General features: G+C 62.7%; 100 protein-coding genes and 2 pseudogenes (1 of these 102 cut by a window edge). 70 read left to right on the plus strand and 32 right to left on the minus strand.

Annotated features, from left to right (window positions below):
* The 4 genes from ADJ70_RS04405 to ADJ70_RS04420 form a co-directional block, all read left to right on the plus strand.
* Positions 1-2752, plus strand: the 3' end of a protein-coding gene (locus tag ADJ70_RS04405; protein WP_157051399.1) for an MBG domain-containing protein. Its footprint begins 3131 nt before the window's first position; only the last 2752 of its 5883 coding nucleotides appear in the window; the start codon falls outside the window, past its left edge; it ends in the stop codon at positions 2750-2752.
* A 179-nt stretch (positions 2753-2931) separates the two neighbouring features.
* Positions 2932-4032, plus strand: a complete 1101-nt coding sequence (locus tag ADJ70_RS04410) for a Tat pathway signal sequence (protein ID WP_172674442.1) — start codon at positions 2932-2934, stop codon at positions 4030-4032.
* Between the two features lie 18 nt (positions 4033-4050).
* A complete protein-coding gene (locus ADJ70_RS04415; protein ID WP_050343862.1) occupies positions 4051-5223 on the plus strand; it encodes an ABC transporter permease in 1173 nt (390 codons plus the stop codon).
* Positions 5220-5882, plus strand: coding sequence for an ATP-binding cassette domain-containing protein (locus ADJ70_RS04420; RefSeq protein WP_216597315.1), 663 nt, complete (start codon positions 5220-5222; stop codon positions 5880-5882). The genes ADJ70_RS04415 and ADJ70_RS04420 overlap by 4 nt, the downstream gene beginning before the upstream one ends.
* A 3-nt stretch (positions 5883-5885) precedes the next feature.
* On the opposite strand, the gene ADJ70_RS04425 is transcribed toward ADJ70_RS04420, so the two are convergent.
* From ADJ70_RS04425 to ADJ70_RS04440, 4 genes are all read right to left on the minus strand, one after another.
* Positions 5886-6791: a putative ABC transporter permease gene (locus tag ADJ70_RS04425; RefSeq protein ID WP_050343864.1), complete on the minus strand. Its 906-nt coding sequence runs from the start codon at positions 6789-6791 to the stop codon at positions 5886-5888.
* Entirely contained in the window at positions 6784-7329 is a 546-nt protein-coding gene (locus ADJ70_RS04430) for an HD domain-containing protein (RefSeq protein WP_050343867.1), read from the minus strand. The genes ADJ70_RS04425 and ADJ70_RS04430 overlap by 8 nt, the downstream gene beginning before the upstream one ends.
* Before the next feature lie 903 nt (positions 7330-8232).
* Entirely contained in the window at positions 8233-9006 is a 774-nt protein-coding gene (locus tag ADJ70_RS04435; protein WP_050343870.1) for a YdcF family protein, read from the minus strand.
* Positions 9007-9041: 35 nt separating this feature from the next.
* Positions 9042-10253: an NADP-dependent isocitrate dehydrogenase gene (locus ADJ70_RS04440; RefSeq protein ID WP_050343872.1), complete on the minus strand. Its 1212-nt coding sequence runs from the start codon at positions 10251-10253 to the stop codon at positions 9042-9044.
* Positions 10254-10501: 248 nt separating this feature from the next.
* Between ADJ70_RS04440 and ADJ70_RS04445 the strand changes: the two genes are divergently transcribed.
* The 12 genes from ADJ70_RS04445 (at position 10502) to ADJ70_RS14520 (ending at position 17350) form a co-directional block, all read left to right on the plus strand.
* Positions 10502-11344: a polymorphic toxin type 35 domain-containing protein gene (locus ADJ70_RS04445; protein WP_050343874.1), complete on the plus strand. Its 843-nt coding sequence runs from the start codon at positions 10502-10504 to the stop codon at positions 11342-11344.
* Between the two features lie 14 nt (positions 11345-11358).
* Entirely contained in the window at positions 11359-11853 is a 495-nt protein-coding gene (locus ADJ70_RS04450; RefSeq protein ID WP_050343876.1) for a hypothetical protein, read from the plus strand.
* 187 nt (positions 11854-12040) lie between these two features.
* Positions 12041-12535: a hypothetical protein gene (locus tag ADJ70_RS04455; RefSeq protein WP_050343878.1), complete on the plus strand. Its 495-nt coding sequence runs from the start codon at positions 12041-12043 to the stop codon at positions 12533-12535.
* 187 nt (positions 12536-12722) lie between these two features.
* Positions 12723-13214: a hypothetical protein gene (locus ADJ70_RS04460; protein ID WP_050343879.1), complete on the plus strand. Its 492-nt coding sequence runs from the start codon at positions 12723-12725 to the stop codon at positions 13212-13214.
* A 30-nt stretch (positions 13215-13244) separates the two neighbouring features.
* Complete coding sequence (locus tag ADJ70_RS14515; RefSeq protein WP_157051400.1) at positions 13245-13700, plus strand: hypothetical protein; 456 nt, start codon at positions 13245-13247, stop codon at positions 13698-13700.
* A 325-nt stretch (positions 13701-14025) separates the two neighbouring features.
* A complete protein-coding gene (locus tag ADJ70_RS04475; RefSeq protein ID WP_083444086.1) occupies positions 14026-14241 on the plus strand; it encodes a hypothetical protein in 216 nt (71 codons plus the stop codon).
* Positions 14238-14429, plus strand: coding sequence for a hypothetical protein (locus ADJ70_RS04480; RefSeq protein ID WP_050343887.1), 192 nt, complete (start codon positions 14238-14240; stop codon positions 14427-14429). The genes ADJ70_RS04475 and ADJ70_RS04480 overlap by 4 nt, the downstream gene beginning before the upstream one ends.
* A 15-nt stretch (positions 14430-14444) precedes the next feature.
* Positions 14445-14735: a hypothetical protein gene (locus ADJ70_RS04485; protein ID WP_050343889.1), complete on the plus strand. Its 291-nt coding sequence runs from the start codon at positions 14445-14447 to the stop codon at positions 14733-14735.
* Positions 14736-14801: 66 nt separating this feature from the next.
* The gene (locus tag ADJ70_RS04490) at positions 14802-15392 is read left to right on the plus strand and encodes a hypothetical protein (RefSeq protein ID WP_050343891.1); all 591 of its coding nucleotides are present in this window, start codon (positions 14802-14804) and stop codon (positions 15390-15392) included.
* Between the two features lie 187 nt (positions 15393-15579).
* On the plus strand, positions 15580-16071 hold the full coding sequence (locus tag ADJ70_RS04495) for a hypothetical protein (protein WP_050343893.1): 492 nt from the start codon (positions 15580-15582) through the stop codon (positions 16069-16071).
* Between the two features lie 493 nt (positions 16072-16564).
* Positions 16565-17053 carry a hypothetical protein gene (locus tag ADJ70_RS04500; RefSeq protein WP_050343896.1) on the plus strand — a complete coding sequence of 163 codons (489 nt, stop codon included), beginning with the start codon at positions 16565-16567 and terminating at the stop codon, positions 17051-17053.
* 126 nt (positions 17054-17179) lie between these two features.
* On the plus strand, positions 17180-17350 hold the full coding sequence (locus ADJ70_RS14520; RefSeq protein WP_157051401.1) for a hypothetical protein: 171 nt from the start codon (positions 17180-17182) through the stop codon (positions 17348-17350).
* Positions 17351-17364: 14 nt separating this feature from the next.
* Here the strand turns inward: ADJ70_RS14520 and ADJ70_RS14525 are convergent, their stop codons facing one another.
* Positions 17365-18102, minus strand: coding sequence for a DUF4143 domain-containing protein (locus tag ADJ70_RS14525; RefSeq protein WP_157051402.1), 738 nt, complete (start codon positions 18100-18102; stop codon positions 17365-17367).
* Positions 18056-18664, minus strand: coding sequence for an AAA family ATPase (locus ADJ70_RS14530; RefSeq protein ID WP_172674443.1), 609 nt, complete (start codon positions 18662-18664; stop codon positions 18056-18058). The genes ADJ70_RS14525 and ADJ70_RS14530 overlap by 47 nt, the downstream gene beginning before the upstream one ends.
* 278 nt (positions 18665-18942) lie before the next feature.
* On the opposite strand from ADJ70_RS14530, the gene pfkB (ADJ70_RS04510) reads away from it, so the two are divergent.
* A complete protein-coding gene (pfkB, locus tag ADJ70_RS04510) occupies positions 18943-19872 on the plus strand; it encodes a 1-phosphofructokinase (protein ID WP_050343898.1) in 930 nt (309 codons plus the stop codon).
* Positions 19873-20479: 607 nt separating this feature from the next.
* On the opposite strand, the gene ADJ70_RS14925 is transcribed toward pfkB (ADJ70_RS04510), so the two are convergent.
* From ADJ70_RS14925 to ADJ70_RS04525, 3 genes are all read right to left on the minus strand, one after another.
* Entirely contained in the window at positions 20480-22579 is a 2100-nt protein-coding gene (locus tag ADJ70_RS14925) for a DUF3825 domain-containing protein (RefSeq protein WP_172674444.1), read from the minus strand.
* Positions 22580-22594: 15 nt separating this feature from the next.
* On the minus strand, positions 22595-23614 hold the full coding sequence (locus ADJ70_RS04520; RefSeq protein ID WP_050343901.1) for an alpha/beta hydrolase fold domain-containing protein: 1020 nt from the start codon (positions 23612-23614) through the stop codon (positions 22595-22597).
* Between the two features lie 215 nt (positions 23615-23829).
* On the minus strand, positions 23830-25266 hold the full coding sequence (locus tag ADJ70_RS04525; RefSeq protein ID WP_050343903.1) for a DHA2 family efflux MFS transporter permease subunit: 1437 nt from the start codon (positions 25264-25266) through the stop codon (positions 23830-23832).
* 273 nt (positions 25267-25539) lie between these two features.
* On the opposite strand from ADJ70_RS04525, the gene ADJ70_RS04530 reads away from it, so the two are divergent.
* From ADJ70_RS04530 to ADJ70_RS04545, 4 genes are all read left to right on the plus strand, one after another.
* Positions 25540-26346 carry an AzlC family ABC transporter permease gene (locus ADJ70_RS04530; RefSeq protein ID WP_253273230.1) on the plus strand — a complete coding sequence of 269 codons (807 nt, stop codon included), beginning with the start codon at positions 25540-25542 and terminating at the stop codon, positions 26344-26346.
* Positions 26343-26675 (plus strand): branched-chain amino acid transporter permease, encoded by a 333-nt coding sequence (locus ADJ70_RS04535; protein WP_050343905.1) that lies wholly within the window; start codon positions 26343-26345, stop codon positions 26673-26675. Before ADJ70_RS04530 ends, ADJ70_RS04535 begins: the two co-directional genes overlap by 4 nt.
* 10 nt (positions 26676-26685) lie before the next feature.
* On the plus strand, positions 26686-28224 hold the full coding sequence (locus ADJ70_RS04540) for an ATP-dependent DNA helicase RecQ (RefSeq protein WP_083443809.1): 1539 nt from the start codon (positions 26686-26688) through the stop codon (positions 28222-28224).
* A gap of 275 nt (positions 28225-28499) precedes the next feature.
* The gene (locus ADJ70_RS04545) at positions 28500-29816 is read left to right on the plus strand and encodes an ATP-binding protein (RefSeq protein WP_050343907.1); all 1317 of its coding nucleotides are present in this window, start codon (positions 28500-28502) and stop codon (positions 29814-29816) included.
* A 45-nt stretch (positions 29817-29861) separates the two neighbouring features.
* On the opposite strand, the gene ADJ70_RS04550 is transcribed toward ADJ70_RS04545, so the two are convergent.
* Entirely contained in the window at positions 29862-30731 is an 870-nt protein-coding gene (locus ADJ70_RS04550) for a tRNA (guanosine(46)-N(7))-methyltransferase TrmB (RefSeq protein WP_050343909.1), read from the minus strand.
* A 211-nt stretch (positions 30732-30942) separates the two neighbouring features.
* Between ADJ70_RS04550 and yfbR the strand changes: the two genes are divergently transcribed.
* Complete coding sequence (gene yfbR / locus ADJ70_RS04555) at positions 30943-31563, plus strand: 5'-deoxynucleotidase (protein WP_050343911.1); 621 nt, start codon at positions 30943-30945, stop codon at positions 31561-31563.
* 580 nt (positions 31564-32143) lie between these two features.
* On the opposite strand, the gene ADJ70_RS04560 is transcribed toward yfbR, so the two are convergent.
* Positions 32144-33805: a putative manganese-dependent inorganic diphosphatase gene (locus ADJ70_RS04560; RefSeq protein WP_050343913.1), complete on the minus strand. Its 1662-nt coding sequence runs from the start codon at positions 33803-33805 to the stop codon at positions 32144-32146.
* Positions 33806-34206: 401 nt separating this feature from the next.
* Positions 34207-35199, minus strand: coding sequence for a DMT family transporter (locus tag ADJ70_RS04565; protein WP_083443811.1), 993 nt, complete (start codon positions 35197-35199; stop codon positions 34207-34209).
* Positions 35200-35430: 231 nt separating this feature from the next.
* On the opposite strand from ADJ70_RS04565, the gene ADJ70_RS04570 reads away from it, so the two are divergent.
* The 8 genes from ADJ70_RS04570 (at position 35431) to asrC (ending at position 42904) form a co-directional block, all read left to right on the plus strand.
* Positions 35431-36300, plus strand: a complete 870-nt coding sequence (locus ADJ70_RS04570) for a LysR family transcriptional regulator (protein ID WP_050343915.1) — start codon at positions 35431-35433, stop codon at positions 36298-36300.
* 99 nt (positions 36301-36399) lie between these two features.
* Positions 36400-37188: a sirohydrochlorin cobaltochelatase gene (locus ADJ70_RS04575; protein WP_050343917.1), complete on the plus strand. Its 789-nt coding sequence runs from the start codon at positions 36400-36402 to the stop codon at positions 37186-37188.
* Positions 37189-37230: 42 nt separating this feature from the next.
* A complete protein-coding gene (locus tag ADJ70_RS04580) occupies positions 37231-38136 on the plus strand; it encodes an ABC transporter substrate-binding protein (RefSeq protein WP_050343919.1) in 906 nt (301 codons plus the stop codon).
* A 3-nt stretch (positions 38137-38139) separates the two neighbouring features.
* Positions 38140-39192 (plus strand): iron ABC transporter permease, encoded by a 1053-nt coding sequence (locus ADJ70_RS04585; RefSeq protein ID WP_083443813.1) that lies wholly within the window; start codon positions 38140-38142, stop codon positions 39190-39192.
* Positions 39189-39959 (plus strand): ABC transporter ATP-binding protein, encoded by a 771-nt coding sequence (locus ADJ70_RS04590; RefSeq protein WP_050343921.1) that lies wholly within the window; start codon positions 39189-39191, stop codon positions 39957-39959. The genes ADJ70_RS04585 and ADJ70_RS04590 overlap by 4 nt, the downstream gene beginning before the upstream one ends.
* Positions 39960-40139: 180 nt before the next feature.
* Positions 40140-41057 (plus strand): anaerobic sulfite reductase subunit AsrA, encoded by a 918-nt coding sequence (gene asrA, locus ADJ70_RS04595; RefSeq protein WP_253273231.1) that lies wholly within the window; start codon positions 40140-40142, stop codon positions 41055-41057.
* The gene (gene asrB, locus ADJ70_RS04600; RefSeq protein WP_216597317.1) at positions 41050-41901 is read left to right on the plus strand and encodes an anaerobic sulfite reductase subunit AsrB; all 852 of its coding nucleotides are present in this window, start codon (positions 41050-41052) and stop codon (positions 41899-41901) included. The genes asrA and asrB overlap by 8 nt, the downstream gene beginning before the upstream one ends.
* A gap of 13 nt (positions 41902-41914) precedes the next feature.
* The gene (gene asrC, locus ADJ70_RS04605) at positions 41915-42904 is read left to right on the plus strand and encodes a sulfite reductase subunit C (protein WP_216597318.1); all 990 of its coding nucleotides are present in this window, start codon (positions 41915-41917) and stop codon (positions 42902-42904) included.
* Positions 42905-43667: 763 nt separating this feature from the next.
* Here asrC and ADJ70_RS04610 read toward each other — a convergent pair.
* Positions 43668-44069 carry a Fur family transcriptional regulator gene (locus ADJ70_RS04610; RefSeq protein ID WP_050343925.1) on the minus strand — a complete coding sequence of 134 codons (402 nt, stop codon included), beginning with the start codon at positions 44067-44069 and terminating at the stop codon, positions 43668-43670.
* Positions 44070-44298: 229 nt separating this feature from the next.
* Here ADJ70_RS04610 and ahpC point away from each other — a divergent pair, with 229 nt between their 5' ends.
* The 3 genes and pseudogenes from ahpC (at position 44299) to ADJ70_RS04625 (ending at position 47812) form a co-directional block, all read left to right on the plus strand.
* Positions 44299-44862 carry an alkyl hydroperoxide reductase subunit C gene (ahpC, locus tag ADJ70_RS04615; RefSeq protein WP_050343928.1) on the plus strand — a complete coding sequence of 188 codons (564 nt, stop codon included), beginning with the start codon at positions 44299-44301 and terminating at the stop codon, positions 44860-44862.
* Positions 44863-45078: 216 nt separating this feature from the next.
* Positions 45079-46614: pseudogene (gene ettA / locus ADJ70_RS04620) on the plus strand (energy-dependent translational throttle protein EttA); the annotation flags it as partial.
* Positions 46615-46738: 124 nt separating this feature from the next.
* Positions 46739-47812 (plus strand): IS5 family transposase, encoded by a 1074-nt coding sequence (locus tag ADJ70_RS04625; protein ID WP_050340811.1) that lies wholly within the window; start codon positions 46739-46741, stop codon positions 47810-47812.
* Between the two features lie 154 nt (positions 47813-47966).
* Here ADJ70_RS04625 and ADJ70_RS15290 read toward each other — a convergent pair whose 3' ends face one another.
* Positions 47967-48155, minus strand: a complete 189-nt coding sequence (locus tag ADJ70_RS15290; protein ID WP_050343930.1) for a hypothetical protein — start codon at positions 48153-48155, stop codon at positions 47967-47969.
* A 79-nt stretch (positions 48156-48234) separates the two neighbouring features.
* Here ADJ70_RS15290 and ADJ70_RS15295 point away from each other — a divergent pair.
* The 10 genes and pseudogenes from ADJ70_RS15295 to ADJ70_RS04680 form a co-directional block, all read left to right on the plus strand.
* Positions 48235-48531 (plus strand): annotated as a pseudogene (locus tag ADJ70_RS15295) (peptide chain release factor-like protein); the annotation flags it as partial.
* Between the two features lie 280 nt (positions 48532-48811).
* A complete protein-coding gene (dltA, locus tag ADJ70_RS04640; protein WP_050343933.1) occupies positions 48812-50392 on the plus strand; it encodes a D-alanine--poly(phosphoribitol) ligase subunit DltA in 1581 nt (526 codons plus the stop codon).
* A gap of 18 nt (positions 50393-50410) precedes the next feature.
* Positions 50411-51598: a D-alanyl-lipoteichoic acid biosynthesis protein DltB gene (dltB, locus tag ADJ70_RS04645; protein ID WP_050343935.1), complete on the plus strand. Its 1188-nt coding sequence runs from the start codon at positions 50411-50413 to the stop codon at positions 51596-51598.
* Positions 51591-51848 carry a D-alanine--poly(phosphoribitol) ligase subunit DltC gene (dltC, locus tag ADJ70_RS04650; protein WP_050343937.1) on the plus strand — a complete coding sequence of 86 codons (258 nt, stop codon included), beginning with the start codon at positions 51591-51593 and terminating at the stop codon, positions 51846-51848. The genes dltB and dltC overlap by 8 nt, the downstream gene beginning before the upstream one ends.
* A gap of 10 nt (positions 51849-51858) precedes the next feature.
* Positions 51859-53187, plus strand: a complete 1329-nt coding sequence (gene dltD, locus ADJ70_RS04655) for a D-alanyl-lipoteichoic acid biosynthesis protein DltD (protein WP_050343939.1) — start codon at positions 51859-51861, stop codon at positions 53185-53187.
* 2 nt (positions 53188-53189) lie between these two features.
* Positions 53190-53381, plus strand: a complete 192-nt coding sequence (locus ADJ70_RS04660) for a hypothetical protein (RefSeq protein WP_050343941.1) — start codon at positions 53190-53192, stop codon at positions 53379-53381.
* The gene (locus ADJ70_RS04665; RefSeq protein ID WP_083443815.1) at positions 53368-55125 is read left to right on the plus strand and encodes a serine hydrolase; all 1758 of its coding nucleotides are present in this window, start codon (positions 53368-53370) and stop codon (positions 55123-55125) included. Before ADJ70_RS04660 ends, ADJ70_RS04665 begins: the two co-directional genes overlap by 14 nt.
* Before the next feature lie 50 nt (positions 55126-55175).
* Positions 55176-56885 carry a class I SAM-dependent DNA methyltransferase gene (locus tag ADJ70_RS04670; RefSeq protein WP_050343943.1) on the plus strand — a complete coding sequence of 570 codons (1710 nt, stop codon included), beginning with the start codon at positions 55176-55178 and terminating at the stop codon, positions 56883-56885.
* A 6-nt stretch (positions 56886-56891) separates the two neighbouring features.
* Positions 56892-57746, plus strand: a complete 855-nt coding sequence (locus ADJ70_RS04675) for a hypothetical protein (RefSeq protein WP_172674445.1) — start codon at positions 56892-56894, stop codon at positions 57744-57746.
* 216 nt (positions 57747-57962) lie between these two features.
* Complete coding sequence (locus ADJ70_RS04680; protein WP_050344771.1) at positions 57963-59585, plus strand: 4Fe-4S dicluster domain-containing protein; 1623 nt, start codon at positions 57963-57965, stop codon at positions 59583-59585.
* 116 nt (positions 59586-59701) lie between these two features.
* Here ADJ70_RS04680 and ADJ70_RS04685 read toward each other — a convergent pair whose 3' ends face one another.
* From ADJ70_RS04685 to ADJ70_RS04695, 3 genes are all read right to left on the minus strand, one after another.
* A complete protein-coding gene (locus ADJ70_RS04685) occupies positions 59702-60010 on the minus strand; it encodes a hypothetical protein (RefSeq protein ID WP_050343948.1) in 309 nt (102 codons plus the stop codon).
* Positions 60011-60175: 165 nt separating this feature from the next.
* On the minus strand, positions 60176-60823 hold the full coding sequence (locus ADJ70_RS04690; protein ID WP_050343950.1) for an HAD family hydrolase: 648 nt from the start codon (positions 60821-60823) through the stop codon (positions 60176-60178).
* Between the two features lie 60 nt (positions 60824-60883).
* Positions 60884-61675 carry a TIGR00730 family Rossman fold protein gene (locus ADJ70_RS04695; protein WP_050343952.1) on the minus strand — a complete coding sequence of 264 codons (792 nt, stop codon included), beginning with the start codon at positions 61673-61675 and terminating at the stop codon, positions 60884-60886.
* Positions 61676-62453: 778 nt separating this feature from the next.
* Between ADJ70_RS04695 and hcp the strand changes: the two genes are divergently transcribed.
* On the plus strand, positions 62454-64046 hold the full coding sequence (gene hcp, locus ADJ70_RS04700) for a hydroxylamine reductase (protein ID WP_050343954.1): 1593 nt from the start codon (positions 62454-62456) through the stop codon (positions 64044-64046).
* Positions 64047-64216: 170 nt separating this feature from the next.
* On the opposite strand, the gene ADJ70_RS04705 is transcribed toward hcp, so the two are convergent.
* The 4 genes from ADJ70_RS04705 to ADJ70_RS04720 form a co-directional block, all read right to left on the minus strand.
* Positions 64217-65341: a PASTA domain-containing protein gene (locus ADJ70_RS04705; RefSeq protein WP_050343956.1), complete on the minus strand. Its 1125-nt coding sequence runs from the start codon at positions 65339-65341 to the stop codon at positions 64217-64219.
* 276 nt (positions 65342-65617) lie between these two features.
* Positions 65618-66541 (minus strand): spermidine synthase, encoded by a 924-nt coding sequence (locus tag ADJ70_RS04710; RefSeq protein WP_050343957.1) that lies wholly within the window; start codon positions 66539-66541, stop codon positions 65618-65620.
* 211 nt (positions 66542-66752) lie between these two features.
* The gene (dtd, locus tag ADJ70_RS04715) at positions 66753-67241 is read right to left on the minus strand and encodes a D-aminoacyl-tRNA deacylase (protein ID WP_050344772.1); all 489 of its coding nucleotides are present in this window, start codon (positions 67239-67241) and stop codon (positions 66753-66755) included.
* 12 nt (positions 67242-67253) lie between these two features.
* Positions 67254-68951 carry a carboxypeptidase M32 gene (locus ADJ70_RS04720; protein ID WP_253273232.1) on the minus strand — a complete coding sequence of 566 codons (1698 nt, stop codon included), beginning with the start codon at positions 68949-68951 and terminating at the stop codon, positions 67254-67256.
* A 211-nt stretch (positions 68952-69162) separates the two neighbouring features.
* On the opposite strand from ADJ70_RS04720, the gene ADJ70_RS04725 reads away from it, so the two are divergent.
* Entirely contained in the window at positions 69163-70125 is a 963-nt protein-coding gene (locus ADJ70_RS04725) for an ROK family protein (protein ID WP_050343959.1), read from the plus strand.
* A 156-nt stretch (positions 70126-70281) separates the two neighbouring features.
* Entirely contained in the window at positions 70282-70734 is a 453-nt protein-coding gene (locus tag ADJ70_RS04730; RefSeq protein WP_050343961.1) for a PTS sugar transporter subunit IIA, read from the plus strand.
* 114 nt (positions 70735-70848) lie between these two features.
* Here the strand turns inward: ADJ70_RS04730 and pepI are convergent, their stop codons facing one another.
* Positions 70849-71757 (minus strand): proline iminopeptidase, encoded by a 909-nt coding sequence (gene pepI, locus ADJ70_RS04735; protein WP_050343963.1) that lies wholly within the window; start codon positions 71755-71757, stop codon positions 70849-70851.
* Between the two features lie 213 nt (positions 71758-71970).
* On the opposite strand from pepI, the gene nagA reads away from it, so the two are divergent.
* The gene (nagA, locus tag ADJ70_RS04740) at positions 71971-73146 is read left to right on the plus strand and encodes an N-acetylglucosamine-6-phosphate deacetylase (protein ID WP_083443817.1); all 1176 of its coding nucleotides are present in this window, start codon (positions 71971-71973) and stop codon (positions 73144-73146) included.
* A 35-nt stretch (positions 73147-73181) separates the two neighbouring features.
* Here the strand turns inward: nagA and ADJ70_RS04745 are convergent, their stop codons facing one another.
* Entirely contained in the window at positions 73182-75332 is a 2151-nt protein-coding gene (locus ADJ70_RS04745) for a Na+/H+ antiporter (protein ID WP_050343966.1), read from the minus strand.
* A gap of 188 nt (positions 75333-75520) precedes the next feature.
* Between ADJ70_RS04745 and ADJ70_RS04750 the strand changes: the two genes are divergently transcribed.
* The 7 genes from ADJ70_RS04750 to ADJ70_RS04780 all read left to right on the plus strand — a co-directional run bounded on the left by ADJ70_RS04750 (position 75521) and on the right by ADJ70_RS04780 (position 82233).
* Entirely contained in the window at positions 75521-76408 is an 888-nt protein-coding gene (locus ADJ70_RS04750) for an HAD family hydrolase (protein WP_050343968.1), read from the plus strand.
* Between the two features lie 57 nt (positions 76409-76465).
* Positions 76466-76822: an HTH domain-containing protein gene (locus tag ADJ70_RS04755; protein ID WP_172674446.1), complete on the plus strand. Its 357-nt coding sequence runs from the start codon at positions 76466-76468 to the stop codon at positions 76820-76822.
* Positions 76819-78564: a BglG family transcription antiterminator gene (locus tag ADJ70_RS04760; RefSeq protein WP_062393086.1), complete on the plus strand. Its 1746-nt coding sequence runs from the start codon at positions 76819-76821 to the stop codon at positions 78562-78564. Before ADJ70_RS04755 ends, ADJ70_RS04760 begins: the two co-directional genes overlap by 4 nt.
* Positions 78565-78812: 248 nt before the next feature.
* Positions 78813-79298, plus strand: a complete 486-nt coding sequence (locus tag ADJ70_RS04765) for a PTS sugar transporter subunit IIA (protein WP_050343974.1) — start codon at positions 78813-78815, stop codon at positions 79296-79298.
* Positions 79299-79301: 3 nt separating this feature from the next.
* Positions 79302-79586 (plus strand): PTS galactitol transporter subunit IIB, encoded by a 285-nt coding sequence (gene gatB, locus ADJ70_RS04770; RefSeq protein WP_050343975.1) that lies wholly within the window; start codon positions 79302-79304, stop codon positions 79584-79586.
* 74 nt (positions 79587-79660) lie between these two features.
* Positions 79661-81046, plus strand: coding sequence for a PTS galactitol transporter subunit IIC (locus ADJ70_RS04775; protein ID WP_050343977.1), 1386 nt, complete (start codon positions 79661-79663; stop codon positions 81044-81046).
* A gap of 140 nt (positions 81047-81186) precedes the next feature.
* A complete protein-coding gene (locus ADJ70_RS04780) occupies positions 81187-82233 on the plus strand; it encodes a galactitol-1-phosphate 5-dehydrogenase (RefSeq protein WP_050343979.1) in 1047 nt (348 codons plus the stop codon).
* A gap of 779 nt (positions 82234-83012) precedes the next feature.
* On the opposite strand, the gene ADJ70_RS04785 is transcribed toward ADJ70_RS04780, so the two are convergent.
* From ADJ70_RS04785 to ADJ70_RS04795, 3 genes are all read right to left on the minus strand, one after another.
* Positions 83013-86126 carry a BspA family leucine-rich repeat surface protein gene (locus ADJ70_RS04785; RefSeq protein WP_050343981.1) on the minus strand — a complete coding sequence of 1038 codons (3114 nt, stop codon included), beginning with the start codon at positions 86124-86126 and terminating at the stop codon, positions 83013-83015.
* 498 nt (positions 86127-86624) lie between these two features.
* Positions 86625-87557: a 1-phosphofructokinase gene (gene pfkB / locus ADJ70_RS04790; RefSeq protein ID WP_050343983.1), complete on the minus strand. Its 933-nt coding sequence runs from the start codon at positions 87555-87557 to the stop codon at positions 86625-86627.
* 79 nt (positions 87558-87636) lie between these two features.
* Positions 87637-88488, minus strand: a complete 852-nt coding sequence (locus ADJ70_RS04795; RefSeq protein ID WP_050343985.1) for a class II fructose-bisphosphate aldolase — start codon at positions 88486-88488, stop codon at positions 87637-87639.
* A 316-nt stretch (positions 88489-88804) separates the two neighbouring features.
* Between ADJ70_RS04795 and ADJ70_RS04800 the strand changes: the two genes are divergently transcribed.
* From ADJ70_RS04800 to ADJ70_RS04820, 5 genes are all read left to right on the plus strand, one after another.
* Positions 88805-89602, plus strand: a complete 798-nt coding sequence (locus ADJ70_RS04800) for a DeoR/GlpR family DNA-binding transcription regulator (protein WP_050343987.1) — start codon at positions 88805-88807, stop codon at positions 89600-89602.
* Positions 89603-89927: 325 nt separating this feature from the next.
* Positions 89928-90359, plus strand: coding sequence for a Fur family transcriptional regulator (locus ADJ70_RS04805; protein WP_050343989.1), 432 nt, complete (start codon positions 89928-89930; stop codon positions 90357-90359).
* Complete coding sequence (locus ADJ70_RS04810) at positions 90349-91371, plus strand: metal ABC transporter substrate-binding protein (protein WP_253273233.1); 1023 nt, start codon at positions 90349-90351, stop codon at positions 91369-91371. The genes ADJ70_RS04805 and ADJ70_RS04810 overlap by 11 nt, the downstream gene beginning before the upstream one ends.
* Positions 91371-92129, plus strand: a complete 759-nt coding sequence (locus ADJ70_RS04815; protein WP_083443820.1) for a metal ABC transporter ATP-binding protein — start codon at positions 91371-91373, stop codon at positions 92127-92129. The genes ADJ70_RS04810 and ADJ70_RS04815 overlap by 1 nt, the downstream gene beginning before the upstream one ends.
* Positions 92130-92939: a metal ABC transporter permease gene (locus ADJ70_RS04820; protein ID WP_050343994.1), complete on the plus strand. Its 810-nt coding sequence runs from the start codon at positions 92130-92132 to the stop codon at positions 92937-92939.
* Between the two features lie 318 nt (positions 92940-93257).
* Here the strand turns inward: ADJ70_RS04820 and ADJ70_RS04825 are convergent, their stop codons facing one another.
* The 4 genes from ADJ70_RS04825 to ADJ70_RS04840 all read right to left on the minus strand — a co-directional run bounded on the left by ADJ70_RS04825 (position 93258) and on the right by ADJ70_RS04840 (position 96404).
* Positions 93258-94112, minus strand: a complete 855-nt coding sequence (locus ADJ70_RS04825; protein ID WP_050343996.1) for a hypothetical protein — start codon at positions 94110-94112, stop codon at positions 93258-93260.
* A 78-nt stretch (positions 94113-94190) separates the two neighbouring features.
* Entirely contained in the window at positions 94191-94952 is a 762-nt protein-coding gene (locus ADJ70_RS04830) for a hypothetical protein (protein WP_050343998.1), read from the minus strand.
* 34 nt (positions 94953-94986) lie between these two features.
* The gene (locus ADJ70_RS04835) at positions 94987-95619 is read right to left on the minus strand and encodes an ATP-binding cassette domain-containing protein (RefSeq protein WP_050344000.1); all 633 of its coding nucleotides are present in this window, start codon (positions 95617-95619) and stop codon (positions 94987-94989) included.
* Positions 95620-95627: 8 nt separating this feature from the next.
* Positions 95628-96404 (minus strand): hypothetical protein, encoded by a 777-nt coding sequence (locus ADJ70_RS04840; RefSeq protein ID WP_050344002.1) that lies wholly within the window; start codon positions 96402-96404, stop codon positions 95628-95630.
* Positions 96405-96759: 355 nt separating this feature from the next.
* On the opposite strand from ADJ70_RS04840, the gene ADJ70_RS04845 reads away from it, so the two are divergent.
* Positions 96760-97335: a hypothetical protein gene (locus ADJ70_RS04845; RefSeq protein ID WP_050344004.1), complete on the plus strand. Its 576-nt coding sequence runs from the start codon at positions 96760-96762 to the stop codon at positions 97333-97335.
* Positions 97336-97454: 119 nt separating this feature from the next.
* On the opposite strand, the gene ADJ70_RS04850 is transcribed toward ADJ70_RS04845, so the two are convergent.
* Positions 97455-97886, minus strand: a complete 432-nt coding sequence (locus ADJ70_RS04850) for a DNA starvation/stationary phase protection protein (protein WP_050344006.1) — start codon at positions 97884-97886, stop codon at positions 97455-97457.
* Between the two features lie 323 nt (positions 97887-98209).
* On the opposite strand from ADJ70_RS04850, the gene ADJ70_RS04855 reads away from it, so the two are divergent.
* The 10 genes from ADJ70_RS04855 (at position 98210) to ADJ70_RS04900 (ending at position 111049) form a co-directional block, all read left to right on the plus strand.
* Positions 98210-98464: a hypothetical protein gene (locus ADJ70_RS04855; RefSeq protein ID WP_050344008.1), complete on the plus strand. Its 255-nt coding sequence runs from the start codon at positions 98210-98212 to the stop codon at positions 98462-98464.
* Positions 98465-98528: 64 nt separating this feature from the next.
* Positions 98529-99416, plus strand: coding sequence for an HAD family hydrolase (locus ADJ70_RS04860; RefSeq protein WP_253273234.1), 888 nt, complete (start codon positions 98529-98531; stop codon positions 99414-99416).
* A complete protein-coding gene (locus tag ADJ70_RS04865; RefSeq protein WP_050344010.1) occupies positions 99413-100924 on the plus strand; it encodes a DUF3375 family protein in 1512 nt (503 codons plus the stop codon). The genes ADJ70_RS04860 and ADJ70_RS04865 overlap by 4 nt, the downstream gene beginning before the upstream one ends.
* Positions 100917-101591 (plus strand): DUF4194 domain-containing protein, encoded by a 675-nt coding sequence (locus ADJ70_RS04870; protein ID WP_050344012.1) that lies wholly within the window; start codon positions 100917-100919, stop codon positions 101589-101591. Before ADJ70_RS04865 ends, ADJ70_RS04870 begins: the two co-directional genes overlap by 8 nt.
* Before the next feature lie 22 nt (positions 101592-101613).
* On the plus strand, positions 101614-105000 hold the full coding sequence (locus ADJ70_RS04875; protein ID WP_050344014.1) for an ATP-binding protein: 3387 nt from the start codon (positions 101614-101616) through the stop codon (positions 104998-105000).
* A gap of 4 nt (positions 105001-105004) precedes the next feature.
* Positions 105005-105505, plus strand: coding sequence for a DUF3322 domain-containing protein (locus ADJ70_RS04880; RefSeq protein WP_062393088.1), 501 nt, complete (start codon positions 105005-105007; stop codon positions 105503-105505).
* Positions 105502-106200, plus strand: coding sequence for a DUF2220 domain-containing protein (locus tag ADJ70_RS04885; RefSeq protein WP_062393090.1), 699 nt, complete (start codon positions 105502-105504; stop codon positions 106198-106200). The genes ADJ70_RS04880 and ADJ70_RS04885 overlap by 4 nt, the downstream gene beginning before the upstream one ends.
* Positions 106201-106726: 526 nt before the next feature.
* Positions 106727-107794, plus strand: coding sequence for a phenylalanine--tRNA ligase subunit alpha (gene pheS / locus ADJ70_RS04890; protein ID WP_050344018.1), 1068 nt, complete (start codon positions 106727-106729; stop codon positions 107792-107794).
* A gap of 56 nt (positions 107795-107850) precedes the next feature.
* Positions 107851-110322, plus strand: a complete 2472-nt coding sequence (gene pheT / locus ADJ70_RS04895) for a phenylalanine--tRNA ligase subunit beta (RefSeq protein WP_050344020.1) — start codon at positions 107851-107853, stop codon at positions 110320-110322.
* A 13-nt stretch (positions 110323-110335) separates the two neighbouring features.
* Entirely contained in the window at positions 110336-111049 is a 714-nt protein-coding gene (locus ADJ70_RS04900) for a hypothetical protein (RefSeq protein ID WP_050344780.1), read from the plus strand.
* Between the two features lie 1264 nt (positions 111050-112313).
* Here the strand turns inward: ADJ70_RS04900 and pyk are convergent.
* Positions 112314-113756, minus strand: a complete 1443-nt coding sequence (gene pyk, locus ADJ70_RS04905; protein ID WP_050344022.1) for a pyruvate kinase — start codon at positions 113754-113756, stop codon at positions 112314-112316.
* Positions 113757-113887 lie beyond the last annotated feature (131 nt).

Raw genomic sequence — 113887 nt, forward strand, 5'->3', positions numbered from 1 at the left:
CCTGCCGCGCGACACGCCCAGGCCCGACCCGGGCCCCGCGCCCAGGCCCGGAGAGCTCGCCCCCGGCACCTACGCGCTGACGGCCAACCTGGCGATGCCCGGGCAGTACAACCCGGTGATCTCGGGGCTCACCGTCTACGCGAACAGCCCCAACAACCCCTTCGGCCCCACCATCGACGAGAACGACCCGGCCGAGGTGAGGAACGAGATACCCTCCTCGCCGCTCTCGATGAACGCGCGCCTCGTCGTCTCCGCCGACGGCGCCAGGACGCTCGTCCTGCCCGTCAGGAACCCCATCTTCACCACCCAGGAGCTGGGGACCTGCGAGGGGCTCGCGGACGTGCGCACCGAGCGCGTGAGGCCCACGGCCGCCGGCGGCGACTGGAGCGGCTCCTACAACAGGCGCCCGGACCGCATCCACATGATGTCGGCGCGCCTGCCGCTCGGGCCCGCCTCGGGCACGGCCGAGTTCGCCTTCAGGGGCAGCGTGCTCTACGCCGTCCCCCTCGACAGGGAGCTCAGGCCCTCGGGCGACGTCGCGCTGAGGCTCACGGTTGACTACTCGAGCCTGCGCAGGGACTCCGACAGCACCGAGCTGCCCGCGTTCGCCAAGGGCGACGCGCCCAGGCCCGACCCGAAGCCGGGGCCGCGCTCGGCGGCCGAGCCCTCCGTCGCCCGCGGGCTCGTCTACAGCGGCCGCGAGCAGGTCGGCGTCCCCGCGGGCGAGGGGTACGACGTCTCCGGCGGCGCGGCCGTCGCGGCGGGCGACTACGAGGCCACGGCCACGCCGAGGGACGGCTACGCCTGGGCCGACGGCTCCGTCGCGCCCAGGGCGTACCGCTGGTCCATCGCCAGGGCGCCCCTCACGGCCGCCTACGCCGGCGAGGAGGTCGCCGAGGGCGGGACCCCCGCCCTGAGGGTGTCCGTCTCCGGCTTCGTGGGCGGCGAGGGCGCCCGGACGGCGGCCGGCTACGTGGCCCCCACGGTGGCCGCCCCCTCGCCTTTGAGGGCGGGCTCCTACGAGCTGGCGCCCGCGGGCGGGGCGGCGGACAACTACGCGTTCTCCTACGTGGCCGGCACGCTCACGGTCCTGCCGCGCGACACGCCCAGGCCCGACCCGGGCCCCGCGCCCAGGCCCGGAGAGCTCGCCCCCGGCACCTACGCGCTGACGGCCAACCTGGCGATGCCCGGGCAGTACAACCCGGTGATCTCGGGGCTCACCGTCTACGCGAACAGCCCCAACAACCCCTTCGGCCCCACCATCGACGAGAACGACCCGGCCGAGGTGAGGAACGAGATACCCTCCTCGCCGCTCTCGATGAACGCGCGCCTCGTCGTCTCCGCCGACGGCGCCAGGACGCTCGTCCTGCCCGTCAGGAACCCCATCTTCACCACCCAGGAGCTGGGGACCTGCGAGGGGCTCGCGGACGTGCGCACCGAGCGCGTGAGGCCCACGGCCGCCGGCGGCGACTGGAGCGGCTCCTACAACAGGCGCCCGGACCGCATCCACATGATGTCGGCGCGCCTGCCGCTCGGGCCCGCCTCGGGCACGGCCGAGTTCGCCTTCAGGGGCAGCGTGCTCTACGCCGTCCCCCTCGACAGGGAGCTCAGGCCCTCGGGCGACGTCGCCCTGAGGCTCACGGTTGACTACTCGAGCCTGCGCAGGGACTCCGACAGCACCGAGCTGCCCGCGTTCGCCAAGGGCGACGCGCCCAGGCCCGACCCGAAGCCGGGGCCGGATAATCCGAACAAGCCAAACAACCCGAATAGCCCGACCCCTAATCCGAACAACCCGAATAACCCGACCCCGAGTCCGAACAACCCAAGCAACCCGAACCCCAGCCCGAACAACCCAAGTAACCCGATCCCAGTCCCGAACTCAGGGAAGGGCAGCGGCGGGGGCATATCCCCTAAGGACAGCGGGGACGCCATCAGGACGAGCAACGGGCACCTGGCTGCCGGTACCTACACGGTCTCTGCGAACATCTGGGTGAACAAGGCCACATCGGGCCTACCTCTGCAGCCCCACTTCACGAGTGCCGCGTTTCCACCGATGAACCCCGTGAGCAAGAACGCCACGCTTCGGGTGGAGTCTGACGGGCATGCGTACGTGACGGTGCCCATCGTCATCCAGTCGCGTGTCATGCACGTGCTGAGCCTTACGGGCCTGGACATCGTGAGACAGTCCTATTCGGGCGAGGGTCTCTCGAGCATCACCGTCGATCTGGGCGTGCTCAGGAACACGGACACCATCACCAAGAACGTCACGGCGCGCATCCGCCTGGGGTCGCTTGCCAAGACCATCATAGGCGGCAACGAGAACCGCACCTGGGCCTGCACGTTCCAGGTGGTGTTCAACGGCACCTCTGCCAGCGGTGGTGGCACCATTCCCAAGGCGGCTCAGGACATCATCAACGCACAGGGGAAGGACGGACGTGCCGCGAACTCCGACGAGAGGGCCCGAAGTGCGGCTGATGCCGCCATGGCCGCCCTTGATGCCGACGATGGCGGCGCTGCAGGCGAAGACGCTCCTGCGGCCGGCTCCTCTAGCGCCCAGACGACTCGGGGGCGCTCCAAGGGCACGGCCGAGCAGGCGGCGCAAGCTGCCGAGCAGCTCGCCCAAGGTAATGCGGGCTTGGTAGCTGGCATGGTGGCGCTGGGCATAGTCGCGCTTGGTGCGGTCGCGTATGCGCTGCATCTGAGGCGCAGGCTGAAGGGCATGGGTTCGCCGCCTCCGTCTGGCGAGGCGTGACGTCTTCAAGTGAGGTTGTCGAGCTCAGGTGAGATGTGTGACCCTCGGCGCAGCGCCGCGCCGAGGGGTCCTGCGCGCGAAGGCATCTTGGGGCCGTCAGGCCGTTTGATCCGAGTGACGGGACGTCTGCGTGCTACGCAGGCAGTGACAAGAGGCGCATTGGCTCGAAAGGGGATCATATGCGAAGAGTGTTCACGAGGCGCGCATTCGTCCGGTTGGGCAGCGCGGTTGCAGCGTCGCTTGGGCTTGCCATGGCCGGCTGCTCCGCACCGCAGGGCGCCCAGCCGCAGGACCGGTCCGTCTCGGCCGGTTTTACCACCCAGCCCGAGGATCGCGATCCGATGGGCAGCGCAGAGTCCACGACGGTGTGCGTGGGACTCATCATGGGGCCGCCCTCAATGGGACTGACTCAGTTCCTGCTTGCGGCGAGAAATGGGCGCACGACGAACGATTTCCAGTTCACCTTTAACGGTGTGGACTACATCGGGCTGTCGGCGGCGCTGAACAACGGTGACTACGACGTTGCCACGCTGCCGTCCAACATCGGGCCCATCCTGTACAACAACAAGGAGCTTCACAACCAGTACGAGGTCATCAGCATCAACAACCTGGGCGTGCTCTACGTTATGACCACCGATGAGTCCATCAGGGCGCTCTCTGACCTTGCCGGTCGCCACGTGTACAGCTACGGTGAGGGCGGTACCCCCGAATACACCATTGAGGCGCTGCTGAGGAAGGCCAAGCTGGCCGATAGCTTCCAGCTTGAGTTCAAGTCATCGCCCTTCGAGGTGCTCAACCTCATGCAGAGCGAGAAGAACTGCGTGGCCATCCTGCCGCAGCCCTTCGTGTCGCTCTCGAAGCTCATGGTCGATCCCCTATACACTCCGGTGAACATTACTGAGGAGTGGGACAAGGCCTTCTCCGACACGGGTAGCCAGGCCGTGACCACTACGACGATCGTGAACAAGGCATTTCTGGAGGCTCACGAGCAGGCCATCATCGAGTACTTGAGGATGGCGGGCAAGTCCGTGGACTGGAGCCTCTCGCATATGGAGGAGGCCTCAGCCCTCCAAGAAGAGCTGGGCACCTTCTTGAACAATGCCGTTGCCTTGGATGCCATGCCCCAGATCAGCATGGTGAACCTCACGGGCGTGAAGATGCGAACGGCGCTCTCCGGCTTCATCGACGAGTTATATGCGGCCAACCCCGACTCGGTGGGCGGGGCCATCCCCGCCGAGGACTTCTACTACCTGCCTCCGGCGGGCGCATTGGGCAGCTAGACCATGGGAAATACTCGTATGGGGCAAAGGGGTCCCCTTGCCTTGTTGCGCGAGGCGCTCAGGCACAGCTCGGATGTGCAGGGACAGGCTAGCTTAGGCTCTGCCCATGCCTCTCGCGTACAGCTCGCCCAGATGGCCGGCGTCTTGGGGCTTCCGGAGGAGCGCGTGGCGCAGATGGCTGCCCTCGTGAGGGACAGCGACATCGATGACGCGCAGCTGGGTAGCCTGATGAGGATGGTCACCTCTAAGGGGCTCTCCTGTGAGCAGGTCATGGCCCTGCTCTTGTCTCTGGGCGTCGGACGGGTACGTGCGGTGCGCATCCTGCAGGCACAGGGGATCATGGGCGATAAGGAGGCTCAGCGCATCCTTAACGAGGAGCGCCGCGCGGCGCAGGAACAGGCTGCTGATGACCGTCGCGGAGCCTGGCGCGGCAGGCTGGCAAAAGGCGCCATCATCGCGTTCTGGCTCGTGGTGTGGCAGCTCGTAGACACCCTCGTGGACAACCGCCTCATCCTGACCGGTCCTGTTCGCACCCTGCAGGCATTGGGCGAGCAGGCGACGAAAGCTGGCTTCTGGGTCATTTGCGGCGCGTCGTTCGGACGCATTGCCCTGGGCTTTCTCCTGTCATTCTCGGTCGGCATCTGCCTGGCGCTCCTGTCGTACCGCGTGCACCTCGTGCGCGCCTTCGTGGAGCCCATCGTCTCTCTTCTGCGCACCATCCCGGTGGTCACCTTCATCATCATGCTGCTCATCTGGGTTGGCAACCAGGCACTGACCATCTACCTGTCGTTTCTCATCGTGCTACCGCTCATCTACACGAACATGCTCGCTGGCTTCGAGAGCGTGGACACGCAGATGCTCGAGATGGCGCGCGTCTTTCGCCTGTCTCGCTGGCGCACCTTCATGTACGTGTACCGTCCGGCGTTCATGCCGTTTCTCTCGAGCAGCTGCAAGATATCCCTTGGTATGAGCTGGAAGAGTGGCATCATGGCCGAGGTGCTGGCCACGCCCAAGCCATCTATCGGCAAGGAGATGAGCCAGGCGCGCACGTACCTGGACACGCCGAGTCTGTTCGCGTGGACGGTGGTCGTGATGGTCTTGAGTTGGCTGTTCGAGAAGGCGTTCATGGCGCTGCTCAAGAGGGTAGGGCGTCCTTTGGGAGGCCTTCTGGGGAAGGATGATGATAGGTGAGCGAGGGGGGCGCGTGCGTTCGCATGGAGGGGCTCTGCAAGTCCTATGGGGACCTGCGGGTGTTGAGCCACGTGAGCGTCCGTCTTAAGGAGGGGGGCATCTACTGCCTGATGGGTCCCTCGGGCGCGGGCAAGACCACGCTTCTGCGCGTGCTAGTGGGGCTCGAGTCTCCTGATGAGGGTGACGTCGTGGGCCTGGAAGCTGGTGAGGCCTCGGTGATGTTTCAGGAGGATCGCCTGTGCGAGGCACTTACGCCGGTTGATAATGTGGCACTCGTGATGCCGCCTCGGGCGAGCCGCCGCTCGATCCGGGAGCTGTTGGAGGAGATACTTCCCGCAGACTGCATGGGAAGACCAGCCCTGCAGCTTTCGGGCGGCATGCGTCGTCGCGTGTCGCTGGCGCGGGCCGTTGCCTATCCCAGCAGGCTCATCGTGCTGGACGAGCCCTTTACCGGACTCGACGAGGCCACCAAGGGGGTGGTCGTGCGCTTCTTGCTGAGGCATCGCAAGGGACGCACCTTGCTGGTATCCACCCATGGCGAGGACGACGTTGGCCTGCTGGGCGCACGCAAGCTCATGTTGTCCGACATATCTGCGACGCCTGCTCCCGTCCTTCAGCTAGGGTCACATGGACGGGACGGTAACGATGGCCGCGTCTGATACCTATCTGCGAACGCCGCGCAGGGCCTTCTGCAGGGAGGAGCGATGCTCCTCGAGCGCCCCGCGCCAGTTGGTTGGGCGCATGTTGGGGAAGGCCCGCATGAGCCGCCGCTCCTGAGAGCTGAGCGTGGCCGAGAAGCTCTTGGCCATCTCGTCGAGGGTCGGCAACTGCGGCAGCGTGGGAAGGCCGCTCATGCCAGGTAGTGCGGACACGGCCCTTCGTGCCTCGCGTACCTTGCGCGTCGTCGCCTCGAGCTGCGCGCGAAGTGAGAGGTTGATCACACTGTCCCAGTTGGCTATGTTTGCGAGCTCGGGGCGTGCGGGCAAGGACTCGCGCAGCCTCGCCAGGCGTCTGCCCGTCTCGACGCGAAGGCCGTCCATCTTGCTTTTCAACCCCGCCACACCGACGTGGGTCACGATGAGGTCGGTAAAGAACACGACGGCACTCACCAGCGCAAACAGCACAAGGGTGAGTGGGGCGACTGACTCCACGAGACTCAGCATCACAGGTTGTGCCACCCGCACGACCGCGACGATGCCCACGCCAAACTCCACGAAGCCACCTGCCCAGACGCGACCATTGAGGTTGAGCGGCCTGCTCGAGTAGTCCCACCATCGTGCATGGTAGAGCCTCTCCATACCGTAGGAGGTCACATACTCGAGGACACAGCCCAGAAGGCCACCCAGTACGAAGATCGTGAGCGTCCCCTTGAGCTTTTCCAGAAGCAGCACGGCGATCATCGAGCCCGTCCCGTAGATGGGGATGTAGGGACCGTTTAGAAAGCCACGATTGATGAAGCGCCGGGCGGGGATCGAGCAGTAGGCGCTCTCGATCACCCAGCCGCAGACGCTGTAGAGGAAGAACATCGTCCAAAGGGCGGCGAGCGCGGGGGCTGCCGCGCTAGGCATGGGTGCGCTCGCCGCCTCTTGACGCGATGCTGGCTCGCCTCAGGAGATGCCTGTGCACGAAACCTCCGATCGTCTCTCGCGTCGCCACATACTTGTCCACCACGCACAGGATCCAACCCTCACGGGACGAGGGCGGTATCGGTGTCAGGGGAAACATGTGACGTGCGATCATGTTCTGCTCGAGCCTGTCTACGCCAAAGTCGCGGACAGCGTTGGCGCGTGCGAAACCGGGATGGCGAAAGCCATGGAAGCGGTGGCTGGGGTCGGGCACGTGCCAGTCGTAGAGGAAGTAATCGTGCAAAAGCATGCCCCTCAGGAAAGCTCGCTCGTTCACCGGAATGCGCAGGCGCTGTGCGAGCGCGCATCCTGCGAGGGTGACGGACAGCGAGTGCTCGGCGACCGAGGTCGTCCCATGTTGCATGCAGCGACGCTCTATGTCCATGCCCTCTGATGCGAGGATGTCCGCGCAGTGGCGGCTCAGCAGCTCGAAGGGAGGTATCTTGCTGCTGATGGGGCGGCGTGTGACGTTGGCAGGCATGGGATCAGTGTCCTCTCTCGACGAACAGACAGCTCATTTTAGGTCTTGTCAGGCCATGACGCAAGCTTGGGCGTATCCTGTAGCCAAATACGACGTTAAGGTAGCTCTTCAGGGGTCCGTGTGGGTTGACGCCTTGGCGAAGATGCCAACCTGGCAGCGGTGCCACTCGCTCAGAGCCTGTCTTCCCGACCAAGCGAGAGGGGCAAGCGAGGGGGCGCCGCCGGCACGCCATGGTGGTTGAGGCGCTCGTGCCACCTGACGCAGATCGAGTCGCGACTCGTATCGCGACTCGCGTCGCAACTCACGTCGCAACAGTGTACACAAATGCCCCAAAACGGCGCGGAGAGGCTCGATCCTCTCATTTGTGTACACTATTGCGATCCCAAGGCCACTCACAACCCAAGCCCACAGCGCAACAGTGTACACAAATGCCCCAAAACGGCGCGGAGAGGCTCGATCCTCTCATTTGTGTACACTATTGCGATCCCAAGGCCACTCACAACCCAAGCCCACAGCGCAACAGTGTACACAAGTGCCCCGAAACGGCGCCGAGAGGCCATTTTAGCCAATCTGTGTACACTCCTGCGTCACCGCCCTGGCGGTGACGCCCACGCCGCCCTAGCGGTGACGCAACCACCTACCCACACGAACTCACGAAGCCTCGTTAAGGTGTTACGTTTTGCGGGTAGGCTAGGTGCCATGGCTGCCACGCTACCGTTCGGTGTCACCTGCCTTTTTGATGGCCTCTGAGCTGCGCTGTACACGCCCTGTCTCATGGCCGTGCCACTCGATGCCACCGAGTGGCACGCGGACCGCACACTCGGCGCCACCGAGTGGCACAGCCAAGCCTCGAAAACGTCACGCCAAAGCCGCAGGACGCAACGCCTTGCCTGCCGAGGAGCGTCACAGCCTGCCGAGAAGCGCGTCTTTCGCGACGCCCAGACACTCGCGCAGGAGGTTGTTGGGCACATACCATGGGTCCATGCTACCGCTGATGCCGGTGGCGCCTGGCATGCCGAGCCTCTGGGCTATTCGCGTCGCGCGAAAGACGTGGAAGTTATTGGTCACGACGCCCACGCGTAGCTGGGAGACGTCTGTGCCGCTGTCCTGCTCCATCTTCTCCTTCGAGAGGGCGAGGTTCTGCATCGTCGAGGTGGACGCCCCCTCTCGGACGATGCGCTCTGGTGGGATGCCCTGCCGCTCGAGGTAGGTGGCCATGCACTCGGCCTCGGTGATGGGTTCGTTGGGACCGCGCCCGCCCGAGACCACCACCTTGCAGCCCTCGTGCCCCTTGAGGTAGGAGAGTGCGGCGTCCAGGCGAAACCGCAGCACGACCGAGGGCTCCTTGTTGCCGTAGACCTGCGCTCCCAGGACAACGAGGTAGTCAAGGTCGTCGGGGGCCTCATTGGGATCGCAGGTGGCGGCGACGCCCATGAGGAAGATCGAGAGCGAGACCACACCCGCAAGGGCCACGAGCGAGGCGATGCCGATGCCTCTGGCAAGCGCCGCCGGCAGGTGCTGCCAGAGGCCCAGACGCATGGCGATGCCTGCGGCGACGGCAGCCGCACCCATGAGGTACCACAGCGCGAAGAAGGCGGTGCCCGACCAGACGAGCATGATGCTCACGCCATAGAGGATGCAGGCGGCGCCGCATATGATGAGGCTGATGGCAAGCATGGCAGCAGGTCTTCCCTCGACTTGGGTCGTTCCGCTTAGGGACGCAGGTGCTCGGCGACGGCGAGGATGAACTGCTCCGTGTCGAGTGTCTGGGGCTTGGGAAACGTCGTGATCCGCGCGAGGTCGCCTGTCATCTGCCCCGACTCGATCGTGTCGATGGTGGCCTTCTCCAGGCGATCCGCGAAGGAGGCAAGCTCGGGCGTGTCGTCCAGCTCGCCGCGCTTGCGAAGCGCCCCCGACCAAGCGAAGATCGTGGCCACGGAGTTCGTGGAGGTTCTCTCTCCCTTGAGGTGGCGGTAGTAGTGACGCTGCACGGTGCCGTGCGCCGCCTCGTACTCGAAGTGGCCCTGCGGGGAGACGAGCACGGAGGTCATCATCGCGAGCGAGCCGAAGGCTGCAGAGAGCATGTCGCTCATCACGTCCCCGTCGTAGTTCTTGCACGCCCAGACGAAGCCGCCCTCGGAGCGCATCACGCGCGCCACGGCGTCATCGATGAGGGTGTAAAAGTACTCGATGCCAGCCGCCTCGAAGCGCTCCTTGTAACTGGCCTCGAAGAGGTCGGCAAAGATGTCCTTGAAGCGGTGGTCGTAGGTCTTGGAGATGGTGTCCTTGGTCGCAAACCAAAGGTCCTGCCTGGTTGCGAGCGCGTACTCGAGGCAGCTTGTCGCGAAGCTCTCGATGGAGGCGTCCAGGTTGTGCATGCCTTGGATGACGCCGGGAGACGTGAACTCGTGGATGAGCTCCCTGCGCTCTGTGCCATCCGCCGACGTGAGGACGAGCTCGGCCCTGCCGGCACCCGGAACGCGTATCTCGACGTTCCTGTAGACGTCGCCGTAGGCGTGGCGGGCGATGGTGATGGGACGCTTCCAGGAGCGAACCTGTGGCTCGATGCCACGCACCACGATGGGGGTGCGAAACACGGTGCCGTCGAGCAGGGCGCGAATGGTGCCGTTGGGACTCTTCCACATCTGTTTGAGGCCGTACTCCTCGACGCGCTGGGCGTTGGGGGTGATGGTTGCGCACTTGACGGCCACGCCGAGGCGCCTCGTCGCCTCGGCGGCGTTGACGGTCACCTCGTCATCCGTCTCGTCACGATGCCTGAGCCCCAGGTCAAAGTACTCGCTTTTCAGTTCCACGAAGGGACAGATGAGGTCATCCTTGACCATCTGCCAGATGATGCGGGTCATCTCGTCGCCGTCCATCTCGACGAGGGGGGTCCGCATCCGGATCTTCTTGGGCTCTGCCATGGCTTCCTCCCGGGTGGTCATCTAGGGCCTGCTCCTTGCTGTGGTCGGCGTCCCATTATACAGGGTGTAGGTGCGAGATGTCGGGGCGCGTGGATGCGCGAGAGGGGCTGTGCTTGGGGCATCGCTTCCCGCTTGCGTGCGCCGTACTGCGGCCCTTGGTAACGATCCTGTTTCCTCTGCTGCCGCAGCGGCAGCAGAGGACTATGATGGCGGGGCACGCGACAGGACAGCCGATAGGAGGATATGTCATGACGAACAAGTGGTTCAGACGGTTCATGAGCGCGTTTCTCGCGCTCGCGCTCGCGCTCAACCCGATAGACACGCGGGCTTTCGCGACAAGGGCGCTCGCCACGGCCCCGGAGTCCGCCGGGATAAACGACATGCAGAGGAAGGCCACGCCCGGCCTCGGGGCCTTGGGCAGGGGTATCGCTGGCGCGATTGGCGGCCTGCTCGGTGCCCTGGGCGAGGCGGCCGTAGAGGAGGGCACCGAGCACGTCGGTGAGGCCGTCGAGGGTGCAGGAGAGACCGTCGAGGGTGCAGGGGAGACCGTCGGTGAGGCAGCCGAGCATGTCGGAGAGGCCGCCAAGGGCGCCGAGGAGGCCATCAAGGGCGCGGTAGAAGGTGGCGCCACCGCCGCCGAGGAGGGCACCACCGCTGCGGAGGGAGCCGCCGAGCAGGGTGCCGCCACCGCCGAGGAGGGCACCGCCGCTTCGGAGGAGGCCGGGCAGAAGACCGCCGAGGAGGCTCAGGAGCAGGCCGCACGCGAGTTCATCGAGAGGTTCAACGCGTCAGGCGAGAAGGCTCTCGACCGTCTGCATGGGGCTCAGGCTGATCACATACTTCATAGTAATCTGCATCCGGAGGAGCATGACTGGAAGCAGTTGTTTGATGGTCAGGAGCCTACCTGGGAGCAGGTCAAATCTCTCCTGAAGAAAGCCATAAGGGAAGGTCAGGAAAGTGTCCATGAAGATAGGCTGAGCCAGTTCGAGAGGTCTATCGAATACAACGGCCGCAGGGTGTTCGTACGATTCGTAAAGGGTGCAGACGGTCTAGTTGAGCATATCAGTACTGGGTACTTCAAGGGAGAGTGAGCTGGAGGTACGCGATGACGCTGGACTTCGAGAACTTCTCCGTCGAGATAGACGCCGAGGCGACCCACAGGGCATACGAGAGTCTGCCCCGGACGGGCGAGAAGTGCGGCTGTGCCGGCTGCCGCAATTTCACCCTCGCCATAGGCGACGCGCTGGGCGAGGGCGGCAGGCGCTTCTTCACCTCGGTGGGCATCGATGACCCTGCCAAGGCGACCGAGTCGTACGTGAACTTTGCCCAAAAGGATGAGACGCTCTGCTACGGGGGGTGGTACCACCTCTGCGGCAGGATCGAGCGCCGGGTCGAGGCTGTCCCCGACGTGACTGCGGCGGAGTGGGGAGAGGCTAGGCTGCTCCACGTCAGCAGCCTCCTGTATGTCTTCTTCCGTGACGGGGATAGCATCATCGGGAGGGAGGCCGCCTTCGGGGACGCCGCCATCGTCCAGATGGAGTTCGTCGCGGAGGCGGTACCGTGGGTCATGGACGGGCCCAACCCCTACCTGGATGAGTAGGAGCGGACTTCCGGCCGCAGCCCGCGCCCCCCGCACAGAGGGGCGCGGGCGGGGACGGCATCTACCTGCGTCGTTACTCCCAACCCGGCCTCGACGGCTTCCCCTACGAGGACAGGGAGAGGCTCGTCATCGAGTGGCGCGGGTGCCGGGTCGCCGGCGGACGGTGGCGTCAGGAGGAAATCGCGCGATGACGCTGAACTTCGATAACTACGACGTCGACATAGACGTCGAGGCGACCCGCAGGGCGCACTCCAGGCTACCCCGTACCAGCGAGAAGTGCGGCTGTGCCGGCTGCCGCAACTTCACCCTCGCCATAGGCGACGCGCTGGGCGAGGGCGGCAGGCGCTTCCTCGCCTCGGTGGGCATCGACGACCTTGCCAAGGCGACCGAGTCGTACGTGAACTTCGTCCAAAGGGACGGGACGCTCTGCTACGGGGGGTGGTGCCACCTCTGCGGCCGGATCAGGCGCAGGTTCGAGGCCGTCCCCGACGCGACCTCAGCGGAGTGGGGGGAGGCCAGGGAGCGCCGCGTGGGCGAGCGCGCGCACATCAGCTTCGTGGACGGGCGCAAAATCATCGGGAGGGAGGCCGCCTTCGGGGACGCCGCCATCGTCCAGATGGAGTTCGTCGCGTGGGGGGTGCCGTGGGTCCTGGACGAGCCCAACCCCTACCCGGACGAGTAGGAGCGGACTTCCGGCCGCAGCCCGCGCCCCCCGCACAGAGGGGCGCGGGCGGGGACGGCATCTACCTGCGTCGTGGCTTCCAGTTCGGCCGCGACGGCTTCTCCCGCGAGGGTGGGGCGTGGCCCGTCGCCGAGTGGCGCGGGCGCCGGATCGCCGGCGGACGGTATCATCTGAGGGGAGACATGCCATGACGCTGGACTTCAAGAACTTCTCCGTCGAGATAGACGCCGAGGCCACCCGCAGGGCGTACGAGGGGCTGCGCAGGACGGACGAGGGGTGCAGCTGCGACGGCTGCCAGAACTTCCCCCTGGCCATAGGCAAGGCCCTGGGCGAAGAGGGCAGGCGCCTCTTCGAGTCCATGGGCGTGGACCCCGCGAAGGCCACGGAGGCGTACGTGAACCTCGCCCGCGACGAGGGGACGATCTTCTACGGGGCGTGGTACCACCTCTTCGGCAGGATCGAGCGCAGGGTCGAGACCGTCCCCGACGTGACGGCGCCCGAGTGGGGGAGGGACAGGGAGCGCTGGATAGGCGATAACGCGCACATCTTCTTCGCCGACGGGGAGGGGGTCCTGCTGATGGAGGACGCCTTCAGGGGGAGCGCCGACGTCGTCCAGATGGAGCTGCTCGCGGACGTCCCGTGGGTCCTGGACGGGCCCAACCCCTACCTGGACGAGTAGGCGCGGACGACACGACCGGGCGCCGAGGCGGTGTCCGGTGGTGGGGCGAGGTCGTGCCCGGAGGGGCGTCCCAGCGCCCATCTCTCGGCGTCCCTTGGTAACGATCCTGTTTCCCCTGCCGCCGCTGCGGCGGCAGAGGGCTATGATGGCTGGGCACGCGACAGGACAGCCGATGGGGGTCATGCCCTGGCGGGCAAGTGGCCCAGGCGGCTCATGGGCGCGTTTCTCGCGCTCGCGCCCAACCCGATAGACACGCGGGCCCTCGCGACGAGGGCGCTCGCCACGGCCCCCGAGTCCGCCGGGATAGGCGACATGCAGGGGAAGGCCACGCCCGGCCTGGGGCCCTGGGCGGGGGCATCGCCGCTGCTGGGCAGAATGCTGCCGCTGCCAAGGAGAAGGCCGAGGAGGATGCGGCCTACGCCGAGCACGATGCAGAGGAGGTACAACTTAGACGCAGTGCGGAGGATCAGGGAAAGCGCGAGGTAGCGAAGGCCCTGCGGGCGGCGAACAACTATTGGGGGGATCCCGAAACCCTTGCAGGGCACTGTGCAGACCATGGCGAGGGCGTGGGCGCCACCTCGAAGGAGAAGTACGCCGATATGGCCCACGAGCTCTTCCTCAACAAGGGACTGTGCCAGGCAAGCGTCGATGAAGAGGGGATCACACGGGTGTATGACGCCGCACGCAACCTGTTCGGCCCATACAACCCCGATGGGACGACAAGGACCCTGTTCGCACCACCGGAGGCCAGGCCTACTTCGACAATCAAGGATGGGCCATGCCGTGAACACGCACGAGAGGAGACATGAGCATGGGAGAGAACGTGTGCCCGGTCTGCGGCTGCGGCAGCTTGGTCGAGCCCGCCTTCAATGAGTCGGGCGAGGGTTCGTACGACATCTGCCCGTGCTGCGCCTGCCAGTTCGGCCTCGACGACTTTCCCTTCGAAGGCGGGGAGGGGCTCGTGGCCGAGTGGCGTGGGCGCCGGGACGACGGTGGCCAATGGCGTCAGGATGGAGGCACGCGATGAGGCTGGACTTCAAGAGCTATTCCGTCGAGATTGACGCCGAGGCCACCCGCCGGGCGTACGAGGTGCTGCCCCGGACGGACGAGGCGTGCACGTGCTCCGGCTGCCGCAACTTCTCCTTGGCGATAGGCGACGCCTTGGGCAAGGGGGGACGCAGGTTCTTCGAGGAGCTGGGCGTCGATCCCGCGTAGCCCACCGAGGCCTGTGTGGACGACGCTCTGGGGGGCGTCGACGGGACGCTCCTCTACGGGGCGTGGTATCGTCTCTGCGGCAGGATAGAGCGCAGGTTCGAGCTGCCTCCGGGGACGACCGGGCGAGAGTGGCGTGACGCTATGGCGCGCGACGTCGGCGACGCGAATGTCTCCTTCAGCGAGCACGTCATAGGCGGGAAGGCGGGCTTCGGGGGCGGCGCGGTCGTGCAGATGGACATATCAGCGCGCGTCCCGTGGGTCCTGGACGAGCCCAACACCTACCTGGACACCTATCTGGACAAGTAGGAGCGGACTTCCGGCCGCCGCCCGCGCAGCCCCGCACAGGGGAAGACACTGCATGGGGGAGGACATATGTCCGGTCTTGACTTCCCCCGCGAGGGCGGGGAGGGCCTGTCGCCGAGTGGCGTGGGCGCCGGATCGCCGGTGGCGCCAGGATGGAGGTACGCGATGACGTTGGACTTCGAGAACTTCTCCGTCGAGATTGACGCCGAGGCCACCCGCCGGGCGTACGAGGGTGTCCACCGGGTTGACGAGGGGTGTGACTGTGCCGGCTGCCGCAACTTCACCCTCGCCATAGGCGATGGCCTGGGCGAGGGCGGCAGGCGCTTCCTCGCCTCGGTGGGTATCGACGACCTTGCCAAGGCGACCGAGTCGTACGTGAACTTCGTCCAAATGGACGGGACGCTCTGCTACGGGGGGTGGTGCCACCTCTGCGGCAGGATCAGGCGCAGGGTCGAGGCCGTCCCCGACGTGACTGCGGCGGAGTGGGGAGAGGCCAGCGTGCTCCACGTCGGCAGTCGCTTGGACGTCTCCTTCCGGGACGGAGAAGACATCATCGGGAGGGAGGCCGCCTTCGGGGACGCCGTCATCGTCCAGATGGAGTTCGTCGCGTGGGGGGTGCCGTGGGTCCTGGACGAGCCCAACCCCTACCCGGACGAGTAGGCGCGGACTGCCGGCCGCAGCCCGCGCCCCCCGCACAGAGGGGCGCGGGCGGGGACGGCATCTACCTGCGTCGTGGCTTCCAGTTCGGCCGCGACGGCTTCTCCCGCGAGGGTGGGGCGTGACCCGAGGCCGAGTGGCGCGGGCGCCGGGTCGACGGCGGACGGTATCATCTGAGGGGAGACATGCCATGAGACTGGACTTCAAGAACTTCTCCGTCGAGATAGACGCCGAGGCCACCCGCAGGGCGTACGAGGGGCTACCTCGGACGGACGAGGGGTGCAGCTGTGCCGGCTGCCAGAACTTCCCCCTGGCCATAGGTGAGGCCCTGGGCGAAGAGGGCAGGCGCCTCTTCGAGTCCATGGGCGTGGACCCCGCGAAGGCCATGGAGGCGTACGTGAACCTCGCCTGCGACGAGGGGACGATCTTCTACGGGGCGACGTATATTCTCTTCGGCAGGATCGAGCGCAGGGTCGAGACCGTCCCCGACGTGACGGCGGCCGTGTGGGGGAGGGACAGGGAGCGCTGGATAGGCGATAACGCGCACATCTTCTTTGCCGACGGGGAGGGGGTCCAGCTGATGGAGGACGCCTTCAGGGGGAGCGCCGACGTCATCCAGATGGAACTGCTCGCGGACGTCCCGTGGGTCCTGGACGGGCCCAACCCCTACCTGGACGAGTAGGCGCGGACTTCCGGCCACCGTCTGTGGGATATGCCCTTAAATCACATAGGCTGTGTTAACCCTATTCTGACACGGCGCGGCAACACTCTATTCCCACGTCAACCAATAGGGAGAACATGGGGCAGCTTGGCGAGCGGCTCGATCGGGTCATCGGAGCGGCAGGCTTCGTGCACCGACGTAAGTCAAAAGAGGTAACCGTATCAGAATAGGGTTAACACAGCCAATCGCATAAAGTATTTGGGTGGACACGCCTGGGAGAAGTTGTTCGATGGGCAAAAACCTACATTGGAACAGGCTAAATCTATCTTGAAGGATGCGATGTTAACGACAGAAAGCTATAGATAGTCCATACAGAAATTTTGAATTCTGATTGAAAGAGTTGTTGAGTACAATGGCTACAGGGCTGTTGCACGTTTCAAGAAGGGTGCTGGCGGCTTGGTTGCGAACATCGGTACAGCATCTATTGACACCTGCGACTGATAAGAGACATGCTATGAGACTGGACTTCAAGAACTTCTCCGTCGAGATAGACGCCGAGGCCACCCGCAGGGCGTACGAGGGGCTGCGCAGGACGGACGAGGGGTGCAGCTGTGACGGCTGCCAGAACTTCCCCCTGGCCATAGGCAAGGCCCTGAGCGAGGAGGGCAGGCGCCTCTTCGAGTCCATGGGCGTGGACCCCGCGAAGGCCACGGAGGCGTACGTGAACCTCGCCCGCGACGAGGGGACGATCTTCTACGGGGCGTGGTACCACCTCTTCGGCAGGATCGAGCGCAGGGTCGAGACCGTCCCCGACGTGACGGCGCCCGAGTGGGGGAAGGACGTCGAGCGCGACGTGGGTGACAACGCATTCATCCTGTTCTCCGACAAGAGGATCGACCTGAAGGAGGACCTCTTCAGTGGGCGCGCCGACGTCGTCCAGATGGAACTGTTCGCGGACGTCCCGTGGGTCTTGGGTAAGCCCAACCCCTACCTGGACGAGTAGGGGCGGATTCCGGCCACCGCCCGCGCCATCGCGCACGAGAGAGCAGAGAGCTCCTATGCCCTCTGCCCGTGCTGCGCCTTCCAGTTCGGCCGCGACGCCTTCTCCCACGAGGGCGGGGAGGGGCCCGTGACCGAATGGCATGAGCGCCAGGTTACCGATGGCCGGTGGCGTCAGGATGGGGGCGCGACGAGGCTGGACTTCAAGAGCTATTCCGTAGAGGTGGACGTCGAGGCCACCTGCCGGGCGCACTCCAGGCTACCCCGTACCCGCGAGAAGCACGGCTGTGTCGGCGATTAGTCGCCGACGGTTTTTCAGTCACGCTCCTCATGCTCGAGCAGTCCCGCCATAAAGATGGGAAGGTAGCGTATGCTCTTCGCCCTTTCGATGTTGGTCTCGGCAAGAACGATGGCCTGGTCTATGGCATACTCGCTCACAGCGAGGGCATTGTCCAGTGCTGCGTGGGTCCTGTATCCCGTGCCTGACTTGACCTCGAGTGCCAGGACTTCCCCTCCCGTCATCTCAACGACAAAGTCAAGTTCTCCCAGTCTCTTCGACGTGAAGTAGCGTAACGCGAAGCCCCGCGCCTTGAGTTCCTGGGCGACGAACGCCTCGTAGACACCGCCCATGTTCATAGACGGCTTTCCGTCAAGCAGGCCCATATAGGATTTCTTCGGATACGAGCTGGCGAGCATGCCAACATCAAGGTAGAAGAGTTTGAAGAGATTGTGTCGCTCATTCAGGAGGAGGGGTGAAGCGGGCGCGCTGACGTTGTAAACCGAAAGCGCCACACCCGCATGGGAGAGCCAGAGGAAGTGTTCCTGGACCTGGGAGAAGCGTCTTGCTCCCTTGATGTCGCTAATCCTGAAGCGTCGACTCTTTGATGCTGCCTCTGAGGGGATGAGGTCGTATATGTCCCTGAGCGTGAGTCTAAGCTCCTTGGGAGCATGCTTGGTGATGTCGCTGCGATAGTGGGCGTGCAGGTTCTTGTGAATTGCCCTGACCTCATCGATGTTGTTCGTCTCCAGAAAGGTATTTACCGCATCCGGCATGCCCCCCCATAAGATAGCGGTGGTAGAGGTCGGATAACCTTGTGTACAGGAAATCGGGAAGGGGCGTCTCTGTTCTGAGGCAGCTGCGTGCCATGTCGACAGCTACGCTTGAGAGACCGTTTGCCCAGCAGAACTCTTCGAAATCGAGAGGGTACATCCGGATTTTGGTGAGGTATCCCACGGGCAGAGAATCGATGTTGTTGAGCTTGGTTCCCAAAAGTGACCCTGTGAGTATGAACCGGTAGCTGTCGTTCTGTACGAGGTACTTTACAAACGTGAGGATGTTGGGGCACTCCTGTACCTCGTCGATGATTATGACGGTCTGCTGTGGCACAAGGGGAGTACGTGCCGCGATGGAGATGCGCAACATGAGATCATCTGCGCTCGTGGCGGCCGCGAGAGACTCGCGGGTTGCTCGGTCCTCAAGAAGATCGAGGGACACCACAGAGGAGAACGTGTCTTGTGCGAACATGCTGACGAGGAAGCTCTTACCCACCTGACGGGCGCCTGTCACGAGCAGCGTCTTGCGCCTCGTGGTGGCCCAAGCGGCAAGTTGGGACAATGCTTTTCGTTCGAGTATAATAAACCCTTCCCATGCCAATATATCTGCGGTGATTACACTTTTCCTAACTTTATTTGATATCGTTAGGACACTTTTCCGTAATTTCTCGTTACACCTACCCCATACGGCCTCTGCTAATTGACTCCATGCCATACCGCCACAAGATTGTACCGCACAGCTTTACGTGCTTGCGTTCCCTACCCCCTGTGCTGGTAGAATCAGAGGTAGCTTCGCATATTGGCACGCATCGTCGTTCTCCAGAGGAAGGTAGTGGTCCTATGATCTATACCGTTACACTCAATCCCGCCCTCGACAAGACGGCAACTGTCGAGAATCTGAGGCTCGATTCCGTGAACCGCATCAGCGAGCTGCGCGTAGATCCCGGTGGCAAGGGCATCAATGTCTCGAAGGTCGTGCGTGAGCTGGGAGCGAAAACCGTGGCCATCGCGCTTCTTGGCGGTCACACCGGCACCATGCTGCGTAACATGCTGGCCGAGCTGGGCATCGAGTGCAAGGTGCTCGAGGTCGAGGGCGAGACGCGCACCAACCTCAAGATCAAGGATCCCGCGCTTAAGACGAACACCGACATCAACGAGCCTGGTCCCGAGGTCACAGACGAGCAGTTGAGAGGGATGCTCGACGGGCTTGTGGGCGAGGTGGGCGGCGGGGACATCGTCGTGCTCTCGGGCTCGCTTCCGCGCGGTGCCGCCGCAGATACCTATAAGGTCTGGGTTGCCGCTCTCAAAAAGACCGGCGCAAAGGTCTACCTGGATGCCGATGGCGACAAGCTTGTTCGTGGCATCGAGGCGAAGCCCGACCTCATCAAGCCCAACGAGATCGAACTCGGTGCCATGATGGGTCGCACGCTCGATGCGGACGAGAAGATCGTGGAGGCTGCGCGCGAGCTCATCGACGGCGGGCTCGACCGCGTGATGGTCTCGATGGGAGGGGCGGGAGCGCTCTATGTTGCCCGTGACGTGACGATCAAGGCGAATCCGGTCAAGGTGCCCGTTGGCTCCACCGTGGGTGCTGGCGACTCCGTGGTGGCCGCGCTCGCATACGCGCAAGACAAGGGTCTTGGCCTTGAGGACACCATGAGGCTCGCGATGGCGACGGGCGCTGCCAATGTCATGCAGTCGGGCACGCAGGCTGCCCCGCGCGAACTCGTGGACTCCCTTATCGACAAGGTCGTGGTGACGAGGCTGTAGGTTCGCGTCACGCTTCGGGTCGCGTGCATCTTCTGAGTGTGGATGTGCGCGGCTTACGATGGGCACTGATGTTGCCCGTCATGCAGGGTTGGGTGAGGTTCGCTCTGCCGGTCGGAGGTGAACGTACTTTTCCTTCACGTTCACAGTCGAGTGGCAGTGCGAACCCATCGCTCTGGTACGCTCGGGGCCGAGTGGCAGTGCCGGCCACACTGCCACATGGCGTCGAGCGTGGGAAGTCGGTACGCTCGGGGCCGAGTGGCAGTGCAAACTCGCCGTTCTGGTACGCTGGAGGCCGAGTGGCAGTGCAAATCAGACGTTTTGGTACGCTCGGGGTCGAGTGGCAGTGCCGGTCACACTGCCACTCGGTGGTGAACGTACCTCTCCTCACGTTCACAGTCGAGTGGCAGTGCGACATGCGGCATAAGAGAAACGGATGCCGCGCGGACGGCTTTGGCGCAGGGCGTGGCCTGCAATCATCGTGGGTACGCGACGCGAGGGCCGGTGCGCGACGCGAGGGCCAATAGTAAAGATAGGTCGAACACAGCACCCAGATTCAACTTGTCTTCATCGTGACAGATGAGACGCGAACGCCCCCGCTCCTCCTGTATTAGCCGCCGTCGAGCGACGATGTCAGCCAGCTGGGCAGATCGGCGCAGATGGCACGCGCCCGGCTATAGGCCTGCGCAGGCGGGAGGAGTTCCTCTGCCACGTAGCGTGGGGATGCGTCAAGGCCGTGTACTGCATTAAGGCCGTGTACTGCGTCAAGACCGTCCGCTGTGCCGTCGACCCCGCTTGCCATTCCATCGGTCTCGTCCAGCGTCCTCTTGACCTTTGCGCGTCGAAGCAGAAGTGCTTCTTTGGGCTCTCTGGGCTCCTTGGGTTGTGTGGGGTCCTCGCCCCAGAGGGGAAGCAGCGACACCACGTCGCCACCTTCGGATCCGGATACGTGCGTCGACGGTGCGGGATCATAGGCCGGGACGAGCAGTCGGTAGCTCGACCGAGCCCTACGCACGGACTTCTCGACGATGTCGTCGGCGCTGTCTCCGAGTTGGGAGCGCACCTCCTCCCCAAGTTCGACGTGGGCGCGAGGGCGAAGCGTTACCTCGTCAAGGGATGTGAGGTAGCTTGCCGCCCGGGGAGGCTCGTCGAGGCTGTGCGAGAGGAGCGTGCCCAGCTCCCCGGAGCCGGCCGTGCAGAAGCCTGTGTGTTGCCAGTGGATGTCGCCTTCATTTGAAAGCAATACGTCAAAGATGGCCTCGGCCCCTGTACTGAGTAGTCCCGTGTTGAAGGCCGCCAGCTGCCCGTCGTGCGAGACCAGCAGCTGTCCCTCCTCGTGGACCCGGTGTAGGGTGAGCGCGAGATACTCGCATAGGATCGAGAGCTCGGGCGGAATTTCGCCGCCTGGCGCGGCAAGACCGCTCGTGGTGAGGCCAAGCGTGTCTCGAGCGCCCCAGCGCTCCTTGGCGGCGAGGTTGGCAAGCTCGCCCAGATAACTCTCCCAGGAGCCGATGATGAAGAGCTTGGCAAGGTCGCGTTCCAGCTGGGTGGTGCGGTTGGGACGGGTGTCGGATCCGACGAGGGGGAGTGCCTCCTCCTGGAGCGCCGCATCACCGACGTCCCCCAAATCGATCGCCTCAAGTGCCCAGGCCTTGCCCGCATGCAGCTTGACCGAGCGGTGCAGCTGTGCCACGATCGGCCGCTCGCTGCCAGATGCCCGAAAGCTCAGCGGAAAGCGTATGCTGCTGTGCGTACCCTCGTATGTGCCGGTCGAACGGGCATAGCGCCAGTCGTCCTCGAGTACCGACATCGGCTCGATGTCGTATGGGAGTACCTGGTAGAGTAAGGAAAGCGGTTCGTCCTTGCACCAGACGTCATGCGAGAAGCTCTGGAAGAGCTCGTAGCGCTGCCTGGTCGCGGCCCCACCGGTCGGTGCCGCAGGCGGTGGGTCTTTCGCAGCGTGCGCTGAATCCTCCGTGGCGCAGGAAACGGGATCCGCCCTTCCTGTCCCTCCCTGTTCCGGCTGTGCCTCTACGCTTTCAGTGACAAGTCCCTCGTCTTCGAGGTACAGCTCCCCATAGTCGTAGGGGTTATAGGTGATGTTAATCGAGATGTGTCCCTCGGTCGAGACGTGGTCCTTGGCCCTTCTGTCGTCCCCTTCGGGTTCTGGCTCTGGTTCAGGCTCTACCTGTGGCTCTGGCCCAAGTTCTGGCTCTGGCGAGGGAGTCGGCTCCTCGGCGTCGCCGCCTATGGCCCCTGACGCAGCCTCGACCACGGCCTCAGGATCCGGATCGGACTTTCTTCTTGCTTCCCTTCGTATCCGTACGCGAGGCTTGGCGGGCTTGGGATCCTTGTTGCTCTTCCTGTGTTTCCAGGTCTTGGCGCCAGTGGGCTTGCCAGCTGTGGTCGCAGCGCCCTCACCAGCATCTTTCCCGCTTGTGGCAGCAGACTCGTTCAGTCGGGCGAGTATGGCGTCGAACGCCTCGTGCGCCGTGACCGTCGCGTATACGCGACCCTTCTTGAAGACGGTCAGGCGCATGAAGTCGTCGAGCTCCTCCACGAGCTCTCGCACGCCCTCATAACCCAAGCCCATGATATCGATACCGTCTTTGTCAAGCAGCTCCTCGACCTGCGAGAGGGGAACCTGCCTACCGATGCCGATCTTGGTCGAGAGGAGCTGGTAGAGGTACAGTCTGTTGCCTGGTGTCATGCGGGGCATGGCGCCTTATCTGACTCCTTTGGCACCCGCGCCGACGATGCCGGCGATCTGCTTGCGGGCGACTCGGGCCTCGGGGATGGGGGAGAGGGGCCAGTTATGGTTGAGGCCCACCCCGACCACCAGCTTATGGTTGATGCCAGCGGCCTCGAGCTTCTCGTCCCACTTGACGCAGTCGGGATAGAAGATCTCGCGCGTGCCCACAAAGGTCGTCACATTGCGCAGGATGCTCACATCCCCGTTGATGGGACTCAGGCGTGGCAGGGTGACGTCATCGCCATCTGCCCAGAGGTCGCCTATCTGGGCAATGCCCCAGGGGGCGAGCACGGGGTCGATGTCAAAGTACTCATGAATCTGGGGGTTACGCATCGAGATGTCCAGCATCGGGCTGACGAGCACGAGCTGCGCTGGTTGTGGCAGGTCGTAGTGACCGAAGGTCTCAACGATGCCGGCGGCAAGCCCACCGCCTGAAGAATCACCCACGATGGTGATCTTGTCCGCGCCGTAGCGATTGACCATGCCCTCGTAGAGGTCGACCAGAAGCGAGTAGGCCTCGTCGTGGTCATGGGCCGGGGCGAGCGGGTAGATGGGTACGCAGACCTCTGCCCCCGTGTCCCTGCAGAGCTTGTCCGCGAACAGCCAGTGTAGGCTGCTGATCTGGCTTATGTAGGTCCCGCCGTGCAGGTAGAGCACCGCACGCTCGTTCATCCCGGTGGTTCCCAGGTGGTAGGTCTTCATGCCGTCGCAGGTCTCCTCGAAGATGAGGGACTTGATGGGAACCCACCTGGGGATCACGTACTCGCGCTCGTTCTCCTCCCGATGGTGCGCGACGTAGTCCTCATAGCGTCTGAGATCCCTGCCCAAGAGGGCGGCGCGGGTTCCTGTGGTGCGCTGATAGCCAGCCCATGCCGTCGCGACTCCCGAGCGGCCCCACTTCAGTCGGGAGACGCCCTCGAAGCCTGCGGCGGCTCCTGCGATGCCGATGACGGTGGCGGCGGCTCTGAGAAGCGTCTTGGATGTCTTGTCCATGGTGACTCCCATCTTGGTGCGCGTGTCGGGTGACGTTGAAGGGGCGCGTGTGCCGCGATTCGGCACGACGTATAGTGTACCACCCGCGACGTGGGACTATGATGGCGACGTGGAGGGCAGAGGGTCATCTGCCTGCGTGGGCCCGGCAGGTGCGGCGCCATCCCGCACGCCGTCGCAGATGTGTCATCACAGAGACGCACCGCCCGATTGGCACCTCATGTCCTGTCTCTGTGCGCGCAGAGCGAGAGGACCTCGGCCACGAACACCAGTGTCGCCACGCCAACGAGAAGCGCGAGGGCGCCTTGCGTGCCGTTAGTCGTCGCGGCGGAAAGGGCGCTTCCGGCCTCCGACGCAGACACACCTGCCGATGCCTGGGCCGTGGCGACGACGGCCGTGACGACGCTTGTGCCGAGGGCACCCGTAAGTTGCTGCAGGGTGTTGATAATGGCCGTGCCGTCGGCCTTCCTCGCATCGGCAAGCCCGCCCAGCGCATGGGTCATGGTGTTTCCCACCATGAGGCCCTGACCAAAGGCGAAGAGCAGGTAGATGCAGGTGGCCATGGGAGTCTCGCATGAGGGTGCCGTGAGCCAGAGGAGGACGCAGGCCAGAAGTACTGCGCAGGCTCCCGTGAGGATGGGCCTGCGCGCGCCGAACGCATCAAGGAGACGACCTGACACCGGTGCCATCATTGCGCCCAGAAGGCAGCCGGGAAGCAGGATGGAACCCGCCTCGGTCGGGCCGTGTCCCAGCGTGAGCTGCGAGTAGTTGGGAAACAGAAACGAGAGCCCGAGCACGATGAACTGCAGCCCGATGAGTGCCATAAGACCCAGGTCGAAGCGGGAGTCCCGAAAGGTCCCAAGTGAGATGAGGGGGGTTTCGGCATGGCTCGCATGCAGGGTAAAGAGGGCGAGCAGCGTCGCAGACGCCGCGATGAGACCGAGGACCGTGGGACTCGACGGCCCACCTGTTCCCATCTCGCTTGCCGCGAGGACGAGCGACGTGAATGCCATGACCAAAAGCAGCCAGCCGACGAGGTCAAAACGGTCACGCTTGGCAGGATGGCTCTGTTGGATGGTGAGCGCGCCCAGAACGAAGCCCACCAGCAGGAGCGGCAGGAGGCAGGCGAAGATCGAGCGCCAGCCAAAGGTCTCGGCGAGCCAACCGCCGAGTGAGGGTCCCACGGCGGGTGCCATCGCCGTCACAAGCGAGCCTACTCCCATCATGAGTCCCATGCTCCTCTTGGGTGCCTGCTCTTGGATCACGTTGAACATCAAGGGCAGGGCAATGCCGGTGCCTATGCCCTCGGCGATGCGGCCGCAGAGCAGCCATGGAAAGCTCTGTGCCGTGAGGCCCAACACGATGCCCAGAATATAGAGGGACATCGCCGCCATGAAGATGCGCTTTGTTCTGAAACGTCGGTTCAGGTAGGCGGAGGTGGGTATGATCGCGGCGAGGACCAGCAGGTAGGCGGTGGTCATCCACTGCACGGTGGACGTGTTGACGCCAAACTCGCGCATGAGCGCCGGGAACGTGACGTTCATGGCCGTCTCGACCACGACGCCTGAGAAGGACATGATGCCTGTCGCCACGACCGACGCTATGAGCCGTGCGTTCATCACGCGAGTAAATGGCTTTGTGATCTCCTGCTGCATGGGAATCCCCCGTTTTTCTCACGAGTGCCTGCCAGGCTACGGATGTCTGTCCCTTTCAAGGGCGTACGTATGGTAGGAATCGAACCTTACGAATACCTTCAGGTACAGCCGCGCATGGGGCATCACCACAAACTCACCTCATGAGCCCCTGTGGCGCCACCTTCCGTGAACGGAGCGATACGATCGGAGGACGGAGCTCGCACTTCCACTACGGTAGTCATCCTGAGTATGGATGGGTTATGGTATGGTGAGCTGTCGCAGAGGGGTACGCTTGTGGATAAGACGTCGAGAAAGCGGGCAGACAGGGTGCTCAAAAAAGAGGGGGGCGAGCGGCGTGCCCGTGCGCTCATTGCGCTCAGGGCGGCCTTTCCCAACACGATTCCCATCCTTGCGGGCTTTCTCTTCTTGGGCATGACCTATGGCATCTATATGCATGGCCTGGGTTTTCCCTTTGTGTACCCGACGCTCATGGCCATGACGATCTTTGCGGGCTCCCTTGAGTTCGTTATTGGTAACATGCTCGTGGGCGCGTTTGACCCATTGCAGGCCTTCGCCATTTCCCTGATGATCAACGCTCGCCACATCTTCTACGGCCTCTCGATGCTCGAGAGGTATCGCGGCTATGGCTGGCGTAGCGTCTACCTGATCTTTGGCATGTGCGACGAGTCATTCTCCATCAACTACGCTGTCGATGCGCCCGAGGGCGTGGACGAGGGCTGGTTCATGTTCTTCGTGACCCTGCTTGACCAGGTCTATTGGGTGCTTGGGGCCACGCTCGGCGGGCTGCTGGGTAACCTCCTGGCGTTTGACACGAAGGGACTCGACTTCGTGATGACCGCGCTCTTCGTGGTGATCTTTTTGGATCGCTGGCTCAAGGAGGAGAGTCACGTGAGCTCAGTTCTCGGTCTCGTCCTGACGACACTGTGCCTCGTCGCCTTTGGGAGCTCGAGCTTCGTGGTGGCCTCGATGGTCGCGATCTTGGCGGCGCTCACGCTCATGAGGCCGAAGCTCGATAGGAGGACTAGGGGGACGGACGCGCGGGGCAAGGTTGTGGCTGCAGGGGACGGGGACTCGCGATGACCCTCACCCAACAGCTCATCGTCATCGCGCTCGCCGTCGCGGCAACGCTCCTCACGCGCTTCTTGCCCTTCGTGCTCTTCCCGGCAAGAAGACCGGTCCCCAGTTACGTGCGCTACCTGGGAGAGGTGCTACCTGCTGCCGTCTTCGGCTTACTCGTCGTGTACTGCCTCAGGGACGTAGGCTGGACGCAGGGGTGGCACGGCGCCCCGGAGCTCATCTCCATTCTCGTGGTCGTTGCCCTGCATCTCTGGAGGCGACAGATGCTCCTTTCCATCGCAGGGGGCACGATCTGCTATATGCTGCTGGTGCAGCTGGTCTTCGTGTCGTAGGAGGGGTGGCATGGCCGATATAGCAGATGCCCGCGCAGCGCTCGAGCGCCACTTTGGCTACCCGAGCTTTCGTCCAGGTCAGGGAGAGATCATCGAGGCAGTCCTTGCGGGGCGCGACGCGCTTGCGGTGATGCCGACGGGTGCGGGCAAGTCCGTGTGCTATCAGGTTCCCGCAGCGGTGCTGCCGGGACTCTCCATCGTGGTGTCCCCGCTCATCTCTCTCATGGGCGATCAGGTGCGTGCCCTCAAGGACGTGGGAATCAGGGGATCGTATCTCAACTCCAGCCTGACGGCGCGCCAGCAGGAGGTCGTGATGGCGCGGGCGATGGCAGGCTGGTACGACCTCATGTACGTTGCACCCGAGCGTCTGGCAGACCCGCGCTTCATCTGGTTTGCCTCTCGGCTCAGGGTACCTCTCGTCGCGGTGGACGAGGCGCATTGCGTGAGCCAGTGGGGTCAGGACTTCCGTCCCGCCTATCAGGGGATCGCCGACTTCGTCGAGGCCCTGCCGCAGCGCCCCCCTGTCGTGGCGCTCACCGCGACGGCAACCGAGCGCGTGCGCGCGGACATCGCGGGTCTCCTTCGCCTGCATGACCCCCTTGTGCAGGTGACGGGCTTTGACAGGCCCAATCTGAGCCTCTCCGCCTTCGAGCTTACGCCCAAACAGCGCGGGCGGTGGATCGAGAGTTACGTGCGCTCGCATCAGGGCCAGTCGGGTATCGTCTACGTCACCACGCGCAAGGGGGTGGACGAGCTGAGCGAGGCGCTTCGTGCCGTCGGCGTGCGGGCGGCGGCCTACCATGCGGGGCGTGACAACGCAAGTCGCCTGGCTGCCCAGGAGGCGTTCGTCCGCGATGATGTGGAGGTCATGGTGGCGACGACCGCCTTCGGCATGGGCATCGACAAGCCCGACGTGCGCTACGTGGTGCGCTCTGGCCTGCCCCTCTCGCTCGAGGAGTACTACCAAGAGATGGGACGCGCGGGACGTGACGGCGAGCCAGCGGAGTGCTATTTACTCTGGAGCAAGGGAGACATCCGCACCTGCCACTTCTTCATCGACCACACGGAGTTTGCACCAGAGCTCTCGGTAGAGGAGCGCAGGCAGCTCGTGCTCAACCGCGAGCGCCTGCTGTTTGCGATGATCGACTACGCGAGGGGCAATCGCTGCCTGAGGGGCCGCATCCTCTCCTACTTCGGACAGGGACCGGGCGTCAAGGGGGAAGGTGGCTGCAACAACTGCTCCGTATGCAGGGCCGAGACGGCCGAGACCTATCTGCGGCAGCGCGCTGCGACTGTCAGGCGCCGCCTGGAAGGAGACGGCGAGTTGGGAGGGGACGACGAGCGACTGTTCCAGAGGCTGCGCGCGCTGCGTAGGGAGCTGGCCGACGGGGCTGGTGTTCCCGCCTACATCGTCTTTAGCGACGCGACGCTTCGCGCCATGGCTCGCATGAGGCCGCACACGCCCGAGGAGCTCTTGGAGGTGCCTGGCGTGGGTGAGGTCAAGCTTGGACGCTACGGTAGCGCGTTTTTGGACGTGCTGGGTGGGTGAGTGGGAGCTCCTTTGAGATCGACGCGGGGAGCACGTCGAGGCGTTGAGGGGTGAGTTGTGGCCGGGGTCTCTCTCTGACGGTCGCAGGCGCATGCGCGAAGGGTCCCCTGGCATGACAACGGGTACGCAAGGCAGGCTACGCATTCGATATGATGCGATCTTCCATTTCTGTCGTTGCAAAAAGCTGCACTTCTCACTTGAGCTATAGTTCGATAAGATGCATCTCTATACGACGATATACTGCGATAAGCTGTGTTTTCCAGGTGAGGATAGGTATGCTGAGAAGGAAGATCTTGGACACCCTCCGGGAGTGGAAGGGCTCGCACGGCACCGAGTGCCTGCTCGTCAACGGCGCCCGGCAGGTCGGCAAGTCTTTTGCCATAGAGGCGTTTGGTAGGGCGGAGTACGAAAGCTACATAGCGATCGACTTCGTGAGGCAACCTGCACTCAAAGGCATCTTTGGCGAGTCCCTGACTCCTGACGACATGTACTCTCGTATGACGCTTTTGATGCCAAACGTGAGACTCGTTCCCGGAAATACCCTCATCTTCATCGACGAGATCCAGGAATGCCCCGAGGCGCGCTCCGCCTTCAAGTACCTTGCTCAGGATGGTCGCTTTGACGTTATCGGTTCCGGCTCGCTGCTGGGTATCCGCTTTCGTACGCTCAGGGATGCACCCTCGCTTCCCGTCGGCTACGAGCGACAGCTGACCCTGCGCCCGCTCGACTTCGAGGAGTTTCTCTGGGCACGTGGCTATACGCCGGAATCCATCGTCTCGCTTAGGGGCTTCTACGAGCGGATGGAGCCGGTGCCACAGTCCATTCATCGGGAGATGATGCGTCAGCTGCGGGAGTATCTCGCGATTGGTGGCATGCCCGCCGTGGTGCAGTCGTTCGTCGATGGGGCAGGTGACTTTGGCGCTGCCCATAGCCAGCAGCTCATGCTTCATGCCCTCTATCTTGATGACATCGCAAGGTATGCCTCCGTCTCGGAGCGCATCAAGGCGCGTGCATGCTACCTTTCGCTGACCCGGCAGCTTGCAAGGGAGAACACCCGCTTTCGCTACGCCGAGGTCGAAAGACGCAGCAGCGCGCGGAAGTACGAGAGCTCGGTCGACTGGCTTGTCGAGGCCAATATGGCGCTACGCTGCAACGCGGTGACGACACCAAGCTTCCCCTTGGCGTCCTACGAGGATGGCTCACGGTTTCGTCTTTATGCCAATGACACGGGCCTGCTCATGGCGATGTTTGACTTCAGCATGAAGGCGGCCGTGGTCGAGAACACCCTCAAAGGCCCCATGAAGGGTGGGTTGTACGAGAACCTCATCGCAGGCATGCTCTCACAGAAGAACAAGCCCCTGCGCTACTGGATGTCAAAGGACAGCAAGCGCGAAATCGAGTTTTTGGCAGACCTCGACGGATGCGTCGTCCCCATCGAGGTCAAGGCGTCGCGAGGCTCAACCGTCTCGCTCAATCAGCTGCTGGAGGGCGACGATGTGAACATTGGCTATAAATTCATCGACGGGAATGTGAGCGTGAACGGGAAAAAGGTTACGCTGCCCCTCTACATGGCGATGTTCCCGTTCGCCTGACCAGGCGGGATGGGGGGCCATGGAGCTCGGACAAGGGACGCCCCGCTAGCGTTTACGTCTTTGCTTGCGGCGTCGGTTTCGCAGGTTCGTGACGGTGCCCTCCATGCCGTAGGGCACGTAGTCCATCGTGTCGAGGTCATCGGGCAACCAGTCCACCAGACTGAGCGGAGCCGTCTGCTCCCTGCACGCCGTCTGCTCCCTGTACACGGACTCCGGACCCGGTGTGGCCTCGATGGCGAGGACCTTCGCTCCCTTTGCCGTGAGCCGCTCCTCGTACTGGCTCATCGCGTCATCCGGGCGCTCAGCGCGGGCATCCATGCTCTGCCAGGTGATGGTATAGTCCGCAAGCCTGAACTGCGTTTCGGAGAAGCGCCAGAGGGGGTAGCTGTCCGTCTTCAGGAGCACCGTCGCACCCGGTGCGAGGAGCGGCTGGTACTCCATGAGACGGATCAGGTGAGTGAGACGACGGGTTGCCTCCTTCTTCTTGGGAAACGGTGTAGGAAAGTTGAGGTAGATGGCCGCAAGCTCACCCGGCCCAAAGATCGAGCCCACGTTCTCGCCCGTCGCGGATACGAGCACTATGTTCTTGAGCCGTGCCTTCACGGCCCTCTCGGCGGCGTAGGCGATGCAGATAGGCTCGAAGTCCACACCCACGAAGAGCACGTCAGGCTCGCGGCGCGCCATCTCGGCGGTAAAGTCACCCTTGCCGCAGCCGAGGTCGAGCCTGACCTCGCGGTAGCGACAGGGGGTCGCACCCTCGCCTTTGATCTCCCCGTCCTCCCTCCGAAGAGGAAAGCATGCCTCGGCCCAGTGGCCGACGTAGCGGGAGGGTTCGACCTCGATGGCATTGGCATAGCGTTCGAGCCGCTCCTCCAAGACGAAGTTCTTGGGGAGCCGTGCATGGAGTGTGCGCATCTGATCCCTTCCGTATGGTATCAAGATCGCAGCTGAGGTCTTCGGTGTCAGTTTGCGATGCCCATCAGGCCTGCGTAGCTTCGGGTGGGTCAGCCCCTCTGGAGTCAGTCAACCTGCACCATGTACGCCATCCCACTCGTGTTTTAGGCTATCCTAGCAGCGTATGGTTTTCGGTCTAGGCTAAAATCGCCATGCTACCCGGGAGTCCTCCATGCCGACACAGAACGAGTCGCCTGCGAAAGAATCGCACTTTCTCGCGATACTCTCACGCCTCAAGTACATCGAGCGCTGGTCACTCATGCGCAACTCACGACCCGAGAACCTCTCGGAGCACTCGCTTGAGGTCGCGATGATCGCCCACATGCTCTGCGTCATTGGCAACGTGCGCCACGGGCGCCACCTTGACGCTGCGCACGCGGCCCTTCTTGGCATGTATCACGATGCGTCCGAGATCATAACCGGTGACATGCCCACACCCGTCAAGTACTTCAATGGAAAGATACGCGATGCCTACAAGGGCGTCGAGGCCCAGGCCGAGAGACGCCTGCTCTCAACCCTGCCGGACGACCTACGTCCCGAGTTCGTGCAGGCCTTCTCGGCGGATGATGGCGCAGATGGGCGCTACGTGGCCCGCCTCGTCAAGGCCGCAGACAAGCTCTCGGCGCTCATCAAGTGCCTGGAGGAGCGCGCCGCCGGCAATACCGAGTTCGCGACCGCCGAGGCCTCGACACTGCGCAAGCTCGAGGATATGCGCGTTGAGCTTCCCGAGGTCGACGACTTCATGGATGAGTTCTTGCCCTCATACGGCTCGACGCTCGACCAACTGCTGTAGACCGTCAGGTGCCTCACGCCACGTGTGGGGTGGGTGAGTATTGCGTGGCGTGAGCAGGCCTTCAACCCAGAATGCGCTTTTCCGTGAGGGTTCTGGGGCAGAATGCGCTTTTCCGTGAGCCGGCGCCGCGTTTGCCCAGGTGAGAAAAAGCGCACTCTACGAAAAAGCGCACTCTGGGACCGCGACGTCACGAAAAAGCGCACTCTGGCCGCGTGATATGACCCAGAGTGCGCCTTTCCGTGAGGCTCAACTTCAAAATGCGCTTTTCCGTGAGGGCTCCGGGGTAGAATGCGCTTTTTCGTGAGGGTTCCAAGGCAGAATGCGCTTTTCCGTGAGCCGGCGCCGCGTTTGCCCAGGTGAGGAAAAGCGCACTCTACGAAAAAACGCACTCTGGGGCCGCGACGTCACGGAAAGGTGCACTCTGGGGCCGCGACGTCACGGAAAGGCGCACTCTGGCTGCGGGACTGCTCCGGACCGCCACCCATGACCTGCTCAAAACGCGTGATCAGGGCGAAATCTGAGCGAAATCAAGGTGGCGGCCCCACGCTCGAGCGAATCGAGTGGCCGGGCCCAGCCCAGTTTACTCGTCCTGCGTGTCCTGCAGCGTGCTCATGAGGGCGGGGATGACCTGCTTCTTGCGACTCACCACGCCGGGCAGGGTGGCGATGCCGTCCTTGGGCGTCACGTTGAACGCACGCCTTACGACGTCCTCGGCGTGTGCGCCAAAGTAGAGCATCTCGGTCGTCGCGGACTTGACATCCGTGAACATGTAGAACACCATGGGCAGCTCGTCTGCGTCGGCACCCTCCTTGAGGTATGGGCCGACGAGCGCCTCGGCGGCCTTGCGGCTGTTTTCGGTCATGAAGCTGCCCTGGCCCACGCCAAAGCGCGCGGAGCCACGGGAGAATACCTTGAAGTCCTGGTGAAAGACCTCCTCCGCAGTGCGGCCCGTGAGTTCGGCGCCGGCGTCGAACATCGCGTCGGCGTACGAGTCGATGTCCTCCCCGCAGGTTCGGGCGAGCTCGCGAGCTGCGTACTCGTCGCGCTTGGTGCAGGTAGGTGAGCGAAATGCCAGCGTGTCGGAGAGGATCGCCGAGAGCATAAGGCCCGCGATGTTCGAGGGGATCTCGATGCCCGCCTCTTGGTACATGCTGAAGAGGATGGTGCAGGTGCAACCTACGGGTTCGTTGCGGAAGAGGGCCGGCGCGGTGGTCTCGATGGAGCCTATGCGGTGATGGTCGATGATCTCCATGATGACAGCCTGCTCGAGGCCATCCACCGCCTGCGAGCGCTCGTTGTGGTCGACAAGGATAACGTGCTTCTGGTTCACATTCAGGAGGTTTGGCGTTGACACGAGGCCGACGTACCTGCCGTCCTCGTCGACGACGGGGAAGAAGCGGTGGCGCGACTGGGTGATCGTCTTGCGCGCGTCGTCCACGGTGGTGTTGACCGAGAAACGCAGCACCTTGTCGGCGTCGAGCATCTTGGAGCGCACGGGGATGGACATCGAGATCAGTCGTGCGGCGGAGAAGGTGTCGTACGGCGTGGTCATCACAGTGCAGCCGTTGGCCTTGGCGGCGTCGAGCACCACGTTGGAGATGCGCGCGTCATTGCAGACAACGAGGCAGGCCGCGCCGGACTCGACGGCAAAACGCTGGGTTTCGTAGCGGTTTGTGACGAGGACCGTGTCGCCCCGCTCGATGTTGCCCTCCATCATCTCGGGGGTGGTGCCGACGACGACCTTGCCCGCGTCAACCTTCTCGTCGGGGTCGCCCAGCAGCATGTGTGCCTTCAGGGTGGAGAGTATGTTGGAGTAAAGGGTCTTTGACTCGGCGATGATCTTGGTGTCGAAGACGTTCATGTTAGCATTGGCGATGTCCTTGACGGCTATGAGGCCCATGAGATCCCGCTCGCCGTCTGTGATGCATAATGTGTCTGTCTTGGTCTCGCTCATGAGGTTCCAGGCGGCAAAGAGGCTCATCTCGGGATCGATGCCGTGCATGTCCTGGATCGTGATGTCCTTGATCTGCGGACGCACCGAAGTGATGAGCTGCGGCTCCTCGAAGTTGAAGTGCTTGAGCACAAAGATCGTCTCTCGGTTGAGGGTGCCTGCCCGCCGGGGCTCGTACTCGATGTCGCCGGTCTGGTTCTTGAGATAGGCGAGGGCGATGGCCGAGCAGATGCTGTCGGTGTCGGGATGAAGGTGACCGATGATGTTGACCTTGCGAATGGTCTCGGGCATGTCTGCCTCCTTGCTCCTTCAGGTCGCGCGGGTGCGGCCTGGCGCGTGTACACTCATCCCGATTGTGCCACGTTTCTCGCCTCAGGTGCGTGAGGGGTCGGGTGAACGTGTGCTTTGGCGCAGCGCGGCGCCACCGTATGGGCAGACGTCCACATGCCATAGACATACCTGCGTCGGGACCTTTCCGGATGAGTTCCTTGCGAGACGGCCACTGGCTTTGCCGTGCGATGGCGCGAAGTGAGTGATTCACTCACTCTGCGTTGGCGAAGTGAGTGATTCACTCACTTCGAGATTGTATTCAGTAAGCCTCTGAGCTGTGGGAATGTAATCTTAATTTTTTCTGATGCGTCTACTTTGCCGCAAAAATCACTCACTTCATAAAGCTGAAGTGAGTGATTCACTCACTTCGCGCAGTGAGACAGCTGTGCCAGGCGACGTGTGCCAAACCTCGGACGCAGGCTCCTGCGCGATCGGGGGACGCACGGCCAGGGTAGCCGGATGTCCCGACTGCCCAGAAGCTCGCTCGCAGCGGCCCCGCCGATGATGAGACAGGCGCCCGCGATGCGCCCGAGCGTGAGCGGCTCTCCCAGGATGGCAGCCGAGAGGACCACGGCCGAGAGGGGCTCCAGGTAGCCACAGACGGCGAAGCGCTGGACGGGAAGCTGGCCTATCGAGGAGAAGTACAGGTAGCAGCCGAGGCCCGTGTTGATGAAGCCGAGCAGGAGCATGGCGGGAAAGTTAGCCTGGGCAAGTGCCACAGGTGTCACGACAGAGCCCGAAAGGATCGAGTAGAGCAGGACGGCAACAAAGCACGAGACAAGCTGCACACTGGCGGCCTCGAGGCCCCTGATCTGGGGAGCGCGCTTGGAGAAGACCGCCATGGCCGCGTACATGACTGCGGACATGCCGCCGAGGGCCAGCCCCTGCGCGCTGACGCCATGGCTGTCCCCCTGGGCGACCACGAAGAAGGCCCCCAAGACGACGCAAGAGAAACCCGCGACCTTGGCATGCGTGAGCCTCTCGGAGAAGAGCAACGGTGATAGGGCCATGACGATGACGGGGCCGCAGTAGTAGGCAAGCGTCGAGACGCCAACGCCAACCAGGCGGTATGCCTCGAAGAGGAAGATCCAGCCGATGCCAAGCGCCGCGCCCGAGGCGGCGAGGGCACAGGCCTGCTTAGGGTACTCGAGGGTCGCAAGGTGGACTGTGGCGTGGTCGAGGCGTTTGTGTCCCATTGCCAGCGATGCCGTGAGCGTCGCTACCAGAAGGACGCTTCCCAGAAAGCTGCGTACGAGCACGATCTGGCTGGGCGGTAGGGCGATGCCTCCCGCCACGATGCCGTTCGAGCCAAAGAGGACGAGCGATACCAGGTACTTCATGAAATCCCTCGACATGCGATGCCTTTCTCGCCCGCTTTCCGGGCGCGCTTGCTTGAATAGAACATGGATATTTCTGTAAGTCCACTGCATGAGTGTCTCACTGTCCGACTCAGAAGGAAAGCGAACGTTTATCATGGGTCGCATGACAAAACCAGATGGCGTGCCACTAGCGTCACTGGTGCTTTCGGTGCCACTGGTGTCATTGGCGGTACGGACGTTGGCGATGCGGACCTGGGAGGCTGTCGCATGGAGGCAAGTATCCAGAAGTACGAGGCATTCCTCGAGAGCTACAGGCAGGGCAGCTTCACGAGGGCGGCCGCGAGCCTCTCGTACTCGCAGTCGGGCGTCAGCCGCATGGTCGCGGACCTCGAGCGCGATTGGCAGCTGACGCTGCTCGAGCGGGGCAGGGGTCCGCTTAGGCTCACGAGCGACGGCAGGCGGCTCCTCCCCTTGGTGCAGGAGGTGTGTGAGTCTAACCGACGCCTGCGCATGGAGATCGACGACCTGCGTGGGGTGCAGAGCGGCAGCATCCGCATCGGAACCTTCTCGAGCGTGGCGACGCACTGGTTGCCACCCGTGATCAGCCGCTTTCAGACCGACTATCCCAACATCGACTATGAGCTTCTGATGGGCGACTTCGGCGAGATCGGGCGGTGGTGTGAGGAAGGTCGAGTCGACCTGGGTTTCTTGCCGTTCGCCCCGTCCTCCTCGACGCTCGTCGCCCAGGCGCTTGGGGACGACGAGCTTCTGGCGGTGCTCCCCAAGGGTCACGTGCTGGCACAGGGGCGGGGCGTCGCTGTGGAACAGCTTTGCGAGGAACCCTTCATCATGCTCCAGAAGTCCGGGGACAACGAGGTGAGCGCCATCTTCGAGAGGGCGGGTCTCACTCCACAGGTGCGTTTCAGGACTTTTGATGACTATGCCATCATGTCCATGGTCGAGAGCGGCCTTGGCCTCTCGATCCTGCCCGAGCTCATTCTGAGGCGCAACCCCTACGACATCGAGGTGTGCCATCTTGAGCCCCGTGCGTTTCGCACGATACGCGTGGTTACGCGTGAGCCTGGGCGCCTGCCGATAGCGGCTAGGCGCTTCCTCTCGTATCTGAGATTCAGGTAGGCGCCGCCCACCCGTGCCCATGGAGGTGTGCCTGCCCTGGTCGTAGGAAAAGGGCTACCCTATGTGGTGCGAGACCGTCCCGACGTAAGGAGGTTGACCTTGGGAGCCTTGGGTCTGGTGTTCGCAAGCCATGGGACGACGGACGGGCAGGCGTATCGCCGCGACATCCTGCCTGCGGTCGAGGCGCTGCGCTCCTTCGCGACGGCACGCGGGCTCCCCTTTGCCCCTGCCTGCGTGAGTGCGCGCGTTCGAGAGGGACTGCGTGCCCAGAAGATCAAGGCCCCTGGCGTTCGTGAGGCTGTCGCGCAGCTTACAGGCGAGGGCGTCGGGAGGGTCCTGGTCATGCCCTCGCACCTTGTTGGTGGCAGCACCTACCAGGCGCTCGAGGACGAGGCCGCTGCGCTCGGCGTGCCCGCCGCCGTGAGCGTGTCCGGACCGCTTTTGTCCACGCGATCGGGCGCCCGTGAGCTGGCGCGGGCTGTCTTGGAGGAGCACCCCGCGCGGCGGCGGTGCAAGCTCCTGCTGGTGGCGCATGGCGTGGCGGGCTGTCCCAACGACCCCTACGTGTGGCTGCGGGAGGCTGCTGCGGAGTGCGGACGCGCTGACGTCATGGTCGTGACGCTTGGGGACGATCCGCGCGAGGTGGCCGCTCGCCTCGCGTCTAAGGGGGCGACACGGGTGACGCTCGTCCCGCTCATGCTCTGCGCGGGCCATCATGCAAGGCTCCAGGTGGCGTCGCAGACCCCCAGCTCGTGGGCAGGCGCGCTGGTGGCCCAGGGCCTTGTCGTCGATGTCGTGCGCGAGGGACTGGGCTCTATCCGGGCTGTCCGTGACTGCTACGTCAAGAGGGCGCAAGCCGCCTTGGATGGCGCGGCGCCGTCTCTGTGATAGGCTGGTGGGCGTCGGTCGCCTCTCGTCCCAGGGGATGGTATGGACAGCCATATGCTCAAGCGCAGGAACTTCTTGCTGGTGGCCCTGACGGCCACAGGCGTGCTCGCGGCCTGCGACGCGCCGTCCGGCGGGCGGTGGGCTACCGATGACGGCGGGCGTGCCGGTGGGCCTCCGGCAAACGTCGTGGCCCTCATGCGCTCGCTTGCGGACATGTGGCTGCTTGCGGGAGGTACACTCGCAGGCATCACGGAGGACGCCAGGGACCTCGAGGGGGTGGGCGACGCGCAGGTCGTGGGCTCGCTCTCCAGGCCAAGCCTCGAGCAGATCGTCGCGCTGTCGCCGGGGCTCGTCCTTGCCACCTCAGACATACCGGCCCAGGTCGAACTGAGGTCGAACCTCGTGCGACAGGGCATCGACTGCATAGACGTCGACGTCAACAGCCTTGATGACTATGCCTCCCACATGCGCCGCTTCTGCGATACCTGCGGCCGCGATGACCTCTACCAGGTTAACGTGGCGGACGTCGTGAGCGCCTGTGACGCCGTGCGCGCACGTGCCAAGGACCTGCCTGAGGCAAAGTATCTGGCCCTGCGTACCTCGTCTGCCAAGAGCAAGGCCCTCAAGCAGAACCACTTCGCCTGCCGGATCTTCGACGATCTCAACATGCAAAACATCGCCGATGACGGCTCCTCGCTCGACGAGCTCTCGCTCGAGGCGATCCAGGCTGCTGACCCGGCCTACGTCCTTGTTATCTACCAGGGGGACGAGGACAAGGCGAGGGAGGCCTATGAGGAGGGTTTCTCGAGCCGTCCCGCGTGGCAGGGACTCAAGGCGACTCTGGACGGTCATGTCTTCGTGCTTCCCAAGGAGCTCTTCCAGTACAAGCCCAACGCGCGATGGGCGGATGCCTATCGCTATGCGCTTGAGCTCAGGAGCCGTGAGTAGGCCGTGACCGACGACCGTGACGGGCAAAGGAAGGTGTCGAGAACCGCAGGTGGGCGGTCGGACCGGCGCCGCGCGACCCTCGCGCTCGTGGCTGGCGTGGCTGTGCTCTTGCTTATGTCTTTGGGCTTCGTCCTTGCGGGCACGACCGCGCTCTCGGCCCCAGACGCCCTTTCGGCCCTCCTGCGGCCCCAGACGATGCCGAGGGCGGCGGTTTCCATCGTGTGGCAGCTGCGTCTTCCGCGTCTTGTCGCGGCCCTCGTCTGCGGCTCGGCGCTTGCCGTCTCGGGGCTGCTGCTCCAGGCTGCGTTGGGCAACCGGCTCGCGTCCCCGAGCGTCATGGGCGTCAATGCGGGCGCGGGGCTTGCGGTGCTTATCTCGGGCCTTGCCTTCCCGCTCTCGGTGCCAGCGCGCCAGGCCATGGCGCTTGCGGGCGCGCTTCTCGCGACACTGCTGGTGACCCTCGTGTCGCGGCGGGCTGGCGTCTCGCGCACCTCGCTCGTACTCGCGGGCATCGCGATCTCGTCGCTCCTCTCGGCGGTCTCGGATGCCATCGTCACGATTCGCCCGGACCTTGTTGCCGATAGGCTCGCCTTCCGGCTGGGTGGGCTGGCGGCGGTATCGTGGCCTCAGCTCTGCCTCGCCCTCCTCGTCGTGGCCGCCGGGCTGGCCGTGACCTTCGCCTTGGGCGGTGGCATCGACCTTCTTGCCCTTGGCGACGAGACGGCCCATGGCTTGGGTCTCGACGTTAGGCGTACCCGCATCGCTTCGGTCGTGACCGCGTCCGCGCTTGCTTCGGCGGCCGTCTCGGTGTGCGGCCTCCTCGGCTTCGTGGGGCTCATCGTGCCCAACCTGGTGCGCATGGTGCTTCGGGGAGGCTTTCGCAGGGAGGCGCTAGTCTCGCTCGTGTGGGGGGCATCTCTGCTCGTGACCTGCGACCTTGCGGGACGGCTTGCCCTCTTTCCCTACGAACTGCCCGTGGGTCTCATGCTTTCGCTTCTGGGCACGCCATTTTTCATCGCCCTGCTTATGCGCGGTAGGGCGGCGATTCGCCGATGATCGAGGCTCGGGACTTGGTGAGTGGTTATGGCGGGCGCGACGTCATCCATGTGGACGAGCTGACCCTCCCAGACGGTCAGGTCACCTGCATCGTGGGCGAGAATGGTTGCGGCAAATCGACCCTGCTCAAGACCCTCGCAGGGCTGCTTGCGTATCGCGGCTCCATCAGCCTCGGTGGCGAGGAGCTCAAGGACCTGTCTCACCGCGAGCGTGCGCGTCGGCTGGGTTACCTTCCACAGCGCCTGACGCAGCCCGCGATGGACGTCGGCACGCTCGTCTTGCACGGACGCTTCTCCCGCATGGGGATCTCCAAGGTGCCCGGTGACGCCGATAGGGCCGCTATCACCCGCGCGATAGGGCTCTGTGATGTCTCGATGTTGGCCGACCGCTTGCTTGCCGACCTCTCGGGTGGGGAACTCCAACGCGCCTACCTGGCCATGGTCGTCGCGCAGGAGGCTCGGACACTGCTGTTGGACGAGCCAACCGCCCATATGGACGTGGCGCGTCGCATTGAGGTCGCAAATATCCTGCGCCAGCTGGCGGACGCAGGCACGGGAGTCGTCCTCACGACGCACGACCTACCGGAGTGCCTCTCTGTGTCCGACGAGGTCGTGCTCATGGCGGCCGGCGGTATCAGCGATCGGGGCACGCCCGCAGAGCTCCTCGCCCGTCCCGGCGCGTTCGGGCGGGCAATGGGTGTGTTCCCTCGAAAAGTCAGCGACACGGACGCCATCTTTCCGTATATTCTTGTGAGGGGGAATCGATAGCCTTATGTGCGCTCGCACGGCAAGGGGATGCGGTGCGAGCGTTTGGGGAGAGGGGGTCCCTATGGGCCACGTGCTCAGCCGGGAGGGCTTCTCGCGCGCCATCAAGCGTATCGGGAAGACCCGTCGCATCTATGCCCCGCAGCTCAAGCGGGGGAGGGTCGCTTCACTGACGTCGATGTCGTGCGCTACGACTTCACGGATGACGTCGATGCGATGGAGCTAGTGAGGCGCTCGGACTACCCGTTCAAGGAGGTGCTCACACCGCTCTCGCAGACCCTGTTCTTCTTCACGGAGGAGCAGGTCAAGATCGCGGATGTCGACGAGCGTGAGGTCGTCGTGGTGCTCAGGGCCTGCGATCTCAACGCCGTGCGCCGCCTGGACGCGATGTACCTGGAAAACGGCGTCCCCGACCCGTTCTACCGGCGCATCCGCGAGCGGCTGCGCTTTGCTCTCTTGGGTTGTGACCACAGCCAGGAGGACTGCTTCTGCGTGAGCATGGGTTCCAACGTCGCGGTCGGCTACGACTTCTCGTTTGATATGGACGAAGAGGCGGGCGAGGTCCGTGTGGACGTGGCAGCCGATGACCTGCGTCCCTACTTCGCCGATGAGGCCCTGCGCGAGGAGGAGGTCACGCCCAGGCACGTGGATGCAAACGACGTCGAGGTCCGTGTGCCCGCAGAGGTTCCCAACGCAATCTATACCGATGCGATGTGGGACGAGTACACGCAGCGCTGCATCAAGTGCGGCCGCTGCAACCTGGTGTGCCCCACCTGCACCTGCTTCACCATGCAGGATGCCTACTACAGTGATAACGGTCGCGTGGGTGAGAGGCGCCGCGTGATGGCAAGTTGCATGATCGACGGCTACACCAACGTGGCGGGCGGTGGCTCTTACCGTAAGGCCGCCGGGGACCGCATGCGCTTCAAGGTGCTGCACAAGGTTTATGACTTCCGTCGCCGCTTTGGCTATGACATGTGCGTAGGCTGCGGTCGCTGCGACAGCGTATGTCCCGAGTACATCTCGTTCTCGGGCTGCGTCAACAAGCTCGCCGGCACCGTGGACGCCCTCACGGCGAAGGAGGTGGCCGACCATGCCTAGCCCCGTGATGAAGGTGCCCGTCTCGTCTGTGGCTGGCGTCACGCTTGACGCGGCGACGAACCCCTACCTGCCCTTCCCATCAGAGATCCTTGGGATCGTCCGGCACACCGCGAAGGAGCACAGCTTCCGCATGGCGTTCTCGGGTGAGGTGCGGCCTGGCCAGTTCTTCGAGGTCTCTATCCCTAAGTTCGGCGAGGCGCCTATCAGCGTCTCGGGTATCGTGCCCGGTAGGTCCGTTGACCTCACGATTCGTCGCGTGGGAGTCGTCACCAACGAGGTGTTCGAGCGTGGCGAGGGGCAGCGCCTGCTGCTGCGCGGGCCTTACGGCAACGGGTTTGACCTCTCCCTCTTCGAGCGCGGCGAGGTCGTTGTCGTGGCTGGCGGCACGGGCGTGAGTCCCGTGCGCGGTGTGATCGACGCACTCGCGGGCGCCACCGACGCCGCCGACAAGCACGTGATCGTGGGCTTTCGTAGCCCGGACGACCTGCTCTTTCGCGATGATCTCAAGCGTTGGGGCCAGGCGCTTGACCTCACCCTCACCGTGGACGGGGCGCCTGAGGGCTATGAGGGCAACATCGGCCTCGTCACGGCCTACATCCCCGACCTGCCGCTCAAGGACCCCGCGAGTGCGCGTGCTGTGGTCGTCGGCCCCCCGCCGATGATGCGTTTCACGATTATGGGCCTGCTCAAGCGGGGTCTCTCGGAGCGCAACATCTGGGTCTCCCAGGAGCGGCGGATGTGCTGTGGGCTTGGCAAGTGCGGCCATTGCCGCATCAAGGACAGGTACGTGTGCCTGGATGGGCCGGTGTTCAACTACATCGAGTCAAAGGACATGCTCGACTAGGGGGCGACGCATCATGACCATGGACGTCAACGTCAAGCAGCTCAAGAAGAACGCCTTTCGCCAGTCCAAGGTGCGAGGCGAAACGGCAAGCCGCGTGCGCGTGCCGGGTGGGCTCGTGAGCGCCAAGAGCATGGCTCGCATCGTGGAGATAGCGGAGGAGTTCGGCCAAGGGGAGATCTTTCTCACCAACCGTCAGGGCGTGGAGATCCCAGGCATCCGGCTCGAGGACGTGCCCGAGGTCAACAAGCGGCTGAAGGCCATCATCGAGGACACCCGCATCAACCAGGAGGACACCGACCACGGCTACCTGGCGAGCGGCACGCGCAACCTCGTTGCCTGCCCGGGCAAACGGCTCTGCCCCTTTGGATGTTACGACACCACGGCCTTCGCACGCCGCATGGACAAGGCGATATTTCCCAACAACCGCCACGTGAAGGTGGCGTTCACGGGCTGCTCCAACGACTGCGCGCACGTCGCCCTCAACGACTTCGGCATTATCGGCATGACGGAACCGCACTATGACCCTGAGCGCTGTATTGGCTGCGAGCAGTGCGTCAACTGGTGTCGGAGGCGTTCAGTGAGCGCGCTTTCGGTGGTGAATGGCAAGATCGTGCGCGACGAGGACCGCTGTGTCGGGTGCGGCGTATGCGTCGTCTACTGCCCCACCCGTGCCTGGACGCGCTCCAAGGAGCATTACTTCCGCCTCAAGATCATGGGACGCACCGGCAAGCAGAACCCACGCCTGGCTGAGGACTGGCTACGTTGGGTGGACGAGGACTCCATCATCAGGATCGTGAAGAACACCTACGCCTTCATTGAGGAGTACATCGATGCAGACGCACCCGAGGGCAAAGAGCACATAGGCTACATCGTGGACCGCGCGGGCTTCGAGGAGTTCGTGAGCTATGCGCTCGAGGGTGTGGAGTTGGGGGAGAAGTGCCAGCGCGCGACGCGCGTCTACTGGGGCGGCAAGCGCTATGACAGGGACAATGCCCTGCGCTAGCATGGGGTGTCGTACAGCGAGGGACCGTCGTGCCACCCAAGGGAGGCTGACTACATCGGGCTGGCCAGCTGCACAGCCATTCCGACCTGCCTTGCAAGGAGACGTTCCACTGCCCGCAAAGGGTCCGTCTCGAACAAGGCTCGAGACCCACTCGCTCGAGACACGTCCTGGAGGTGCGTCCTGGCATCGGCGCAGCGACTGCTGGCCCGGAGGCCACCCGGACCCGCACTGCCACTCGGCCCTGAGCGTACCGTTTCGGTACGTTCGACGTCGAGTGGCAGTGTGAGGGCGTGCAGCCCGTGCGTTCACCATCGAGTGGCAGTGTGGGTGGCACTGCCACTCGGCCCCGGGCGTGCAGCCACGCGTGGGCGGCACTGCCACTCGGCCCTGAGCGCGCAGTTTTGGTACGCTCGACGTCGAGTGGCAGTGTGGGTGGCACTGCCACTCGGGCCTGAGCGTGCAGCCCTGCGTGGTCGGCACTGCCACTCGGGCCTGAGCGCACCGTTTCGGTACGCTCGACGTCGAGTGGCAGTGTGAGGACGTGCAGCCCCGTGCGTTCACCATCGAGTGGCAGTGTGGGCGGCACTGCCACTCGGGCCTGAGCGTGCAGTCCCGTGCGTTCACCGTCGAGTGGCAGTGCATACAGTGCTGAGAACCCCTCCGGGCGTGTTGGTCGCGCCGCCAGCTGCTCCCAACGAACTCCGCAGTTGGGCAGTCCGATGTAATCCGCGTGACCTTAGGCCGACCACGGCGGGGGTTGGTCTTACTCCTCCTTACTCAGGCACTCGCTGCAGAGGCCGTGCAGCGTGAGGTCCGCGCGGCAGATGGTCCCGACCTCGTGGTTCGCGGTCTCCTTGAGCTGTGCTAACTTTGGCGTGAGGTCCGGGACGTCGATCACGCGCCCGCAGCCTGTGCAGATGAAGTGCGCGTGCTCGGCAGAGCTGGTCGCCTCGAACCTCTCCGCACTGTTCACGGTGGCGACGCTGCGGACCTTGCCCAGCTCCTCAAGGAGGCGCAGATTGCGGTACACCGTGGCGATGCTTAGCCTCTCTGACTTTGTGCGCAAGTCGTTGTAGATGGTCTCGGCGGTGGGGTGGCTGTGTGTGTGCCTCAGGTAGTCGTATATCAGGTCTCGCTGGCGTGACTGCCGTATCGTCCTTGCCATGGCCGTGCTGCCCTTTCTCGCGCGCCGGGCCAAGCTGTGGGGCGCGGTCGTATGCTGATGCTCGCTCTGTGTGAGGACATGGTACACCAATTCTATAGCTACCAAGAATAATAACGATAACTGTTATTGACAATATTTTCCCGACGGGGTAGTCTGAGAGTGTCAGATGTAGCCTGAGAGCGTCAGATCATAGAGCTCGAACGAACAGCCAAGTAGATAGGAGAACCCCATGTCCCTCATAGGAAGAGAGATCAAGGACTTCAGCGTCCAGGCCTACCAGGATGGCCAGACCAGGACCGTCACGAAGGAGGACACGCTCGGTGCGTGGAGCCTGTTCTTCTTCTACCCTGCGGACTTCACCTTCGTGTGCCCCACGGAGTTGGAGGACCTCGCTGACCACTACGACGAGTTTAAGGCCGCAGGTGCCGAGATCTACTCTGTGTCTTGCGACACCGAGTTCGTCCACAAGGCGTGGCACGAGGAGTCAAAGAGCATCGCCAAGGTTCGCTACCCCATGCTCGCCGACCCCGCCCACGTGCTCGCACGAGGCTTCAAGGTCCTCATGAGGGATGCCGGCCAGGCGCAGCGCGGCGCCTTCATCGTTGACCCCGAGGGCAGAGTCCAGGTTGAGATGATTACCGCGAGCGGCATCGGGCGCAACGCCGATGAGCTGCTTCGCCTGCTCAAGGCCGCACAGTTCGTGGCGAAGCACGGTGACCAGGTGTGTCCCGCCAGGTGGCGGCCCGGCTCTGCGACCCTCAAGCCCAGCCTCGATCTGGTAGGTCAGCTGTAGCGCTGGCCCGTGCGCTACAGACGCAGACCAAGACGGGACGTCCGGATGCCACGGCGCCTGCCGAGCATCTGGACGTCTCCGACGAGGGAAGCGCGTGCTCGTGGACGCCTGTGGTCATGCTGCGCATTCGCCCCCGCCTCACCGCGCCACCCCATAGAATGGTCATGATGCGGGCATCGACCCGTCGGTTCGCACGTGAGCACGCAAGGAGCGCATATGGCAGAGTTCATCTACCAGATGGAGAGAGTCCGCAAGACGGCCGGGGGCAAGGTCATCCTCGATGACGTCACGATGGGATTCTTCCCGGGGGCGAAGATCGGTGTCGTGGGGCCTAATGACATGGGAAAGTCGACCCTCCTCAAGATTATGGCTGGCATGGAGGACATCTCCAACGGGGAGGCGCGCCTCTCGCCCGGTTACAGCGTTGGGATGCTTCAGCAGGAGCCGCCCCTCGACGAGGATAGGACCGTGGGCGAGAACATACGTATGGCCTTCGGCGAGACCCTCGCCAAGGTCGAGCGATTCAACCAGATAGGCAACGAGATGGGCGATCCCGGCGCGGATGTCGACGCCCTGATGGCCGAGATGGGCGAGCTGCAGACCGAGATAGACGCCGCGAGTGGCTGGGACATAGACTCCCAGCTCTCTCAGGCGATGGACGCCTTGCAGTGTCCTGACAGCGACGAGCCGGTCGGTCATCTCTCTGGTGGTGAGCGCCGTCGCGTGGCCCTGTGCCGCCTCTTGCTCGAGGCGCCAGACCTTTTGCTGCTCGACGAACCCACCAACCACTTGGACGCCGAGTCGGTTCTCTGGCTCGAGCACTTTCTCAAAGACTACCAGGGTGCGGTCCTTGCCGTCACGCACGACCGCTACTTCCTCAACAACGTCGCGGAGTGGATTTGCGAGGTCGATCGCGGCACGCTCTACCCCTACCGGGGCAACTACTCGACCTACCTTGAGACCAAGGCCGCACGCCTCGAGATGGAGTCGAAGCAGAGCGCCAAGCGCGCCAAGAGGATGAGAGACGAGCTCGCCTGGGTGCGATCGAGCCAGAAGGCACGCCAGTCCAAGGGCAAGGCGCGCCTGGCCGCCTACGAGGAGATGGAGGCCGAGGCACGTCGGGTCACGAAGAGCGACTTTGCCGACATTCGCATCCCCGTGGGACCGCGCTTGGGCGCGAAGGTCCTCGAGGCCAACCATCTGGTCAAGGCCTTTGGTGAGCGTGTGCTGATAGACGACCTCTCCTTCACGCTGCCGAGAAACGGCATCGTTGGCGTGATAGGCCCCAACGGCGTTGGCAAGTCGACGCTCTTCAAGATGATTGTGGGGCAGGAGCGACCGACGTCGGGCTCGCTTGAGCTTGGCGAGACGGTGCGGCTCTCCTACGTGGACCAGGGCCGTGAGGGTCTGGACGCACGCAGGAGCGTCTGGGAGATCGTCTCGGATGGTAATGACTACATCGAGGTTGGGAAGAGCGAGATCCCGAGCCGCGCCTACGTGGGCGCCTTCGGCTTCAAGGGTCCCGACCAGCAGAAGCGGGCGGGCGTGCTCTCGGGCGGCGAGCGGAATCGCCTCAATTTAGCCCTGACGCTTCGCCAGGGCGGGAACCTGCTGCTGCTCGACGAGCCCACCAACGACCTCGACACCGAGACCTTGGCCTCGCTCGAGGAGGCGCTCCTTGCGTTCCCAGGTTGTGCCGTAATCACGAGCCACGACCGCTGGTTCATGGACCGCGTGGCCACGCACATCCTAGGAAAGCGATGATAAAGTCCCGCCGAGAAGCCCGGGACAGGGGCGGATCGCTGTCCATCCATACCTCCTACCTGCGGATATGATATAATTCGAGGTCGTTGGCGACTAGGTTGGGGGTATCCGCATGGCACAGCTCACATTCTCTGACGTCGAGATGGGCATGGGACGGAAGCGCGAGACCAGGCGCTCCCGGTTCCTCGACCGCCTCTCCAAGTCCTGCCCCTGGGACGCCTGGCTCGCCCTCGTGAGGGAGGCCCGCGGGGCCGACGCCGGGGCGAGGGGGGCCGGCCCCGCGATGGGCAGGCCGAGGGTCGACGACCTCGTGCTGCTGCGCATGTACATGGTGCAGGTCTGCTTCGGCCTCTCCGACCGCGAGTGCGAGGACCAGGTCTGGGACTCCGCGACGATGCGCTCCTTCGTCGGCGTGGCGCCCTTCGAGGTCCCCGACGCCACGACCCTGTGCAAGTTTCGCCACCTGCTCGAGCGCTGCGGGGTCGGCGAGGCCATGGTCTCCTCGGCCTTCGGGTCCGCCGCGGACGGAGGGCTCGCCGTGAGCCGGGGCACCATCGTGGACGCCACCTTCATCGAGAGCCCGTCGTCGACGAGGAACGCCGACGGCGCGCGGGATCCCGACGCCCACCAGGCCAAGAAGGGGCAGAACTGGCACTTCGGGTACAAGCTCGGGGTGGGCGTGGACGCCGAGACGGGCGTGCCGCACTCGGTGCGCATGGACGCCGCGAACGTCCACGACCTCGACCAGGTCCCCGACCTCGTGCGCGAGGGTGACGAGCGCGTCTGGGCCGACGCCGGCTACGTCGGCGTCGGGAGGAGGCCGGAGGTCGCCGGCGACCCCTCCCTCTCCGGCGTCGAGTGGATCGTCGCCAAGAGGCGCTCGCAGGTCGGCGAGGACGACCTGGTCGCAGAGGCCGCCAAGTCGGCCGCCCGCAGTGTCGTCGAGCACGTCTTCCACTGGGTCAAGGACATATTCGGGCTGCGGAAGACGCGCTATAAGGGGCTCGCCAAGGTGTCCAACCAGGCCTTCGCCGCCGTCGCCGCAGCCGGCTGCATGATCGCGAGGCGGGGACGGCGGCTCTGCGGGCCGCCCCTCGCGCTGTCGGCGGAGAGGATAGCCCTGCAACGCGAGAGGCTCGAGGAGCGGCGACGGAGGGCGGAGGGTGGGGCGCCGGCCGCGGCATAGCCTACCGCTGGCCGTCCCGCCATGGTCTGGGAGGCTGCGGCATGGCCCCCGGAGACCGGCGTAGCCCGCTTGGGGGCGTTGGAGCCCTCCTCACGTCAAAAATCACCCATGCTGGTCCCGAAGGGACGGGATCGGCGACTTTATCATCGCTTTCCTAGCCTGGGAGGGCACGGATGAGCGACCCGGCGCCTGGCATTGGTTCGAGGGCAACTTCGAGGACTACCAGAGGGATCGTGAGCGGCGTCTTGGTCCTGACCTCTCGAAGCCACATCGCCTGCACCGCAAGCTCACTCGCGACTGAGTGCCAGTCGTCGCTCGCACAGGTCAGGAAGGGAAGGGGCATGGGCACTCATCTTACCTGCCATGACTATGGGTGCTACGCCCGTCTTGACCTCGATGCGCTGGCAGGCCAGTGCAGGGCCGAGGCCTTCCATGCGTCAGGTCCGGGTGGCCAGGGGGTCAACACGGCAAGCTCCGCTGTGCGCATGCGCCACATGCCGACAGGTATCGTCGTCACGAGTCGTGCCGAGCGCTCGCAGCTTCAGAACCGCCATGCCTGCCTTCGCAAGATCCGCGCCGAGCTGCTTCGCCGCTCGACCCCTCCTAAGGTGCGTCGTGCGACCAGGCCGTCTGGGGCCTCAATCCGCCGTCGCCTAGAGGCCAAGCGCCGTCGTGCCGGCGTCAAGCGCCTGCGTCGCCGCCCGGGAATAGACGAGTGACGCTCGCAGGTGCGCCAGACCAGCGTGCGCAGATCGGTTGCTCCCGCCCGAGTTGCCTTTCGCTCGTGCTCTGCCTGCAGTTCTGCGGCCGCACGGCACTCAACGACCGGGGTGCCTGCGGGACAGGAGGGTGACCTTCCGCTCCACGAGAGAGGTAAGGAGCAGGTGCTTCTGTGCATTCCGTATTGATGCGCGTTCTCTTATCACCCTGCATCCCTTTTGCACATCGGGCGCGTATCGTCTGCCTATTAGTCGGTACGCAGCTTTGGGAAGGGGCATCATGTGTACTGAAGCGCAGGCTGGAGTGACCAACGAGCTTCTTGACGCCGTCATGAGGGCGGCGGACGAGACACCCGATGCCGTCGCGTACCACACTCACGGCGTCGATGACGTCAGCTACGCCAGTCTCTGGGATGGTGCCTGCCGTATCGCGTGGGCCCTGCTCGATCACGTGCCCAACAAGGCGCCTGTCATCGTGTACTCGGGCAAGACCCCGCTCGCCGTCATGTCGTTTCTGGGCTGCTTGCTCGCGGGCCATGCGTTCGTGCCCGTAGACTCGGAGCTGCCGGTGCAGCGCGTGCATGACATCGCCTCGCAGATCGAGGGCGCGGTGCTCCTTGCCTGTGAGGACGTTCCGCACGAGCTCGCACACGACCTCGAGAGCGGCCTTGTCGTGGACGTGCGCAGGGTCCTCGATACGAGCGAGCACATCAGGGGCCGTCAGAGCACCCCGCCTCGCGAGAGTTGGGTCAAGGGTGAGGACACCCACTACATCATCTTCACCTCGGGCTCGACCGGCCGTCCCAAGGGCATCGAGGTCTCGGCCGCAAACGTCGCCAACTTCATGCGCTGGCTGCGCGGGTTCCCGCTCGTGTGCGATGGGGGACGGACCTTTCTTGACCAGGCTCACTACTCCTTCGACCTCTCGGAGTACGAGCTGGTGGGTTCCCTTGCCACGGGCGGGAGGCTGCATGCCGTCTCGAGCGAGGTCGCCAAGGACTATCGGACACTCTTCGATGAGCTTGCGGCCTCTGAGGTGGAGATCTGGGTCTCGACGCCCTCGTTTGCCGACTTCTGCCTGGTGGACAAGGACTTCTCCAGAGAGCTTCTGCCTGAGCTTGGCATGTTCCTCTTTTGTGGTGAGGAGCTGCATCGCACGACCGCCCACGAGCTGCGTAGGCGCTTTCCCAAGGCACGTATCGTCAATACCTACGGCCCCACCGAGTCAACGGTGGCCGTCACCTACGTCGAGCTTTCCGATGAGGAGCTGTCCGGTGGTGAGGGGGCGCTTCCCGTCGGCCGTCCGCGTGAGGGTACGGAGCTTCGCATCGTAGACCCCGACACGGGCAGGGCCTGTCCGGCGGGTGTCTCTGGCGAGATCGTGATTGTGGGTGACACCGTGGCGAAGGGCTACTACGAGAACCCCGAGAAGACTCAAGAGGCCTTCTTCCAGACCGAGCTGGCCGACGGTACGCCCACGCGAGGCTACCATACCGGTGACCTTGGCCATGTGGACGAGGGCGGCATGCTCTTCTGCGAGGGTCGCTTCGACTCGCTCGTCAAGCTCAACGGCTTTCGGATAGAGCTCGGTGAGGTCGAGGGTTGCCTGGCAGAGGCGCCTGGCGTTGCCCAGGCGGCGGTCGTTCCCGTCAGGCGCGACGGGCGCGTCAGGAGCCTGCGAGCCTTCGTCGTCCTCGAGGAGCGCTTGGACGATGGCGACTTCGAGCTCGCGCGCCGCCTCAAGGGCTTTCTCTCGTCGCACCTGCCTTCCTACATGGTGCCCCGCTCGATCAAGTTCGTCGAGCGCATGCCGCTCACGGCCAACGGGAAGGTTGACCGCAAGGCCCTTCAGCGGACGTAGCGAAGGTAGCCTTGACCCATGGCCTTCTTTGTTGACCCCAGCTTCTTCATCGTGCTTTTTGTGTCTGTCGTGGTTGCTGCCGTGCTCGGGCTTAGCGAGAGACCGTTGGCGCCTTGGGGCATGGTCGTCTCGGCGCTATTGCTCGCGGGTCTCTTCTGGGGTGAGGTCGCGCAGCTCGTGGCGCTTGCGCTCTTTGTTGCGCTGTCGCTTGCCTGCACCCGCTGGCTCATGGCGGCGCCTGGGCAGAGGGGGCGTTTCGTAGCCTCGGTGCTCCTCGTCGTGGCTCCCCTCGTTATCTATAAGCTCACGCTGTCACTCACGTCGGCGGGCCTTCTCGGTTTCGTGGGCATCAGCTACGCCACCTTCAAGTCGGTGCAGGTGCTGATGGAGGTCCACGACGGGCTCATCGAGCCCAAGGGCCTGCGCGTGGCTGACCAGCTCTACTTTCTGCTGAACTTCTTCGAGTTCGATTCGGGTCCCATCGATCGCAGTCGCCGCTTTGTCGAGGACGTTCACCGCAGGCTTCCGCGTGACGAGTATGCCGAGCTGCTCGCCAAGGGCATCCTCTTGATCTTGGGTGGCCTCGCCTACAAGATGGTGATCGCCTCCCTCATCCACAAGGGCTACTCCCTCGTCGCCTGGGGAGACGGCCCTGTCTGGCAGGAACTCTGGACGCAGGTCATCGTTTGCTACCGCTATGGGCTCTACCTCTTCTTCGACTTCGCGGGCTACACGATGATGGCCATGGGCGCCGGCTACTGCCTGGGCGTGAGGGTCCCGCGCAACTTCCGGGCGCCGTTTTTGGCCCAGGACCTCATTGACTTCTGGAACCGCTGGCACATCACGCTCTCCTCCTGGCTCAGGGACTTCGTGTTCATGCGCGTCACACGCCTGCTCATGAAGCGCAAGGTCTTCATGGGCAGGAAGGGGAGGCTTCGCACGGCCCAGCTTGGCCTTTTTGCCAACATGCTGCTCATGGGCTTCTGGCACGGGGTGACGGTGGACTACGTGGGCTACGGCATCTATCACGGCATCCTCATGGCCGCAACAGAGGGTTGGCACAAGAGTGGGTACTATAAGGCGCACAAGGATGCGACGTGGTTCAAGGTCGCCTCGTGGTTCGTGACGATGCAACTGGTGTTCGTGGGCTTTGCGCTGTTCTCTGGGCAGCTGAGCTTCGTCCTGAAAGGAGTTTTGAATGGGTGAGAAGATATCCGAGGTCGAGCTGGAACGTCGCATGCTTGACCTCATGGAGGAGGTCTGCGAGGACGAGGCCGTACGCGACCATCGCGACGAGGACCTCTTTGAGCTGGGACTGCTCGATTCCATGGCCGCCGTGGAGCTCTTGGTGGGGATAGAGGAGGAGTTCGGCGTCTCCATAGCGCCAACGGAGCTTCCCCGTGATCAGATGAATACGGTCAACAAGATCATCGCCCAGGTGGCGAGCAGGCTGTAGGTCCCGCCGCATGTCAGGCAAAACGGGACAAGCTGTTGAGAAGGACGTGTCCCTTCTCACGAGGAGAAGCCTGCTTGCGGGTGTGGGCGCGGGCCTTTCCGCCTTCGCGGTAGGATGTGTCGCCCTCGACCGTCTCGTGCTGCCAGGGGCGGGCCGGGCGGCGGACTGGCGGCTCTATGATTACGTCTACGTTGACGGTAAGTCGAACATCAGCTCGTTTGTCGTGAGCAACATGGCCGAGGGCAGTCACATCTGCCTCGGCTCATCTGAGTTCTTCATCTCGAAGGATCGTGTGTCGACTTGTCCGCAGGTGGTCTTTGGCGAGCACGTCACCGGTGTCGACATGACCTACGTCGGCGAGACGATGGAGCAGAGCCTCTGGCACTGTATATCGGCGGGCGCCTATGCGCGAAGACTATCTGGTGACAGGAGGGTCATGCTCGTCGTCTCCCCCCAGTGGTTCTTTAAGGGCTCAGGGGATGCGAGCAAGTTCTCGTCGAAGTTCAGCTATTCGCTCTATCAGGAGTTCTGCGACAACCCCAGCATCTCAAACGAGACGAGGGCCTACGTGCGTGGCCGTGTAGGCGCCTTGGGTGTCGATACCAAGCAGATCGCCGCCGCCAACCGGGACACGCCCGCCTCTGTCCTGGACGCCGCCGCCTACTATGAGGCCGACCAGCTCTTGCTGCGCTCCAAGCTGGGCGACATCATAGCGAGGGCGCCTGCCAAGGGCGACGTGCGCTGGGCGGGCGTGCCCACCGGCGAGCCCGACTGGGCCCAGCTCATCGCAGACGGTATCGCCGAGGGAAGGCGAAGGTGCACGAACAACGACTACTACGTGGACGACTCATTCTGGGATGCCCACTCCAATGATAGCTACCAGGTGGGCGAGAACTTCCATGAGGCCGACGACGAATATGCTGACTTCGCGCGCCTCCTTGGGGTCTGTGGGGAGTGCGACCTCACGCCGCTGGTGTGCATCCTTCCGATACACGGCCTTTGGTATGACCACTGTGGGGTGTCGGGCGATGAGCGCCAGGCCTATTATCGGCGCGTGCGCGGCCTCTGTGACGAGGCAGGAGCGAGCTACATGGACTTCTCGAGCTGCGAGTACGAGAGGTACTTCTTCTATGACACCACGCACCCCGGCTGGGTCGGCTGGGTGCGCATAGAGCAGTCCTACTTCGACTTCATGATGGGCAGGGACGACCCCTTCCTGGGCGGCGGCAGCCATGGAGAGGCAGCAGGGCTCTTATCGCCCGACGCGACACAGGCGGCAGGCGACGGCGACGCCAATGGCGATGCCGCCACATCTGTCACGAGCGGGGAGGGGAGTTGACGATGGGCAGATCTATGCAGCTCGGCCCGCTGTCGCGCGCCAAGGCCTGGCTGATGGCCCGCGCCGGGCGTCACCCTCGCATCATGGGTGCCCTGGCCGGTGCCCTTGCCTGCGCGCTGTGCGCCCTGCTTTTGTGGTTCATCGTGTTCTCGGGTATGAACGGGCCGGTGCAGTTTGTCTATGCGGGATTCTAGGGCGAGCGCAGGGTCTGGGACGGATGGGGTAGGCGAGCTGATCCGTGGCCTTGTGACGCTGTTGGCCCTGTGCGTCCTTGTCCTTGGCTGCTGCGCGCTTTCCGGACACATCCATGCGTTCATGCGACATAGTGTGGGATATGTGGGAGAAGCCGTACCGGTGGACGGCGCCGTCATCTCGGATGATCAAGATGCTGGACCAGGTGGTCTCTCGCAGACACGGGAGCACGGCGTCCCAAACGACCTTACGGATGACCAGTGGCCAGATGGCAGCCAGCCTGACGGTCCCGTTGTCTTGGGTGATAGCTGGTTCGACGATGATGACGAGGAGGCCTTCGAGCCCAAGAACGTTGAGGCCACGCCACCCGCAGACGTGCTCGAGGCGCGCCTTGACGCCTACCTGAATGCCAACTTTCCAAAGACGGGCCTTCCTGGCGTCGCCGTTGCCGTCGTCGATACCCACGGCACCCTCTACGAGCGCACCTTGGGTGACTGCACAGATACGAACTCGACCTTCATCATCGGCTCGCTCTCGAAGTCGTTCACTGCGATCGCCGTCATGCAGCTCGTGGATCAGGGAAGGGTTGACCTCGACCTTCCCGTCTCGACCTACCTTCCCGACTGCGGTGAGCCCGACAGTGTCACGGTGCGCTCGCTCCTCAACCAGACGAGCGGCTTTGGCTTCTTTGACTCGCTTGCCGACGCGCGACCCGGTCAGACCGTGGGCTCCTTCTCCTACTCCAACGCCAATTACGACTACCTCGGTAAGGTGATAGAGCGGGTGAGCGGGCAGAGCTACGCTGCCTACCTGAGTGACAACGTGTTTCGCCCCCTTGGGATGGACGATGCGAGCATCGATCCTGATGCGGGTGGCTCTGTCGCGCTCGGCCATCGCAACTGGTTTGGGCTCAACATAGCGGATGGTTACGTCCACGAGGATGGCGATGACGCCTGGGGCGGTCCATCCTCGGGCTATGTGCGGGCCAGCCTGAGTGACATGGAGAGGTACCTGCGCATGTACCTCAATGGCGGTGACGGCGTCCTCAACGCTGTGTCCATGCGACGTCTCGCCCTCAGCCGGGTGTGTCAGCCTGGGAGTGACATGAGCTACGGTATGGGTTGGTTCACGTACTTCTGGGATAACGGCGAGATGGTCATGACCCATGACGGTGACGTCGAGAACTACGTCGCGCACATGGTCGTGTTACCGTCGCGAGGCATCGCGATCGTTCTCATGGGCAACGCGGGTGACGTCTTTGGGGGCAACGACGCCTTCTTTCAAATGGCAGACGGCGTGAACGCGATAGCCGTCGGCTCGGATGCAGCCGAGGTGGACGGAAGCTATGGCATGGCACAGCATGCGGGCTATGACCTCCTGTATGTGCTTGGCCTTGGCGCTGCGCTCTGGGGCCTCGTGAGCTCAAGACGCTGGCTTTATCGCCTTGAGGCTGCTCTCGAGGCGGGCGAGGCGCAGGGGCTGGTGGCTCGTGCGGTCGTGGCCCATGTGCTCCTTCCCGCCTGTCTCCCATGGATCGCCGTCAGCTTCGAGGGGAACTGGCGTGACTTCTCGACCTTCGTGCCCGATGCCGCGCTGGTGGTCATCGTGCTCTGTGTGCTCCTCTCGCTTGGTGGCGTACTGCGCCTTGCGGGTGCCTGGCGGGCGGGTTTGCTGGGTGGGCATCGCCAGGCTTGTGCCAGGATCTTGCCAGGCCAAAAAGCTGCGTCATCGTCTCAGGGCGATTGATGATGCTTCTGCGCTATGGGACAATGGTCTAGCGAAACGGGAGGTGTGTTGTGGCATATGGGTCCATACTCAGCGCGGAGCTCGACAGCGCGGGTTCGCGCAAGGAGCGCGGCGCCTTCTTCACGCCCCCTCAGGTGGCGGACTTTCTCGCGGACTTTGCCGTTAAGCGCAAGGAGGATCGTGTCCTCGAGCCTGCGGCGGGTGAGGCGGTGTTCATCTCTGCCGTCGCGTCACGCCTCAGTGGACTGGGTGCTTCGGGTACAGACATCCGTGCTCAGGTAGAGGGCTATGAGCTTCACGGCGCATCTGCAGCAGCGGCCAGGGAGCGTCTTGGGAATCAGGGCATTGACGTTGGTATACACGTCGGAGACTTCTTTGAGATGCCACCACGCGCAACGTTCGATGCCGTCGTAGGCAATCCGCCCTACATACGCTACCAGAGCTTTACCGGAAGGCAACGCGCCATTGCGAGAGAGGACGCGCTTCGTGCGGGGGTGCGCCTGGGTGCCTTGGCCTCGTCCTGGGCGGCATTCACGGTTCATGCGACGCAATTTTTGCGAGAGGGGGGCAGGTTGGCGTTTGTGCTGCCCGCTGAGCTGTTGAGCGTCAACTATGCGGCACCCGTACGACGTTATCTCCTCTCATCGTTCTCGTCGGTTTGTCTGGTGCTCTTTGAGGACCCGATTTTTCCCGAGGTGCAGGAGGAGGTCATCCTGCTGTTGGCAGACGGCTTCGGTCTGGGCTCTTCGGATGCGTTGCTCCTGCAGCAGGTGCGCTCCCTCGACGAGCTGGGAAAAAACCGCAGCAATCTTCTGCCCGTCTCGGGTGATGAGCGTTGGCCCATTGGCCCTGACGGACATCTTGCCCAGCGGTATCTCCATGAGCTCGATGCAAGCGCCTTCTCGTCGCTGTCTGAGTGGGGCAGGGTGCGCCTTGGGGCGGTCACGGGCGCGAACTCGTTCTTCGCCCTGTCCCAGGAGGGTGCAAGAGACCATGGGCTACCCCCACAAGACCTGTTGCCGCTCTGTCCGCCGGGCTCCCGCCACCTGAGGGGGCTGTCCATCGGAGAGGAGGATCTGAGGCTGCTTGCTGCCGCAGGACGGAGGACCTGCCTCTTCTATCCGCTGGAGCCTCTCGATGCTCCGAGCCGTGCCTATGTCTCGTACGGGGAGGAGCGTGGCGTTGCGAATGCCTATAAGTGCAGGGTGAGGAAACCTTGGTGGCGAGTGCCCGGGTTGAGGGTGGCCGATCTCTTTCTCACGTACATGAATGGGTACGCGCCAAGCCTCTGCTCAAACGACATCGGAATCTATCACCTGAATTCGGTCCATGGCGTCTTTCTCGATTCTGACAAGAGGTCCATGGGCATGCGTTTGCTTCCGATGCTCATGCATTCGACGCCCGCGCTTCTGTCGGCCGAGCAGTACGGCCGGTCATACGGTGGGGGGCTGTTGAAGCTTGAGCCTCGCGAGGCGCTGCGCATCGCTGTCCCGAGCAGTTCGTTTGTGGGCTCTCATTGCGGGCGCCTGGCCCCGCTTCGCCGTGAGGTGTCGGCTGCCCTGAGGGCGGGTGACAGGGGGACGGCCACCGCAGCCGTGGACGAGGCCCTCCTTGAGTTAGGGGCTGTTGGACCACGCGCCATGGCCCAAATGGCCAAGCTCCTGCGGTCGCTTCGAGACAGAAGGTACCGAAGGGGTAGGGGCGTCCATGCGCTTCCTGTACACGACGCATGCTCGGCGTTGGATGGAGCAGGGGGCTGAGGGGATATGGATGCTCGAGCTCGGCACGATAAGATGCATGAAATCGGGCAGAGGATCGAGGAGTGGACGCTCCAGACTTGTCCGCCCCCGTTCTGGCGTTCGGATGGAACTCCAGATGTCAATTATGATCTGCTGAGAGAGGTCATGCGTGTTCCCGTGCGCTCGGGGGCGAGCGCGCGGTCGGGAAAGCTTGCCGCCGCGATCGATCTCTGGTGTGTTTGGGAGTTCGGGCATGCGGGCTTTTCTGGAGAAGGGCTCTGGCCGCAGCAGGTTGAGCCCCGCGTTATCGATCCCGTTGCCGAGAGGCTTATGGCACTGCTGCCGACCATCGGGGTGACAAAGACAGACGGGTTGAGGGGCAGGATCGGCAGCGTCGACGCCAAGGTCATGGGTTCTGTCTACACCAAGCAGGTGGATGTCGGGATGGCATCATGGCCCTCTGGACCGGAGCTTCTCATCTCTACGAAGACCATGGGTGGATCTTTCGGGAAGAACCTGGGCAACCGCTTCGAGGAGGCGTATGGAGATGTCAGGAATCTTCGCGAACGCCATCCTCTTGCGGGCCATGGGTTTTTGTTCGTCGTGGACGCAAGCATCGAGGGAGAGCTTGGGGCATTCGATAAGGTCGTGCATATGCTGCGTCAACTCTTGCAAGAGGGAAGGCTCTACGATGCGGTGGGACTGCTCGTGGCGGATTGGGGCAAGAAAGACGTGCAGGAGATTCCCACCCGTCTGCAGAAATCAGTTCCCAAGAAGCTGAGCCTAGAGAGCTTCTTTGGGACTCTCGTGCGGATAATCCTCGAGAACTCCCCCATGGACGCTCACCCAAGGGCAAGGGCCTACTATCCCTCCCTCATCTGAGGGGATGCTCGCAGGGTTCCCCATGCAGAGGTGGGTGTCTCCCAGGGATGGCCTTCCGGTGTGCGAATCTTTCTGACCGCAGGCCGTAACCACACCCCTATCTTGAGCTACATCCATCATAATGTTCATAGGGGAATTTTTTAGAGGAAGGGTGGCGCAGGTGCCGCAGGGCTACAGCGGTGCCATGTGCCAAAGGTCTATTGGAGAGGAATGCTCATGCCTGGTACTATGCGAGGAGTCTACACAAACCTGACTGAAATTCGACGTAAGGTATTTCGAGAGGTTGCGAAGGTCTGCTATCGGATGGGTGACGAACCCACGATGGATCGCAAGCAGATAGACGATGCCTTTGATGAGCTGCCGTTTCAGATCCTGCCAGGCGATGTCGCCACCTATCGAGAGAGTGTCTTTCTGGAGCGTGCCATCGTCGGGGAGCGCATCCGCCTTGCCATGGGACTCCCGCTGCAGGGAGTGGAGAAGCCGAGGCGCATCTCCGACGGCTTTAATGAGGCGGAGGTCGACAACGTCTCGTACTACAAGCCGCCACTCGTCAACGTCATCAAGTTTGCCTGCAACGCCTGTCAGGACAACGTCTACGAGGTCACGAATACCTGCCAGGGCTGTCTTGCCCATCCTTGTCGCGAGATCTGCCCAAAGCAGGCCATCTCGTTCGTGGATAAGAAGGCCCATATCGACCAGGACCTCTGCATCAAATGCGGACAGTGCGCTAAGGTCTGCCCGTACTCTGCCATCCACCACCATGTACGTCCTTGCGCCGCCGCCTGTGGCATGCATGCCATCAGCTCGGATGAGCACGGTCGCGCCGACATCGATTACGAGAAGTGCGTGAGCTGCGGTCAGTGTCTTGTGAACTGTCCCTTTGGTGCCATCGCTGACAAGAGCCAGATCGCTCAGGTCATCTGGGCCATCCAGCATGGCGATGAGGTCATCGCTGCCGTCGCCCCCTCCTTCGTGGGCCAGTTTGGTGGCAAGGGCAATGTGGGCAAACTGCGTGAGGCTTTCAAGCTGCTGGGCTTCTCGGGCGTCGAGGAGGTCGCGCTCGGTGCCGACCTCTGCACGGTCCAAGAGGCGGAGGACTTTCTCGACGAGGTGCCTGACGAGCTCCCCTTCATGGGTACGAGCTGTTGTCCCGCTTGGTCGGTCATGGCGAAGATGGAGTTTCCGAAGTATGCCCAGACCGTCTCGATGGCGCTCACGCCCATGACCTTGACGGCTCGCATGATTCGCATGCAGCATCCCCAAGCCAAGATCGTCTTCGTGGGGCCCTGCTCCGCCAAGAAGCTCGAGGCCATGCGCAAAAGCGTTCGCTCCGAGGTTGACTTCGTCCTCACCTTCGAGGAGATGTCCGGCATGATGGATGCCAAGGGCATTGACTACCTGAGCCTCAAGGATGACAACAAGAGTGACTTTGAGGTCGCGAGTACCGATGGCCGTAACTTCGCGGTCGCGGGCGGCGTCGCCACGGCCGTCGTCAATGCCGTCCACCGCATGCACCCTGATCTTGAGGTTAACGTTGTCCATGCTGAGGGCCTGGAGGATTGTCGCGCGATGATGAAGGATGCCGTCAGGGGCAAGTACCCAGGCTACCTGCTCGAGGGCATGGCGTGTCCGGGTGGCTGCGTTGCCGGAGCGGGTACTTTGGCGGCAATCAATAAGTCTACCGCTGCGGTGCATCGCTACGCCAAGCGCTCACCGCGCGAGAACTCAACCGAGAACTCCTATCGCATGCTCATTCCCGTGCTTGAGACAGGCTTCACGAAAAATGACAAGGACACTGAGGTGGAGGAGTCCCTTGTGGCCTCGAAGCCCGTCGAGTAGGGTTCAGCTAGGGTCAGCCTGACGGACAAGGGCGTACTGCAAGAGGGCCGCACCGGTATTCGATCCGGCACGGCCCTCTCCTCTACCTGGCACCTTCGTCGAGCGTGATCTACGCGTTAGGGTTCTTTCACGCCCTTGGTCGATGCGTAGAACTTTGCCGAGTCGAACACGTCCTTGATGGTCTTACCGTGCACGAAGGGAAGCGAGAGGAACTCGCTGACGGTCGGGACGAGCTCACTGCAGTCGATGAAGTGGTTCTTTGAGTTGCGCCTGCTGGTGTCCTGCGCGCGCCATGCCTCAAAGTTGACATCGGTGAGGTAGTAGACGTTGTTGTCGACCCTCATGTAGACCGAATGGTTCTTGTGCAGGTACTCGTCCAGTTCGTCGTAATTTATTTCGAGTGCCTCGGCAGCCTTCTTACCCATAAGTCCGTCCTTTCTCTAAAGGATCTGCCTCCTCAGCGCAGGAAGGATTTCCTACACCCTGATTCTACCCCTATCCCGCGATGGACTCCCAACGGTTAGGTCAGCGTTATCCTATGGCGTCTGGCGTGCATTCCTGCACGTAAAACACAGCAGGGTTCACGCAAGCTATAGTAGGATGGCCTCCGCAAGTTCCTCTGTGGTGTCTGCGATTGTTTTGGCGCCTCGCTTGACGAGGAAGTCACGGTCACGAAATCCCCAAGACACCGCTATGCAGTTACAGCCCGCGTTTGCTGCTGTCTCGAGGTCAACCTCGGAATCGCCAATGTAGACGCTCGTGGTGGTGTCAACCCTCAGCTCTGCCATGACCTTGAGGACCGTGTCGGGGGCAGGCTTGCGGCGGACGTCCTCTCGCTCGCCGACGGCAATGTTCAAGAGTCCTGGGAAATAGCTTGCAACGAGGTCCTGGACTGCTGAGTCCCCCTTGTTGGAGACCACACCGCGCAGGACACCCTCGCCAGAGAGAATCTCGAGCAGCTTCTTGATCTGTGGGTACGGGGTGGTGCGCTCGGCATTGTGGTGTGCGTAATGCTCCCTGAAGTCAAGATAGACCCTCGTCTCGAGCGTCTTGTCGGTCTGTGCGGGAACACTCAGGTGAATGAGACGACGCATGCCGTTTCCCAGAAAGGCACGGACCTCACTGCGCCTGCGCCTGGGCATCCCATTCTTGTCGAGGGCGACATTGACGGAGTTCCAGAGGTCATCCAAGGTATCCAGAAGTGTTCCGTCCAGGTCAAAGATAGCTGCCTTGTACACGCGTGCCTCCCTGTCTCGGTCTGCCTATCGCCATGGCCTGGCTTGTGCCGCAAGAGCCCGTCACCTGTCGATGATGTTGCTCGTCGCGATCTTAGCGGCCTCGTCCGGGTCGTCGGTGACGGTGACTGTCGAGTTGTCTCCCTTGGATATGTTACCGCTCGCGAGCATGGAGCCGTCGATCCAATCGGTGAGGCCGCGCCAATAGTCCCTTCCAAAGAGGACGATGGGGATCGAGGGGGACTTTCCCGTCTGCACGAGGGTGAGAAGCTCGAACATCTCGTCCATCGTGCCGAATCCCCCGGGGAAGAAGACGGCGCCTTGAGAGTACTTGACGAACATCGTCTTGCGTACGAAGAAGTAGCGGAAGGTCATGCCGAGGTTTACCCAGCGGTTGACGGCCTCCTCGAAGGGGAGCTCGATGCCAAGGCCGACCGAGATGCCGCCGCGCTCGGACGCTCCCTGGTTAGCTGCCTCCATGATGCCGGGGCCGCCCCCGGTGATGATGGCGGCGCCCTTCTTTGCGATGAGGCTGGCCGTACGACGAGCGAGTCCAAAGAGGGGGTCATCCTGCCTCGTGCGTGCCGACCCATAGATAGAGACGGCCGGCCCCAGCTTGGCGAGGGCGTTGAAGCCGTCCACGAACTCAGACTGTATGCGGAGCACCCGCCACGGATCACCATGCAGCCAGTCAGTGTCCTCGCCCGTGGCAAGGAGGTTTGCGCCCGCGCTTGAGTGGGGGATCATCTTGCCACGGAGTAGCACGGACCCGCTCCTGAAGGTGGGACCGAGGGGAGCTGTTGGGTTGGGGCCAGGGGCGTCTGCGCTACCCAAGGTGTTGTCATTATCGTGCATGGTCGTCCTTTCTCTGCGATCCTTCCATGGTACCCGTAAGTCTTGACCTATCGCCTCGCTGTAAGTTGCTGCCCGCCAGAAGGCCTCTATGGTGGCTACCTTTCATGGACAGGCCAGCGGTGCTCTCTCAGGCTGTTGTGCCGAACCCCACCTGCGGCCCTGCCGAAGATGGCGGACGACTCCCCAACTACGCCTCTCCCCGCGACCCGCACGCCCCCCGTCGCCGCGACAGCCTCGTGGGCGTGGCCGTCGCAGCGTCGTCCGGACGGCCCGCACGCCACCTCTCGCCTAGGCAGCGGGTCTGTGCGGCTCGGCCGTGCCACTCGGTGGCGCCGAGTGCGCGATGCGCGTGCCACTCGGTGGCGTCGAGTGGTGCGATATTTCCTGGCAACTGCGCATATGCTGACTCTTGTGCCACTCGGTGGTGCCGAGTGCGCGATGCGCGTGCCACTCGGTGGCGTCGAGTGGTGCGCCCGTGATACAGCGCGGCTCAGGGGCCATCAAAGAGGTAGGCGGCACCGGAGGGCAGCACGGCGGCCAAGGGCAGCTGGCCTACCCGTGAAAAGTAACCTATGGTGGTGCAGGGCCGTGCCGGCGGTGCAGGGCCGTATTGCCCACGCGCCGCCCATCTCGTACAAGAACTTTCTTTTTATGTTGGAATTACAACGACAATTCGCAAGGCCCTCGTTCATCATGGACGGTGCGTCATGGAAAGGGGAGGGACGAAGGCCTCGCGGCAAGGTTGACCCGAGGTGGCGTCCACAGGAGAGGAGAGACCATGGATCAGAAGATGTTTTGTTTTCAGTGCGAGCAGACTGCCAAAGGCATTGGTTGCACAGGCAATGCCGGCGTATGTGGCAAGTCGTTTGAGGTGGCAATTGACCAAGATGAGCTGACGGGCGCCCTCGTGGGTCTGTCCCGTACCTGCAAGGCCGCTGGCAGGCGCAGCAAGCGTGCCGATGAGCTCATCGTTGACAGCCTGTTTACCTGTGTCACTAACGTTGACTTCAATGAGGTGACCGTCAGGGCCCTCGTCGAGCAGGTTCGTGCCGAGAAGGAGCGCCTTGCTGCGGCCGCAGGCATTTCCGCTGCAGACGATCTGCTGCTTGGTACCGTCTGGACAGATGACGAGGACATTCGTTCACTCAAGTCGCTCGTCCTCTTTGGCCTGCGGGGCATGGCCGCCTATGCCTTCCATGCCCGCGTACTTGGTCGCACGGACGAGGGAGTGCAACAGTTCTTCGTAGACGCGCTCGCTGCCCTCGGCGAAACGGGCAGCGTCGATACGCTGTTGCCGCTCGTGCTCAAGGTAGGTGAGGTCAACTATACGGTCATGGCGATGCTCGATGAGGCAAACACTGGAACCTACGGTACCCCTGAGCCCACTGAGGTCTCTCTCACCATCGAGAAGGGTCCCTTTATCGTCGTGACTGGGCACGACCTCCATGACCTTGAGCTCTTGCTCAAGCAAACCGAGGGTACAGGCGTCAACGTATACACGCACGGCGAGATGCTGCCTGCCAATGCCTATCCTGGTCTCAAGAAGTACGCACATCTCAAGGGCAACTTTGGCACTGCCTGGCAGAACCAGCGAAAGGAGTTCGATGGCGTTCCGGGCGCCTTCCTCTTTACGACTAACTGCCTCATGCCACCTAAGCGCTCCTATGCGGATCGCATCTTCACGACCGAGCAGGTCTCCTTCCCCGAGATGGTGCACATCTCTGCCACCGAGGACGGCTCAAAGGACTTCTCACCCGTTATCGAGAAGGCCAAGGAGCTCGGTGGTTACGCCGAGAATCATACGATGAGCGGCATCAACGGTGGCCATACCGTCACGACGGGCTTCGGCCATGGCGCGGTCCTCTCTGTGGCCGACAAGATCGTCGAGGCCGTAAAGAGCGGACAGATCAAGCACTTCTTCTTGGTTGGCGGCTGTGACGGTGCCAAGCCTGGCCGCAACTACTACACCCAGCTCGTGGAGCAGGCACCTGCCGACACCGTCATCCTGACCCTTGCCTGCGGCAAGTATCGTTTCAATGACCTTGATCTTGGCACGATCGGCGGCATCCCCCGCCTGCTTGACGTCGGACAGTGCAATGACGCTTACGGGGCTATCCAAATTGCGCTTGCGCTGTCCAAGGCCTTCGATTGCGCCGTCAATGACCTGCCCCTCTCCTTCGTTCTCTCTTGGTATGAGCAGAAGGCCGTGTGCGTGTTGCTCACCTTGCTCTACCTGGGGATCACAGACATCAAGCTCGGGCCGACGCTTCCCGCCTTCGTGAGTCCTGGTGTACTCGAGGTGCTTGTGGAGAAGTTTGGTATCGGCCCCATAGCCTCGCCCGAGGCCGATCTCGCCCAACTGTTGGCATAGCCAAGCTCGTGCCCCGTAGGCCTCCGAGTACGAGGAACTGGATCCAACCGGGCAAACGCCACTACAGGTGTGCCCCGTAGGCTTGGGGACACCATGCGCAAACGTGCCACTGGACGCTGCAGTAGCCGACGTCCAGTGGCGTGCCGCTCTTCCAGTGGCGTGCCGCTCTCTTAGCGCGTCGCCATAATCCTGATGGTGACGGTCTCTCCTGTCTTGACACTGGTGCCTACGCTGGGAGAGACGCCCTGAACCGTCCCTGGAGTCGCGTCGATGTTCGTGATGTCGTCTCCGCGTTGCACGTTGAGGCCCATGCCCTGAAGCAGCGTCCGCGCATCCTCGAGCGGCATACCGATGATGTCTGGCACGGTGACCGAGGCTCCTGCAGCGTCGTTGTTCGCGGGGCCGCTGTTGGGGCTCTTGCCCTGTGAGATCACGAGGTCCACCTTGGTTCCCTTGGTCTTCTGGCTGCCAGCGGCGGGTCCTTGGCTTATGACCTTGCCCTTCTCGACCGTGTCCGAGTAGGCATAGGTCACGTCATCCTTTACGAACCAGTTGGAGGATGCGATGGCGTTCAGCGCGTCCTGCTCAGGGAGGCCGCTTAAGTTAGGTACTGGCTTGGTCTGGCCTGAACTCTTCCCGACCTTGATGGTGATGGTACTTCCTGCGGCAACCTCTGAGCCTGAGGGGGGGTCGGTGGCGATGACCCTGCCCGTATCACTCTCCATCTGGGTCTCCTGCTCTTTGACGGTTACCTTGTAGCCGCCTTCCTCCAGACTGCTCCTGGCATCTTCCTCGCTCATGCCGACAACATTCACAAGCTCGGTCTTGGTGAGCAGGCCAAAGGCGCCGGTGAGGATGATGCTTGATCCGATGGCAGCAAGGACGATGACGCAGACAAGTGCGTAGACCCAGTGCGGCACACGTCTCCAGAGCGATTGCTTGTTCGTCCTTTGCTTAGCGGTGTCACTGAGCAGGGGGGTTTGGACATCTGCGGCCTTGAAGGCGCCCGTCTCGCCAACGATGTCACCCTCCGAGGCTGCGTCGCCGCTCATCTCTTGGGCATCGACGCTTGCCTGAGCGCCCTCGTCGTTTCCGCCTGGGGCGCTACCAAGGGTGTCGAAATCAGGTAGTCGCTCCTCCAAGCTGTTTGTGGAGAAGTGCTGCCCGTTGCGGGCGTGAGCAGGGGGCCGCTGGTTGACAGGGGCGCCCGTCCCATCGTCTGGGGACGGGACGTCCGTATCGCCTGGGTCCTCGTCCGGATCTGAGTTCGAGACGGCTCTCTCATCCTCCCTCATACGCGTGCCCTCGCCTGCGTCAAGGTATGCAGATGTTTGAGACATTTCGGCGCGTATTGCGTGAGGCGTGCGAATACGCGTACCCTCGCCTGTGTCAAGGTATGCAGATGCCGGTCTTGCCTCTTCCGTGGGCGATGGTGCGAGATGGCGCGGTCTTTGGGACTCATCGCTTTCTGTGTGCTCGTCGTTCACGGTCCCCTCCCGATGTTTGATACAAAAGACTATACAGTGAGACTCGAGATAACTTAATGACCTCTGCGATAACATCACATCGCTCTAAGAGAAAGTGTCTGTGTCGACACTGGTATCTGCATCGGTGAGGATCTTTCCCCTCGGAGACGTGCCGCTTAGCTCAGAGGGCGCGAGATCGAACGTCTGGAGATGCTCCCATGCCTTATCGCTTGCGACGATGACGTTGTTATCGCGGGCAGAGGGATTGCGCCTGCCGCAGGGGAGGACCAGCACATGGGTGAACACCTGCTCGAGTGTGCGACACAGGTTGCGGATGAGTGCCGATTCCCTGCCCTCGAGGGCGCCGATGACGTTAACAAGGTATGCTCCACCTTGCGCAAGATGTCTGTGAATGAGCTGGGATGCTTCGATCGTCATGAGGCTCGCCACGGGCCTCTCGGCGGCAAAGCAGTCGTTGAGGATGAGGTCGTAGCAAACATCAGGATCGTCGGGCGCCCCCAGCTCAAGGAAGTCTCGCGCGTCGCAGACGAGGCTGCGCAGGCGGCTTGCACCGTTGCCCTGCTGGGCGAGCTGTTCGACTCGATCAAGGTAGAAGTGACGTCTTGCGATGTCAAGGATAAGGGGGTCCGCCTCGACGACGTCCACGCGCACATCGTCGAGGTGACAGAGAAGGTATTTTGGGTAGGAATATCCACCGCCTCCGAGCATGAGAATGGATGTGGGGTGGACGCGGGCAAGGGCGGTGTTGTAGAGAAGATGATAGGGAAAGACGAGCTCCGACCAGGCATCGTCCAAGAAGGTCGCGCTCTGCCAGCTGCCGTCCACCTTGAGGATGCGTATGGGCCGTCTGCCCCTGCTCTTTGTGTCGACTATCTCCACCTGGCCAAAGAGTGTCTCGGGATAGCGGACGACGACACGCTCGATGCGAGATCGTCCAAAAGGGGCAAGCTGCCCGAGGGTAGAGACGAACTTGTCCCAAAGCCCATCGTGTCGCGTACCCCTGCTCATGCGGCTCACCCATTCCTGTTGGTTGGCCAAGTGACATACCCCCGCCACCGAACATCGCCCTCATAATGATAGCGTGGGGCAAGGGTCCGGCACCTGAGGCCCCGTAATCTGCGGGGCATTAGCCTTTCGTCATCTGACCAGTTGAGATCTCATATCCAATATCCTCAATCTATAGGTGTCGATGGGTGCCAGCTTGGCAACCCATCGGGGATCACTCGTTGGCCTTCGTGCCATCTCCCCTCCTGCGCGGACCTGTGAGCTCGTCGCTGTCAAGGCAGATGGTGAAAGGTCCGTCGTTCACGAGCGCAACCTGCATGTTCGACCCAAAAACACCGCGTCCCACATGGCGGACATCCCTCTGCGCGATGGCGCAGAAGTGTTCGTAGAGTTCCTTGGCTACGCTTGGGGCCGCAGCGTCCGTAAAGCTTGGCCTGCGTCCACGCCGACAGTCGGCAAAGAGCGTGAACTGGCTCACGACGAGCACCTCCCCATCGACGTCGGCGAGCGAGAGGTTGACCTTGCCCGTCTCGTCCTCAAAGATACGCAGGTGCAGGATCTTGTCCCAGAGCGTCTGGGCGCAGGCCTCGTCATCGTCGTGCCCCACGCCAAGCAGGATAAGGTATCCCTGCGCGCAGCTTCCCACGACCTCGCCCGCCACCTCGACCGAGGCACTCCTCACGCGTTGGATGACCACCCTCATGAGCAAATTCCCCTACAGGCCGTAGAGGGCCGAGAACTTCTTGGTGAGGTAGTCGGTGTAGTAGCTCGTCGAGAAGGGCTCTTTGCAGGCGTCCATGATGAGCTCGCCGGCGTCCTTTGAGCGGCCATAGCGCCAGATGTGCTGGCGGAGCCAGTCGTGGATGGGCGTGAGCTTGCCGCTCGAGAGCACCCCCTCCCAGTCCATGCCCTCCTTGATCATCTGGGCGCGCAGCTGCGCCCCGATGGCACCGCCGAAGGCGTAGGTGGGAAAGTAGCCAAAGAGCCCGCTTGCCCAGTGCGTGTCCTGCAGGGCACCCTGAGCGTCGCCGTGGACGTTGACTCCCAGGTATTCCTTGTACTTTGCGTTCCAGATGCGGGGTACGTCCCTCGCGACGCACTCGCCGGAAAAGAGCAGCTGCTCTATCTCGTAGCGTATGAGTATGTGGATCGGGTAGCTGAGTTCGTCGGCCTCGGTGCGCACGGCCGTTCCCTCGGCACGGTTGGTCGCAAGATGGAGCTGGTTGGGCGTCACACGGCCGAGCTGACCCTTGAAGTGATCGGCCATGACCCTGATCAGTGGACCTGCGAAGGCGCGGGAGCGTCCTATGTAGTTCTCGAAGAAGCGCGACTGGCTCTCGTGCATGCCCGAGGAGGTGCCGCCCTTGAGCGAGCTGTAGTTGTAGTCGGGGTTGACGCCCAGCTCGTAGAGGGCGTGGCCCCCCTCGTGCAGCATCGTGAACACGTTGGAGCAGATGTCGTTCTCGTGGATGTGGCAGGCTATGATGGCATAGTTGGTCGTGAGGGCGTCTGAGTAGGGATGCTCGGCGGACACGAGCAGCACCCGGTTAGGAGCGAGCCCCTCGAGCTTCATGAGGTCGTTGGCAAGCTCCCACTGCCGCCTCTTGTCGAACTTGCCTGCGACGACCGTCCGCGAGGGCTGCGTCCCCTTCTCGCGGATCGCGGTGAGGAGCGGGACGACGCAGTCTTTGATTGTGGAGAAGAGCTCATCATAGAAGGCGCGGTCTGTCCCGTGCTCGAAGTTGTCGAGCCAGGTGTCGTAGGGGTCTGCGTCGGGTCTACGGGCGAGGGCGACCTTCCTCGCCGCAGCCACGACGCGATCGAGGTAGGGCTCAAAGTAGTACCAGTCGCTCGTCGCCTTGGCCCGGCGCCACACGTCGGACGACTTGGTTACCAGGCGCGAGAAGTTCGCTTGGAGCTCGACGGGCACGCCCAGGTGCTGCTCACGATCGCGCTGCAGGATCTTGATCTGAAGTTCCTGCATCTCGCTGAGGAGGTGTCCTAGGCCCGAGAGCCTGTCGAGGAGCGCTCCCGTCTCGGGCGAGCAGAGAAGGGCCTGATCCTCCTCCTCGAGGACGGCGAGCGCCTCCCCTCGGTCGCTCGTCGCCGCAGAGGGGTCGATGGAAGGTCCGTAGCACTCGAGGCCGATGCGCGCGTAGCGGTGGGCGTAGAGGTGATGCTCCAAGTTGTTGAGCGCCTCGATGTCGGCCTTCGGGTTGGTGATGGCGGCATGGGCGGGACGCCTGGGCATACCGCTCGGGCTTGTGGCTGACGAGGCGCGCGGACCGTCTGTCGCCGGCCTGCGGGCGGTTGGCGCGCTTGTGGGGTCGGGCGTCTTTGTGCCGGCGTCATCTGCGGCCCTCTCGTTTGGGTCTGGCATGTCTTGGGGGGTTGCCTCGGTACTCTTGTCCATGGTTCCTCGCTTCTGTCAGCGCCCCGAAGGGGCGTATGGGTATGTGACGGCAGCCTACATTGCTACAGTCTAACCTGTACGGGCCGTTTGGGGTACGTCTGTCGATGTGTGGCAGACAGACGTGCGCATTTAGGCGATACTTGTCGTGTGGGCAAGGTGCCGGGATCGGGCGCGACAGGCCCTCGTGGTCGCAGACGAAAGGGGTTGGGGCATGGCTGGCAAGGACGGGTGTGTGCTTGGCATAGATGTGGGCGGGACCTCCATCAAGGCGGGCCTGATGACGGTGGGGGGTGAGATCCTGGACACGACCAAGATACCCACCGGTGAGATCGTGAGTGACGCCGCCTACCAGGAGATCACCAATGGTCTCTCCACCTTGGTCGCGAGCGCGGGGTACACGGGGTCGGACGTCGTTGCGTTGGGCCTCGACGTGCCGGGACCTGTGGACGACCAAGGTCGCGTGGGCTTCTTTGCCAACATAGAGCTGGATCCTGATGGATTGAGATCGGCCCTTTTGGAGGCGTTTCCCGCATCGAGGCTCGCCTTCGTGAACGACGCCAATGCTGCCGCCCTCGGCGAGCTCTGGAAGGGCTCGGCCAAGGGCATCGGCAGCTTTGCGCTCGTGACCTTGGGCACCGGCGTTGGCGGCGGCATCGTCATCGGCGGCAAGCTCGTCTCTGGTGCGTTTGGCGCGGGGGGCGAGATAGGCCACATCACCGTCAAGCCGGAAGGGGAGGAGCGTGCCTGCGGCTGTGGACGGCATGGCTGCCTGGAGCAGTACGCCTCGGCAAAGGGCCTCGTGTGGCTCTACCGCCAGGAATGCAGAAGGCAGGGGGTCGAGGGGGTCAAGGTCGAGCACGACACAGATACGCTCTCAGTGTTTGCCGCGCTCAAGGCCGGTGATGAGTGCGCCGAGACGGCGGTGATCAAGATGTGCGAGTATCTCGGCTACGCGCTCGCACAGCTCTCGGTCATCATCGACCCGGCCGTCTTTTTGATCGGAGGGGGTGTGGCAGGCGCGTTCGACGCGTTCTCGAACAAGCTTGCGGCGAGCTTCCGCGCGCACTGCCTGTCGACCTCGTCTGCCGCGCGTATCCTGCCCTGTAGCCTAGGGAACAAGGCGGGCATGTATGGGGCGGCGTATGCGGGGCTCCAGGAGGCGGGTCTGGCTTAGGGAAGCGGGCCTCGCCTCGGCCCTTTGGTGGTATGCTTGTAGGCGGTCCTATCCAAGAAGTCCCATCCGCACCGTGCCACCAAGGGGCGCCAGTCGTGATGCAGGACCGGCGCTGCAGCTGCCAGCGTCGGCTGAGAGAAGCAGGAGGATATGGTAATGAGCGATTTTGTTAAGGCATCAGACGTTTATTTGGACAATGCCGCCTCGACGGTGGACGAGGCGTTGGACTTTCTGTCCGAGAAAGCTGTCGAGGCCGGATATGCGCCTGACAAGCAGGCGGTTCTCGACGCCTTCAAGGCTCGTGAGGCCGAGGGGACCACGGGCATGATGGAGGGCTTCGCGATTCCCCATGCGAAGTCTGACGCCATCAGTAAGGCGGCCGTGATCGTTGTCAAGTTTGCCGGTGACGTTGCGTGGGATTCTATGGATAAGAAGCCTATTAACGTCGCGATTGCACTGTGCATCCCAGGGGCTGAGGCTGGTACCACACACTTGAAAATTCTCTCCGACGTCGCTGTCCTGCTCATGAACGAGAAGTTCCGCTCTGAGGTTCGTGCGGCCACAGACGGTGCGACCATCGCCAAGATCATCAACGACGGCCTTAAGTAGTGCCGCTCGCACGAGAACTGCTGGCCCAGCACAGGTGATTGGCGTGCGCGGGGCGCTCGGACTCGCTTCGGCTGCCCCGCGCGTTCTGTGCTGACTCGTTTGCGTGGGATCGTCTCAGTCGAACTCACTGAGCCAATGGCTGAGCAGCCTCAGGTAGCGGGGCGTGTCCTCGGCAAAGCAGAGGTGGCGGCAGTTAGTGAAGAGCTCCCAGCGTGCACGGGGAAGGGCATCTGCCATCTGCTTGGCGACAAGCGGCGAGCAGAGATCCTGCGTGCCGCTGACGACCAGTGTGGGGAGGTCCAACTCGCCGAGGCGATCGGCATACTCGTAGCCAGCGAGGGTGCCCGAGGGCATGAGCTCGTTGTCTCCCCAGGCGGTCACGTATGACTCGCGCCCCGATCGCTTGGGGCGCGTCAGGCACTCGGGAGCATCTGGCCCCAGCTCGCTTACCGGGTCTGTTGAGAAGAGCCTCATGTAGTGCGTCTCTGCGGCGCGAAACTCCGACGTGTCGAAGTCTCCTGTGGCCTCGGCCTGTAAGAACGTGCGCCGCTCGCCCTCGGGTAGGTAGCGCAGCCGCCTGTGGCCCTCTTCGCTCCAGAGGCTCGCTGAGGCGAGCGTGCTCGAGAGGACCAGGGAGTGCACGCCGCGAGGCCTCAGGTCGCAGAGGTACATGATGGCGAGCATGCCACCCCAGGATTGACCCAAGAGGTGCAGGTGCTCGAGCTCCAGCTGCGTTCGCAGGGCAGTGAGCTCACCTAGCCAGGTCTTAGCCTGCCAGAGGTCGGGGTGGCCTGCCATGGAGTCGTCCCACGAGCGTCCGCAGCCGATCTGGTCGTACATGACTATCTTTCGCCCATCGAGGTCCGCGAGCGGATCCAAGAGTTCGAAGTAGTTGTGGGTCGAGCCGGGGCCGCCATGGAGAAGCACGAGCGGTGTGGCCCTTCGGGCGGGCCTATCCGGCTCGACTATGCGAACGTAGATCTTGTAGTCCAGGTAGGGTTGCCATTCCTCAACAACATGCATGTGCGAGCCTCCCTTGCCTTCGACGCGTCGTCGAAGTTCCCTGCAATCTTCCGTCTGCCGTTCCCATGGTAGGCCATCGTGCAGCCGCGCATGTTGACAGGTGTCGCCCAGCTGGCGAACGTGTAGGACGCACATTCCGGATACCGATCCCGTATACTGGCTCGTGAGAGACCCACGATCAGGTGACGTAGCGATAGGGGAAAAGCCATGCCCATGGCACATAAGCCGTTCTGCATCAAATCAGACCACCTCGTCCTTCCGGGGGGTGCGGTGTTTGCGGGTTACCTGCCTATCTTGGACGGCGTCTTCCTGCCGGTGGCACGAGAGGCTCCCGAGGATATGGAGGTCATCGATCGCAGCGGCTGCTGGGTCGCCCCGGGCTACGTGGACACGCACGTCCATGGCTTCATGGGCCATGATGTGATGGATTGCGACGCTCGTGGTGTGGACGCCGCGAGCGTCGGGCTTGCCCGCAGGGGCACCACGAGCTGGGTTCCCACGACGCTCACCCAGCCGAGCGAGCAGATCCGCGCCGCCTGCGCGAGCGTGTACGAGGCGAGGTGCGCCCGAGGCGACGACTTCATGGGCGCACGTATAGAGGGCATCTTCCTGGAGGGTCCCTTCTTCACAAAGAAGCATGCCGGTGCGCAGAACCCGGCGCACATGACCGATCCTGACGTGGGACTCTTCTGCGAGTGGCAGGACGCGGCCCATGGCCTCATCTGCAAGAGTTCTCTTGCACCCGAGCGCGAGGGTTCTCCTCGCTATTGCGCCACCCTTAAGGAGATGGGCGTCGTGGCTGCACTCGGTCACTCGGCCGCGACGTATGAGGAGGGTCTGGCGGCAGTCGCGGCGGGGGCGACGGTCTTCGTCCACGTCTTCAACGGCATGGACGAGTTTGGACATCGTGCGCCCGGCCTCGTTGGTCTGGCGATGACGACGCCGACGACCTTCGCCGAGCTCATCTGTGACGGTCTGCACGTCGCTCCTGCGGCCATCAAGGCACTCGTCGCCGCGAAGGGCTGGCAGCACGTGGCCATTATCTCGGACTGCCTGCGCTGCGGCGGGATGCCCGAGGGCGACTATATCCTCGGAGACCTGCCCATTCGCGTGGAGGGGGGTCTTGCTCGCCTTGTGGGCGGTGATGGGGAGACGGGAAATATCGCGGGCTCCACCACCACCATCGCGCAGGAGGCAAAGAACCTCATGGACTGGGGCATCGTCACTGCGGAGCAGGCCATACGCATGGGAAGCGAGATTCCGGCCGTGTCCTGCGGCATCGATGACGGCTGCGGCCTCATTCTGCCCGGCCGTGTCGCCGACCTCAACGTGCTGTCCGCCAGCCTCACGGTAGAGGAGACCTACCTGGGCGGCAGGCTGGTGGCGTAGTGCCCAGGAGCTACGTTTCACGGTGAGGCGCAGCGTCACTCGCTGTATGCCATCTGCAGATAGTAGACGTTCTCGCGAAGTTTGGTGGCCACCTCGCGATCGATGGTGCCCTCCGATTGGAGCCGTATGATCTGGTCCAGCTCGATGCGCAGGGCGTTTTCGTCGACGTCGTCCGCGTACTCGCGCGCGTGGGCTATCTGCTCCCTGAAGCGCGGGGCAATCTCGTGCGAGTCAAGGTTATAGGGAAGGACGTAGGAGCTCTGGCGACCGGTGTCGGCACCCTCCTGACCGATGTTGATGCGGCTCCAGATGGACTCGACCGCAGACTCGTGCTCCACGAGCAGGTTCTTGGCTATTTCTGCCCTGCGTGAGTCGGCACCTGCGGCGATCTCGTTCAGGCGCTCTATCTCGGTGTATTCGAGCTCGATGGCGTAGATGCAGGCCTGGAAGTACGCCCGATCGTCGTCGGAGATGGTGCGGATGTTGCCATTGGGCGACCAGAGGCGGTGTAGGGTACGCCTCAAGGTGCTCGCCAGCATCCGGAGGCGTGAGTTGCCGTCTGTGCGCGTACCGATGTTTGCCATGGGGCCAATGTAGCCCACTGAGCGGCGAATGGATCGGATGTCCTCGAGGATGGTCTCCCAGGGCGTCTCATCGTGGTGCCTCAGATGGCGCAGGTGCAACTCCTTGAGGCGGGCCTCTTGGAACGTGTTGGTATCGCGGATGATCGCGAGGGTCTCGGGTCCGGTCTCGGGCGTGCTGATGCGCTCGAAGAGGAGGCGGCTGGAGTAGCGGGTGATGGTGAGTCGCAGGGCGGGGATGTACCTCGCCTCGATGCGGCTGTCGCTCATCATCGCCCGGAGTTCCCCAAGTGTGGCAGAGAGAACTGCGATGGAACCCTCACGCACGCGCTCCTGCAAGTTGCCTTCGCTATCCGGCATGGGCGCAAGGCGAGGCAGGAGGCTGTCGGCGAGCAGGAGGGTGGTGAGGATGACGCCTGCGGTGATGGTGATGATGAGCTCGCGTTGGGGAAAGGCTGCCCCCGAGTCGACGGTGTAGGGGAGCGTCAAGGCGATCGACAGCGTCACTGCTCCCTTTGCGCCCGCGATGGTCGTGACCAGCACGTCTCTGACCAGGTCCTTCCCCGGTCCGCACAGGTGCTGGCCGCGCTTTCTGCGAAGGAGCTCCATCAGGTAGAGCCAGAGGAAGCGGCAGGCGTGTGACAGGAGCGCCATGGTGAGGACGATGCCGACGATCTCAATGAGGCCCAGGCCGCCGTTAAGGCCGGGAGTGACCGCAAGTGGGAGCTGCATGCCCAGAAAGACGAAGACCGTTCCGTTGATGAGAAACGAGATGACGCGCCAGAAGCTATCGGAGACGAGCCTCTGCCGGGCTGCGGTGGGCGAGGAGAGACGCGGGGCCGGCCGGGCGATGACAAGCCCTGCGGCGACGACGGCCAAGATGCCGCTGACATGGAGGGACTCGGCAAAGAGGTACACGAGAAACGGCGTCAGTACCTCATAGAGGACGTGTGCCGTGACGTCCTCAAAGCCCAGGCGGCGGAGCATGCCTATGAGCAGTGAGAGGAGCAAACCCACGAAAAAGCCGACTACGATGCCCCCGACGAACAGCAGCGCGAAGGAGCCGAGCACGGCCGTCACGGAAAACGCCCCTGTCACGGCTGCGGCGACCGAAAACTGGAACGCCACGACACCCGAGGCATCGTTGATGAGCGACTCGCCGGAAAGTAGCGTCCTTTGGCGCTCGGTGAGGCATACGGAGGAGCGCAGCGCGGTGACGGTCGCGGCGTCCGTGGGGCCGAGGGCTGCGGCGAAGGCGAAGGCCGCCGCCAGGGGGATGGAAGGCACGAGCCAGTTGAGGGCGTAGCCAAGCGTCAGGACGGATGCGACCACCAGGCCGATCGCGAGTGACAGGATGTCAGCCCGCGAGTTCCAGAGGGCCTTGGGATCTGCCTCACGCGTCTCGTTGAAGAGGAGCGGCGCGATGAAAAGCACGAGGAACAGCTCAGCGTCGATGCGGACCTCAAGCACGCTGGGCGCAACGAGGGTGATCACCAGGCCTATTGCGACCTGTAGGACCGGTAGCGAGACGTGTGAGAACTTATCGAGCACAGATGACAGCGCGACGCAGGACAGCACGATGAGGACGAACTCGAGGGTTTCCACGCAAGCTCCTTGTTGCAGGGGGTGTCGTCCTCGCGATTCTTGCCGCGAGGCGATGGTGATGCTTGGATTCTACCCGGGATGGGAAAAGGATAGGCCTTTCGGGACCATGGAACCTGAGCTACACTTGGTACATGCAGCTTGTCGGCTCCGTGTGTGGCCGACCCACCCTAAGAGATGCGGGAGTGCCCATGATCAAGCTCGTCCTCACTGACATCGACGACACGCTGATTCCCTACGGGGCACCCTACGCGAGTGAGCGCACCCGCAGGGCGATCCACGGCTTTCTCGACGAGGGGCTGCACTTCGGTCCCGTCTCGGGTCGAGTCCCAAATGCCATGGGCTGGATGTTTGGGGGAGACGAGCGCTGCTTTGCGACGGGTGCCTTTGCCAATGGGCAGGTCATCCGCATCGACGGTGAGATTGTGAGGGAGGTCCCGACCGACAGCGAGCTGCTGCGCGAGGTCGCGGGCGTGCTCGACGAGCTCGGCTACGATGCCTGGCTCACGGTCTATTCGCTCGATGAGTGCGGCGTGACCTTCGTCACCTCGCGAGAGGAGCAGCTCAGAGACTGTCTCTTACGGGTGGGCTATGGGCGCCCCAATCGTGTCGTGAGGGAGCCCAGGAAGTTCTCCTACCTCAAGAGTAACGTTTACTGCGTGTGCTCTCGCGCGCAGATGACGCTCATCCGCGACGTCCTGCGCGAGCGGGTCGGCGCGCTCAGCTTCGTCTTCCCAAGCACGGTGGCACCCTATATCGACATAAGCCCGGCTGGGTGGGGAAAGGGCGAGGCCGTGCAGCTTATGGCAGGGGAGCTTGGCGTTGGCCTCGATGAGGTCGCGACCTTCGGTGATTCGGAGAACGACCTTTCGATGATCGAGGCCGTGCCCAACTCGGTGGCGGTGGCCAATGCGACCGAGGCCGTGGCTAGGGCTGCCCGCTGGCACGTTGGTCGCTGCGCGGATGATGCCGTGGCTCTCGCGCTTGAGGACCTCGCGCATGCCGCCCGCACGGGTTCGACACCTTCGTTCATGACCCGTCCTTTGGAGCCGGGGTCCTTTGTGCCAGCGGGCTCATGATGGGGTAGGGTCGTGTGACCGAGGGCGTTCCTGTCGTGACGGTTGGGGGGCGGATACGTGAACAGGCGCTCGATGGACATCGTCCGAGAGCTCTTGGGCGTGGGCGACGATGCCACGTTCGCGATCCTTGCCGAGCGCTTCGACGTCTTGGAGCGGACGATCAGAAACGATATCGCCTCGATCAACAGCTTCTTGGAGGGGTCCGGACTCGGTCTCATCAACTATGGGCCGGGTGGCTCCATAGTTCTGCCAGATGACTTTGTCGAGCTGCGGGATCGCCTGCCCGAGGGGGACTCTCTGCGTATCGGCTCTCGCGCGACGAGCGGAGGCTGCTTGCGAGTGTGCTCGTCGCAAACGCTACGAGTTACATCACCCTCTCCGAGGTGGCGAGCCGCCTGGGCACGAGCCGCGTGACAATCATACATGACCTCGATGCCATCCGTGACCTGCTCTCTGCAGGGTACCTTGAGCTTGTCTCAAGGTCAGGAAGGGGACTCATCGTCAACGGAGAGGAGGCGGAGAGGCGCGCATACCTGCTCTTAGCAAGCGTGTCTGCCGAGAGGCTCCCGGAGTCTCTGGATGTCACGATTTTTGGGGAGCTCTCGGCAGATGACACCGTCGCCATTCGTAAGATCCTCAACGAGCGGTGCCAGGCCCATCAGCTGCGCATGACGGACAACGAGTTTCGCAGGATACGAAACTACCTCTGCATCATGGTGCACAGGGTGCGCGTCGGGTGCAGGCTCGAGGAGGACTCTCCAAGGCCAGAGAGCCTCGCGGACTCCTTTGCCACCGACGTGCTTGCACTCGTCGCCCAATACTGCTGCATCGAGGTAAACGATGCTGAGAGAAACTACCTCCAAGGACTCTTGGCGTCGGCCAACCTCCTTGGGCATGAGGTCTTTCAGACGGTTGACGTACAGACGCAGGTTGTCTGTCGCCAGTTCATCGATCGCGTCTCCAAGGGCATCGGCGTGAACCTCAGCAGCGACTATGACCTCTTCGAGTTTTTCTCGCGCCATATGGGATCGTTGTTCTCAGAACGACCGCCGCAACCTCCGGCGACGACGGAGGTCTCTGCGGTCGTGGGAAGGCATCCCGAGCTAGCGACTGCCGTGCGCCAGAACAGGGGCCTGCTTGAAACCTTCGGCTCTCGCTCGCTCAGCGAGGTCGAGTTGGACTACATCTGCCTTCACCTATGCGCGGCTCTGGAGCGACGTCGCAGCGTCGAGGGGCAGATCAGGGTTATCGTCGCCTGTAGCGGGGGAGTAGGGATGTCCCAGCTATTCGCCGAGACGCTTCGCGGCAAGTTTGACTTTGAGATCGTGGACGTGATCCCGTCGCATGAGGCGAGCCTGCTTGTGGCAACCGATGCTGACCTCATGGTCTCCACAGTGCCGCTCAGGGACTGCCCCATTAAGGGCGTGGTCGTCTCCTCGTCCCTTGGAGGAGCAGACCTTGAGCGCATCCGTCGTGAGATCGACCGGCTCAGGGGGTCCCGTCGGCATGTGATAGCCACGGACGCTGATCTGGGCGAGGCGCGTACGCTCATCCATGCGCTCGAAGCGGTGGTGACGCGTGGCGCCCCCGAGGCGGCCGGCTACCTCATGCCACGGATCAAGGCCGAGGTCAGACAACACTTCCTTCACAGGGGCGTGGCTGCGGACCACCGGCAGGACCTTGCCCTGCAACCCTACTTGTACCAGCTGCTCCCCGCGAGCCACATACAGTTGGACGTGGCCTGCCAAGACTGGAGGGACGCCATCGAGAAGTCCGCCGCTCCCCTTCTTGATCTGGGCTACATCTCTGAGCGCTACGTTGGCGCGATGATACGAAATGCCGAGGAGAACGGCCCCTACTTCGTGCTCTCCCAGGGTTTCGCGATGCCGCATGAAGGTACGGACAGGGGTGCCCTCAAGCTGGGGATGAACCTCATACGCCTCGTCGAGCCAGTGTGCTTTGGGGCAGACGAGCTTGACCCCATTGACTTTGTGTGCACGCTATCGGCCACAGATGCCAAGACGCACCTGCGCGCCTTCTTCAACCTCGTGAACCTCCTGCGCGAGCCGACGTTCAAGCGGGCGCTGTGCGACGCCGTCAGGCCGACGGAAGCCGCAACTGCCATAGAGCGCCACGAGTGGCGGCTCCAGGGCTAGTCGAACGAACGTCTTGGACCTGTGCCTGTGGGCATCGCCTTGGGGCACAGGTGCCTCGGGGCAGGCGAGTGCGGCTCGTCGCGAACGGTATGAGCCAGCGGAGTTGGAATGGCCCCGTGTGCCTAGGGCGCTAGTAAAGCAATTGTCAAAAACTGTGAAACGCCTTTGACTGGTCCTGTTCCGGGCCTCTCCCTACTATGAGCATCAGCAAGAGGTACGTGGGTGCAGAGGGAAAGGAGGTACACGGCATGGTTTGGGAAGAGCTCAAGGAGGATCTCATCTTCACCTGTGTGGAGGCAAGGAGCACCGATGAGGTCTTCGACCAGCTGGGCGGGGCGCTCGTCAGGGCCGGGTACGGCAGGGAGGACTACGTGCAGGCCCTCAAGGACCGCGAGGGGGAGTATCCCACGGGTCTTAACGTGAACGGAATCGGGATCGCGATCCCGCATACGCCGGTTGACTACGCGAACGGCACGGCCACCTGCATCGGCGTGCTCAAGGAACCGGTCACGTTCTTAGAGATGGGTACCGATGAGGAGGTGCCGGTGAAGCTTGTCTTCACACTTTGCGTCACCGACCCGCACGCTCATATCGACCAGCTCAAGCAGATCGTCCTCATCATCCAGGACGGTGAGGTCCTGCAGAGGCTCATCGGCTCCAAGGACCCTAAGGAAATCATCCAGATCATCAAGGACAAGGAGCAGGCGCTGGAGTTTGCCCTGGGAGGAGAGTAAGTCATGAAGAAGAAGGTCATCGTCGCCTGTGGTGGCGCCGTCGCCACATCCACCGTCGCTGCAAACGCAGTCATGGAGCTCGCAAAGAAAAACGGCATCGACGTCGAGATCTGCCAGTGCCGCATCTCGGAGATCGCCTCGAACTTGGATAACGCCGTCCTCATCGTCCCGACCTCTCGCCTCAAGCGCGACTTTGGCATCCCCATCGTCCCCGGTACCGCGTTCATCTCGGGCGTCGGCACCGAGAAGGTCGAGGCGAAGATACTCAAGGCACTGAAGGACAAGTAGGTCACAGACAGCTAGCTGCCATTATTTTTTTAGGGTCATGTTCTTGATACAGAAGGAAGGGAGTGTTAAAGACCATGCTTGATGGAGCGATCTTCACTATCAAGTACATCATCGATATGGGCGCCTCGGTCATGCTACCCATCATCATCGCAATACTCAGCATCGTCGTGGGGGTGGGACCTGGCAAGGCCGTTCGTGCCGGCCTTATGATCGGCGTGGGCTTCGTCGGCCTGAACCTCATTGTGACGCTCATGAACGATCAGCTGGGTCCTGCCGCACAGGCCATGAGCGAGCGCTTTGGCTTGTCACTGACCATCATCGACCAGGGCTGGCCGGGCATCTCTCCGGCAGCCTGGGCCTCGCAGATCGCCTACGTGGCTATCCCGCTTGCCGTTGCCATTAACGTCGTTATGCTGCTTCTCAAGCTTACCAAGGTCGTTAATGTCGACATATGGAACATCTGGCACTTCACGTTCACAGGTGCGATCGCCTACGTCGTCACCGGAAACTATTGGATCGGCATGCTGGGGGTCGCAATCCATGCCATCGTAGCCTACAAGCTCGGTGACATTTGGGCCCCTGTCATGGAGGAGTACTTCGAGCTGGACGGCATCACCGTTCCCCACGGAGACTCTGCCTTCATGGGACCCTATGCGGTGTGCGTGGACTGGCTGATCGATAGGATCCCGGTTCTTCGTGACGTTGACATCAACGCGGACACCCTGCAGGAGAAGATCGGCGTCTTCGGTGAGCCCGTCGTCATAGGATTTGCCCTCGGCGCCATCATCGGCCTACTCGCGGGCTATGACGTCGCCGGCTTCCTAAAGTTGGGCGTGAACATGGCTGCCGTCATGGTCCTCATGCCCAAGATCGTCAAGTGCATCATGGACGGTCTCATGCCACTCACAGAGTCCGCCAAGAAGGTCATGAACGAGCGGTTCGGAGGCGAGCAGTACTACATCGGTCTCGACCCTGCCATCCTCCTCGGTGACTCCCAGGTCGTCACCGCAGGACTCATCTTCATCCCCATCACGCTGCTTCTGGCGATCATCATACCGGGCAATCGCGTCCTTCCCTTTGGTGACCTCGCGACCATCGGCTTCTTCATCGCCATCGCCGTCGGCATCCACAAGGGCAACCTGTTCCGCACGCTCTTCTCGGGGACGTTGATCATGTCTATCATCATCTGGATCGCCAACCAGACGGTGGACTGGGTCACCGCGCTCGGGACCTCCACAGGTATCTTCACCCTTGCCCCAGGAGCCCAGATTGCGGCACTCGATCAGGGTGGGTGGCCCATCACCTATGTCTTCACGTCGATCTGCAGCATGCAGAACCTGGTTTCGGTCATCCTGATCACCGGTTCGTACGTCGCCTGCCTCGTGATGTCAGTACGTTTCTCGAAGAGGCGCGCCGCAGAGGTCGCTGTCGCGCGCAAGGATGAGGACGACGAGCTATAGGCCCCTCTAGGGAGTAACGGGAGGCGGGTGTTGGGCATCGCCTCTTGAGGATGTGCCAAGACATCAACACCAACGAACGCTCCTTTATCGCGAGAGCTCATGAGAGCTCATAGGTATGGGAAAAGGAAGGGAGCATTGCCATGAAGGCGGGAGTCGTACATGCGCGCGAGGACATTCGCTACGAGGACATCGAGCGTCCTGCGCCCAAGAGGGGTGAGGTTCTGATCAAAGTCAAGTACACGGGGATCTGTGGCTCTGACGTGCCGCGCGTGAACGGTGACGCATGTCACTTCTACCCCAACGTCCTCGGGCACGAGTTCTCGGGCACCGTCGAGGACGTAGGCGAGGGGGTCACGTCGCTTGGGGCCAAAGATCGCGTGGCCGGCGTGCCCTTGGTTCCCTGTATGGAGTGTGATGACTGCAGGCGCGGTGACTTCTCGCTCTGCAAGCACTACACGTTCATCGGCTCGCGCCGTTTTGGCAGCTTTGCGGAGTACGTGTGCGTACCCGAGGCCAACGCCGTTAAGGTTGCCGATGAGGTGAGCTTCGAGCAGGCCGCGCTCTTTGAGCCTGCCACCATCGCCGTCCACGGCCTGGACTGCGTTCCCTACAGAGGTGGCAAAACGGTCGCCATCGTGGGCGGCGGAACCATCGGGCTTCTCACCGCGCAGTTCGCAAAGATCTATGGCGCGGCTAGGCTCGTCGTGTTCGACGTCCAGAGGGAGCGCCTGGAGCTTGCCAAGAGCCTCGGCGCGGACGATGTCGTTGACTCGAGTGAGGAGGGGTGGCTAGAGGGTGCCCTCGAACTCACTGGTGGGCGTGGCTTCGACTACGTCTATGGCACGGCAGGAGCGGTGCCCACGATCAAGATGCCCTTCGATCTTGTGGCAAACAAGGGATATGTATGCTACATCGGCACCCCCACGCGCGAGATCAGCTTCTCGATCGATGAGTGGGAGAAGATAAACCGTAGGGAGTTTACGCTCACTGGTTCGTGGATGAGCTACTCCGCGCCGTTTCCCGGGCAGGAGTGGAAGACCGTCGCGCACTTTTTTGCGACTGGCCAGCTCAGGTACGAGGGGCTCGTGTTCAAGACCCTTCCGCTGAGCCGGATAGCCGATGCCTTCGAGATGTACAAGACACCCGGTGCCGTGAAGGGCAAGATCCTCATCGATTCTGAGGCGTAGGGCAGCATCGCTACCTCTGGCGTCGCGACCTCACCAGGTTCGGCCGTGCCTGAATGCATGGCCGGACCTTCGCGTCATGCGGGTCGTCTGCCCAGAGTGGCCGGTGAGCTCACCGGCGAGCGCACATCTCGTCGAGCGTCGCGAACCGGACCGCATCCTCGCCGAGGTCGACCTCACGCCTGCGGAGCAGCGGACTCGTTTCGGCTGGGCGGCTTCGGTCGCCGCTGGCCGAAGCCGTATGAGCGCGTCGCGTGAGCCGATGGCATACATTCTGGGTGGTCCTGTCGCCTTCCTATACTCAGCGAGTTTCTCCAGTACGTTTTCACCATGCTGATCGACAAAAGCCCACCCACCGTTGATCTTTTTCTTAAGGTGACGAAAACGTACACTTTTATAGAGACTGGTCAAGTATCGGGACTCATAGCCGTGCCCGTTGTGCGTCGGACGCGGGCAAAAGCCTAGCCAACTTAAATCTTGTCAAAGCACACGGCGGTATTCCAGTATCCGTCCCTGTGGGTACGGGATGCGTCTGAGTTGTCTGTTCTTGTTTCCCGTGACTTTGAATAGATCGGTAAATCCATCCTCATCTCGCTTAAACCTTTCCGGCATAACTTCGACGTTCAGGTGACGGTGCCATGAAAAGGCCCGGGCTGACGCATATTGAACTAACGGATGGCCGGTACGAGGTGGCCAGGGGGTCTCGGGACCCTCTGGCGCACATCTCCGTGTTTCGAGGACCTACGCTTCTAAGGCGCGCCGACTTCTGGCGTCGTGATGGCTCAGCTGCACTCCCGCGCCCACACCCAGGTGCCTGCAAGTGAGGGGCCAAAAGCTTCGGCCAGCTCCTCCGCGCCCATCTCGGGCTGGCCGCCCCCCAAGGCCCACTTCCCGGTGTAGGGAGGCGTCGCGGGAGGGTTGGGCAGGCTCGCGAGCCACGGGCTCAGTGAGGGGTCGCAGGGTCTGAACGAGAAATCGGGACCGAGCCTGACCTCACTGAGCTCATCGCAATAGGAGAACATCTCCCGCAGGAACTCGACGCTGGACATATCCCAACCCGTCATGTCCAGCGAGGAAAGCGAGACACAGCCATCGAACATGCCACTCATGTCCCGCACGCTTGATACGTCCCATGTGGAGACATCCAGGGAGGCGAGCGAGGGGCAGATGAGGAACATGCCCTCCATGTTCTCCACCCGCGAGACGTTCCAGCCGGAGACGTCGAGCGAGGCCAGTGAGGTACACCTCTGAAACATGCCCCCCATGTTCCTCACCTGTGAGGTGTCCCAGCTGGAGGCTTCGAGAGAGGTTAGTGAGTGGCAGTCACAGAACATGCTGCGCATGTCACCAACCCTTGAGGTGTCCCAGCCGGAGGCATCGAGCGATGCCAGTGAGCGACAGTCGCAGAACATCAGGGACATGTCGCTGACCCCGGAGACGTCCCAGCCAAAGAGGTCGAGCGAGGTCAACGATCGACAGTCGCGGAACATGCCGCGCATGTTCTCCACCCTGGAGACGTTCCAGCCAAAGAGATCGAGAGAGGAAAGGGCCTGGCACTCGTAGAACATCAGGGACATGTCGCTGACCCCGGAGACGTCCCAACCGGAGAGGTCGAGGGAGTCCAGGACGTAGCACGACTCAAACATGCGGGACATGTCCGTGACGCCCGAGACGTCCCAGTTCGAGGCGTCAAGGTGCCAGAGCGCCGGGCACAGGCCAAACATACCGGACATGTCGCGTGTCCGCGAGGTGTCGAGGCCCGTAAGGTACATCTCTGAGCAGCGCTCCAGCCCGAAGAACAGGTAGGAGCACCCCGCACCCAGGCGCACCTTTCCCAGGACCCTGACAACTGCGATCTCAAGGCGCTGGTCGTGCCAGGGGGCGTCGGTCGGGCTGCCTGTGAGGCAGGGCGCCTCGCCTGAAACGCACCCCGCCGCAGGCGCGAGCCAGAGGGTGCCAAAGGCGTCCAGAGCCCAGCGGCAGCTCCCCCACGCCTTCCATATGGCGTCGTCATCGGGCGGGGCATCGGCTGCGACCGGTGCGGGGATCGGATCCCCCCAGGCTCGACCAACGTCGCAGTTCACGTGGAAGGTCATGTTGGCAAACTCTCTTCGACAAGGATCAAGGTTGGGGTTTCTCACGTAGATGTCATAGGAACAGTCATCGAACTCGCTGAAGTCCATGCCCCACTTCTCGGCCAAGCGGGTCTCGTCGTGGAAGGCCTCGGTCGCTCCTGCGAAGAGACGGATCACCTCGAAGAGAAGATCGAACACCTCCGTGCGAGGCCTGCATGCGATGGGGCCGCCGTAGACGACGTCACCTTGCATGTCTTGGTGAGCCAGCTTGTTTCGATTGTGCTCGGGGATAAACCAGACTCGCTCGCCACCGAAGCAGACGTCAGAGCAGTGTTCCGTAACGGATACGCAGAAGCCCCCGCCCCATCCGTCAAGAAGCAGCGCAAACGTCTGGTCGTCCTCCTCTTCCTCGTCCATTATAAGCGTCAGGAGGTGGGAGAAGTCACTCAGTTGGAGGCGCCTGAGGAGAAGCTGGTGAGCCTCCCAGGTTCGAACACCCATCCCCGGTCCCGTAAGGCACCGCGACGGGTTCGCGCCAAGAAACGGACGACTGACTCTTCTGCGAATCGGCCGTGCGAGGAGTGCCGATAGTCCGGTGGCTTCCTGGGGAGGCTCGGGGCGGGGTCTGTCGGGCACGAGCACGTACGGCTCCCTGGCGGGCGCGGAAGGCTCTTCAGCTGCAGGAGGATCTGACTCACCGGCTGCGATGCCATCCTCAATGACGCCCCAGCCGGCGGTCTCCCAGTCGGCTCCCGTCGCATCGCAGTTCACGTGAACGATGACGTTGGCGAGGCGCACGGCGCGCGGGGCGGAGCGCCCATCCCTCACATAGAGGTCATAGGTGCACTCAGAGAAGGGGTCGAGGCCGGGCGATATCCATCTCATCCGGCCACCCTCGACCGTCTCGTCGTGGAAGACGCCCGTCGCCCCGGCAAGGGTACCCGCCAGTTCGAGCAAGACAGCGAGCACCTCGGCGCGCGGGCGTCCCTCGAAGGGGCCGCCGTAGAGGATGTCATCGTGAGAGGAGGGCCGGGCTAGCTCGGGGCGCAGAGACTCAGCGGCCACTACGACGCGCTCTCCCAGGGCACAGACCTCGCACAGGCTCGGGCCGATGCCCACCCACAGGTCGCCCGCCGTTCCGTTGAGGCGCAGGCAGCACGCGGAGCCATCCTCACCGCCCTCCACGTCGTAGGTCAGCAGTGTTCCGACATCGCCCGCCTGCAGGGCGCGGGAGAGCCACGCAGCCTCCTCGCGCGGGCTAGCTCCCGTGGCGGGAGGATCCGGTGGGGCGGCCCAGCCGGATCCCACGTGGAAGGTCACGTTGGCGACTACCCGCTCGCCGGGTTCCAAGAGGGGGTTGTCCACGTAGATGTCGAAGTGCGACTCCCCGGGACCCTCTGACGTCGTGTGACGGGCGCTGCGGGCGCCGGTGAGGATACGTAGGGCCTCGGCGAGGACGTCTCCCGCTGCAGTGGGGTCCCGGCAGATGACGTCGCCTGCTGTGGGCGACGGGCCGCCCTCGGAAGCGCCGGGGCCAGCGGCCCAGACGCGCTCATCCCAGAGGGACACCGTCGAAGCACCGGGACTCGTCTCGACGACCAGGCCGCTGTCCGCGCCGTTGATGCGGGTGCGAAGCGTTTGGCCTTCCTGCTCGGTCTTGTCGACCCGAATGGGGAGGGGGCCGTCAGATGAGGCGGAGCGGATGACGTGGCTGAGGAACTCCTCGGACGGGGATACCTGCCTCTTCCACCTCGAGGAGGCGTCCCCTGGGGATATGTAGGCGCACAGGTCCTTATGTCTCTGGCGGATGAGCCTTCCCATGCCGTCCTCCCATCCCTCTGTTGATCCCCCGCATACTGTTAGCGTCGGTCGCATCGCCATGCTATCGATAATATACAAAATCCTACTATACGATAGAGACTTCGTGAGTTCGTGTGGGTAGGTGGTTGCGTCACCGCCCCGGTGGGGTGGGCCTCAGGTCCGAACATCTGAGTAGCGCGGGGCCATGGGGCCGTCGATGTCATGGGACCCGTGGCCCCGCCCGGTCGCGCGAGCGGCCGTGGGTATGCAGGAGTGTACACAGATCGGAGAAAATGGGCTCTCGGTTCTGTTTTGGGGCATTCGTGTACACTGTTGCGACGCGATTCGCCGAGGCGTCAACCCACGCTAACTCTCGAAGAGCCATACGATATCAGCCTTTTCATTGGTGCTAACACCCTCGATGTCTCGCTGATCGCATGCTGCTTGGGTTCCACGATGCTCTACTCTACAGTCGGCTCGGCCACCCACAATGCCGTCACGGCCGGTGGGTTGGGGCCCTCAACCGACGGCACGGACCTCGACATGGCTCATGATCGCGTCGCGGTCCGCCGGATCGTATTCGCCCGTGTTTGGCGACATCGCCGCGGCAGACGCGACGGCGATGGCATAGGCCAGCGCCTCCCTCGGGGCCATCGCGCGCTCGAACGCCACGGCGAAGGCGGCTACCATTGAGTCTCCGCAGCCCACGGTGTTTGCCACCTTGACCTTTGGGGGGATGGCCCGAAAGCAGCCTTCTTCGCAGGCGAGCAGGGCCCCGTCCTTGCCCAGTGAGATCACGACCTGCTCCACGCCATCCTCGCGCAGGCTCCTCGCCTGTGTGACGACATTGTCCTGAGCCGTGGCCATAGCACCCAAGAGTGCCTCGATCTCGTCCTGGTTGGGTTTTATCATCGTGGGACTAGCCTCAAGGCCAAGCCTGAGCTCCTCGCCCGAGCTGTCGAGGATGACCCGTTTGCCCTCGCCTAAGGCGAGCCTGACGAGCTTTTGGTAGCTGTCCTTGCCCACGCCGGCAGGCAGGCTTCCCGAGAGCGTGACGACGTCTGAGCCTGCGATGATGGAGGGAAACTCTGCAAGGTAGGCCTCAAACTCGTCGACGCCCACGGTGGGCCCGGGCTCGAGGAACTCGGTCGAGGAGAACATGGGGTCCAGGATGTTCACACAGCTGCGTGTCTCACCGGCGATGTGCCCGAACCTGCTCCGTATGCCGTCCGCCTCGGCGAGGGCCTCGAGGTACTGCCCGTTGAACCCGCCCACGAGTCCTGTTGCCTGCACGTCTGACCCGCAGAGCCTGGCGACGCGCGCGACGTTGAGGCCCTTGCCTCCGGCGCTGTTTGCCACCCGCGCCACGCGCATGACCGTGCCACCCACTATCTCGTGCTCCATGTGGTAGGCCTTGTCGATGGATGCGTTGAGCGTGACCGTCGTTATCATTGCTTGCCTCCTCGGTAGAAGGGGCGCCTGGGGCGACTTGCCTGGTATGCGGTCGTCCCAGACGCCAACAGGATGTGCCCTACGCCTTGTTCGTGGAGCCAAGATTGTCCATGTGGCTCTCGACAACGGCCTGGATCTCATCCATGCCGGGAGCGGCTGGCTTTTTGGGATCAAAGCACGCGGGGTCCTTTTCCATGTGGCCCATGAAGCCGTGCATGAAGGCCTGGCGCAGCTCGGTGGCATAGTTCACCTTACATATGCCGTTGGCGATGGCCTCAGCCACCTGGTCGTCGGGTACGCCGGAGGTGCCGTGGAGCACCAGGGGTATGCTCAGGCGAGAGCAGATGGCCTTGAGGACGCCTTGCTCGATGTGAGGCGTACCCTTGTAGATGCCGTGCACGGTCCCCACCCCAACGGCCAGCGAGCTGCACTGGGTGCGCGCGACGAACTCTTCGGCCTCGTCGGGGTCAGTATAGGGGCTCTCGCCCTCGACGGCTGGTCCGTCATCCTCCTTGCCACCCACCTTGCCGAGCTCGGCCTCGACGGGGAGGTTGATGGGCAGTGCTACCTTGGTGACCGACTCGGTGAGGGCGATGTTGTCCTCGAAGGGGACGTGTGACCCATCGATCATAACGGAGCTGTAGCCTGCGCGGATGGCCTGTACGCAGCGGTCGAAGCCGTTGCCGTGGTCCAGGTGCAGGGCAACGGGCACGTCGGCGCTCTCGGCTGCGCAGCGAACCATGGCCACGAAGTAGTCGAGGCTCGCGTACCTTACCGTGCCGGGGGTTGTCTGCATGATGACGGGCGACCTCTTCGATTGCGCCGCACGGACAACCGCCATGACGAACTCGAGGTTCTCGACGTTGAAGGCGCCGACGGCATAGTGGCCCTCCTGTGCCCTGAGCAGCATTTCCTTGGTGGTGACGAACATAGTGACCTCCTTGTCCCTGCATCGTTCCGTGGCGTACGATGCGCTTGTCGAGACTCATTCTAGGTGGGTCAGAAGGACTTTTCATTTTAGAAATATCACTACGTATCAAGATCGAGACCTCAAAGAGAAAGAAAAAGTAAGTAGAATAGAATTCATTATAGAATAAGCTGGTAAATAGATACTATTGAGCTGTAAATCTCTAGATTGATCAATCAGTCGCATTTTCTTACGCAAGAAAAGAAAATGTATTATACTTGCTAATAAGAAAGTATAGCACAACATAATTTCTACACAGACAGAAAGTGAGGAGGAGCATATGGTCGAGAAGGAGCTGCCGGGACCTGAGGAGAGGCGTGCCGCCATCCTAGAGCTGCTCTCCAGGGAGTCCTCGGTACGAGTGACGCAGCTCGCGAGGGCCTTCGGCATCTCTCGCGTCACGGCGCGAGCAGACTTAGACGCGCTCGAGCGCGATGGAAAGCTCCGGCGCACACATGGCGGGGCCGTGTCGCTGTCACATCAGCTTACCGTCTCTGTTCAGGAGAGGCGTGCGAGCGTGAACGCAGAGGCGAAGCGCGCCATCGCCCAGGTTGCCGCAGGACTCGTCTGCGATGGGGACACGCTGCTGCTCGATTCGGGAACGACTGCGCTCGAATTTGTGCGGGCGCTCTTCGCGTCAAGCGGGCTCACGATACTCACGGCGGACCTCACCATCGCGGAGCACATCGATCATTCCATGCCAAGCTGCGATGTCGTGCTCCTGGGCGGGATGCTGCGCAAGGCTCACCGCTACACGACGGGACCCTTGGCCCTCTCCGCCCTGGCGAGCCTTCATGCCCGCAAGGCCTTCCTCTGTCCGGGAGCCTACGTGGGCGGCCGTGGCTTCATGACCGACTACCAGAGCATGGCCGAGCTCAAGCGGGCGATGCTGTCAGCGGCGGACAAGCGCTATTGCCTTCTGGATGCGAGCAAGGTGGGCGCGGCCGGCCTCATCCGCTTTGCAGACGTGGCCGACTTTGATGCCATCATTATGGACTCGGACCCGGACGCTGCCATGGCCTCTGCACTTGAGGGTACCGGCGTGAGCCTCACGCTCGCACGAGCCTCACGCCCGTAAGGCCGCGCGTATCGCCAGCGCCAACTGAGTCCTGCCCACGGGGAGGGGGCCGTCTGCGCCCCTCTTTCTCCTCGCTTGGGCGTCTATGAGATTCCGGACAACGCTACGCCAGTGTTCTGATGCTGTCTATGCTGCTTTTGCGTTGACCCCTAGGTGGTCGCAACAGTTGAGGTTGCATGCGAAGGTGATAGCTCCACAAAGATGTAGAAATTTAAGGAAACGAATCCTTGCAATTCCCAGCCTCGCCTATAAAATGAAATCCGAATTCGAATTCTGAGCGGGTACGGGTTTTGGTGCGGGAGCGACGTAGGACAGCGAGGTGGGCATGGTGGTGAGGCGCGCGTACAACACGAGGCAGCGGCAGGCCGTCGCCGCGTTTCTTGCCGCGCACGCCGATCGATACCTGAGCGTGGACGACGTCTTTGGTCTCATGCGCACGGAGGGTTCGAGCGTCGGCCGTACGACGGCGTATCGCACGCTCGAGTCATTGTCCAGGGAGGGCGAGGTCGCGAAGGCCTTCGTCCCAGGGGGTGGTGAGGCACGGTATCGCCTCATAGATCCAGCTCGTCGCGATGAGGGGCAGCTGGTGTGCCTGGATTGCGGAAAAGTGCTCTCGCTTGATTGCGAGATGCTCGTCGAGTTTACGCGTCACGTTCAGGCGGACCATGGCTTCTCCATCGACCCGACGCGTACCGTGCTGTACGGCTTATGTCAGGAATGTATGGCTTCAAGAGAGGCAGGATCTGATGACAGGTAAAAAGGTTATGTTCACGCGCCGTGGTGCCTTGGGGCTCATGGGATCTGCCGCGGCGTTCGTGCTCGCAGGCTGCTCTTCGGGAGGACAGAAGAAGGAGGGGGGTCAGGGCGGCACTGGCACCAATGCTGCCGCCGGTGGGTCGGGCGCAAAGCTCAAGGTGGCGGCGAGCTTCTACCCCATGTACGACTTCACCTCAAAGGTTGGCGGAGATCGCGTCGAGGTCAGTTGTCTGGTGCCAGCAGGCACTGAGCCCCACGACTGGGAGCCCTCGACCACGGACATGCGTACCATCACCGACGCGAAGCTGCTCGTCTACAACGGTGCTGGCATGGAGCACTGGGTGAGCGACACCCTCGAGGGTCTTGGGAGCGACGCCCCCAAATCCGTCGAGGCGAGCAAGGGTCTCTCCCTGCTCAAGCTGAGCGCAGAGGCGCTTAGCGAGGAGAAGGCCGAGCACGAGCGGGCAGGCGAGGATCCGAGCAAGGTCTCCGACACCGACCCGCACTGCTGGCTCTCGCCACGGCGTGCGAAGCAAGAGATGGAGAACATCAAGGATGCCCTCGCTGCGGCAGATCCCGACGGCAAGGACGCCTACGAGGCGAACTGCCAGAAGTGGGGTGCCGAGTTCGACAAGCTCGACGCCGAGTTCAAGAGTGGTCTTGAGGGGCTGCCGCACAAGAACATCGTCGTGAGCCACGAGGCCTTCGGCTACCTTTGCGACGACTATGGCCTCACCCAGCTGCCCATAGAGGGCATCGAGGCGGATGCCGAGCCAGATGCCCAGCAGATGGCCAAGATCACGGACTTTGTCAAGCAGAACGGGGTTACGACCATCTTCAGCGAGGAGCTCGTGAGTCCCAAGGTCGCGCAGTCCATCGCGGATGCGACCGGCGCCTCCGTCGAGGAGCTCAACCCCTTGGAGGGTCTCAGCGAGGAGGAGCTGGCGTCTGGCGATGACTACTTCTCGACCATGCGCGAGAACCTCGATAAGCTCAAGAAGGCGCTTGCCTGATGCCAGAGCGCACCGCCGAAGCGGGTCATCTCCATTCCGCAGACGGGACGCCCGTCGTCCTTCACGACGTGCGCTTCTCGTATCGCGGCGACGAGGTCCTGCGTGGCGCCTGCATGAGCGTCGCGGCGGGGGAGATCTGCGCCCTGGTGGGGGACAATGGTGCGGGAAAGTCAACCATCGCCCGGCTCGTGGTCGGGGAGATCATGCCCGCGTCCGGTACCGTCGAGCTCTTTGGCGAGGATCCCGCACGCTTTCGCGACTGGGCGCGCGTCGGCTATGTCCCGCAGCTTCTCCCCGAGGCCGTCTCTCGCTTTCCCGCAAGCGTGTCGGAGCTGGTCGATGCGAGCCAGTACGCGAGCGCACGGGGGATTGGCCGTAAAGAGCGCCACAAGCGCAGCATGGCGGCGCTCGAGCGGGTCGGCATGCGAGGCTTCGTGCGTCACCTCATCAGTGAGCTTTCTGGAGGACAGCTTCAGCGTGTGCGCTTGGCCTGCGCCCTGGTGGGCGACCCGTGCCTGCTCATACTGGATGAGCCCACCAACGGGCTTGACAGCGAGAGCCGCGAGGTCTTTTATCGGCTGGTCGGTGAAGCGCACGCCGAAAGGGGCATGGCAGTCCTGCTCGTGACCCATGACCTGGGGGCCCTCGCGGGACTTGGCGCCAAGGTGGTCAGGATACGTGATGGCTTGGCATGGCCGGAGCCACAGGCAGAGGCAAGCGCATCTGCCGCATTGGCGCCAGGCAAGAGGGGGGCATAGGTGCTCGACTACGTGTTCATGCAGAGGAGTCTCGTCGTGGGGGTGCTCTTGGGCGTCATCATCCCGCTTGTGGGCGTGACGGTGGTGCTCAAGCGCCTCTCGATGATAGGAGACGCGCTCTCGCACACCTCGCTTGCAGGTGTCGCGGGGGGCCTCGTCGCTGGGGTCAGCCCCGTGGCGGGCGCGGTCGTCGCCTGTCTTGCGGGCGCCCTCTGTGTCGAGGGTGTCCGCAGGCGTTTTCGTGAGCAGTCTGAGCTTGCCGTCGCCATCGTCATGGCGACGGGCATCGGCCTCGCGGGCGTGCTCTCGGGCTTCGTGCCCAACGCGTCGAGCTTCAACAGCTTCATGTTCGGGAGCATCCTTACGGTGAGCGCCGAGGAGACTGTGGGCATCGCCGCCGTCAGCCTGCTTGCCACCGCGTTTTGCGTGCTTGCGCGTCGCGAGCTCTTTCTCATGTCGTTCGACGAGAGACATGCCAGGGCCGTGGGGGTCCCGGTGAGCGTGGCAAACGTCGCCTTCGTGATGATGGTTGCGCTCGTGGTTGCGGTGGCGGCGCGCACGGTGGGTTCCCTCATCGTGTCATCGATGATGGTGGTGCCGGTTGCCTGTGCCCTGCAGCTCGCCCGTAGCTGGAGGCAGGTCTGCATCTTTGCAAGCTCGATAGGCGTCCTGACGACGGTGGCTGGGCTCGTGGCCTCGTACTACCTTGGCCTCAAGCCAGGCGGCACCATCGTGCTCATGGCCGTCGCACTGCTTGTGGTGGTCCTTGTGGCCAAGAGAGTCACAGCCTTCGCGCGACACACCCGCTGATCGTCGCGCGGACCGTTGGCGGGTCGGTGTCTGGGGCTGTGCGCCGCACTTGTTGCGCATCGCGCGCCATCCGCCACTTGTTGCGCGGCGCCTGTCGCCCAGCGGGAAAGTGCCCGCCAATCTGGCGGGCACTTTCGTAAGGACATTTGCCCAGTTGGCGAGAAAAACTCGGTACCCGCCAATCTGGCGGGCGGGTCGCCATCAACGCCACCTAGGACCGCGCCATAGGAGGACTGTAGTAGGCCATGACGGAAACCGACATGAGGGTGACCAACCGCAGCTGCTTTGAGAGGAGGACCGATCTGATGCGAGCCCCCCTCATAGCAGGATATCCCTCCGCGTCCGTATTGGATACCAGAGCAAGAACGCGGCCACGAGTGCCAAGACCACGGGCAGGCCAAAGAAGTATCCGTAGGACAGGCCCTCAAGCGTTGCCTCGGGAAAGAAATAGAACTGCATTTGGAGCCTACGGGGTAGGATGAACGAGACGATGAACACGATGGCCATTGGCAGGCCAATGAGTATATGGCGACGAAATGACCTGAACAAGGAGATGCCGAGTGTTATGACCGAGACGAGTCCGCCTATCAGGCTTGCGTACAGCATGTACATGAGGTTTAACACGTAGGGATGATTGAAGTACAGGTTGGGAAACAGCACGTTGCGGGAGATGATGTTGACCCGTATGTTATCGAGGTGCGCCCCTTCATTCATGAGGGCCTGAAAGCCAAACTCTGGGGAGTTCAGGGGAAATATGAGCAGCGAGAGAAGCTGCGAGAGCAAAAGCGGCACAAACACAACTGCGAACCCACCGATGAAGGCCACACAGGCCGAGGAGCGAACGTAGTCGGCCATGCTCGTCCTCGTGGCGAGCAGGATCGCAGTCTGTCGCTTTCGGTCAGCCTCGATGGAGTCGGCGTACACGGACGCGGACAGGATGAAGAAGAGCAGGTAGAACCAGATGTGGATCGCAACGATCTGCATGACGTCCATGTTGCCTATCCACCCGTAGGCGGCACTGGGCAGAGCATCTCTCTCGAACCCATAGAAGTGGAGACATAGCTCCACGAACGAGAGGGCGATCAAGACCAAAATGACGCAAAGCGCGATCTTTATCTCGACTCGATCCCACATCCTCTTGAGGTGGAGCACTGTCATTGGTCGCAGCTTCATAGAACGCTCCCTGTAGGGACAGGGCTCAGAGGGCAGTTCCCTGAGCCAGATGCATGTATTTCCTATCGGAGTATCTAATCATAAAAATTGATCAATCAGATGTTTGCAATTTTCCTCATAGACTTCCTTGGCGCGGCTGTACACAACGAACTGATCGGTGTTCGTACTTTCCTCGAATGAGACTATGGATGCGCCTTCTGACACTGAAATTGGGGTCACATCCGCCAACAGAATCCGCGCGTAAGGTGAATCATACATTCTGTACTGACTAGCGCCATGAGGTGCGACGTATTGAGGGGGCAATGCCTTTCTCTGCAGGAAGAACAGGTAGGTGTTTCCCTCCTTCATAAAGCCCTTTCCATGCCAGTACGAACCCTGGGCAGAAGGTCGAATTATCCGAGCCTCATCATCGTCGGACAATTTGCTATCGTCTAAACCGAGTCTCGAGATGATCTCCTTAGCTCGAGAGATCCGCATAGGCTCAAAGACCTGAACAGTCTGCCCCACCGCTAGCTCTCCTTTTATAGAGCGAATAATCTCAACGCCAGACGCAAAGGTCTGGTAGCCGTATGACCGCCCCCCATTGAAGCGCCCGACAACAATCGTGTCTGAATTCTCGATCATCGACTGCACCGAGTACAGGCCAAGGGATTCGTCTCCCTCCGGGGAGAGAGACTCCTCGCTAACCGTACTCTCGAGTACAGGCAAGGAGCGCAGAGCTTCAGGATCATTGGCGTAGTTCGTATAGGAGCTCACGGTCATGTATGCGACCGCAAGCATCATACATGACAGAAGCACGCAGAACACGATAAAGAATCTCGTCACTGTCTTAGGTCTCATGGCACCTCCCATCAGCATGAATCTATCAGATGACTTACTTCTCCGTCAGCTTTCCCTCGTACATCTCAAATTGACGACTACTCAGCTCTGTGAGCTCGGGGGTGTTGTGTGCCGCAAGAAGCACCGTGGCACCCCTCTCGTGCTCCTCGCGGATGATGCCACAGAGCAGCTCGAGGCCATGGGAGTCAAGGGCGTTGCTTGGCTCGTCCAAAAGCAGGAGGGAGGGCCCCTCCATAATCGCCTGGGCCAGCTCGAGCCGCTGCTTCATGCCCAAGGAAAACTGCTTGTAGATGCGCCTGTCGTTTGGGTCTAGGCCCACACGCCGCAGCGCGCGCTCTATGCCCTTCCTGGAGATGACGCCTCTGATCGACGCGATGAGCTCAAGGTTCTCGACCGCCGTGTACTCATCCCACAGGGCAGCTGACATCACGATCCCCATGTCAGGCGGGAAGGAGCAGTCGACGCCGACCGTGCGTCCGAACACGCTGATCGAGCCTGACGTCAGGTGGACGAGGCCAGCGATGGCCTTGAACAGCATCGACTTACCAGAGCCATTTATGCCGCTGAACGAGTATATGCCGCCTCGGTCTAGCTCGACGTTCACGTCGTCAAGCACGATCCTCTTTTGGATGAGCTTGGTGGCGTGGCTGATGCTGATCGTGTCCATGGCGACTCCTACTGTAGGTCTTGCTGTCGGAAAGAGTTCAGGGAGGCGAAAAGGGATAGCAGGCTGAGGATAGTGAGGTAGATGATGGAGTGACACTCGCTAAAGCCCGGCAGACCCGAGCCAAACACAAGATCATTGACCCTTGTGTCATGCCAGGAATGGACAAGCTGAAGCCATGGCAGGGCCTGGGCAGCCGCCAGGGTCTTGTAGCCTGCAGTCACCAGCAGCCCAATCAGAAAAAGCGTGATGGGAACCAAGCCCAAAAGATGGGATTCCGACACGAAGACGATGCAGTTGCTTACAAGAATAATGGTAAAGAACGTCAGAAAGCGAAGGAGGAACCCTGGTGCCAGGTAAAGGGCCAGGTCCTGCAAAGAAAGCTTGGGAAGCATTCCGGTAACCGAATCCAGAAGCAGAACAAATCCCAGCTCAACGAAAAGATAGACAAGGATACTTATGGCTAGCACCAGGGCCAACATGCCCGCCACGGCCCGTACCGACGCAGCCCTCACGAGAACGTGCATCGAATGCGAGATGAACTCATGCATGCAGTCACTCATGAAGTACACAAGCATAAACGAGGGAAAGAAGCATTCAAGCGTCACTAGAAACTGTGCCTCATCAGCAGAATTGGCAAAGATGCCCAAAGACCAGTAGTGGAATATAAGCGATAATCCCCCAGACGGAAAGGAGAGAAATAAGAGCGTTCCCAAGCACGCGAGGCAAGCCAGCAACAGATACTTCTTCTCGTGCCAAACCACTTTGAGAACCGTCTTGACGCTCATGCACTTCACCCCATTTCTAGCTTTACTATACAGTAAACTTGAGGCTTCGTGAGTTCGCGTGCCTACGAAATTTGGGTTTCCTGGTACGACTATCTCGTGTGGCTCACGTGGCCGCATGAGGTCTGCCGCTCCGCCGACCCGGTCGGGCCGCCTGCCGACCAGCCCCGTACTCTCCGTATCGGCTGACGTGAAGGCAGAGGGTCGCCATGCCGTATCAGGGTAGGGTTAACACGGCCTTGGGGTAGTATGTGAAAAGACATAGGTGATGGTGGTCGTGCCGGCATGGTGCTTATGTTTGTGCGCCTAGATCCACACGCCTGCCGCATCACTCGTGGGAATGAGTTGGGAGACAAAGATGTCAGCTGCCAGGTTCCTTCGGGCCAAGGTCATTGGTGTCGTGCTTCTTGCCAGCGCTCTTATCATCGCGATCGCAACCATCGTCCCGCGCGGGGAGGGCGCCCCAAAAGCCGATTCTGCCGATGTCGGCGAGCTTACCGAGGTCGCAACCAACCACTTCACACGCTTGGCGACCATCATGGTCGAGGGGCGCCAAGTCGCTCAAAATTCGTACGATTTTTGTGAAGTCGATTCCATAGAGCCCAAGGTCAATGGCGTATTATTCTCCCAAGCTGTCGAGAATCATCGACAGGAGCTCGCGCAGATGGGCGAGAAGTATTCCTCGTCGCGCAGTGACGTCACAATTGACAACATCGTCCCACAGGCAGATGGCACAATCAGGGCTGTCGCCACCGAGACCACCTACCTGACCACCGAAGGGAGTGGCATCGAGACGGGCTACTCCACCCGACATAATCTCGTCTTCTCGCCGACCCCAGGAGGCGGGTGGAAACTCCTTCATGATGAGTACCTAGAACCCACGGGGCTGCTTTCGCTCGGCGAGGCGGAGTCTCTTGTCTCGTCCAGGCCGTAATACCGTATGGCTCGTCTTCCTTGATGAGGTCTCGTGCCCCAAACATAAAAGCGCGGGCCGTGCCAAGTGACACGGCCCGCCCCTCTCCTCGACCAGGGGCTAACCTGGTCGTCCACCCGCTAGTCCTCGGACTGTCCGAGCATCCAGATGTCCTTGGACAGGGTCTCGATAAGATCGTCGGCAAAGGCGCTGATGAGGTAGTTGTCCTCCTCATCTGCGTCATGCTTGATGTCCTTGACGTCGGCAAGCAGCTGCTCGAAGTCGGCCTTCGCCGTCGCAAAGGCCTGCTTCTGGGTAACAAACTCACCCTTTGCCTCGCTGATCGTCGCGTTAGCCTTGAACTCGTCCATGTTAGCGAGCGGCTTGCCACCAATCATGCGCAGCTTCTCGGCAATCTCGTCAACTGCCTCATAGGCCTCGTTGTAGTAGTCCTCCAGCTTGGCATGCGCCTGGAAGAACGCATGATCCTTCACATACCAGTGGAGGGTCTGGAGTTTGTGGTACTCCACCGCGTAGTTGGCCAGAAGTTTGTTGAGCTTGCTCTCGAGCATAATGCTTCCCTTCTCTTGGACGCTTGCGCGTCACCTTTCTCGTTATGATACTACATGTCATGCTGCGTCAGGGGCTCTCATGTTGGACCTCGTCTCCTCTCCCCATTCACCCCCTGATGAGAAAGATAATAATAATGATTATCGTTATTGTCAATATAAAATATCAAGTATGGTGATACGATGGAAAGCGCAGGTACTCGTCGTATCACGTATGATGATAGGTGAGAAGCTGGTACGAACGAGGGGGATATGGGCGAAGAGCGGCTCACGTTGGTTGACTTCAACGAGGCACAGCGAGTCATCAAGGGCGTCTTCTTGTCTTCTTGAGAGACGACGGGCATCACGTCAAGCCCCTCGACTACATCGGCGCCGCCGCTGACCTCGACTGCAATGCGGCAATCGGGCGGGTTGTGCCCAGAATCGACCTGAGCGCGCTCGCATCGCGTATCGACTCCATCCCAAGGGAGGCCTACGGCATGCCCATGATGCCGACCGTCGTCGTACGCTTTCACAAGGAGAGCTTTCGCATGCGTCTTGAGGAAGGCCTGCTCCCCGCGCTGGAGGTGGCTCAAAGGTAAGTGCTACACCCTTGCCTTCCGTTCCTTTGGTCGGCTGGCTGTTTGCGGAGCCCCTTGGCATGCGATGGTCATATACTCTTGCCGTGGCTGCGGCACGCACCCAAAGCTCGCTGTCGTTGGAGGGATGACCTACCGCATGGGGATTGACGTCAAGCTCATACTCACGGACATAGACGGCACGATACTGCCGTATGGGCAACGGCAGGTCAGCAAGGCCTGCGTCGAGGCTTTCCGTACAGCTATAGGCGCCGGCATCCACATTGGTCCTGCGAGCGGTCGTGGGCAGAGGTGGATGGCACCGCTTCTGGGCGGCGACGAGGTCCTCTGTGCGACGGCGCTTGCCTCAAACGGTATGGAGGTCTACCTGGACGGGGAAAGGATCCATGCCGAGGTCCTGGATCGCGGCGTGCTTCGGCGCCTTGCACAGGTGCTACGCGCCATACCGGGCACGGGTCTCGTCTGCTTCGACGATGCGACGCCGCTTCTGGTGGCGGGAAGCCAGGCAGACCTCGCGTGCTGCTTTGCCCCCTATGCGAAGAAGAGCGTGCCTGTCGATGACGTGCCAGATTGCGAGATCGTGAAGGCCAACGTCTTCTTTGATGGTGATATCAGTCAGATGCATGATCTTGCCGATCGCCTGGGCCGCGTTGTGGGAGCGCTGAGTTTCGACGTGCCGCAAGCTGCCTGGCTCAACGTGATGACGCGTGGTTGGGGCAAGGGTCCGGCCATCGACGTGCTCTGCGAGCGTCTGGGCATAGACCTGACGCAGGTCGCCGTCTTTGGCGACGGCGGAAACGACGTGTCGATGCTCTCGCACGTGCCCCTGTCGTTCGCCGTGGCAGGCGCGTCGGCAGACGCCCTCGCTGCTGCCCACCATCGTATCGGTGCCTGCGAGGACGATGCGGTTGCCGCCGCCATCGAGGCACTCGCGGCAGGGGCGATGCCAACATGAGTGAGGTGGTGGCACAGTTCGATTCCCTTGACGCCGTCTTTGCGGACGGCGCCATGCGCCTGCTGCGCAGCGACTATGCGCAGGCCTCCGTCGCGCTGCTCCGCACCTTGTTCGGCGACGGGACGTCGCGCATGGAGTCCGAGATCCTCTACGCGCAGGTTGACGCCCTGCTCGACGAGCTCGATCACGCGGGTCGCAAGGTATGGCGCCATGAGGACGGCAGCAGGCTAGACGCGCGCGAGGTCGTGAACGACAAGTGGATGCGTGAGTTTCGCCTTCTGGCCAAGCGCATCCTGCCGTCGGGCATGTCGGAGCACTCGCTCAGGCCCGAGGCCCTCGCCGTGCTCGCTGCGGCACGTGACGTAGGCGATGACGAGATCATCCTCTCCAGCCCACGCATCGAGACCATCATTGAGGCGCTGACGCAGCTCTCAACCGTGGTAAACCCCGACAAGCAGGCGCGTCGCGCGGATTTGGTCTCCAAGGTGGAGAGGGCCCAGCGGGCGCTTGACGCCTTCGACGCGTCGGGAGGGGAGGCAGACGTCGACGCGAACCCAGTTGCAATGTTTCGAAACGCCCTTGACCTCATGTCCCAGATCCCTGCCGACATGAGCCGCATCGAGGGGAGGATGTATGAGGAGCGCAACAGGCTCATCGACTCCTTTCACAAGGACGAGCGCCCGGGAGGCGAGCTTGTTGCGGACTATCTGCGGCGCAGCGACGAGCTGTTCGACGGCACGGATATGGGACAGGTGTACAACGGTGCCATCACCATGTTGTCCAACAGCAAGCTCAATGCGGACATCTCCTCGCGCGTGCGTATGATCACGCGCTCCGACGCGCTTGCGAGTCTCGACGCGAGGGAGCGTGCCTCGCTCGAGCGCTCCTGGAAGGGGTTGGTCAGTGGCATGACGGGCGTGCTGAAGCTACGCAAGGCCTGCTCCCAGACGGTCTCAAACGCCATTACGCAGTATGACCATGAGACATACCGCGAGTATACGTCGTTGCTGAAGAAGCTCTACGACGTCGTGCTGGCGCGTGGGCTCGAGGGGGGACCGCTTGCGAGAAGCCCCATGCACGACTCGCTTGACACGACACAGCTGGAGTCGTTGGTGTTTCGTCTCTCGGCAAGGTCCGACCGCGAGGCGCCTCCTCCGCTCTATGCCGCAGATACAGACACGATACCGAGGATCGACATCGAGCGCCTGCGCTATTTTGGCGGTGCGCGGACCGAGGCGCTCCTCGCCGCCTTGGAGCGACAGATTCCGTCGGGAGGCTCCATGGCGCTCTCGCACGCATTCAACGCCCTCGATCCGGACATCCGCCGTGAGGTGGAGCTTTGTGGCCTCATGACGTTTGCGCTGGGCTTGGGCGTCGCCGTGGAGCAGGCGCCCCATGCTGTATACGAGTGTTACGACTTCATCGGAGACCTGCGTCCGTGGTCGGCCCCGGAAGTGATGCTCGTGAGGGAGGACGTGTCGCACGGGAGGGAGGCCAAAGATGGCTGATGACATGGTGGGACAGGATGGCTCAGGCACAGAGGGCGCGCCCGTAGGGGTGTCGCCCAAGGGTGAGCCGCTGTTTCCTGAGGACACGGGGACCTGTCCTCTTGTGGTGCGTCACGCGATCACGGCCCTCGTGAAGAAGCGCTACATCTTCGCCGAGACCGACCGAGTGGCATGGGACGGTCTCATGAGTGCGCCCGAGCTCGTGAGGAGCCGCCTTGCCGACATGCTACTTGGGCTGAGGGTCGATGACGTCGCGGGCATTGCCTATTCCTACCAGGTGCAGCTGGAGGGTGGCACGGTCCCCAACAAGGTGAAGTCCATCAGTTACTTCAACAACCTGCAGTCCTTGCTCATGACACAGCTGGTCACGAAGTACTTCAGCGCGACGGCGGCGGGCGAGACCCTCGTCTGGGTCGAGGGGGACGAGCTTCGCGAGGCCATGGAGCGCATGTTCGAGGACATGCCCGACGTCGCCCTCGCGGACAGCCACATGGAGCAGGCCATCGGCGCCATGGTGCGCAACGGCTATCTGCGCGAGGTTGTCGATGGGCGCTACCAGGTCATGCCCATCGTGGGCGTTGTCTACGGCATCGACGAGATCAAGGGCGTGCTGTCGCGCTATGGCATCGCCGATGGCGACGACGCTCAGGCCGACGTGAGGCAGTGAAAAGATCGAAGGGAGCGGGCGGATGCCAGCCGACCAATTGCAGATGGATCCTCTCGTCGAGCGGCAGTGGCAGCTCGAGTCCATGCAACTCGTGAACTTTGGCCCGTTCGACGGGTATCACAGGCTCGAGTTCAAGACAGGGTTCGCGCAGGTTCCGACCACGGTGATATCGGGAGACAGCGGTACGGGGAAGTCGACCATCGAGGATGCGTTCTTTGAGGTCATGACCCGCAACGGCAGCTACAACTCGGCCAGCAACGAGGGAGGACGGGGTGGCAGCCTCACATCCGAGAAGCGCTCGCTCATCGGGTACGTGCGCGGCAAACTGGAGGATGTCGAGGACGAGGAGGGCCGTCGCCAGGTGCAGATGCTGCGTGACGGGCACTGCAACCGATGGAGCGCCATCGTGCTGGGGTATCGCTCGGACGTGAAAACCACGTTCTCTGTGGCCAAGCTGTTCTGGATCGCTGCCGGCTATACCGCCAACTCGGACATCAAGCAGCTGCGCATGACGATGTTTCGTGACTTTGACCCACGCTCGCTCGAGTCGATCGCCGACGCCAACTTCACCGCCGAGCGCGTCCGTCGTGTCATTGGCAGTGACTTCAGGTCGTTCTCGCAGGTTGATGAGTTTTTGACCTACGTCCACCGCGTCTTGAAAGTGGACGAGCAGGGAAGCGGCAAGGAGGTCATGGACCTGCTTGGCCGGATCAGGTCAGGCTCGAGCTTCCGATCGATCGACGAGCTGTTCCGGGAGCAGGTGCTTGACAGACCCGCGACGTTCGAGGCAGCGTCGGCGGCCGTGGCGAGCTATCGCGAGCACCACAGCGCCTACGAGCGCATGCGCGAGAAACAGGAGAAGGTCAGCCTGCTCACTGAGGTGCGCGAGTTCTCTCACGAGCGCGACGAGGCGCTCGAGGCGCTCGACACGGGCAGGGCGGCGCTTGCGCCGGCGCTCTTCGACACGTGGAGGCGCAGGGTGACCCTAGACCTGCTCAAGACGAGGGTGGGCGAGCTGACAGAGAGGAAGGCCCAGCTGGAGCGTGAATGCGAGGCGAGGCGTGACGAACGCTCTCGGAGGGACGCCCGGCTCGCCGAGCTCAACGCAGAGTTGGCCGCAAGCGGCTATACCGAGAGGCTCTCTCAACTTGACAGCATGATCCTTCGGGCGCAGGAGCGCTTGTCAAGCGTACGCGCCGCATCTGAGAACCTCGATCGTGAGGTGACTCCCCACTTTGGGCACCTACCTACCTCAGAGGCGGACTTCTGCGCGCTGCAGGAGCGTGTCTCGGCCTTCGTCGAGGGCTACCCGCAGGCTCACGAGGAGTGTAGTGCGAAACACAGCTCCTGTGTCGCTCAACGGGTGCGACTTGAGCTGCAAGCCGACGAGCTCCGTAGCGACCTGGAGTACTTTCAGGGGCACCAGAGCCGCATCCCCCGAGGTCTGGGTGAGGCCCGCGAGCGTCTGGCCAAGGCATCAGGTATCCCTGCGAAGAGCCTGCCCTTTGTCGGCGAGCTCATGGAGGTCGTCGACGAGGCTTGGCGTCTGGCCATCGAGTCGGTGCACGGCGGCCTCGCCCGTACGTTGCTCGTCGATGCACGCGACTTCGAGCGCTTCAGCTCCTCCATCGACGAGCTCAGGCTCCGCAGTCGCGTCACCTTTCGTCGCGTGGACGTCGAGCGCAGCTATGATGCCTGCGCGAGAGAGGGCTACCTCTCCGAGAAGCTCACATTCGCGAGCGACTCCCCGTTCGGTCCCTGGGTGCGCAGCGTCGTGTGCGACGAGCACCATGACGCGCTCTGCGTCGGCTCCCCGCGTGAGCTGGGTGGGGAGGGTCGGCGTGTTACCATCAACGGTCAGACGAGGGATGGCTCGCGCGGGGCGCACGGGCGTGACAGGTCCTCGGAGGGCATCATCGGCTTTGACAACAGTGCTCAGGTCGAGCGACTGACAGCGGAGCTCGTCAAGGTCAGCGAAGAGCATCAGGCGGCGAAGGCTGCCGAGGACGCCGCATCCAAGGCACTGAGCGAGCTGGTCGTTCGCCAGGCGTCTGCCGAGCGCATCGCACGTTACGACTTCAGGGAGGTCGACGTTGCCAGCGCCCACGACGAGCTCGTGCACGCGCAGCACCAGAAGGATGAGTTTGTGAGGAGCAGCGGGCGACTTGAGCGGCTTGCCGCACAGGTAAAGGATGCCCGCCTGCAGCTTGAGGAGGCGATAAAGAGCCTGGGTGGCAGCGAGCGCGAGCTCCAGCTCGTGTGCGATGAGCTCACGGGCGTCCTGGGACAGAGAGACGAGCTGGTGGCCATCGAGGGTGCAGGCGAGCGGATTGAGGGGACACCTCCTGCCTTCGAGCTGTTGGGGCGTCTCGGCGGCAAGATGCTTGCCAACCATAGCGCACAGGATAACCTCAAGAGTCTCGGTCCGATAGTCGAGCAGGTGAGGCGCCAGGTCATGGAGCTGATCTCGCGTGACGTCGAGCGTGAGAGGGGCCTTAGGGCGCGTATAGAGCGCAGGCTCCAGGAGTACCAGGAAAGATGGCCCGATAACCGATTGGGCACGGAGGCCTCTTCGGCACCCGACTACCTGGTCGTCCTCTCCCAGCTGGAGGAGGAGGGCTTCCACCTGCAGAAGGATGCCTGGTTCGAGCACATGCTCGCATGGGTCAAGGAGGACCTGATCCCGCTTGACGTGGCGTTTAGGGATGCGCGCGAGAGCATCGACGACAGGCTTGAGCCCATCAACGACATCCTGCGTACCCTGCCCTTCGGCCGGGAGGGAGGTCGTCTCGAGATCGTGTGCCGCGACAGCGAGAAGGCCGAGGTACGCGAGTTCAGGCTGCTCATGCGGGAGCTGCTCGATTACGAGAGCCACAGCGACAAGGCCGAGCGCGACGCCTACTACCGAAAGGCCGAGCAGCTCATTGCCCTCATCGACCCCGAGGACACGCGTGTCGAGGCGAGGCGCAGGCGCAACGATGTCCTTGATAGGCGCCGTCACGTCCGGCTCACGGCGCGTGTCATCGCCCCGGAGCACCCCGATAAGCCCAAGGCGGTCTACAATATGCTCGCCAGCAAGTCAGGCGGCGAGGTGGCCGAGATAGTAGCCTTCATCTTGGGTGCGGCCCTGCTGTACCGCCTGGGCCAGGAGGGAGGCTCCCTTCCAGGCTTTGCCCCGGTCTTGCTCGACGAGGGGTTCATCAAGGCCGACTCGCGCTTCACGACACGCGCCCTCTCGGCGTGGCAGGGCTTTGGCTTCCAGATCATCATCGCGGTACCTGAGGAGAAGTTCCAGTCCGTCGTCGCGAAGGCTCAGCGCGTGCTTCACGTCGTGGCTGACCCGTCACGCAGGTCCTTCGTGGCGCAGCTGGACAAGGTCGGCCCCGATCTCAAGGAGAGGGCGGGCTGAGCCTGTGGCGTGCACGGGCGTCGACGAGGTAAAAGATAGGCTCGCCCGACACTACCGCAGGGTCTGGGCCGCAGAGCTCTCCGGAAGCGCGGCAGGTACGGGTGCCTGGCCGTTTCGCGTCTTTTTGGGGAGGCCCTCCCGCGCGGACCTCGAGAGAGGCTTTGCGGACATAGACGGCGAGCTCTCTGAGGTCGAGCGGTGGGCCCTGGGCCATGGGCTCCACTGCGAGCGCGAGAGGCGCCTGGTAGGGTCGGTCGCCCACAGCCTGCCGACGCACGTCTGCGCAGCGTCACTCGACGAGCTCGCCCAGGCGACGGGCATGCAAGGGCACCTCGCGCAGGCAAAGCGGCGGCTGGGAAGGCTTATGCGTGACTTTCCGAAGGTCGGTGCCGACACGCTGCTCTCGGTGCTCAAGGCCTGCGATCCTAAGGGGATGGAAGAGACGGACTTCGATCTGCTCTGCCGCGCGGCCCTGTGGTTTTCTTTTCATGACGCTCGGGGATGACGCCGCGCGAGGTCCCGCTCGAGGGCTTCCATGCGAAGTGGCTCGATGCGCACGGACGTCGTGCCCTTATCTGCCAGCTCGCAAGGCTGGATGACCTATGTCTGAGGGAGCGTCCCCATCTCGTCCGCTTCCACTACCTCGATCCTGAGCACCTTGCCGCTGGGGGCAGGGCCCATGACACGCTTTTGGAGGGGGATTGCAACGGGCCGGCCTATGAGCCACGCGTTGTCATCATCTGCGAGAACCGTGACAGCGCGCTGTGGTTTTGCGAGCTTGAGGGCGGCATCTGCGTGCTGGGAGACGGGATGGCCGGCGTGTCCAGACTCGTGAACGTCGCGTGGGTGGCTCGTTGTCGGCATCTGTTCTACTGGGGAGACATCGATGCGAGCGGCTTCGAGATACTGGCCAAGTATCGTGACAGGGGCCTTGAGGTGGAGAGCATGCTCATGGATAAAAAGACCTACACGAGGTATTGGCGCTTCGGCACGGACGTCGATGCGCGCGGCAGGAGGCTCAAGGGCAAGGACGCCTCTGCGCTCGGGGGGCTCACGACCGAGGAAAACGAGCTCTACCTCGCCCTGTGCTCGCCCGACCACAGAGGGCCTCGCCGTATCGAGCAGGAGAGGATCCCGCTCGACGTCGCACGTGCCGAGCTCAGATGCCGCATCTTGCGCCGCGAGGGCCGCTCGGGGTGATGCCAGGCGGCCGTGTGTATGAGCGCGTCTCTCCCTTGGTCTTGCGACAGGGCACTGCCACTGTGGGCGTGGCATTGACAAGACGAGGGAATCTCAGAGGGTCTTGGGCGGACCCTCTCCACAGGGTGTGGCGTTGCGTGAACTTGTGACCGAGGGCCTTGTTGAGCGCGCGGCTGTGCTACCATGCCACAGAGGCCATGACGGAGAGGTTCTCTTGTCGCGTTGCCCAAGCACGAGAGAGGGGGTCCATCGGCTGGAAGGCCCCTGCGAGGGCTGACAGGGGACGTTCACTCTATCAGCTGCGACCTGAACGGTAGACACCCTCGTCTTCACTCCCGCCCGTTCTGGCAGGGATGGGTGATCGATGCTCTCCAAGTAGGGAAGCCGTCTGTCCCACGACACGGGGCTTGATGAGTGGCCGCTCGCAGTGAACAGTGCGTGCGGCAAGCAAGGTGGTACCGCGGATCATCCGTCCTTGGGCACGTTGCCTGGGGACGTTTTTGTTTGGAGGAGAGGGGTTTCTCGTATGGCGATGTCGGATGAGCTGAGGGCGATTCAGGAACGGGTTGAGCAAGGCCTTGCAAAGGCGAGGACGCTCGAGGCCCTCGAGCAGGTGCGCGTGGCGTCGCTGGGCAAGAAGGGTTCGCTCACGGCGATCATGCGCTCGATGGGTAGGCTGCCCAAGGAGGAGCGCCCGGCCATGGGTCAGCTTGCCAACACCGTGCGCGCAAACGTCGAGGCGGCCATCGGCCAGAGAAGGGAGCAGCTTGCGAAGGCCGCGCTCGAGGCTCGGATATCGGCCGAGGTGGCCGACGTCACGCTGCCGGGCCGTCGCCTCTCGCATGGCACGGAGCATCTCATCAGCCAGATCCGCGAGGAGATCGAGGACATCTTCGTGGGGCTTGGCTATACCGTGGAGGACGGTCCCTTCGTCGAGACGACCTACTACAACTTCACGGCGCTGAATGCCCCTGAGGATCATCCCAGCCGCTCGGCACAGGACACCTTCTACGTGGTCGACAACGCCTCTAAGGGCAAGGAGTCCCACGCCCTCGGCGAGTCTGACGTCTTGCTGCGCACCCAGACCTCGGGTGTGCAGGTTCACGTGATGGAGGAGAAGAGGCCCCCCATCTACATGATCTGCCCGGGGACGGTGTTTCGCCCCGACACCGCAGACGCCAACCACCTGCCGCAGTTCACCCAGGTCGAGGGTCTCGTCGTGGATGAGGGCATCACCTTCGGAGACCTCAAGGGAACGCTCGACCACCTCTGTCGCGAGATCTTCGGCCAGGATCGCGCCACTCGCTACCGTCCTCACTTCTTCCCGTTCACAGAGCCGAGCTGCGAGGTCGACGTCTCCTGCGGCGTCTGCGGCGGGGTGGGTTGCCGTTTCTGCAAGAACACGGGGTGGCTCGAGATCCTTGGCTGCGGGATGGTCGACCCCAACGTCTTCGGCTACGTGGGCATCGACAGCGAGCGATACTCCGGCTTTGCCTTTGGCATCGGCGTCGAGCGTGTGGCGGCGCTGCGCTACGACCTGCCTGACCTGCGCATGCTCATGACAGGTGACATGCGCTTCTTAGGGCAGTTCTAGCACCGTCATCACGACACACGAGCGGGCGGCCAGCCCGCTGACGAAAGGCAGGAAAGATGCGTGTTTCATACGAGTGGCTCAAGGGCATGGTCGATGTCCCCGCAGATCCCCAGGGGCTCATCACAGAGCTTGTCCGCACAGGTACCGAGGTCGCTGCCGTCGAGCGAGTGGGAGCCGACATCACCAAGGTCGTGACCTCGCAGGTCATCGAGAAAGCCCCACACCCCGACTCCGACCACCTGTACGTCTGCAAGATGGATGTGGGCGGTTACAACACCGATGCAACGGGCAAGTCCGTTTCCCTCCAGGTGGTCTGTGGTGCCCAGAACTTCGAGCAGGGTGATAAGACCGTGACCGCCCTCATCGGCGCGACGCTTCCCGGTGGCGTCACGATCAAGAAGGGAAGGCTACGTGGCGTTGACTCCTGCGGCATGAACTGCTCGAGTCGCGAGCTGGGGCTGGGGGAGGACCAGAGCGGCATCATGATCTTGCCTGGCGACACCCCAGTGGGACTTGACTTCACCGCGTGGCGCAATATGAGCGACACCGTGATCGACTGCGAGATCACACCCAATCGCCCTGACTGCCTCTCGATGGTGGGCATGGCGACGGAGGTCTCTGCGGCGCTCGACGTGGACACCCACATCGAGCTTCCCAGGATCCAGCGCGAGTCTTCCGAGTTCGGACGTGCGGCCGATCTCGTGGACGTGAGCATCGCCGATGCGGCGCTCTGCAGCCGCTACGCCGCTCGCGTGGTGCGTAAGGTCACGATCGGCCCCAGCCCCGAGTGGCTCGCCAAGCGCGTCATCGCTGCTGGCACTCGGCCCATCAACAACGTCGTGGATGTCACGAACTATGTGATGTATCTCACAGGACAGCCCCTGCACGCCTTCGATCTGGGCAAGCTCACCGAGCGCGACGGCAAGCGGCACGTTGTCGTGCGTGCCGCAGCCGAGGGTGAGACGATCGTGACCCTCGACGGACAGGAGCGCACGCTTACGTCCGACATGGCGCTCATCACCGACGACGGGACCACCCCGATCGCGCTTGCCGGCGTCATGGGTGGCCTCAACTCCGAGATCGATGAGGACACGGTGGACGTGCTGCTCGAGTCGGCGAGCTTCGATGCCGGCCACATCTCGCGCACGAGCCGCAGGCTCGACCTCATGAGCGAGGCCTCGATGCGCTTCGAGCGCCAGGTGGACGCTGCCGCCTGCGCCAGCGTGGCAGATGTCGCTGCGGCCCTCTTCGAGCAGTGCTGCGGCGCCGTGGTCTGCGAGGGCGTGGTTGACACGTATCCCGTGCCAGCCAAGCCAGGTGAGGTCACACTGCGACCTGACCGCGTGCGCGCCCTGTGCGGCGCTCCCATAGAGACGAGCTTCATGGCGCAGCGCTTGCGCCGCCTTGGCTGTGAGGTTGAGGAGGGCGCAGACGATCACTCCGCCATGCGCGTGGTCGTACCGACAAGTCGCCCTGACCTCACTCGCGAGATCGACCTCGTCGAGGAGGTGCTGCGCCTCTGGGGTGTGGGCGACGTCACACCCACGCTTCCCGCCGCACGCAACCATGCCGGGGGCCTGACCATCGACCAGCGGCGCGTCCGCCTGATTGGCCAGGTGCTCAGGGCGGCGGGTCTCTCTGAGACGAGTACCTACAACTTCGCTGACCCCTCCGACCTCGCACACTTGCATATGGGCGAGGCTGGGAGGGGCATCCCCGTCACGATCCTGCACCCGCTCGTGGCCGACCAATCCGAGATGCGCCGCGACATGCTGCCCGGGCTTCTCCGCTCGGTGGCGTATAACCGCGACCATGGCGTTACCAACGTGCACCTCTATGAGATTGGCCGCGTCTTTTTTGCTCACGAGCACAAGAGCCAGCCTGACGAGCCGAGCTATGTGGCAGGTGTGCTCTCGGGTGCGTGGGACGATGATCGCTGGAACGCGAAGTACCCAACGCTTGACTTTTTTGACGCCAAGGGCATCGTCGAGACCCTCCTCGACGTGCTGCGCATTACGAAGCTGCGTTTTCGTGTGGCGGATCCTGACAGCTATGGCTGGCTGCAGCCTGGGCGTGCCGCCGAAGTGCTAGCGCAGGGCGAGCTCATCGGCTGGGTAGGCAACGTGCACCCCGCAGCGCTCAATCGCTTTGGCATCGATGCGCCGGTTGTGGCCTTCGAGCTCTCGGTGGCTGGCCTTCTGCGGCTGGCCAGGCGCGAGCTTCCCTATGAGGACGTGCCGACGCTGCCGGGCGTCCTCATCGACCTCGCCCTCGTCGTGGACGAGGACATGACGTACGAGCAGGTGGTACAGCGCATCAGGAGCGCGGGCGGCAAGCTTCTCGTCGACGTGCGCCTCTTTGACGTGTATCGCGATCCTGTGCGCGTGGGGATGCACAAGAAGTCGATGGCCTTCTCACTTGAGTATCGCGCGGCCGATCGGACCCTGACCTCTGCGGAGGTCGAGAAGGCCCACAGCAAGCTCGTGGCCAAGGTCATGAAGTCCACAGGCGGCGAGGTCAGAAGTTAGGAGCATGCGTCTGATGCCGAGCTGGAATGTACATACCGCACATGTCGAGCGACTCTTCTCAGATCGCTCGCCTCAGGCGCTTGGTATTCGCGATGCGAACGCCTTCCTCTTTGGGAACTTCGTGCCCGACATCTATGTGGGGTACATGGTCAGGGAGGTCACGCATACGATTGACTATAGAGATACACATTTCGTGGACCCAAGTTACGTTCCCGAGCCACGCTACTGGGAGTTCTGGGAGCGCTTCGGCCTGCCGAGCGCGGACTCTGAGGGTCGCGTCAGCGACCTCGTCCTTGGCGTCTGGTGTCACCTCGTCGCAGATCATGGCTACAACCATGAGGTCAATGCCTTCATCAAGCGCAATGGCGTGCAGAGCGGCGAGAAGACGCGCGTCCGCAAGCAGGGGGACTTTGACCTCTTTGGCCGTACGCTCGACATTTCGCTCGAGTGTCAGGTGACCGCTGCCCTCATCGAGCAGGCTGCGACCTTTCCCCAGTACGCGATCGCCGAGGCGGATGCCCGCGCTGCCGTCGCGGCAGCTGACGCCATCGTGAGGGACAACGCCGCCCACCATATCGATCAGCCGCCAGCGTACAGCCTGCTGCCGTCCTCGTTCTTTGCCGAGACCTTCGACCTCGTTAGCGTACGTCTCAAGTCAGGCCTTGAGGCCTACGCGCGAGAGGGGGCAGGTGCCCCCATCCTCACTGACGCCCACCTAGATTCGTGAGGCACTCGTGAGGCCGGGTGCGCACACAGCTTAAACATGCGCATACAGCTTAAAAGTGTGCACACTGCTTAAGCATCTTAAACAGTTTAAAGCGTCCGATGTGGACGGGCGACAACCCCAGAATGCGCCTTTCCGTGAGGCCGCCGGCGCAGAATGCGCTTTTCCGTAGAATGCGCCTTTCCTCGCCTGGGCAAACGTGGCGCCGCCTCACGGAAAAGCGCATTCTGCCCAAGTTTCTCACCAAAAAGCGCACTCTGCCACCTGCGCCTCACGGAAAGACGCACTCTGGCCTGATCGACTCACGGAAAAGCGCACTCTGCGATCCCCAGGTCGCGCAGACTGCGCCTTTCCGTCACGCTGCGGCGCCCGGGAGGTGTGGAGCAACCCCCCCCCGCCAGGCTGCGGGGCACTATGGAAAATGCCTCAACTGGGCAAATGCGCTCGAGCAACCACCCGCCAGCTTGCGGGGCGGGTTGCGCGAGGGTCCGCAGATCTCGGTTCGGAGTCTAACCTCACGGAAAGGCGCACTCTGCCCAACCGGTGGGCTCCAGAATGCTTTTCCGTCACGACGCGACCGCAGAATGCGCCTTTCCGTGAGGGCGCCGGCGCAGAATGCGCTTTTCCGTAGAGTGCGCTTTTCCTCACCTAGGCAAACGTGGCGCCACCTCACGGAAAAGCGCACTCTGGTCCAGACGCCTCACGGAAAGACGCACTCTGGCCTGATCGACTCACGCAAAGGCGCACTCCGCGATCCCCAGATCGCGCAGACTGCGCCTTTCCGTGACGTCGCGGCGCCCGGGAGGCGTGGGGCAACCCCCCGCCAGGCTGCGGGGCACTATGGAGAATGGCTCAACTGGGCAAATGCGCTCGAGCAACCCCTCGCCAGCCTGCGGGGCGGCTTGCGCGGGGGCCCGCAGATCTCGGTTCGGAGTCTAACCTCACGGAAAAGCGCATTCTGCCCAAGCTTCTTACCAAAAGGCGCACTCTGTAGCCTACGCCTCACGGAAAAGCGCACTCTGCGTATGTTGGCGTACGCCTAAAGACTCGCGTCCTTGCGAAGTGAGTGATTCACACACTTCGCGAGAGCGTTGTGAGTGATTCACACACTTCTAGAGTACTTTCAACAAGTCGCTGAACTGCGCATATGTAATTTTATTGACTCGATACACGACAGATTCCGGCAAAAAATCACTCACTTCGCGTGATCCTATCGCACGATCCTGCGCGCACACGAGCCGTCCACGTCAGTTCCTGACGAACCCTACTACTGAATCTGGGACACCATCGTCATGTTGGTCGAGGTGATGTAGTCTCCCTGTGAGGGTGAGGTCTGCGGGTCGCCGGCGGTGATGACCACGAGGTCGCCAGTTTTGACCAGGCCATGCTCCTTGGCGACGGTCAGTGCGTTATAGCAGGTTGCGGAGAGGGACCCCTGCTCCGTAGTCTTGTACGCCCGGACGCCCCACTGGAAGCAGGTCTTGCGGATGGCGTGGTTCGAGGGAGACATCGCATATATCGGCAGCTTCGGACGGAAATTGGAGATCAGGCGGGCAGTACGGCCCGAGTGAGTCGGGCAGATAATGCACGTAGCGTCCACGCGGTTCGATATCTCGACGGCTGCCGCACCGATGGCAGAGTTCACATTCTTGATACCGCCACGGTCGTGGTAGTCTCGGCTCTGGGTGAGGTATCTCTCGGTGTCCTCGGCGATGGAGGCCATCATCTTGACGGCCTCGACGGGATACTTGCCTGCTGCGGTCTCGCCAGAGAGCATGATGCAGTCGGTTCCATCGTAGATGGCGTTGGCGACGTCGGCGACCTCGGCACGGGTTGGGCGCGGATTGTGGATCATGGAGTCGAGCATCTGTGTGGCCGTAATGACGGGCTTATAGTTAATATTGCACTTTCTGATAATGGTCTTCTGGATGTGAGGGACCTCTGCAGGTGGGATCTCAACGCCCAAGTCACCGCGAGCGACCATGATGCCGTCGGAGTGCTCCAGGATCTCGTCGAAGTTCTTGACGCCCATGGCGCTCTCGATCTTGGGCAGGATGTAGACGCTGCGCATGCCGCTCTCAGCGCAGAGATGGCGAATCTCATCGACGGCTGCGCCGTTGCGGATGAAGGACGCGGCGATCGCGTCGATGCCCAGCTCGCAACCAAACATGATGTCAGCCTTGTCCTGCTCGGTGACGGAGGGCAGGCTGATCTCAACGTTAGGGATGTTGACACCCTTCTTCTCGCCGAGCTCGCCACCGTTGATGATGTTGCAGTGCATGTCGTTGCCTTCGACATGGTCGACCTCAAGGCCAATGAGCCCATCGTCGATCAGCAGGATCGAGCCCTTCTCGACCTCCTGGGGCAGGAGCTTGTAGTCAAGGGAGAAACGCTCGGCCGTGCCTGCCACGCCGTCGTCTGTCGTGACGACTGTCTTTGCCCCGGTCTCAAGCGTGACCTTCTGGTGGTTCAAAAGCTCGCCGGTCCTGACCTCGGGACCCTTGGTATCGAGCATGATGGCGACGGGCAATGCGAGCTCGGCAGAGATGCGGCGCACGCGCTCGATATTGTTGCGGTGGTAGTCATGGCTGCCATGGCTGAAGTTGAAGCGGGCGACGTTCATACCGCCCTCGATGAGACCCCTCAGGACCTCGTCACTCTCGGTGGCGGGTCCCATTGTGCAAACGATCTTGGTCCTCTTGTTAGTCATGGTCGAGGACTCCTCTCTACTCTTTGAAATGGCTGGCCCGAAGACCAGCCAGGTGATGTCAAAGCTCTGTTGTCACTGGTCGCATGGCTCTCGTTGGCTGTGTGCCACGCGTATGCCTACACTCTATGCCC

This window comes from Olsenella sp. oral taxon 807 (assembly GCF_001189515.2).
Lineage (GTDB): Bacteria > Actinomycetota > Coriobacteriia > Coriobacteriales > Atopobiaceae > Olsenella_F.

What these genes read in the sequence shown, in the direction of transcription:
- ADJ70_RS04565 (WP_083443811.1), bottom strand. Translation starts at nt 35,199, where the DNA reads ATGTCGAGGGATTTCATGAAGTACCTGGTATCGCTCGTCCTCTTTGGC.
- nagA (WP_083443817.1), top strand. Translation starts at nt 71,971, where the DNA reads ATGGCACATAAGCCGTTCTGCATCAAATCAGACCACCTCGTCCTTCCG.
- ADJ70_RS04610 (WP_050343925.1), bottom strand. Translation starts at nt 44,069, where the DNA reads ATGGCAAGGACGATACGGCAGTCACGCCAGCGAGACCTGATATACGAC.
- ADJ70_RS04750 (WP_050343968.1), top strand. Translation starts at nt 75,521, where the DNA reads ATGATCAAGCTCGTCCTCACTGACATCGACGACACGCTGATTCCCTAC.
- ADJ70_RS04525 (WP_050343903.1), bottom strand. Translation starts at nt 25,266, where the DNA reads ATGCAGCAGGAGATCACAAAGCCATTTACTCGCGTGATGAACGCACGG.
- ADJ70_RS04460 (WP_050343879.1), top strand. Translation starts at nt 12,723, where the DNA reads ATGACGCTGGACTTCAAGAACTTCTCCGTCGAGATAGACGCCGAGGCC.
- ADJ70_RS04805 (WP_050343989.1), top strand. Translation starts at nt 89,928, where the DNA reads ATGGTGGTGAGGCGCGCGTACAACACGAGGCAGCGGCAGGCCGTCGCC.
- ADJ70_RS04765 (WP_050343974.1), top strand. Translation starts at nt 78,813, where the DNA reads ATGGTTTGGGAAGAGCTCAAGGAGGATCTCATCTTCACCTGTGTGGAG.
- ADJ70_RS04685 (WP_050343948.1), bottom strand. Translation starts at nt 60,010, where the DNA reads ATGGGTAAGAAGGCTGCCGAGGCACTCGAAATAAATTACGACGAACTG.
- ADJ70_RS04780 (WP_050343979.1), top strand. Translation starts at nt 81,187, where the DNA reads ATGAAGGCGGGAGTCGTACATGCGCGCGAGGACATTCGCTACGAGGAC.
- ADJ70_RS04455 (WP_050343878.1), top strand. Translation starts at nt 12,041, where the DNA reads ATGACGCTGAACTTCGATAACTACGACGTCGACATAGACGTCGAGGCG.
- ADJ70_RS04840 (WP_050344002.1), bottom strand. Translation starts at nt 96,404, where the DNA reads ATGAGCGTCAAGACGGTTCTCAAAGTGGTTTGGCACGAGAAGAAGTAT.
- ADJ70_RS04795 (WP_050343985.1), bottom strand. Translation starts at nt 88,488, where the DNA reads ATGTTCGTCACCACCAAGGAAATGCTGCTCAGGGCACAGGAGGGCCAC.
- ADJ70_RS04675 (WP_172674445.1), top strand. Translation starts at nt 56,892, where the DNA reads ATGGATGCTCGAGCTCGGCACGATAAGATGCATGAAATCGGGCAGAGG.
- ADJ70_RS04425 (WP_050343864.1), bottom strand. Translation starts at nt 6,791, where the DNA reads ATGCCTAGCGCGGCAGCCCCCGCGCTCGCCGCCCTTTGGACGATGTTC.
- ADJ70_RS04450 (WP_050343876.1), top strand. Translation starts at nt 11,359, where the DNA reads ATGACGCTGGACTTCGAGAACTTCTCCGTCGAGATAGACGCCGAGGCG.
- ADJ70_RS04860 (WP_253273234.1), top strand. Translation starts at nt 98,529, where the DNA reads ATGGTCATATACTCTTGCCGTGGCTGCGGCACGCACCCAAAGCTCGCT.
- pyk (WP_050344022.1), bottom strand. Translation starts at nt 113,756, where the DNA reads ATGACTAACAAGAGGACCAAGATCGTTTGCACAATGGGACCCGCCACC.
- ADJ70_RS04695 (WP_050343952.1), bottom strand. Translation starts at nt 61,675, where the DNA reads ATGCACGATAATGACAACACCTTGGGTAGCGCAGACGCCCCTGGCCCC.
- ADJ70_RS04560 (WP_050343913.1), bottom strand. Translation starts at nt 33,805, where the DNA reads ATGCCCGAGACCATTCGCAAGGTCAACATCATCGGTCACCTTCATCCC.
- ADJ70_RS04710 (WP_050343957.1), bottom strand. Translation starts at nt 66,541, where the DNA reads ATGAGCAGGGGTACGCGACACGATGGGCTTTGGGACAAGTTCGTCTCT.
- ADJ70_RS04490 (WP_050343891.1), top strand. Translation starts at nt 14,802, where the DNA reads ATGTCCGGTCTTGACTTCCCCCGCGAGGGCGGGGAGGGCCTGTCGCCG.
- ADJ70_RS04570 (WP_050343915.1), top strand. Translation starts at nt 35,431, where the DNA reads ATGGAGGCAAGTATCCAGAAGTACGAGGCATTCCTCGAGAGCTACAGG.
- pheT (WP_050344020.1), top strand. Translation starts at nt 107,851, where the DNA reads ATGCGTGTTTCATACGAGTGGCTCAAGGGCATGGTCGATGTCCCCGCA.
- ADJ70_RS04410 (WP_172674442.1), top strand. Translation starts at nt 2,932, where the DNA reads ATGCGAAGAGTGTTCACGAGGCGCGCATTCGTCCGGTTGGGCAGCGCG.
- gatB (WP_050343975.1), top strand. Translation starts at nt 79,302, where the DNA reads ATGAAGAAGAAGGTCATCGTCGCCTGTGGTGGCGCCGTCGCCACATCC.
- pepI (WP_050343963.1), bottom strand. Translation starts at nt 71,757, where the DNA reads ATGCATGTTGTTGAGGAATGGCAACCCTACCTGGACTACAAGATCTAC.
- pheS (WP_050344018.1), top strand. Translation starts at nt 106,727, where the DNA reads ATGGCGATGTCGGATGAGCTGAGGGCGATTCAGGAACGGGTTGAGCAA.
- yfbR (WP_050343911.1), top strand. Translation starts at nt 30,943, where the DNA reads ATGCCGACACAGAACGAGTCGCCTGCGAAAGAATCGCACTTTCTCGCG.
- pfkB (WP_050343983.1), bottom strand. Translation starts at nt 87,557, where the DNA reads ATGATAACGACGGTCACGCTCAACGCATCCATCGACAAGGCCTACCAC.
- ADJ70_RS04725 (WP_050343959.1), top strand. Translation starts at nt 69,163, where the DNA reads ATGGCTGGCAAGGACGGGTGTGTGCTTGGCATAGATGTGGGCGGGACC.
- ADJ70_RS04680 (WP_050344771.1), top strand. Translation starts at nt 57,963, where the DNA reads ATGCCTGGTACTATGCGAGGAGTCTACACAAACCTGACTGAAATTCGA.
- hcp (WP_050343954.1), top strand. Translation starts at nt 62,454, where the DNA reads ATGGATCAGAAGATGTTTTGTTTTCAGTGCGAGCAGACTGCCAAAGGC.
- ADJ70_RS04885 (WP_062393090.1), top strand. Translation starts at nt 105,502, where the DNA reads ATGACGCCGCGCGAGGTCCCGCTCGAGGGCTTCCATGCGAAGTGGCTC.
- ADJ70_RS04775 (WP_050343977.1), top strand. Translation starts at nt 79,661, where the DNA reads ATGCTTGATGGAGCGATCTTCACTATCAAGTACATCATCGATATGGGC.
- ADJ70_RS04845 (WP_050344004.1), top strand. Translation starts at nt 96,760, where the DNA reads ATGTCAGCTGCCAGGTTCCTTCGGGCCAAGGTCATTGGTGTCGTGCTT.
- ADJ70_RS04800 (WP_050343987.1), top strand. Translation starts at nt 88,805, where the DNA reads ATGGTCGAGAAGGAGCTGCCGGGACCTGAGGAGAGGCGTGCCGCCATC.
- ADJ70_RS04520 (WP_050343901.1), bottom strand. Translation starts at nt 23,614, where the DNA reads ATGGACAAGACATCCAAGACGCTTCTCAGAGCCGCCGCCACCGTCATC.
- ahpC (WP_050343928.1), top strand. Translation starts at nt 44,299, where the DNA reads ATGTCCCTCATAGGAAGAGAGATCAAGGACTTCAGCGTCCAGGCCTAC.
- ADJ70_RS04720 (WP_253273232.1), bottom strand. Translation starts at nt 68,951, where the DNA reads ATGGACAAGAGTACCGAGGCAACCCCCCAAGACATGCCAGACCCAAAC.
- ADJ70_RS04550 (WP_050343909.1), bottom strand. Translation starts at nt 30,731, where the DNA reads ATGCGCACACTCCATGCACGGCTCCCCAAGAACTTCGTCTTGGAGGAG.
- ADJ70_RS04540 (WP_083443809.1), top strand. Translation starts at nt 26,686, where the DNA reads ATGGCCGATATAGCAGATGCCCGCGCAGCGCTCGAGCGCCACTTTGGC.
- ADJ70_RS04830 (WP_050343998.1), bottom strand. Translation starts at nt 94,952, where the DNA reads ATGAGACCTAAGACAGTGACGAGATTCTTTATCGTGTTCTGCGTGCTT.
- ADJ70_RS04535 (WP_050343905.1), top strand. Translation starts at nt 26,343, where the DNA reads ATGACCCTCACCCAACAGCTCATCGTCATCGCGCTCGCCGTCGCGGCA.
- dtd (WP_050344772.1), bottom strand. Translation starts at nt 67,241, where the DNA reads ATGAGGGTGGTCATCCAACGCGTGAGGAGTGCCTCGGTCGAGGTGGCG.
- dltB (WP_050343935.1), top strand. Translation starts at nt 50,411, where the DNA reads ATGGCCTTCTTTGTTGACCCCAGCTTCTTCATCGTGCTTTTTGTGTCT.
- ADJ70_RS04580 (WP_050343919.1), top strand. Translation starts at nt 37,231, where the DNA reads ATGGACAGCCATATGCTCAAGCGCAGGAACTTCTTGCTGGTGGCCCTG.
- ADJ70_RS15290 (WP_050343930.1), bottom strand. Translation starts at nt 48,155, where the DNA reads ATGCCCCTTCCCTTCCTGACCTGTGCGAGCGACGACTGGCACTCAGTC.
- ADJ70_RS04430 (WP_050343867.1), bottom strand. Translation starts at nt 7,329, where the DNA reads ATGCCTGCCAACGTCACACGCCGCCCCATCAGCAGCAAGATACCTCCC.
- ADJ70_RS04545 (WP_050343907.1), top strand. Translation starts at nt 28,500, where the DNA reads ATGCTGAGAAGGAAGATCTTGGACACCCTCCGGGAGTGGAAGGGCTCG.
- dltD (WP_050343939.1), top strand. Translation starts at nt 51,859, where the DNA reads ATGTCAGGCAAAACGGGACAAGCTGTTGAGAAGGACGTGTCCCTTCTC.
- ADJ70_RS04445 (WP_050343874.1), top strand. Translation starts at nt 10,502, where the DNA reads ATGACGAACAAGTGGTTCAGACGGTTCATGAGCGCGTTTCTCGCGCTC.
- ADJ70_RS04480 (WP_050343887.1), top strand. Translation starts at nt 14,238, where the DNA reads ATGAGGCTGGACTTCAAGAGCTATTCCGTCGAGATTGACGCCGAGGCC.
- ADJ70_RS04705 (WP_050343956.1), bottom strand. Translation starts at nt 65,341, where the DNA reads ATGAGGGAGGATGAGAGAGCCGTCTCGAACTCAGATCCGGACGAGGAC.
- ADJ70_RS04865 (WP_050344010.1), top strand. Translation starts at nt 99,413, where the DNA reads ATGAGTGAGGTGGTGGCACAGTTCGATTCCCTTGACGCCGTCTTTGCG.
- ADJ70_RS14925 (WP_172674444.1), bottom strand. Translation starts at nt 22,579, where the DNA reads ATGACACCAGGCAACAGACTGTACCTCTACCAGCTCCTCTCGACCAAG.
- ADJ70_RS04500 (WP_050343896.1), top strand. Translation starts at nt 16,565, where the DNA reads ATGAGACTGGACTTCAAGAACTTCTCCGTCGAGATAGACGCCGAGGCC.
- ADJ70_RS04850 (WP_050344006.1), bottom strand. Translation starts at nt 97,886, where the DNA reads ATGCTCGAGAGCAAGCTCAACAAACTTCTGGCCAACTACGCGGTGGAG.
- ADJ70_RS04475 (WP_083444086.1), top strand. Translation starts at nt 14,026, where the DNA reads ATGGGAGAGAACGTGTGCCCGGTCTGCGGCTGCGGCAGCTTGGTCGAG.
- ADJ70_RS04900 (WP_050344780.1), top strand. Translation starts at nt 110,336, where the DNA reads ATGCCGAGCTGGAATGTACATACCGCACATGTCGAGCGACTCTTCTCA.
- ADJ70_RS04815 (WP_083443820.1), top strand. Translation starts at nt 91,371, where the DNA reads ATGCCAGAGCGCACCGCCGAAGCGGGTCATCTCCATTCCGCAGACGGG.
- ADJ70_RS04870 (WP_050344012.1), top strand. Translation starts at nt 100,917, where the DNA reads ATGGCTGATGACATGGTGGGACAGGATGGCTCAGGCACAGAGGGCGCG.
- ADJ70_RS04825 (WP_050343996.1), bottom strand. Translation starts at nt 94,112, where the DNA reads ATGAAGCTGCGACCAATGACAGTGCTCCACCTCAAGAGGATGTGGGAT.
- ADJ70_RS04495 (WP_050343893.1), top strand. Translation starts at nt 15,580, where the DNA reads ATGAGACTGGACTTCAAGAACTTCTCCGTCGAGATAGACGCCGAGGCC.
- ADJ70_RS04660 (WP_050343941.1), top strand. Translation starts at nt 53,190, where the DNA reads ATGGGCAGATCTATGCAGCTCGGCCCGCTGTCGCGCGCCAAGGCCTGG.
- ADJ70_RS04835 (WP_050344000.1), bottom strand. Translation starts at nt 95,619, where the DNA reads ATGGACACGATCAGCATCAGCCACGCCACCAAGCTCATCCAAAAGAGG.
- ADJ70_RS14525 (WP_157051402.1), bottom strand. Translation starts at nt 18,102, where the DNA reads ATGCCGGATGCGGTAAATACCTTTCTGGAGACGAACAACATCGATGAG.
- ADJ70_RS04785 (WP_050343981.1), bottom strand. Translation starts at nt 86,126, where the DNA reads ATGGGAAGGCTCATCCGCCAGAGACATAAGGACCTGTGCGCCTACATA.
- dltA (WP_050343933.1), top strand. Translation starts at nt 48,812, where the DNA reads ATGTGTACTGAAGCGCAGGCTGGAGTGACCAACGAGCTTCTTGACGCC.
- pfkB (WP_050343898.1), top strand. Translation starts at nt 18,943, where the DNA reads ATGATCTATACCGTTACACTCAATCCCGCCCTCGACAAGACGGCAACT.
- ADJ70_RS04435 (WP_050343870.1), bottom strand. Translation starts at nt 9,006, where the DNA reads ATGCTTGCCATCAGCCTCATCATATGCGGCGCCGCCTGCATCCTCTAT.
- ADJ70_RS04415 (WP_050343862.1), top strand. Translation starts at nt 4,051, where the DNA reads ATGGGGCAAAGGGGTCCCCTTGCCTTGTTGCGCGAGGCGCTCAGGCAC.
- ADJ70_RS04590 (WP_050343921.1), top strand. Translation starts at nt 39,189, where the DNA reads ATGATCGAGGCTCGGGACTTGGTGAGTGGTTATGGCGGGCGCGACGTC.
- ADJ70_RS04810 (WP_253273233.1), top strand. Translation starts at nt 90,349, where the DNA reads ATGACAGGTAAAAAGGTTATGTTCACGCGCCGTGGTGCCTTGGGGCTC.
- asrC (WP_216597318.1), top strand. Translation starts at nt 41,915, where the DNA reads ATGACCATGGACGTCAACGTCAAGCAGCTCAAGAAGAACGCCTTTCGC.
- ADJ70_RS04625 (WP_050340811.1), top strand. Translation starts at nt 46,739, where the DNA reads ATGGCACAGCTCACATTCTCTGACGTCGAGATGGGCATGGGACGGAAG.
- ADJ70_RS04875 (WP_050344014.1), top strand. Translation starts at nt 101,614, where the DNA reads ATGCCAGCCGACCAATTGCAGATGGATCCTCTCGTCGAGCGGCAGTGG.
- ADJ70_RS04440 (WP_050343872.1), bottom strand. Translation starts at nt 10,253, where the DNA reads ATGGCAGAGCCCAAGAAGATCCGGATGCGGACCCCCCTCGTCGAGATG.
- ADJ70_RS04730 (WP_050343961.1), top strand. Translation starts at nt 70,282, where the DNA reads ATGAGCGATTTTGTTAAGGCATCAGACGTTTATTTGGACAATGCCGCC.
- asrB (WP_216597317.1), top strand. Translation starts at nt 41,050, where the DNA reads ATGCCTAGCCCCGTGATGAAGGTGCCCGTCTCGTCTGTGGCTGGCGTC.
- ADJ70_RS04665 (WP_083443815.1), top strand. Translation starts at nt 53,368, where the DNA reads ATGCGGGATTCTAGGGCGAGCGCAGGGTCTGGGACGGATGGGGTAGGC.
- dltC (WP_050343937.1), top strand. Translation starts at nt 51,591, where the DNA reads ATGGGTGAGAAGATATCCGAGGTCGAGCTGGAACGTCGCATGCTTGAC.